Raw genomic sequence first — 115,343 nt, 5'->3', positions numbered from 1 at the left:
ACGCTGACGTTAAGTGCCGAGACCCTGCCGGACGTTCAGGCGGGCTCCGTGGTGCTGTATCGCAAGTTTGAAGTCGGGGAAGTGATCACCGTTCGCCCGCGTGCCGACGCCTTTGATATCGAACTGCACATCAAGCCGGAGTACCGCAAGCTGCTGACGCCGAACAGCGTCTTCTGGGCTGAAGGCGGCGCGAAAGTGCAGCTGAACGGTAACGGACTGACCGTACAGGCCTCTCCGCTGTCACGCGCGCTGCGCGGGGCGATTAGCTTCGATAACCTCAGCGGAGCGGGCGCGAACCTGCGTAAAGGCGATAAGCGAATTCTCTTCCCGTCCGAGACCGCCGCACGCGCCGTGGGCGGGCAGATTACCCTGCACGCGTTTGATGCCGGTAAGCTGGCGGAAGGCATGCCCATCCGCTACCTGGGCATTGATATCGGGCAGATCCAGAAGCTGACGCTGATCACCTCGCGCAACGAGGTGCAGGCTACCGCCGTGCTCTACCCGGAATATGTGCAGACCTTTGCGCGCGCGGGTTCGCGCTTCTCGGTGGTGACACCGCAGATCTCGGCCGCAGGCGTTGAGCATCTCGACACCATTTTGCAGCCGTACATCAACGTTGAGCCCGGCCAGGGCAATGCCCGCCGTGATTTCGAGCTGCAGGAAGCCACGATCACCGACTCGCGCTACCTTGGCGGCCTGAGCATCGTGGTGGAAGTGCCGGAAGCCGGCTCGCTGAGCATCGGCACGCCGGTCCTGTTCCGCGGCATTGAGGTCGGTACGGTCACGGGCCTGACGCTCGGGACGCTCTCCGACCGCGTGATGGTGGCGCTACGCATCAGCGAACGCTACCAGCACCTGGTGCGTAATAACTCGGTGTTCTGGCTGGCATCCGGCTACTCGCTGGACTTCGGCCTGACGGGAGGCGTGGTGAAAACCGGGACCTTCAACCAGTTCATTCGCGGTGGTATTGCGTTTGCCACACCGCCGGGGACGCCGCTGGCGCCGAAAGCGCAGCCGGGTAAACATTTCCTGCTGCTCGAAAGCGAACCGAAAGAGTGGCGCGAATGGGGAACCGCCCTGCCGCGTTAATCTGCAAGGCTCCGGTGTCAACGCACCGGAGCCTTTATGTTACACTGCGCACCTGAACTTTTCCCTGTGGTGTGCCCGTGGCTCAAAACTCCGTATTTCTTCCTGAACAATTCCTGGCGCAGATGCGCGAGGCGCTTCCTTCTCACCTGTCGTTAGACGATTTTATCGCCGCCTGCCAGCGTCCGTTACGCCGCAGTATTCGCGTCAACACGCTGAAAATCAGCGTCGAGGATTTTCTGGCGCTGGTCGCGCCCTACAGCTGGCAGCTTACGCCGGTACCGTGGTGCGCTGAGGGGTTCTGGATCGAGCGCGATGACGAAGACGCCGTGCCGCTGGGAAGCACCGCTGAACATCTGAGCGGCCTGTTCTATATCCAGGAAGCCAGCTCGATGCTGCCGGTGGCAGCCCTGTTCGCCGATGGCAATGCGCCCGAGCGCGTGATGGATGTGGCCGCGGCGCCCGGCTCAAAAACCACGCAGATTGCCGCCCGTATGGGTAACCGGGGCGCGATCCTCGCCAACGAGTTTTCCGCCAGCCGCGTGAAGGTATTGCATGCCAACATCAGCCGCTGCGGTATTCATAACGTTGCCCTGACGCACTTCGACGGCCGCGTGTTTGGCGCTGCCCTGCCGGAAGCCTTCGACGCCATTCTGCTGGACGCTCCCTGCTCCGGCGAAGGGGTGGTGCGTAAAGATCCCGATGCGTTAAAGAACTGGTCCGTGGAAAGCAACCTTGAGATCGCCGCCACGCAGCGGGAGTTGATCGAAAGCGCATTCCATGCCCTTCGCCCAGGCGGCACGCTGGTCTATTCAACGTGCACCTTAAACCGCGATGAAAACGAAGACGTCTGCCTGTGGCTGAAAGCGCAATACCCGGATGCGGTCGAATTCCTGCCGCTTAACGATCTGTTTGTCTCAGCACAGGAGGCGATTACGCCGGAGGGTTTCCTCCACGTATTCCCGCAGATTTACGACTGCGAAGGCTTCTTTGTGGCACGTCTGCGTAAAACGCAGGCGGTTGCTCCCCTGCCCGCACCCAAATTCAAGGTCGGCACCTTCCCGTTTGCCCCCCTCAAAGGGCGCGATGCAGCACAGCTTGTCGCCGCCGCCGAAAAGGTTGGCCTGGTCTGGGATGAGAGCCTGCACCTCTGGATCCGTGATAAAGAGGTATGGCTGTTCCCGGCTGAGATCGAACCGCTCATCGGAAAGGTCCGTTTTTCCCGAATCGGGATCCGCCTGACGGAAGTGCATAATAAAGGCTATCGCTGGCAGCATGAGGCCGTCATCGCCCTTGCCGGGCACGAGAATGCCTTTGCCCTGACGCATCAGGAAGCCGAAGAGTGGTACCGTGGTCGCGATGTCTATCCTGACAGCACGCCATCAGGCGATGAAGTGATCGTGACGTATCAGGGATACCCGCTCGGGCTGGCAAAAAAAGTCGGTTCACGACTGAAAAACAGCTATCCGCGCGAGCTGGTCCGGGATGGACGACTGTTTACCGGTAACGATCGCTCGGCCTGAAAAAAAGCGCATTTTTTTACTGGCGATTTTGCTCTCCTTGTCTACGATCAAAAATGGGTGGCCGTACTGGTCATACCAGATTTTGACAACCGACCCGGAGAGCACTATGACGAAAACCAGCGTGCGTATTGGCGCTTTTGAGATCGACGACGCAGAACTGCGCGGCGAAGCGCAAGGCGATCGAACGTTAAGTATTCCCTGCAAATCCGACCCGGATTTGTGCATGCAGCTCGATGCATGGGATGCAGACACCAGCGTCCCGGCAATACTTGATGGCGAACATTCTGTTCTTTACCGTGAGCATTACGATAGTAAAACCGATGCCTGGGTCATGCGTCTTGCCTGACCTAAAGAGAACCCGCCCGAAGGCGGGTTATTTATTACTGCAGCTGCGCCAGCGTAAAGTAACCGTCAAATACGGCGCCCGTATCAATGTAGTGGAGATTGTCAAAATCATACCTTCTGTCGACGGGCGTATGTCCGAACCAGAAATGATCCGCACCGCTGATGCCCTGCCCTTTACCCACCATAAACCCCGTCAACCGATCGCGATCCCATAAAACGCGCTGGGCGCTCACCGGTTTTTGCCAGCGGTATTCCGCTGCCGGATAATCCGCATGGGCAATCACGTTCAGACCGTTCGCACAGGTTACCTCGATGATATGCGGTAAATCGCGACAGGCTTCGAGCAACGACAGCGCAAGCTGTTGCTGGTCCCGTTCAAGTTGCCTGAACCATATTCCGCCATTCATTGTCCAGAGTGAAAAATCGTTATTATCCAGACTGTCGAGCGCCATTTGCTCATGGTTGCCCCGGACGGCACGAAACCATTTTTCATTGATAAGCTGTAATGATTTAACGCTGTCCGGACCGCGATCGATCATATCCCCAACGGAAATAAGCAAATCCTCATACGGATTAAAATGACGGCGTTTAAGCTCATCCATAAGCCGCTGATAACAGCCATGTATATCGCTGACCACCCAGACGTGACGCCACTTTCGACCATCTATTCGCTCATACATAGAACCTCCCACAAGAGAGTGTAGCTGCAGCTAGCATATGCGCAGGGAAGCTCCGCTGGAGCGCTTTTCATAAAGTTAAACAAACAGTAAACTAAGGATAAATAAATATTTCACCAGTATTAATACACTTTTGCATGCCCCTAAAATATGCATTGCATAAACTTTGAGGTCTTTCCGTGTCAAATAAGCGCCTGCAAGAAGATGCGCCACATTCGCATCGTACCCATATCATTTCCGAACTGGTGAAAGGTAAACTCGTTCCAGGTCCTATCTGGCAAAAACGCGAGTACCGTCTCAAATTTCTGTTACGTTCACTGCTGTTCTGGTCTTCCACGCATCGCATGCTCGATGCACTGGCTCGCCGCAACGATTTCGACCAGCTGCTGGCTTCGCAAATCACCCTGCCGAGCAAAACGCATCGCCAGTATCTCATGCGGGGGATGAATGCCAACGCACGGGCCAATGCCATCATCACCCATTATCAGTGGATTGACTCCCTGAGAGATGCCGGGCTAATCGCCGCCTTAACCGGGCCGCAAGAACAATCCATTGTTGAGTTTCATGCTAAAGATGGCGTGAGCTATAACGTTAATGCCATGAACGCCAGTAAAGCAGAGCGTGAGGGCGAGTGTACGCTGTGGCTGCGTGATAACGAAAATACCCTGCTTGCGAGCGTGACGTTTTGCGTTACGCGTGAAAACGGAGAATATGCGCTGGTGATTGGGGGTCTTCAGGGCCCGCGCCGCAGCGTATCCCGCGATGTGATCAAACAGGCGACCCGTGCCTGCCATGGTCTTTTCCCGAAACGCGTGTTGATGGAAGTGCTTTTCCAGCTTGCAACCCTCTCCGGCATGAAAGCCATTTACGCAGTCAGCGATGAAGGGCATATCTTCCGCGCGCTGCGCTATCGTCTGAGTAAAGGTCGTCATTTCCATGCCAGCTACGACGAGTTTTGGGCTTCTATTGACGGTCAAAAACGCTCGACCTTCAGTTGGCAGCTCCCGCTGCATATGGAGCGCAAATCCCTTGAAGAAATTGCCAGTAAAAAACGCGCTGAATACCGCCGTCGCTTTGAGCTGCTTGATGAAATCGAGGCGTCGGTTAGGTCGTACTTTTAGACCCCGCACGCGCTTTACTGAATTGCACACGAAAATTTAACAAAACAGGCAAAAAGGGCTGGACTACAGCATGCCGTAATGTGTTATGTTTTAACCAGACGTACAGAACGTGCGCTGCAGAACTGAGACAACGAAAGGATTAGTCTTTTACTTTCATGCAGATAAAAAGAGACCGAATACGATTCCTGTATTCGGTCCAGGGAAATGGCTCTTGGGAGAGAGCCGTGCGCTAAAAGTTGGCATTAATGCAGGCTAAGTCGCCTTGCCTTTTAAGAATAGATGACGACGCCAGGTTTTCCAGTCCACAGCTAAAGCGGTCGGAAAAAAAGCGCCAGAGCATCATAAAATGTGAAAAACCGCAGTGCTTTCGCAAGCATCTGCGGTTTTTTATTGGGAACCTGAACGTTAGCAGAGCTTGTCGGCGCGCTCGATAAACGGGGCCAGGCTCATTTTCTGTCCCGGATTCGCCGGGTCATCGATCTGAATGATGCTAATCGGCTGGCCGCTGTTCTTTCCGCTGGCCACCTGCTGCTCGGCGGTTTCATTTAACGGGTATTGCACCAGCGTGCTCGGGTTGATGGCATACAGCGCATGGCCCGGACGGCAGGTCAGCATCACCTCTTCACGGTTGAAGGCCCATTTGTCCTTACCCACTTCAAAACGGCTGACGGTGATAACCTGCGGTGCGGCAAACGCGCTCCCCGTGCAGGCCAGCAATATGAGAGAACGTACTGTCTTTTTCATATGATATTTAACCTTGTCAGAAGGGTTCCCAGGTGGCGAACAGACTGACCGTTGCCAGTACCAGCGCCCCCAGCACCACTTCTGCCTGTGTCATCCTGATAAAAATCTGTTGTGCTCGCCCGGTCTCCGGACGAAACCGTGGCACCAGAAAATACCGATTTGCCAGCGCAATTACCACCATCAACGCCACCAGCGCACATTTGAAAAACAAAAACTGCACGTAGTCAGCCTGCCAGGGAATATGGACGCCCAGTATCATGAGTGCATTGATCGCTCCGCTGAGCAGCACGCCCGCGACCGCATAATGGCCCACGCGCGAGAAGCGCATCATGGTATAGATGGCGGCATTCTGCCAGCGCCCGTTCGCCAGACGCATGCAGAACAGCAGGGGCAGTAATCCGCCAAGCCAGGTAGCAGCACAGATCAGGTGAAAAGCGTGATTAAGGCGCTGCAGCGCCCCCATCGGACCGTCGTTCATCGCCGCGTGCCCTACCCCCGCCAGCAGGATAAGCTGCCCCATGGCGAGCAGCAGCAGCCGCGAACCCTTCAGCGGCGCGAGCCATGCTGCAGCGACCGTCATCGCAGCGAGAATCATTTGCCAAAGCCAGACGCCGCCAAACTGTGTCCTCATTACGCCGGACCAGACCTGTGGGGCAAATACGTCGCCCCAACCGTTACCCATCTGCCCGCCCTGAAGCATAAACATCAGGAGTGCAGCCGCCAGGCTCACAAAAGCCGCCACTTTCTGCTGCAGCTGGAAACGTCGGGACATCAGCCGCTGGAGAGAGGAAGGCGCAAACCAGACGCTGTAAAGCGCGTTGCCAAAAATCAGCATCAGCGCCCCGAAATGGATAAAGCGCAACCCGATATAACACAGCGCCAGCATGCTATTTCACGCTAAAGTGATAGCTACCTTTGGTTTTATGACCGTCTACAGAGACGACATGCCAGTCTACCTGGTACGTCCCTGGCGTCAGCGTTTGGTCCAGCGGAACGGTGAGCTGCGCCTTGTTCTTTTCGTCGCGCGTGGCGGTTCCCGTTTTGATGACCTGCTTTTGCGCATCCGTCACCACCACACCGCTAAATTCCGGTTCGATGCCTTCTGAAAAATTCAGCGTCAGTGCCTGCGGAGCGCTCACCACGCTGTCCGCTGCCGGGATCGGCTGCTTAAGGTGCGCATGCGCCAGCACGGAGGGGGTCATCATTGTAGAGGCCAGAAAAACCAGTGCGCATACCGCGCGGGAAGCGGAGAAACACATAGCAATCATTCCTTTTTGTTATGTCTGTATGCTAAAGAATAACGCTGTATAATAAACGAGTCGAGGATCATCCTGCCTCCGCTTGTCATCGTCGTGCAATCGCGGTAACGTTGCCGCCGCATAAAAAGGAGAAGGTAATGAAGATCAATCTGGCCGCCCTTCCACAGGACGAGATGGATAAAGTGAATGTCGATCTCGCTGCCGCTGGCGTCGCGTTTAAAGAGCGTTACAACATGCCTGTCGTGGCTGAAGTCGTTGAACGGGAACAGCCCGCCCATCTGCGCGACTGGTTTCGCGAAAGACTCATCGCCCACCGTCTCGCCTCGGTCAACCTCTCCCGTTTACCGTACGAACCTAAAGTTAAATAAGCTTAACGAGCCGTTACACTTCCTTACGCTGAATCTGGCAGGATAAGAAAACCCTGATAAATTTAGGTGTATTCTTAAATCCCTGCGACTCAGTGTATAAGGAAGTCACGATGTCACATTGGAATATAGCGGCGGCCCAGTATAGCGGGCAGCATCAGAGTGTCGATGACCATATCACGCACCACCTGCGCTTCATCGCCGAAGCAGCACGGCAGGGGTGCGATCTGCTGGTGTTTCCTGAACTGTCATTAACAGGCTCGGGAACGACGACGTTACCTCTCCCACCCGGCGACGCCCAGCTTGAACCGCTGCTCGACGCGGCGCATCGTTACCGAATAACCGTAATTGCCGGGCTCCCCGTGGAGCGGGATGGTCAGCGCCAGAAAGGTCTCGCGCTCTTCACCCCCGCTCGTCAACGCATCCTTCGCTACCCGCAAGGTGGCGGAGCCAGCCTGGTGCCGGGAGAGAAACAGCTCAGCATTATTGATGCGCATGCCGATTCCCCCAATCTCGATCCCAGAGCGTCGCTGTTTACCAGCTGTCAGTCAGTGGAGGATAACCGCTGGCGGCAGTCCATCAGTACCCTGCAGCGCTTCGCGCATAAATATGCCATAGCGGTGTTGATGGCGAACGCCTGCGGCGGTAGCGCGCTGTGGGATGAAAAAGGCCAGCTGATCGTTCGCGCGGATAAGGGCGAGCTGCTGTTGACCGGCACGCTCGGCGGAGAGGGTTGGCAAGGCGATATCATTCCTTTAGGCTAGGCGTTTTAAGCTCAGGAGTGTTCAATGCTGCGCGTCATCGATACCGAAACTTGCGATCTTCAGGGCGGAATTGTGGAAGTGGCCTCTGTCGACGTGGTTGATGGTAAAATCGTCAACCCAATGAGCCATCTGGTGCGTCCTGACCGCCCCATCAGCCCTCAGGCGATGGCTATCCATCGCATTACCGAATCGATGGTGGCGGACAAGCCGTGGATCGAAGAGATCATTCCCCACTATTACGGTAGCCCCTGGTACGTCGCGCATAACGCCAGTTTTGACCGCCGGGTGCTCCCTGAAATGCCGGGGGAATGGATTTGTACCATGAAGCTGGCGCGTCGCCTCTGGCCGGGCATTAAATACAGCAACATGGCGCTGTACAAGTCCCGCAAGCTCAGCGTCCGCACGCCTGAGGGGCTTCATCATCACCGCGCCCTGTACGACTGCTATATCACCGCCGCGCTACTCATCGATATTATGAACACCTCGGGCTGGACGCCGGACGATATGGCAACGATTACCGGACGCCCCGCACTGCTGACCACGTTTACCTTTGGTAAATACCGGGGCAGAGCGGTGTCGGATATTGCGGATAAAGACCCGGGCTATTTGCGCTGGCTGTATAACAACCTTGACAAAATGAGCCCGGAACTGCGCCTGACGCTGAAGCACTATCTGGGCGAAGCTTAACGCTCTGCACGGCCTGGCAGCGTCTCCTGCGCCAGGCCAATCAGGAAGGCATACTCCAGCGCCACCCCTTCATACGATTTAAATCGTCCCGATTTCCCGCCGTGTCCGGAATCCATGTCGGTACACAGCAGCAGCAGGTTATCGTCGGTTTTCAGCTCCCGCAGTTTCGCCACCCATTTTGCCGGCTCCCAGTACTGCACCTGAGAGTCATGCAGACCGGTGGTGACCAGCATGTGGGGATAGGCTTTCGCCTCGACGTTATCGTAAGGGCTGTACGTTTTCATATAGCGGTAGTAAATCTCATCCTGCGGATTCCCCCACTCTTCAAACTCCCCGGTCGTCAGCGGAATGGATTCATCGAGCATGGTCGTCACCACATCGACAAACGGCACCTGCGCGACAATCCCCTTAAAGCGTTCGGGACGCTGGTTGATCACCGCCCCCATCAGCATGCCTCCCGCGCTGCCGCCCATGCCAAAGCAGAGTTTCGGATCGCCATAGCCCTGATCAATCAGCGCATCGCAGACGTCGAGGTAGTCATTGAAGGTGTTTTTCTTTTTCAGGAATTTCCCGTCCTCATACCAGTGCTGCCCCAGCTCACCGCCGCCGCGAATATGGGCGATGGCGAAAACAAAGCCGCGGTCGAGCAGGCTTAAACGGCTGCTGCTGAAATCAGCATCCATGCTGGAGCCGTAGGAGCCGTAGCCGTACACCAGGATCGGGTTTTTGCCTTTCTGGAAATGGGCTTTGTGATAGACGAGCGAGACGGGGACCTCGACGCCATCCCGGGCGGTGACCCACAGGTGCTCGCTGCGGTAGTTTTCGGACTCAAACCCTTTAACCTCGGTCTGCTTTATCACCTGACGCTGCCCGGTATCCATGTCCAGCTCAAACAGGGTGTCCGGTGTGGTCATGGATGAATAGCCGTAGCGCAGCCGCGATGATTCGGGTTCGGGATTGAACCCAATCCACGTCACATAGGCCGGGTCGTCGAACGCGATCCCCACCACTTCCCGCGTTTTACGGTTGATTTGCCGGATGCTGGTCAGCCCGCGCTGGCGCTCCTCCACCACCAGCCAGTCGGTGAACAGGGTAAACCCTTCCAGCATCACCTGATCCCGCGCGGGGATAAGCACCTCCCACTTGCGCTCATCGCGTACTTTGGTTTTATAGAGGCCAAAGTTTTTACCCTCGCGATTCGAGCGCAGATAAAAGCTGTGCTGGAAGTGATCCAGGCTGTATTCATGATCCTTTCGGCGCGGCAGGAAACAGAGCGGCTGGGCGTCGGGCAGTTCGGCATCCAGCAGCAGGACTTCCGACGTCGTGGCGCTGGCCAGGAAGATAATCACATAATGGCGCGAAGAGGTTTTATGCAGGCTGACATAGAACGTTTCGTCTTTCTCTTCATAGACCAGCTCGTCGTCTGCGGAGTCCGTTCCGATGGTATGCCGCCATACCTGATAGGGCAGCAGCGTAGAGGCGTGCTTTTTGACGTAGTACACCGTCTCGGAATCATTCGCCCAGACAAAATCCGGGGAGACGTTTTCCAGCATTTCCGGATACCAGTTGCCGGTGTCCAGATTGCGAAAACGCAGGCCGTACTGGCGACGGGAGAGATAATCCTCCGCCAGCGCCATCACCGCGTTATCCGGCGAAATGGACATGCCGCCCAGAGTATAAAACTCGCTGTGGGCCGCGCGCTGATTGGCATCCAGCAGAATATCCCACGCATCCCATTCGGCGCTCAGGACCGACTGACGCTGGTAGATGGGATACTCGTTGCCGGGCTCATAAATATGGCGATAGCGATAGCCATTTTTGGTCCAGGGCGCGGAGATATCGCGCTGAGGAATACGCTGCACCATTTCATTCAGCAGCTGGTCCTGAAGCGTCTGCTGGCTGGACATGACCTTGCGGCCATAGTCGTTTTCCTCGTGCAGGTAGTCGAGCACCTCTGGCCGGGAGCGCGAATCGTCCCGTAGCCAGTAATAGTTGTCTATACGCGTATCGCCATGCGTGGTGATCGCATAAGGTATACGTCGGGCTTTCGGTGGCATGTCATCATTCTTTTTCGTTTTACACCCTATAAGGTTGGCAAAACCCACGCATGATGCAAGCGAAACAGGGTCGCAACGGCGAGAACTATCCCTGTAACGCCTGTTTTTGTTCCCGAATATCCCGCTCAATGCCCTCACGCACGTCCTGCGGGATCTTCAGCGCGTCGCCAAGCGCATTCAGGTAGCTGCGCTCCATAAAGTGATCGATATCGATGGCGGCACAGCTGAGGAAATAGAGTTCAAGCGCCTCTTCCTCATTTTTCACGCTTTGCGCCAGACGCTGCGGATCCAGGGGCTGTTCGATGGCCTGCGCCACCAGCGCTCTGCCCTTCTCTTCGACGCCGGCTTCGCGCAGCTGCTGTTCGATCGCCAGCCGTTCCTTATCGTCGATATGTCCGTCACTTTTCGCGGCAAAAACCAGCGCAAGAATGAGCCTTTCGGTGCGCAGATCCAGCGGCGAGGTGTGCTCGCCGTAGTGCGGTTCATCGCTATGCGCGGTCCGGACCCTGTCCTTGTATTTATTCCACAGGACGGTGCCCGCAATGGCGCCCCCACCGGCGAGCAGCGCGCCTGTCCCGTACTTTGCCAGCAGCTTGCGCGAGGATTTATTCGCGACCAGCAGGCCTGCCAGCCCGCCGAGCGCCCCGGGCACCAGCAGTTTGCTGAGATCCCGCTCGCCGGAAGACGACGTTTTCTGCCCTAACAGTGATTGCAATTGATTTAGCCAGCCAGACATGATTTTCCTCACTTAACGGTGAACATGTTCCACAGCGTAAGCGAGCAGGCGTCAGGAAATGTCTGGGCGGGCTAAAGAAGCGCAAATTTCTTCTCCCCTCACCTGACCGTGCACAAGACAGACGCAAACGTTTTCGTTTATACTGCCCGCAACTTTTTCAGGGGGATTGTTATGATTCGTTTAGGAACCGCGCTGCGACCTGCGGCGACGCGAGTGATGCTGTTGGGATCGGGCGAGCTGGGAAAAGAGGTCGCCATTGAGTGCCAGCGTTTAGGCGTGGAAGTCATTGCCGTAGACCGCTACGCCGATGCACCCGCCATGCACGTCGCCCATCGTTCTTATGTGATTAACATGCTGGACGGCGATGCCCTTCGTGAGCTGATTTCACGCGAGAAGCCTGATTTCGTTGTACCGGAAATTGAAGCCATCGCCACCGATACGCTGATTGCGCTTGAGCAGGAAGGCCAGCGCGTGGTGCCCTGCGCGAAAGCCGCAAAGCTGACCATGAACCGCGAAGGCATTCGTCGTCTGGCGGCAGAAGAGCTCGGGTTGCCCACGTCGAGCTATCGTTTTGCTGGCGATAAGGCCGCATTCCTGCAGGCCGTAGAGGAGATTGGTTACCCGTGCATCGTTAAGCCGGTGATGAGCTCCTCCGGTAAAGGACAGAGCTTTATCCGCGGCAGCAGCACGGTGGACAAGGCGTGGGAGTACGCCCAGCAGGGTGGCCGCGCAGGCGCCGGTCGCGTGATCGTTGAAGGGGTGGTGAAGTTTGATTTCGAGATCACCCTGCTGACCGTCAGCGCCGTTGACGGCGTCCATTTCTGCGACCCGATTGGCCACCGCCAGGAAGATGGCGATTACCGCGAATCCTGGCAGCCGCAGCAGATGAGCGCCCTGGCGCTGGAGCGTGCGCAGGCGATCGCCCGTAAAACCGTCCTGGCGCTGGGCGGCTATGGCCTGTTTGGCGTGGAGCTGTTTGTGTGCGGCGATGAGGTGATCTTCAGCGAAGTCTCCCCTCGCCCGCATGACACCGGCATGGTCACGCTGATTTCGCAGGATCTCTCCGAGTTCGCCCTGCACGTGCGCGCCTTCCTCGGCCTGCCCGTCGGCGGTATCCGTCAGTACGGCCCGGCCGCCTCGGCGGTGATCCTGCCGCAGCTAACCAGCCAGAACGTTACGTTTGATAACGTCGACGCGGCGGTGGGTGCCGGGTTGCAGGTCCGTTTGTTCGGCAAGCCGGAGATCGACGGAACCCGTCGTCTTGGCGTGGCGTTAGCCACCGGAGATAACGTTGATGACGCCGTGGCGAGAGCGAAAGCGGCCGCAGCAAGCGTTAAGGTAACGGGATAAAAAAACGGGCCGAAAGGCCCGTTTTTCATGCGGCGAATGACTTACTGCTTCGCGCCTTCTACCGCTTCGCGAGCCAGTTTGGTGATGCGATCCCAGTCGCCCGCTTCCAGCGCATCCGCCGGAACCAGCCATGAGCCACCGATGCACAGCACGCTTTTCAGCGCCAGGTAGTCACGGTAGTTGGCAGGAGAGATACCGCCCGTCGGGCAGAAGCGTACCTGAGAGAATGGACCGGCAATGGCCTGCAGCGCTTTGGTGCCGCCGTTCGCTTCCGCCGGGAAGAATTTAAACTCTTTCAGACCGTAGTCCATGCCCAGCATCAGTTCAGAAACGGTGCTGATGCCCGGGATCAGCGGAATGGTACCTTCGGTGGCGGCTTTCAGCAGCGACTCGGTCAGGCCCGGGCTGATGGCAAACTGTGCGCCCGCTTCGGTCACTTCAGCCAGCTGTTTTGCGTTCGTTACGGTACCCGCACCGATAATGGCATCCGGCACTTCTTTGGCAATCGCGCGAATGGCATCCATCGCGCAGGCGGTACGCAGGGTCACTTCCAGAACGCGAACGCCGCCCGCAACCAGCGCTTTCGCCATCGGTACAGCGTGCTCCAGCTTGTTTACCACGATAACCGGCACGACAGGGCCAGTGGTCAGGATTGCTTCTGCACTTGTTTTCCAGTTTTTCATCAGAGTCTTCTCTCGCCAGATCGTTAAAATCAAGTCGTCTTAAAACGTAATACAGGTTGCGCCCTGCTCAGCACCGGAGAGGTTCTCACGCAGTGCGCCAAACATTTCGCGTCCTGTTCCCACGCGCGACGCGCTCAGGTCAGGAATATGGGGCTGACGTGCCGCCAGCTCGGCGTCATCCACCAGCAGGGTTAACTCGCCTGTCTGACCGTTAACGCGGATCATGTCACCGTCACGCACTTTCGCCAGCAGGCCGCCGTCGTACGCTTCCGGCGTCACGTGGATAGCTGATGGCACTTTACCTGAGGCGCCAGAGAGGCGTCCATCGGTCACCAGTGCAATTTTGAAACGGCGGTCCAATAATACACCAAGTGGTGGCATAAGTTTATGTAATTCTGGCATCCCGTTGGCTTTAGGCCCCTGATGACGCACCACTACCACGCAGTCTTTGTCGAGCAGACCGGCGTCAAAGGCAGGTAATACGTCGTGCTGGCTTTCAAATACCACCGCTGGCGCTTCGATAATCTGGTTCTCTTCCGGTACGGCAGAGGTCTTCATTACCGCGCGACCGAGGTTACCGCTCAGCACCTTTGTGCCACCGTGAGGAGAGAAAGGTTTGTCGATGGTGGCGATAACCTGCGCATCAAGAGATGCGGTCGCCCCTTCGCGCCAGTCCAGCTCGCCGTTGTTCAGCCATGGCTCCTGGGTGTAGCGCTGCAGGCCAAAGCCCGCTACGGTGTTAACATCTTCATGCAGCAGACCGCCCTTCAGCAGCTCGCGCATGAGCAGCGGTACGCCGCCTGCGGCCTGGAAGTGGTTGATGTCCGCCGGACCGTTCGGATACAGGCGCGCCATCAACGGCACCACGGAAGAGATCTCGGAGAAGTCATCCCAGTTAATCAGAATGCCCGCCGCACGCGCCATGGCCACCAGGTGCATGGTGTGGTTGGTCGAACCGCCGGTGGCCAGCAGCGCGACAATCCCGTTGACGATAACTTTTTCGTCGACCATTTTGCCCATCGGCATCCATTCGTTGCCGTTTCCGGTCAGACGCGTGACCTGACGGGCCGCAGCCTCGGTCAGCGCCTTGCGCAGCGGTGCATCCGGCTGGATAAAGGACGAGCCCGGAAGCTGCATCCCCATAAACTCCACCACCATCTGGTTCGTGTTCGCGGTACCGTAGAACGTACAGGTGCCCGGCGCGTGGTAGGATGCAGCTTCCGCTTCCAGCAGCGCCTGACGATCTGCTTTTCCTTCCGCGTACAGCTGGCGAATGCGCACTTTTTCTTTGTTCGGCAGGCCGCTTGCCATTGGGCCCGACGGCACGAAGATCGCAGGCAGATGACCAAACGACAGCGCGGCCATCACCAGGCCCGGAACAATCTTGTCGCATACGCCGAGATAGAGCGCGCCATCAAACATGTTGTGTGACAGGCCCACCGCCGCGGACATGGCAATGACTTCACGGCTCAGCAGGGAGAGCTCCATACCGTCCTGACCCTGCGTCACGCCGTCGCACATGGCGGGTACCCCACCCGCCACCTGGCCGACCGCATTCACGCTGTGCAGCGCTTTACGGATGATGTCCGGGTAAACCTCATAGGGCTGATGCGCGGAGAGCATATCGTTATAGGCGGTAATGATGGCGATATTGTTACGCAACATGCTTTTCAGCGACGCTTTATCGTCAGGCTGGCAGGCGGCGAAGCCGTGCGCCAGGTTACCGCAGGCCAGCTGGGAACGGTGAACGGTGTTGCTCTTCGCCTGTTCAATCCGGGCGAGGTAGGCCGAACGGGTCTCTTTCGAGCGCTCAATAATGCGCTGTGTTACGCGTAACAATGTCGGATTCATAAAAGCTCCTCTCATTTATCTGTCCGGGCTCGGGAGTTTACAAAGTCGCTGGCAGTTGTTAACAACGCTGAAACGCTTGCTGTCCGGAGCTCAGGGGCAAAATCACTTCCGGCAGTGTAATAAAAAAAGCTCCGCGGGTGAATCCACGCGGAGCTTAAAAGTTGAAAATTGTGCCACGAGCTGTGTTAGATCATGTTACCGGTAAAATAACACTTTCGGGCTAGCGGATTATCTTACTCAAACTCGTTCCAGGAGCGGCCATCACGGGTGATCATTGCCACCGACGCGACAGGTCCCCATGTGCCCGCCTGATACGGTTTTGGCGCATCCTGATCGGCAGCCCAGGCTTCGGTGATGGAGTCGACCCATTTCCACGCCTCTTCCACCTCATCGCGACGCACGAACAGCGCCTGGATACCGCGCATGGTTTCCAGCAGCAGACGTTCGTAAGCATCGGCCAGGTGCGTCTGGTTGAAGGTTTCGGAGTAGCTCAGATCGAGCTTGGTGGTCTGCAGGTTGTGTTTGTGATCCAGGCCCGGCACTTTGTTCAGGATCTGGATGTCCACGCCCTCGTCCGGCTGCAGACGAATGGTCAGTTTGTTCTGCGGCAGCTCCTGCCAGGACTCTTTGAACAGGTTCAGTTCCGGGTTCTTAAAGTAGACAACCACTTCGGAACATTTCGCAGGCAGACGCTTACCGGTGCGCAGGTAGAACGGAACCCCCGCCCAGCGCCAGTCGTCGATGTCCACGCGGATGGCCACGAACGTCTCGGTGTTGCTGGACTTGTTCGCGCCCTCTTCTTCCAGGTAGCCAGGCACTTTTTTACCTTGCGCAAACCCGGCGGTGTACTGGCCGCGAACGGTCTTCTCGCGCACGTTGGAGCGGTCGATGCGGCGCAGCGACTTCAGCACTTTCACTTTGGCGTCACGGATGCTGTCCGCCGTCAGATCAGACGGAGGAGACATGGCAATCATGCACAAAATCTGCAGCAGGTGGTTCTGGATCATGTCGCGCATCTGACCGGCCTGGTCAAAGTAACCCCAGCGACCTTCAATCCCCACCTCTTCCGCCACGGTGATTTCCACGTGGTCGATAGTGCGGTTGTCCCAGTTATTTACAAACAGGGAGTTAGCAAAACGCAGCGCCAGCAGGTTCAGCACCGTCTCTTTACCGAGATAATGGTCGATACGGTAGACCTGGCACTCTTCAAAGAACTCGCCTACCTGGTCGTTGATTTCACGCGAGGTTGCCAGGGACGTACCCAGCGGCTTCTCCATCACGACGCGCGCCGGTTTGGCGTTCAGTTTGGCTTCGCCCAGGCCCTTGCAGATGGCGCCGAAGGTGCTTGGCGGCATGGCGAAATAGTTAATGGTGACACGGTTTTTCTGATCCAGCATCGCGCCCAAGCGAGCGAACGCGCTGACGTCATTCACGTCAAGGTTGCAGAAATCGAGACGACCGCTCAGGGTATCCCACAAACTTTCATCAATTTTTTCCTTCATGAAAGTTTCGAGCGCCTCGCGGACGACTTTGGTATAAGCGTCCTTGTCCCAGTCGGCGCGCCCAACACCCAGGATACGGGTATCCGGATGAATTTGGCCCGCTTTCTCCAGTTGATACAGGGAAGGCAGCAATTTTCGGCGTGCAAGATCGCCTTTCGCGCCGAAAATGACCAGGTCACATGCCTGGGCTGTTTGCGTTACCGCCATGTCATTCTCCTCAGTTGGATCACCTGGTGCTTCTGCCAGGTATCGTTGTAATTTTATTACAATGCACTGTACTGCTTTTACGTCATTCCCGAAACCATTAGCGCTTATCGTCGCGTGCGATACCGCGATTTTTCACCCTTCGGATGATTTCGACGGCTTAATGACGCAACAACCGTCGTTTCTTTGCGCAACAGGGTCATAGCAAAACCCGACATCGATCAAGTAATGAAAAAAAACAACAACATTATCTCGTCGATTGTTACCCTTAATGGAAGCCACAGGGGTAATATCGGCTAAATCGAATCACGATTTCATCAATTAATGAAATCGTTTACACCCATGAGCGTCCTGTTAACATGAACATGCTGGAAAAAATCCAGTTTCAACTGGAACACCTTAGCAAATCCGAGCGAAAAGTGGCCGAGGTCATTCTCGCCACTCCCGCTCAGGCGATTCATTCAAGCATCGCCGCTCTGGCACAGGAAGCGGGTGTTAGCGAACCCACGGTCAATCGCTTCTGCCGCAGCATGGAAACGCGCGGCTTCCCTGATTTTAAACTGCATCTGGCACAAAGTCTGGCTAACGGCACCCCTTATGTTAATCGTAATGTGGATGAAGACGACAGCGTTGATGCCTATACCGCGAAAATTTTTGAGTCGGCCATGGCTTCGCTTGACCACGTCCGTCAGTCTCTGGACATGAGTTCCGTGAATCGCGCAGTGGATTTACTCACCCAGGCCAAGCGAATTGCCTTCTTTGGGCTCGGGTCGTCGGCGGCCGTCGCGCATGACGCCATGAACAAATTTTTCCGCTTTAACGTCCCGGTGATTTATTCCGATGACATTGTCCTGCAACGCATGAGCTGTATGAATTGCAGTGAAGATGACGTCGTGGTACTGATTTCGCATACTGGCCGCACTAAGAGTCAGGTAGAACTGGCGCAGCTGGCCCGTGAAAACGATGCCATGGTGATTGCGCTGACCACGGCGGGCACACCGCTGGCCCGTGAGGCGACGCTGGCGATCACTCTCGACGTGCCGGAAGACACCGACATTTATATGCCAATGGTCTCCCGACTGGCCCAGCTCACCGTGATTGACGTGCTGGCGACCGGTTTTACCTTACGCCGGGGGGCAAAATTCCGGGATAACTTGAAGCGGGTCAAGGAAGCGCTGAAGGAATCGCGTTTTGATAAAGAATTGCTTATAAAGAGCGATGTTCGATAGTTGATAACGAAGACGTCACGAATAATGACGAAGTAACGATTTACGGCATTCGGTCCCCTCTCCACTGCCTTGCAGCAGATGAAGGCCGATTCAATGTTCACGCAACACCAAAGTTGTTTCAGTCAACGGAGTATTACATGTCCAGAAGGCTTCGCAGAACCAAGATCGTAACCACCTTAGGCCCGGCCACCGATCGCGATAATAATCTCGAGAAAATTATCGCCGCTGGCGCCAACGTGGTGCGTATGAACTTCTCTCACGGTACGCCAGAAGACCATAAATTACGTGCCGATAAAGTGCGTGAAATCGCAGCTAAACTGGGCCGTCACGTTGCGATCCTCGGCGATTTGCAGGGTCCTAAAATCCGTGTTTCGACCTTTAAAGAGGGTAAAGTTTTCCTCAATATCGGCGACAAATTCCTGCTGGATGCCAACCTGGGCAAAGGCGAAGGCGATAAAGAGAAAGTCGGTATCGACTATAAAGGCCTCCCAGCTGACGTCGTACCTGGCGATATCCTGCTGCTTGACGACGGTCGCGTGCAGCTGAAAGTGCTGGAAGTTCAGGGCATGAAAGTGTTCACCGAAGTCACCGTCGGCGGCCCACTCTCCAACAATAAAGGCATCAACAAGCTGGGCGGCGGCCTCTCTGCGGAAGCGCTTACTGATAAAGATAAAGCGGATATTGTGACTGCTGCGCTGATCGGTGTTGACTACCTGGCTGTCTCCTTCCCGCGTTGCGGCGAAGATCTGAACTATGCGCGTCGTCTGGCGCGTGATGCAGGCTGCGATGCCAAAATCGTCGCCAAAGTTGAGCGTGCGGAAGCCGTTTGCGATCAGGATGCTATGGACGACGTGATCCTTGCCTCTGACGTGGTGATGGTTGCGCGTGGCGACCTGGGTGTGGAAATCGGCGACCCTGAGCTGGTGGGTATTCAGAAAGCCCTGATTCGTCGCGCACGTCAGCTGAACCGCGCGGTGATCACCGCCACTCAGATGATGGAATCGATGATCACCAACCCGATGCCAACCCGTGCAGAAGTGATGGACGTGGCCAACGCCGTGCTGGACGGTACCGATGCGGTAATGCTCTCTGCGGAAACCGCTGCGGGCCAGTATCCGGCAGAAACCGTGGCCGCCATGGCACGTGTTTGCCTGGGTGCTGAAAAGATCCCAAGCATCAACGTCTCTAAACACCGTCTGGACGTGCAGTTCGACAACGTTGAAGAAGCGATTGCGATGTCTGCAATGTATGCGGCAAACCATCTGAAGGGCGTTACCGCGATCATCACTATGACCGAATCTGGCCGCACCGCGCTAATGACCTCTCGTATCAGCTCGGGTCTGCCGATCTTCGCCATGTCCCGTCACGAACGTACGCTGAACCTGACGGCGCTGTACCGCGGCGTGACGCCGGTACACTTCGACAGCACCAATGACGGCGTGGCCGCGGCGCACGATGCCGTAAACCTGCTGCGCGACAAAGGCTATCTGGTCTCTGGTGATATCGTCATTGTGACCCAGGGCGATGTGATGAGCACCATCGGCTCAACCAACACCACGCGCGTTATGACCGTCGAGTAATAACGTCTCTGTTAAAAAGCCCTCTCCAGATGGAGAGGGCTTTTTTTATTTCGTTGGATAAAGCTCTTTGCGTTTATACGGCTCTTTTTCACCCGGCTTACGCGTTTTAAGCAGCTTCAGGATCCACGTGTATTGCTCGGCATGCGGCCCTACCAGGATCTCCACCTCTTCGTTCATCCGACGGGCAATGGTGTGGTCGTCAGCGGTCAGCAGATCGTCCATCGGCGGACGAACCTCAATGCTCAGGCGATGCGTTTTGCCGTCATAGACCGGGAATAGCGGAATCACGCGGGCACGACACACTTTCATCAGGCGGCCAATCGCAGGGAGCGTCGCTTTATAGGTCGCAAAGAAATCGACAAACTCGCTGTGCTCGGGACCGTGGTCCTGATCCGGCAGATAGTAGCCCCAGTACCCCTGGCGTACCGACTGAATGAACGGCTTAATGCCATCGTTGCGCGCATGCAGGCGTCCGCCAAAACGACGACGCACCGTATTCCAGACAAAATCGAAGATTTTATTGCCCTGGTTATGGAACATTGCCGCCATCTTCTGGCCCTGAGAGGCCATCAGCATCGCCGGAATATCAACGCCCCAGCCGTGTGGGACAAGGAAAATGACTTTCTCGTCATTGCGGCGCATCTCCTGAATGATATCCAGCCCTTTCCAGTCAACGCGATCGACAATTTTCTCCGGCCCTTTCAGCGCCAGCTCCGCCATCATCGCCATGGCCTGCGGTGCGGTGGTATACATCTCATCAATGATTGCCTCGCGCTCGGCGTCGCTCTTTTCAGGAAAACAGTAATAGAGATTGATCTGCGCGCGACGGCGGGCACTCTTGCCTAAGCGCCCGGCAAGACGGCCAATTTTACCCAGAACAGGATCGCGGACGGAAGCCGGCAGCAACGCTATCCCCGCAAAGGCGTAGACACCGAGCCAGGCGCCCCAGTTGCGCGGATGGCGGAAGGATTTTTCAAACTCAGGAATGTATTCAATATTGTTTTTTTGGGTTTCCATGCTGGATCCAGGGTCTGATGACGCAAAATTAATTCAGATAGTGTAGCGAGGCAGTCGTCCGCGCACAAAAGAAAAAGCCGGCGTCAGGGTGCGCCGGCTTTTTTAACAAAAACAGAGGGCTTAGTTCAAGCTCAGCTGCGGCAACACCTCTTTCACCTGCGCCAGGTAATCCGTACGATCTTTACCCGTCAGGCCTTCGGTGCGCGGCAGTTTCGCCGTCAGCGGGTTCACGGCTTGCTGGTTGATCCACACTTCGTAGTGCAGGTGCGGGCCGGTAGAGCGACCGGTATTACCGGAGATCGCAATGCGGTCACCACGCTTCACCTTCTGTCCTGGTTTAACCAGCAGCTTACGCAGGTGCATATAGCGGGTCGTATACGTGCGACCATGACGTACCGCAACATAATATCCGGCTGCGCCGCTACGTTTGGCCACCACCACTTCGCCATCCCCAACCGCGAGTACCGGTGTGCCCTGCGGCATAGCAAAGTCAACGCCACGGTGCGGTGCGACGCGTCCGGTGACCGGGTTCAGACGACGCGGGTTAAAGTTGGAGGAGACGCGGAACTGTTTCGCCGTCGGGAAGCGCAGGAAGCCCTTTGCAAGGCCCGTACCGGTGCGGTCGTAGAACTTGCCGTCTTCGGCACGGATCGCGTAGTAATCTTTGCCCTCGGAGCGCAGACGCACGCCCAGCAGCTGGCTTTGCTCGCGCTTGCCGTCCAGCATTTCGCGGGACATCAGGACGGAAAACTCATCGCCTTTTTTCAGCTTGCGGAAATCCATCTGCCACTGCATGGCTTTGATCACCGAACTGATTTCAGCGCTGGTCAACCCTGCGTCGCGCGCGCTGGAGACAAAGCTTGCGCCCACGGTGCCTTTGAGAACGCTGTTGACCCAGTCGCCCTTCTGCATTTCGCTGGTCATTTTGAAACCGGTTGCCGTGCGATCGTAGGTGCGGGTTTCACGGCGGGACATTTCCCAGGTCAGACGCTGGAGATCGCCATCGGCCGTTAACGTCCAGGAGAGCTGTTGCCCAATTTTCAGGTTGCGAAGATCTTTATCTGCCGCCGCCAGCTGGCTGATATTGCCCATGTCGATGCCGTACTGGTTCAGCACGCTGCTCAGCGTGTCCCCGGTAGAAACTACATATTCGTGGATACCCGCTTCGTTCTCGGTTTTATCGTCCAGTTCATCCTGTGGAATGGCTTCATCTTCCTGAGCCGACTGGTCGATAGGCTCACTGGCTTCAGGCAGCAAAGAGCGGATTTCGCTCTTTTCAAGCTCGATGGTTTTGATGATAGGGGCAGAACTCGGGTGGTAAACATAGGGCCGCCAGACGGCGACCGCTAAGGTGAGTACTGTAAGCGACCCCAGCATGACGCGGTGGGGTCGAGGCAGATTGTTAAATGCCAGGGCGACAGAGCGGGCTATCTGTTGCACGTATTCACTTCCTCGTTAATCTCCTTTCAGGCAGCTCGCATACTGGTTCGCCAGTTGGCTGAGGAACTGCGAATAGCTCGCTTTGCTCAACTGGATATTCGTTCCTAGCGGGTCAAGGGTCCCCATGCGCACGGATGTCCCCCTGGCCACGGCTTCTACGACCGCTGGCCTGAACTGTGGCTCAGCAAAAACGCATGTCGCTTTTTGCTCAACCAGCTGTGTTCTGATTTCATGTAAACGCTGCGCACCAGGTTGAATTTCAGGGTTGACGGTAAAGTGCCCCAGCGGGGTCAAACCGTAGTGTTTTTCGTAATAGCCGTAGGCGTCATGAAAAACGAAATACCCTTTTCCTTTCAACGGTGCGAGCTCATTACCTACCTGCTTATCGGTTGCGGCTAATTGTGCCTCAAAATCTTTCAGGTTGGCGTCTAGTTTGGCTCGACTTTGCGGCATAAGTTCCACTAATTTGTCATGGATTGCAACCGCTGAAAGCCGCGCTATCTCTGGGGATAACCAAAGATGCATGTTGTACTCGCCGTGATGGTGATCTCCATCACCTTTTTCACCGTCGGCAGCATGATGGTCATGTTCATCGCCGTCGTCATCCGTCCCTTTCATGAGTAACGGTTTCACGCCTGGGAGGGCGGCAATCGCGACCTGTTTTTCGCCCGCCACCTGTTTTGCTGACTTCTGCATAAACGCTTCCATTTCCGGACCAATCCAGACAACTAAGTCCGCGTTTTGTAAGCGTTTTACGTCTGAAGGGCGCAGGGAGTAGTCATGCTCGGATGCACCATCCGGGAGCAGAACCTGAGTTTCTGTTACCCCGTCAGCAATGGCTGACGCGATAAACCCGAGTGGTTTAAGCGAAGCGACAACCGCAGCGTTAACATCTTGTGCGGTTGTGCCCCAAAGGGCAGCGGATAATGCTGCGAAAAGAAGCGTATTTTTATGTAACATAATGCGACTAATCATCGTAGTGAATGCGTGGAATGTGATATTATAACATTCGTTGACTTCTTCAAGCTTAAAATGACATGACGACATTGGTTTCTCTTGAAAATATTTCGGTCTCATTTGGCCAGCGCCGCGTCCTTTCTGACGTGTCGCTCGATCTGAAGCCCGGCAAAATTCTGACGCTGCTCGGCCCCAATGGCGCAGGCAAATCCACCCTGGTTCGCGTGGTGCTGGGTCTGGTCGCACCCGATGAAGGCGTGATCAAGCGTGAGGAAAAATTGCGCATCGGCTATGTGCCGCAAAAACTGCACCTCGACGCCACGCTGCCGCTGACGGTGAGCCGTTTCCTGCGCCTGCGTCCCGGCACGCGTAAAGCCGATATTCTCCCGGCGCTGAAGCGCGTGCAGGCAGGCCATCTTGTCGATGCGCCGCTGCAAAAACTGTCCGGCGGTGAAACGCAGCGCGTATTACTTGCCCGTGCGTTGCTCAGCAGCCCGCAGCTGCTGGTGCTGGATGAGCCGACGCAGGGGGTCGACGTCAACGGCCAGGTCGCGCTATACGATCTTATTGACCAGCTGCGTCAGGAACTGAACTGCGCGGTACTGATGGTATCCCACGACCTGCATCTGGTGATGGCAAAAACTGATGAAGTGCTGTGTCTCAACCACCATATCTGCTGCTCCGGCACGCCAGAAGTGGTCTCCATGCACCCGGAATTTATCTCCATGTTCGGCCCTCGCGGCGCTGAACAGCTCGGCATCTATCGCCATCATCATAATCACCGCCATGATTTGCAGGGACGAATCGTTCTGCGTCGGGGAAATGGACACTCATGATTGAACTGTTACTGCCCGGCTGGCTGGCCGGGATTATGCTTGCCTGCGCCGCGGGTCCACTCGGCTCGTTTGTGGTGTGGCGCAGAATGTCTTACTTCGGCGATACCCTGGCGCACGCGTCCCTGCTGGGCGTGGCTTTTGGCCTGCTGCTGAACGTCAACCCGTTCTATGCGGTGATTGTGGTCACGCTGCTGCTGGCGGCCGGTCTGGTCTGGCTGGAAAAACGCCCTCACCTCGCCATCGATACCCTGCTTGGCATCATGGCGCACAGCGCCCTGTCGCTGGGTCTGGTGGTGGTCAGCCTGATGTCCAATATCCGCGTGGATCTGATGGCCTACCTCTTCGGTGACCTGCTGGCCGTCACGCCTGACGATCTCATCGCTATCGCCATTGGCGTTGTGGTGGTGCTCGGGATTCTGCTCTGGCAGTGGCGTAACCTGCTGGCGATGACCGTCAGCCCCGATCTGGCGTTCGTCGATGGCGTGAAGCTGCAGCGCGTTAAGCTGCTGCTGATGCTGGTAACGGCGTTAACCATTGGCGTGGCGATGAAGTTTGTCGGCGCGCTGATTATTACGTCGCTGCTGATCATCCCTGCGGCTACGGCGCGTCGTTTTGCCCGTACGCCGGAGCAGATGGCCGGTGTCGCCGTAATTATCGGGATGATTGCGGTAACGGGTGGGCTAACCTTCTCGGCGTTCTATGACACGCCTGCGGGGCCGTCCGTGGTGCTGAGTGTGGCGGTGCTGTTTATCTTCAGTATGATGAAGAAGGCCGCGCAGTAGCGGGTATGTCCCCGGTGGCGCTTCGCTTACCGGGGCTATAAATTATCGCTGCTTACGGCATTGCCGGTGGCGTAATGCCGAAATGATTCCAAGCCCGCACCGTGGCCATACGCCCACGCGGGGTGCGCTGCAGGAAGCCCTGCTGGATCAGATACGGTTCAAGCACGTCCTCAATGGTTTCACGCTCTTCCCCGATTGCTGCCGCCAGGTTATCCAGCCCGACCGGCCCCCCAAAGAACTTGTCCAGCACCGCCAGCAGCAGCTTGCGGTCCATGTAGTCAAAACCTTCGGCATCAACGTTCAGCATATCCAGCGCCTGCGCGGCGATCTCAGCGGAGATCGAACCGTTGTGCTTCACCTCAGCAAAGTCACGCACGCGGCGCAGCAGGCGGTTGGCAATACGCGGCGTACCGCGGGAACGCTTCGCCACTTCAAACGCCCCCTCTTCGCTCATCTCCAGCCCCATATAGCGGGCGCTGCGGCCAACGATGTGCTGGAGGTCGGCCACCTGGTAAAACTCCAGACGCTGCACGATACCGAAGCGGTCGCGCAGTGGAGAGGTCAACGACCCGGCTCGCGTTGTTGCGCCAATCAGGGTAAACGGCGGCAGATCGATTTTGATGGAGCGTGCCGCCGGACCTTCACCAATCATGATATCCAGCTGATAATCTTCCATCGCCGGATAGAGCACCTCTTCCACCACCGGTGACAGGCGGTGGATCTCATCGATAAACAGCACGTCATGCGGTTCGAGGTTGGTCAGCATGGCCGCCAAATCGCCCGCCTTCTCCAGCACCGGGCCTGAGGTGGTGCGCAGGTTAACGCCCATTTCATTAGCGACGATATTCGCCAGCGTGGTTTTGCCTAAACCCGGCGGGCCAAAAATCAGCAGGTGATCGAGCGCATCGCCGCGCAGCTTTGCCGCCTGGATAAAAATCTCCATCTGGGAACGAACCTGCGGCTGGCCAATGTACTCATCAAGCAGTTTTGGGCGAATCGCGCGATCCACCACATCCTCTGCCTGAACAGTGCCTGCCGAAACCAGGCGGTCTGCTTCAATCATCCTTTACCTCACAATGCAGCGCGCAGCGCTTCACGAATCAGGGTTTCACTGCTGGCGTCCGGTTTGGCAATTTTACTTACCATGCGGCTGGCCTCCTGAGGTTTATAGCCCAGTGCCACCAGCGCGGCAACCGCTTCCTGCTCCGCGTCATCATCCGCCGCAGGCGCACCTGGCGAGGTCAGTACCAGATCGGCCGCCGGCGTGAAGAGATCGCCATGCAGGCCTTTGAAGCGGTCTTTCATCTCGACAATCAGGCGCTCTGCCGTTTTCTTACCGATGCCAGGAAGCTTAATCAGCGCCGCAGGATCTTCACGCTCAACGGCATTCACAAACTGTGGCGCTGACATGCCGGATAAGATCGCCAGCGCCAGCTTCGGCCCGACGCCGTTGGTTTTAATCAGCTCGCGGAACAGGGTGCGTTCCTGTTTGTTGTTGAAGCCGTACAGCAGCTGAGCATCTTCACGCACCACAAACTGGGTAAAGACAATCGCCTCTTTGCCCGCGTCCGGCAGCTCGTAGAAGCAGGTCATCGGCATATGGACTTCATAGCCCACGCCACCCACTTCCAGCAGCACTAACGGGGGTTGTTTTTCAATGATGATGCCTCTGAGTCTGCCTATCACGTGACGCTCCTGCGTTCTGGAAGAAATTAACTGCCGACATAATAAAAAAAGGCTGGATAAACATCCAGCCTGATTTGTCATTATCGTAACCTGCCTCGCGCCAGATTGAGCCGCGACTCGCTCATTTGCATCGCGTTCTGGCTGACGTGACAGTGGGTAATCGCAATCGCCAGCGCATCGGCGGCGTCGGCCTGTGGGTTCGCAGGGAGCTTGAGCAGGGTCCGCACCATGTGCTGCACCTGACTTTTCTCCGCGCTACCGATGCCCACCACCGTTTGCTTAACCTGCCTTGCCGCGTATTCGAATACCGGCAAATCCTGGTTCACCGCAGCGACAATGGCCACCCCGCGCGCCTGACCGAGCTTTAGCGCCGAATCGGCGTTTTTCGCCATAAAGACCTGCTCGATGGCGAAATAGTCCGGCTGAAACTGGGTGATGATCTCCGACACGCCCGCATAGATGAGCTTCAGGCGCGACGGCAGATCGTCCACTTTGGTGCGAATACAGCCACTGCCCAGGTAGGTTAACTGGCGTCCCACCTGACGGATAACGCCATAACCGGTGACGCGTGAGCCTGGGTCAATCCCGAGAATAATCGACATCACGCGTCTCCTGTAACGGGTTTACACGCTGTCATCAGAGAGTCGCTGCAACCTCATCAGAGATTTCACCGTTGTGATACACTTCCTGCACGTCGTCGCAGTCTTCGAGCATGTCGATCAGACGCAGCAGTTTTGGTGCCGTTTCTGCATCCATGTCCGCTTTGGTGGACGGGATCATGGAGACTTCAGCGTTGTCCGCTTTCAGGCCCGCCGCTTCCAGCGCATCGCGCACGGCACCCATCTCTTCCCACGCGGTGTAAACGTCGATAGCGCCGTCGTCAAAGGTCACCACGTCTTCCGCACCGGCTTCCAGCGCCGCTTCCATGATCGCGTCTTCGTCGCCTTTCTCGAAGGAGATGACGCCTTTTTTGCTGAACAGGTAAGCAACAGAACCGTCAGTGCCCAGGTTGCCACCGGTTTTGGTGAACGCGTGGCGCACTTCCGCAACGGTACGGTTACGGTTGTCGGACAGGCACTCAACCATTACCGCCGTACCGCCAGGACCGTAACCTTCATAAATGATGGTTTCCATGTTCGCGTCTTCATCACCGCCCACGCCACGTGCGATAGCACGGTTCAGGGTGTCACGCGTCATGTTGTTAGACAGCGCTTTATCTACCGCCGCGCGCAGACGCGGGTTAGACGCCGGGTCGCCGCCGCCCAGACGCGCTGCAGTCACCAGCTCGCGAATGATTTTGGTAAAGATCTTACCGCGCTTGGCATCCTGTGCCGCTTTGCGGTGTTTGGTGTTGGCCCACTTACTATGACCTGCCATAAAAATATCCTCAAAGAGCGCGCCTTTTCAGGCAGCGTTAATTACAAATTCTTCAATCGCCTGCCGGTTGCTCCACGACTTGGTCAGTGCGGCGGCATCCGCCGCATTCACCCAGCGGTAGGTCAGGTGTTCCGTGAACACGATCTCCCGTTCATGGGGAAGCGCGAGACAGAACCACGATTCCGTATTGCGCTCGGTACCCGGCGCGTAGCGATGACGTAAATGGCTAAAAATTTCGAACTCCACCGTGCGCTGACAGTCCTTCAGGGTCAGTTGCTCGCGGGCAACGTCAATGGCGACCTCTTCCTTTACTTCACGCGCGGCGGCCTGCGGCGCGGTTTCCCCCTCTTCCAGACTGCCGGTAACCGACTGCCAGAATTCAGGGTCATCGCGCCGCTGCAACATCAGCACCCGCTTCGTGTCTTCTGCATAAATGACCACCAGGACCGAAACGGGGAGCTTATATGTCATATCAGTTTTTCTCTTCCTTCTTCACCACCTCAATGCCCAGCTCAGCCAGTGCGGCCGGGTTGGCAAAGCTTGGCGCTTCGGTCATCAGACACGCTGCAGCAGTGGTTTTCGGGAAAGCGATAACATCACGGATGTTATCGGTGCCGGTCAGCAGCATGGTCAGACGGTCAAGACCGAAGGCCAGACCCGCGTGCGGAGGCGTACCGTATTTCAACGCGTCCAGCAGGAAGCCGAATTTCTCGCGCTGCTCCTGCTCGTTGATGCCCAGGATGCCGAACACGGTCTGCTGCATTTCACCGCTGTGAATACGCACGGAACCACCGCCCACTTCGTAGCCGTTGATGACCATATCGTAGGCGTTGGCGACGGCCTCTTCCGGTGCCGCTTTCAGCTCGGCAGCCGTCATGTCTTTCGGCGAGGTGAACGGGTGGTGCATCGCGGTCAGGCCGCCTTCACCGTCGTCTTCAAACATTGGGAAGTCGATAACCCACAGCGGCGCCCATTTGCTCTCGTCGGTCAGATTCAGGTCTTTACCGAGCTTCAGACGCAGCGCGCCCATCGCATCCGCAACGACTTTCTTGTTATCTGCACCGAAGAAGATCATGTCGCCGTCCTGCGCGCCGGTGCGCTCCAGGATCGCTTCCACGATGTCCGCGTTCAGGAATTTCGCAACCGGGCTGGTGATACCTTCCAGACCTTTCGCACGCTCGGTCACTTTAATATAGGCCAGACCTTTCGCGCCGTAGATCTTGATGAAGTTGCCGTAGTCGTCGATCTGCTTACGGCTCAGAGCCGCTCCGCCCGGCACACGCAGCGCGGCCACGCGGCCTTTGGCGTCGTTAGCCGGACCCGCGAAGACCGCGAACTCCACGTTTTTAACCAGATCAGCTACGTCCACCAGCTCCATCGGGTTACGCAGGTCTGGTTTGTCAGAGCCATAGCGACGCTCGGCTTCCGCGAAGGTCATGATTGGGAAATCGCCCAGCTCAACGCCTTTCACGTCATTCCACAGGCTACGCACCAGGGCTTCCATCACTTCACGCACCTGCTCGGCGGTCATGAAGGAGGTTTCCACATCGATCTGGGTAAATTCAGGCTGGCGGTCAGCACGCAGGTCTTCGTCGCGGAAGCATTTCACGATCTGATAGTAGCGATCGAAGCCGGACATCATCAGCAGCTGTTTGAACAGCTGTGGAGACTGTGGCAGCGCGTAGAATTTGCCTTTATGGACGCGGGATGGCACCAGGTAATCGCGCGCGCCTTCCGGCGTGGCTTTGGTCAGCATCGGGGTTTCGATATCGAGGAAACCGTGGTCATCCATAAAGCGACGCACCAGGCTGGTGATTTTCGCACGGGTTTTCAGGCGCTGAGCCATCTCCGGACGACGCAGATCCAGATAGCGGTATTTCAGACGCGCTTCTTCAGTGTTGACGTGGTTGGAGTCCAGCGGCAGCGCTTCAGCACGGTTGATGATCGTCAGATCGGACGCCAGCACTTCAATGGCACCCGTCGCCATGTCGGCGTTAACGTTTTTCTCGTCACGCGCACGCACGGTGCCGGTGACCTGAATGCAGAACTCATTACGCAGCTCAGAGGCCAGCTTCAACGCATCTGCGCGATCCGGATCGAAGAACACCTGAACGATACCTTCGCGGTCGCGCATATCGATGAAGATAAGGCTACCAAGATCACGACGACGATTGACCCAACCACACAGGGTGACCTGCTGTCCGACGTGGGACTGACGCAGCTGCCCGCAATATTCTGTACGCATGAGATATCCCTTAATTAGCCGCAGGCTAAATGTCGCCTGGTATGCAGGCTACTATGTCGCAGCTTTCTGTATGTCACAACTGGATGAAAAAAGGCGGCTATTATACTGGAAATTCCGCCGGACGATAAGAGCGAACCACGGCCAGGCGGTCGTTTGCTGCACTCTTATTGCGCATTCTCACAAAAATTAACAAAATTATGCGACCAATAACAGGCCATCGCGTCGTATGGTGTGTGGAAGTGATTCATTTAACGGGAGTAACGATGTTAACCCTTGATGCCAGCAAAACCGCGCTTGTGGTGATTGATTTACAGGAAGGCATTTTGCCCTTCGCCGGTGGCCCGCATACCGCGGACGATGTGGTCAGCCGCGCCGCCCGTCTGGCGGAAAAATGCCGCACCAGCGGTGCCCCGGTTGTCATGGTGCGCGTCGGCTGGTCTTCGGATTACGCCGAAGCGTTAAAACAGCCCGTTGATGCGCAGACTCCCGCCCGCGCCCTGCCGGAAAACTGGTGGACGTACCCGGTCTCGCTCGGCAAACGCGACGGCGACATCGAAGTGACCAAACGTCAGTGGGGCGCCTTCTACGGAACCGATCTCGAACTGCAGCTCCGCCGTCGCGGCATTGACACGATCATCCTGTGCGGCATTTCCACCAACATCGGCGTGGAGTCGACTGCCCGCAACGCGTGGGAGCTGGGCTTTAATCTGGTGATTGCCGAAGATGCGTGTAGCGCGGCCTCGGCGGAACAGCACCAGGGCAGCATGACGCACATCTTCCCGCGCATCGGTCGCGTGCGCAGCACGGAAGAGATCCTTAGCGCGTTATGATGTATGTGGGCCTGCCCCAGTGGTCGCACCCGAAATGGGTGCGTCTGGGCATCACCAGCCTTGAGGAGTATGCCCGACACTTCAACTGCGTCGAGGGTAATACCACCCTGTATGCGCTCCCTAAAGCCGAGATTGTTGCGCGCTGGCGGGAGCAAACAACCGACGACTTTCGCTTCTGCTTCAAGTTTCCGGCTACGATTTCCCATCAGGCCGCGCTGCGAAACTGCGGTGAGTTGACCGACGAATTCTTTGGCCGGATGGCGCCTCTGGCAAACCGCATCGGCCAGTACTGGCTGCAGCTTCCGGCCACGTTTGCTCCGCGCGACCTGCCTGCGCTCTGGCAGTTCCTGGATGCCCTGCCCCGGGAATTTACCTACGGCGTGGAGGTTCGACACCAGGACTTCTTTGCGAAAGGGGAAGCGGAAAAAGCGCTCAACCGCGGCCTGCTTGAGCGTTCCGTTAACCGTGTGATCCTCGATAGCCGTCCGGTGCACAGCGCGATACCGCATAACGAGGCCATCGTTGAAGCTCAGCGTAAAAAACCGAAAGTGCCGGTCCACGCCATCGTGACCGCGAAGAACCCAATGGTCAGGTTTATCGGCAGCGATAACATGCTGCAAAACCAGGCGATGTTCGCCGTCTGGCTGGAAAAACTGGCCTCGTGGGAACACACCACCACGCCGTATCTCTTTTTGCACACGCCGGATATTGCCCAGGCCCCCGAACTGGTCGATGCTCTGTGGCAGGCCTTGCAGGCTGCGGTGCCGTCCGTGGGCAGCGCCCCTTCCATCCCACAACAATCTTCTCTTTTCTGATATCACCCCCTATCATAGGGAAGTGCCATCTGCCAAAAACAGGGAGTTTGTATGGTCAGCGCGCTGTACGCGGTGTTAGGTGCATTACTGCTGATTAAGTTTTCATTTGACGTTGTGCGCCTCAGAACGCTCTACCGCGTTTCTTACGGTGACGGCGGCTTTTCCGAGCTGCAAAGCGCTATCCGCATTCACGGCAATGCGGTCGAATACATCCCCGCGGCCCTCATCCTGCTGCTGTTTATGGAGATGAATGGCGCAGAAACCTGGATGGTGCACATCTGTGGCCTGCTGCTTATCGCTGGCCGCCTGATGCATTATTACGGCTTTCACCACCGCTTAATCCGCTGGCGTCGTTCCGGCATGAGTGCAACCTGGTGTTCGCTTTTGCTGATGGTGCTGGCTAACCTGTGGTATATGCCGTGGGAGTTGGTTTTCTCCCTCCATTAGCGCACAATACGCCACTTTATTTTTCCCGGATTTTTACGTTATGTCAGATCGCGACACGCTTTTTTCCGCGCCTATCGCCAGCCTGGGCGACTGGACCTTCGATGAACGGGTAGCCGAAGTCTTCCCGGATATGATCCAGCGCTCTGTTCCCGGTTATTCCAATATTATCTCTATGATCGGCATGCTGGCTGAGCGCTTCGTTCAACCCGGCACGCAGGTCTATGACCTGGGCTGCTCGCTCGGCGCGGCAACGCTGTCGGTACGTCGTAACGTTCATCACGAAGGCTGCCGAATCATTGCCGTGGATAACTCTCCGGCCATGGTGGAACGCTGCCGCCGCCATATTGACGCCTACAAGGCCCCTGTTCCGGTTGACGTGGTGGAAGGCGATATCCGTGAGATTGAGATCCAAAACGCCTCGATGGTGGTGCTGAATTTCACCCTGCAGTTCCTGGTGCCGGAAGACCGCCAGCTGCTGCTGGACAAAATCTATCAGGGGCTGAATCCTGGCGGCGCGCTGGTGCTCTCGGAGAAATTCAGCTTTGAAGATGCCGAGGTTGGCGAGCTGCTGTTCAATATGCACCACGATTTCAAACGGGCGAACGGCTACAGCGAGCTGGAGATCAGCCAGAAGCGCAGCATGCTCGAAAACGTGATGCTGACGGACTCCGTAGAAACCCACAAGACGCGCCTGCGTCAGGCCGGATTTGAGCATAGCGAACTGTGGTTCCAGTGCTTCAATTTTGGGTCTCTGGTGGCGCTGAAAGCGGGGAAACCCGCATGATCGCGTTCAGCAACTTCTATCAGCTGATTGCCAAAAATCACCTCTCCCACTGGCTGGAGACGCTGCCTGCGCAGATTGCCGCCTGGCAGCGGGATCAGCAGCACGGCCTGTTAAAGCAGTGGGCAAATGCGGTGGAGTTTCTGCCGGAACTGACCCCGCATCGTCTGGATCTCCTGCACAGCGTCACCGCAGAGAGTGAAGAACCGCTTCCGCCAGGGCAGATCAACCGTATCGAAACGCTGATGCGCAACCTGATGCCGTGGCGTAAAGGGCCGTTCTCGCTGTACGGCGTGAACATCAATACCGAATGGCGCTCAGACTGGAAATGGGATCGCGTTCTGCCGCACCTTTCCGACCTGACCGGGCGCACCATTCTGGACGTGGGCTGCGGTAGCGGCTATCACATGTGGCGCATGATTGGCGCGGGCGCGCATCTGGTGGTTGGTATCGACCCGATGCAGCTGTTCCTGTGTCAGTTTGAAGCGGTACGTAAGCTGCTGGGTAACGACCAGCGCGCGCACCTGCTGCCGCTGGGTATTGAGCAGCTGCCCGCACTGAAAGCCTTTGATACCGTGTTCTCCATGGGCGTGCTGTATCACCGCCGTTCCCCCCTGGAGCACCTTTGGCAACTGAAAGATCAGCTGGTCAGCGGCGGCGAGCTGGTGCTGGAAACGCTGGTGATCGAAGGCGATGAACATGCCGTTCTGGTACCGGGCGATCGCTACGCGCAGATGCGCAACGTTTACTTCATCCCTTCCGCGCTGGCGCTGAAGAACTGGCTGGAGAAATGCGGATTTGTGGATGTGCGGATTGCCGATGTCAGCGTGACCTCTATCGAAGAGCAGCGCCGGACCGAGTGGATGATCACCGAATCGCTGGAGCAGTTCCTCGACCCGGCCGACCACAGCAAAACCATCGAAGGCTATCCGGCCCCGATGCGAGCGGTGTTGATTGCGACGAAGCCGTAGCCTGTTAGCCGGGTGGCGGCTGCGCCTTACCCGGCCTACTCCCGATTTTCCAGGTCCGGTAAGCGAAGCGCTACCGGTCGCAGGAGAAAAAAAGGCCCCTGTGTAATTTGCAGGGGCCTGGTACAAGCAAGCATCATATTGGGCGACATGATGCGCGGTAAAAATCGGTACGTTGCTACACGTGATGGCGCTCAATCAGCGACTTCATTTCCGCAACCGACTCTCCCTCGACACCGTAGCGTGAATACTCATCCGCTTCAGCATCCGTCGACATTGACAATCCTGTATTGCGATAACGCATGGGTGACGGCATCCATTTGCCTGCCGAGCTGTGCAGCTCTTCTACCCCGGCGTTTAAAAACCGTTCCAGATTGCTGGCACGAACTCCCGCACCCGCCATTATTATTGGAACACCGGAATGTGCTTTTAGTTCCGTAATTAATTGCAGTCCTTTTTCAGCGGACGGCTGTTGACCCGATGTCAGAATGCGCGCCACGCCAAGTTCTCCAAGCGTTTCAAAGGCCTGAAGCGGATCTTTACACATATCAAATGCGCGATGAAAAGTGACGGCGAGCCCCTGCGCGGCGCTCATGACCTGACGCATGCGCGTGAGGTCGATATTGCCGTCTTCATCCAGCAGGCCGGTGACCAGCCCGGGGAACCCCAGGTCGTGCACGAGGGCGATATCATCAAGCATGGCACCGAACTCGCCCGCCGTGTAACAAAAATCACCGCCGCGTGGACGAATAATCGGGTGAACGGGAATCGTGACGGCCTGACGGGCAGCCTTCAGCACGCCGTAAGAAGGCGTCAGCCCGCCCTCTTTGGGTGCCGCACACAGTTCAATGCGGTCAGCCCCGTAATTTTGCGCGGTGACGGCACACTCCACGCTGTAACAGCAAATCTCCAGCAGCGCCATGTAATCCTCCTTAAATTCCACCAAACGCACCATCATGACATGCCGTCTGTTTTCAGTCCCGGCGGGAACTCACATCTCTTGCGCCTCACTGGCAACGATCTGCTCAATGGTCCAGGGATGAAACTTCACCGTGACCTGCCCGTCCGTGACGGCCAGCGTCGGGTTGGGTAACTGCTCGCGTTCGCCTTTGGGCGAACTGGTCTTCACAAAAATCCCCGGCTGGCTTAAGCCTTCGTCAGCTAACAGGGCCAGCGCGCGCGCGTTTAATGTCTCCGGCTCACCCGGCAGGACAATTTCAATGTGCTCCCACCCTTCGTGCGGATAGCGCTTCTCGCCCGGCCACGGCAGTTCAACCACGGTGAATTGCCAGTGGGCCACGCTCACCGGCTCACGCAGCCTGAACAGGCAGATGGGGCGACCGTTAATGATATTCTCGGACAGTAACTCGCCGCACTGTTCAAATCCGCGACGCCAGCGCTCTGCGGTGGCATTCTGATGGCAGCGCAAAGAGATGTGATCGGCCTCAAGCGGCGCGATATCCAGGCCGAGACGGGTGGCAAGTTCTGTGAACGCCTGGGTGAAGCGCGGTAAATCTGCGGAAATATCATGCAGTTCGTCGATGGATTGCCAGTTCGCCATAAGTCACTCTCTTTTCGTGTCGCAAAGCCGCTAATTTACTCTGTTGCTCTGTTTTGACCAACCGCAGAATCCGGCTTTTTACGACTGCATGTTTATGCACACCTTCTTAGCCTGGATTCTGAGCAATCTTCAGGCCCCGCGATGCTGACGGCAGAAGGCATTTGCAGTATACTCCCGCCCTAAATTCTCTAACTGGCGCGGGTGGTTGTGAGCCCGCATCAAAAAAGTAAGGTATCCAGGTGAATATTCAGGCTCTTCTCTCCGAAAAAGTCAGTCAGGCACTGATTGCCGCAGGCGCGCCTGCGGATTGCGAACCGCAGGTTCGTCAGTCAGCAAAAGTACAGTTTGGCGACTATCAGGCTAATGGCGTGATGGCAGTGGCTAAAAAACTGGGTATGCCGCCGCGACAGCTCGCTGAGCAGGTACTGACGCATCTGGATCTCGCCGGCATTGCCAGCAAAACCGAAATCGCCGGCCCGGGCTTTATCAACATCTTCCTTGAGCCTGCCTTCCTGGCAAGCCACGTTGACGCGGCGCTGAAATCCGATCGTCTGGGTGTTTCCCAACCGGAAGCGCAGACCGTCGTGATCGACTACTCTGCCCCGAACGTGGCGAAAGAGATGCACGTTGGCCACCTGCGCTCCACCATCATCGGTGATGCCGCGGTGCGTACGCTCGAGTTCCTCGGTCACAAGGTGATCCGCGCGAACCACGTGGGCGACTGGGGTACCCAGTTCGGGATGCTGATTGCTTACCTGGAAAAACAGCAGCAGGAAAATGCGGGCGAAATGGCGCTGGCGGACCTGGAAGGGTTTTATCGCGAAGCCAAAAAGCACTATGACGAAGATGAAGCCTTTGCCGAGCGCGCGCGCAGCTACGTGGTAAAACTGCAGGGCGGCGATCAATACTTCCTCGAGATGTGGCGCAAGCTGGTTGACATCACCATGTCGCAGAACCAGCTTACCTATAACCGTCTGAACGTCACCCTGACCCGTGACGACGTGATGGGTGAAAGCCTGTATAACCCAATGCTGCCCGGCATTGTGGCGGACCTGAAAGCGAAAAACCTGGCGGTTGAGAGCGAAGGCGCAACGGTGGTGTTCCTTGATGAGTACAAAAACAAGGAAGGCGAACCGATGGGCGTGATCATCCAGAAAAAAGATGGCGGCTACCTCTACACCACGACCGATATCGCCTGTGCGAAATACCGTTATGAAACGCTGCACGCCGACCGCGTGCTGTACTACATCGACTCCCGTCAGCACCAGCACCTGATGCAGGCGTGGACGATCGTGCGTAAAGCCGGTTACGTACCGGACAGCGTTCCGCTGGAACACCACATGTTCGGCATGATGCTGGGTAAAGACGGCAAGCCGTTCAAAACCCGCGCGGGCGGGACCGTGAAGCTCTCCGACCTGCTGGACGAAGCGCTGGAACGCGCCCGTCGTCTGGTGGCTGAGAAGAATCCGGACATGCCGGCCGACGAGCTGGAAAAACTGGCGAACGCCGTGGGTATCGGTGCGGTGAAATACGCGGATCTCTCCAAGAACCGTACCACCGACTACATCTTCGACTGGGATAACATGCTGGCGTTTGAAGGCAACACGGCGCCGTACATGCAGTACGCTTACACCCGCGTGCTGTCGGTCTTCCGCAAAGCCAATATCGACGAAAGCGTGCTGGCGAATGCCACCGTGACCATCACGGAAGATCGTGAAGCGCAGCTGGCGGCGCGTCTGCTGCAGTTCGAAGAGACGCTGACCGTGGTCGCGCGTGACGGCACGCCGCACGTAATGTGTGCTTACCTGTACGATCTGGCGGGTCTGTTCTCCGGCTTCTACGAGCACTGCCCTATTCTCTCTGCGGAGAATGAATCGGTCCGCAACAGCCGCCTGAAGCTGGCGCAGCTGACGGCGAAGACCCTGAAGCTGGGTCTGGATACTCTGGGTATCGAAACCGTAGAACGTATGTAATACCAAAAACCCGGCAATCGCCGGGTTTTGTTTTTTTACAGTCCTGACAATTCAACCGTCAGCGATAGTTCACGATGACAGAATTACTCTGCACCTTCAGCGCCGGGATTAAACGTCCCCCGCCCGGCACTTCCCAGATGAAACGCAAAGGTTCAATAGCCGGCACGCCGTTGAACGCCTGCGTTGTTCCATTTTCGCCGTCGATTTCGGTACAGCGCGTCTGAGAGCAGAGGCGCACCCGCAGGCCCGCTGGCGTTGGGCCAATCAGCCGGTAGTTCCAGACCACAAGACCCATCAGACCGGAAACCTCTTCAGCAGGCGCCAGCGGGTTAGATGACATGGCAACACCGCGGTTGCTGAGGGTCACCCCTATGCTGCTCGCCTGCCAGGTGCCTCCCCCGGCAGCCTGCGCCGCCAGCGGGAAGAACAGCAGCCAAAGCCATTTACGCATTATTTTCCTCCAATCGTCGCGGTCATGCGGATATGACGGTTATCCGACAGCTCGAGATTCGACAGCACGACCAGCTGGCTCAGGCTGCGGCGCAGGAAGCGGGACAGCAGCGGACGCAGCGCGTGGTTCACCAGCAGCACCGGCGGCGCGCCGAGCATCTCCTGACGCGCCAGCGCCTCCTGGGTTTGCGCCAGCAGGCGATCCGCCAGGCCCGGCTCCAGGCCGCCGCCGCCCTGCAGAGCCTGCAGCAGCAGACGCTCAAGCGGCGTATCGAGGCCAATAACCTGCACCTCTCCGGTTCCCGGGAACCACTGCTGGGTGATTGCGCGTCCCAGCGCCACGCGCACCACCGCCGTCAGCTCGTGCGGATCGCTCTGGATTGGCGCGTGCTCTGCCAGCGTTTCCAGAATGGTGCGCATATCGCGGATCGGCACCTTCTCGTCGAGCAGGTTTTGCAGCACCTTATGCAGCGTGGTTAAGGTCAGCACGCCCGGAACCAGATCTTCCGTCAGCTTCGGCATCTCCTGAGTGACGCGGTCCAGAAGCTGCTGCGCTTCCTGACGGCCAAACAGCTCCGCCGAGAATTGCCCAATCAGGTGGTTAAGGTGGGTTGCCACCACGGTACTGGCTTCAACAACCGTGTAACCCTGGATCTGCGCCTGCTCTTTCAGCGCGCTTTCAATCCAGATCGCGGCCAGACCAAAGGCCGGATCGATGGTTTGCTCGCCCGGCAGCGTGCCTGCGGCGGTGCCGGGGTTAATCGCCAGCCAGCGGCCCGGATAGGCATCACCGCTGCCAATTTCAACGCCTTTCATCAGGATGCGATAGCGCGCGGGCGGCAGGTCCATATTGTCGCGGATGTGAACCACCGGCGGCAGGAAGCCCATGTCCTGGGCGAATTTTTTACGGATACTGCGGATACGGCCGAGCAGCTCGCCGTCCTGCTGGAAATCGACCATCGGGATCAGGCGATACCCGACTTCCATTCCCAGAGAATCCTCCAGCTGAACGTCGTTCCAGGTCGCTTCGACGGCCTGATTATTCTCCGGCATTTTGACCGGAACAGGTTCCGCTGCCGGTTTGGTTTCACGGCCACGCATCCACCAGGCAAGGCCCAGCAGCGCCGCCGTAAACAGCAGGAAGACGAGGTTTGGCATACCCGGCACCAGGCCGAGCAACCCGAGCACCGCCGCGGCCAGCAGCATCACGCGCGGGTTACTGAACAGCTGTCCCACCATCTGCTCGCCAACGTCCTGATCGGTGCTCACGCGGGTCACGATGACACCCGCCGCAGTGGAGATCACCAGCGCCGGGATCTGCGCGACCAGACCGTCACCGATGGTCAGCAGCGTGTAGCTTTCCGCCGCGTGGCCCATGTCCATCCCGTGCTGCAATACGCCCACCAGCAGGCCGCCGACCACGTTAATCACCATGATCAGAATGCCCGCGATGGCGTCACCGCGCACAAACTTACTCGCACCGTCCATGGAGCCGTAGAAGTCCGCTTCCTGCGTCACTTCCGCACGGCGCTTTTTGGCTTCATCTTCGGCGATTAGCCCGGCGTTCAGGTCGGCGTCGATCGCCATCTGCTTGCCCGGCATCCCGTCCAGCACAAAGCGCGCGCCCACTTCCGCAATACGCCCTGCACCCTTGGTGATGACCATAAAGTTGATGATCACGAGGATGACGAACACCACGATACCGATAGCGAAATTACCGCCCACCAGGAAGTGGCCGAACGCTTCCACCACTTTACCTGCCGCTGCCGCCCCGGTGTGGCCTTCCATCAGGATGATACGCGTGGACGCCACGTTCAGCGCCAGTCGCAGCAGGGTGGTAAACAGCAGAATGGTCGGGAACGCGGCGAACTCCAGGGTACGCTGGGTGAACATCGCCACCAGCAGCACCATAATGGACAGCGCGATATTGAAAGTGAAAAGCAGGTCGAGGATGAACGCCGGGAGCGGCAGTACCATCATCGACAGAATTAGCAGGATCAGAATCGGCCCGGCCAGGATCTGCCATTGGGTCGATTTCAGGTTGCCGGGCAGACGCAACATTGCCACCAGATTAGCCATCAGTGTCCTTCTCGTTCATAAAATCCAGCGCGGCAGGCACCGGAAGGTTCTCAGGTTTCACAGGCCGTTGACCGCCGGCCAGACGCCAGCGCTTCAACTGCCATACCCAGGCCAGCACTTCCGCCACGGCGGCGTAGAGTTGTCCCGGGATCTGTTGTCCAATATCCGCATGGCGGTACAGGGCACGCGCCAGCGGAGGGGCTTCGAGGATCGGCACGCGGTGTTCGGTGCCAATTTCACGGATACGCAGCGCGATCAGCCCCGCCCCTTTCGCCACCACTTTCGGCGCGCTCATTTTGTTTTCGTCATAGCGCAGCGCAACGGAATAGTGTGTCGGGTTGGTAACGATGACGTCGGCCTTTGGCACATCGTCCATCATGCGGCGACGGGCGGCGGCACGCTGCATCTGGCGGATGCGCCCCTTCACGTGCGGGTCACCTTCCATCTGCTTATATTCGTCACGGATATCCTGACGCGACATCCGCAGCTTCTTGAAGTGGGTATAGAGCTGGAAGATCACGTCAAAACCCACCATCGGGATAATGCTGAGCACCACCAGCAGCGCGCAGAGCCCGACCAGATTCAGCGCGTTGCTCATCGCGGTGAGCGGCGACTCGCTGATAAGACGCATCATTTCCGGCCAGTGGTACCAGAGGTAAAACCCCGCGGAGCTGCCCATCAGCACCGATTTGAGAATGGCTTTGAGCAGCTCGGCCCCGGTCTGGGCAGAGAACATTTTCGCAATACCCGGCAGCGGGTTGAGTTTGGAAAATTTCGGCTGCAGCGATTTGGCGCTGAAGACCAGACCGCCGAGCATCACCGGCGAGACCAGCGCGACCAGCACAACCCCGGTAATGAGGGGCAGCAGCGCAACCATGGCCCCTTTAATCAGCTGAATAATCTGGCTGAGGATCAGATTCGGATCGTTGACCATACTGTGGTCAAAACGTAAGCCGGTTGAGAGCATGCCCGCCAGCTTGCGGGCGAGCGACTCCCCGCCCCACCAGATAATGCACACCCCTACGATAAGGATCAGCAGGGAGGTCAATTCTCGGGATCGGGGGATCTGCCCTTCCTCACGCGCCTTTTCTAGTCGGTGGGGTGTGGGGGCTTCCGTTTTGTCGTCGTTCTCTTCTGCCACTGTGCACGCTCAGCCCATTACGTCACGGGTATCATGCCAGCGCAGCGGAAATCCAATGGCGGGAAAAGCCCGTTTATTCGGGCTCTTTTCGGTGATTTTGTCGCAAACCGCCCCAGGCGGCGTTAACCCCCTGAAGCGGAATGGACCATCAGAAGCCGAGGCTGTCCAGCAGGTCGTCCACCTGATCCTGGCTTGCCACCACGCCCGCCTTGCTGGCGTCGAGCTGTGGACCATTGAGCAGGCTTTCGTTCTCGCGTTTTGGACGGGCTGCCGGTTCCGGGATGTTCTCCAGCAGCACCATCAGCAGCTGGCGCTCAATCTCCTGGATCACATCCATCATGCGCTTGATCACCTGACCGGTCAGGTCCTGGAAATCCTGCGCCATCATGATGTCCAGCAGTTGGGCATTGGTGAAGCTGGTGTGACCCGGCACATCCCCCAGGAACTGACGGGTGTCGGTCACCAGTTCGCGGGCATCCGCCAGCTCGATTGGGTTCTCAAACCACTCGTCCCAGCGTTTGGTCAGCGCTTTCGCACCCTTTTCCATCGCATCCTGGTGCGGTTGTGACGCTTCAACGCTGTTCAGCGCACGTTCCGCGGCCTGAGCGGTCATCTGCACGACGTAGTCCAGGCGATCGCGTGCATCAGGAATCGCTTCCGCCGCTTCGGCAATTGCCTGATCCAGACCCAGCTCACGCAGGCTGTCACGCAACATGCGCGTCAGGCTGCCGATGCGGACGATAATGTCGCTCGGCGAGTGTTCTTCAACGGGTTTCATAGCAGGTTGCATCATAACCAACACCTCACATGCCGAGTTTCTCGAAGATCTTACCGAGCTTCTCTTCCAGGGTCGCCGCCGTGAATGGCTTCACCACGTAGCCGCTTGCGCCCGCCTGTGCAGCGGCAATGATGTTCTCTTTTTTCGCTTCTGCCGTGACCATCAGAACCGGCATGGACGCCATTCCCGCATCAGCACGAATGGTTTTCAGCAGTTCCAGACCGTCCATGTTTGGCATGTTCCAGTCGGAGATTACAAAACCAAACCCGCCCGCCTGCAGTTTGTTCAGCGCATCCACGCCGTCTTCTGCTTCTTCAACGTTATTGAAGCCCAGCTCTTTCAGCAGGTTGCGCACAATGCGACGCATGGTGGAAAAGTCATCCACAACCAAAAACTTAAGCTCTTTATCCGCCATAAAATAATACTCCTGAGTCAAATACGTATTGCCTGTCCGGCACTGATTTTCGCCAGCATCTGCTGGCTTACCTGGCTAAGATCGACCACTTCGCTCACGCCACCCATATTGATGGCCTCGCGCGGCATGCCGAACACCACACAACTTGCTTCATTCTGCGCAATCGTCCAGGCGCCAGCCTGGTGCATTGCAAGCATTCCGGCGGCCCCGTCGTTGCCCATCCCCGTCAGGATCACCCCAACGGCGTTGCGCCCCGCATGTTTCGCCACCGAATGAAACAGCACATCCACCGACGGACGGTGCCGGTTGACCGGCGGTCCGTCATGAATTTTGATTTGATAGTTAGCGCCGCTGCGCGCCAGTTCCATATGCTTGTCGCCAGGGGCGATATAGGCATGTCCCGGCAGCACGCGCTCGCCGTCTTCCGCCTCTTTCACGCTGATCTGGCACAGCTTGTTCAGGCGTTCGGCGAACGAACGGGTAAAGCCTGGCGGCATATGCTGCGTGATCAGAATACCCGGACTTGAGAGCGGCAATGGCTGGAGTACATGACGAATTGCCTCTGTTCCTCCGGTTGACGCGCCAATGACCAGCAGTTTTTCCGAGCTGAGTAAGGGACCGGCCTTCAGGGTCGCAGGCGCGGCCATCGGCGTGTGGGCGGCAAGCTTCGCCCGCGACGCGGTGCGGATCTTCTCGGCGATCATCTCGCTGTACGCCAGCATCCCCTCGCGAATGCCGAGCTGCGGCTTGGTGACAAAATCCACCGCTCCCAACTCCAGCGCGCGCAGGGTGATTTCCGATCCTTTCCCGGTCAGGGAGGAAACCATCACCACCGGCATGGGCCGCAGCCGCATTAATTTTTCGAGGAAATCTATGCCATCCATGCGCGGCATCTCGACATCCAGCGTTAGCACGTCGGGGTTATATTTTTTAATTAAATCCCGCGCTACCAGCGGATCGGGGGCGGTTGCCACCATCTCCATGTCGCTGTGGCTATTGATAATTTCAGTCATGATCTGACGCATCAGCGCTGAATCATCGACGGACAATACCCTGATTTTACTCATGCTTTTTCCTTACTCAGCGCATATACCGTTTGCCCACGCAGGCTAAACTCACGCACGAGGTTGCTGAAGTTTTCCGAGTGCCCGGCAAACAGTAAACCGTCAGGCTTGAGCAACGGAACAAACCGACGCAAAATGTCCTGTTGCGTCGTTTTATCAAAATAGATCATGACGTTACGGCAAAAAATGGCGTCGAACGGCCCCGGCACGTTGTACTGCTTATCCAGCAGGTTAACGGGCGCGAATTCGACGCTGTTCGCCAGCTCCTGGCGTACGCGTACCAGGCCTTCATGCGGGCCCGTGCCGCGCATGAAATAACGCTGCAGCTGCTGCGGCGACAGCGTTTTCAATTCATCCTGGCGATAAACGCCGTTACGCGCCTTCTCCAGCACTTCGGTATCGATATCGCTGGCGTAGACCTTCCAGCGTCCCGGCGCCATCCCCAGCGTATCGGCAAGGGTGATCGCCAGCGAGTACGGCTCTTCACCCGTCGAGGCGGCCGCACTCCAGACGCGATACTCCCCGGTGCGCCGGCGCGCATGCTCGGCCAGGACCGGGAAGTGGTGGGCTTCACGGAAAAACGCCGTCAGGTTGGTGGTTAACGAGTTAATAAAAGCCTGCCACTCGGCGCTGTTCTGGTTCGCCTCGAGCATGCTCAGATAGCGACCAAAATCATCCAGCCCCAGCGTACGCAAGCGCCGCACCAGACGGTTGTAGACCATGTCCCGCTTATGATCCGCAAGCACGATCCCCGCACGCTGGTAGATTAACTGACATATCCGACGAAAATGCGCGTCGGACAGCGCGAGGCGCTGTGTCATCTGCAACAATAATGACGTTTGCCCAGGGGGCATTGGTGATGTCATAGCGCCTTCTTAATTACATTCAGGATACAACTGGCACGGCCTGCGACCGCCCGACTTCTGTTACTGCTTCAACGTGCTCTTTCACATTAAATACCGCGACCAGTCCGGTCAGACGATCCGCCTGGCTGGCCAGTTGATCGGTTGCCGCTGCCGCTTCCTCAACTAACGAGGCGTTCTGTTGCGTCACCTGATCCATCTGGGTGACCGCCTGAGCAACCTGCTCAATCCCGCGACGCTGTTCATCCGACGCCGAGGCAATCTCGCCCATGATGTCGTTCACCCGCGTCACCGAGGTGACGATTTCGTGCATGGTTTGTGCCGCCGTATCCACCAGGGCAGAGCCTTGCTGAACCCGTGACACCGATTCTTCAATCAGCACCTTAATTTCTTTCGCCGCGTTGGCGCTGCGGCTCGCCAGGTTACGCACCTCACCCGCCACCACCGCAAATCCGCGCCCCTGCTCCCCGGCACGCGCCGCTTCAACGGCAGCATTCAGCGCCAGAATGTTGGTCTGGAACGCGATACCGTCAATCACGCTGATGATGTCACCAATTTTCTGTGAACTGGTGGCGATCTCCTGCATGGTGCTGGCGACATGGGACGCCTGGTCGCCGCCCTTCTTCGCCGTCATCGCCGCCTGTTTTGACAGGTCAGATGCCTGACGCGCGTTATCGGCGTTCTGGCTAACCGTCGCGGTCAGCTGCTCCATGCTGGCTGCCGTCTGCGCCAGCGAGGCCGCCTGCTGCTCGGTGCGGGATGAGAGATCGTTGTTACCCGCCGCAATCTCTGAGATCCCGGTGTGCATGGCATAACTGCCCTGACGCACGTCGGATACCGTTTCCCGCAGCGATCCCTGCATCGCCTTCAGGCTGGCAAAAATTGCCGAAATTTCGTTCTTGCCGAACACCGCCACCGGACGCGCCAGGTCGCCTTTCGCAATGCTGTCGAAGTGGCTGCTGATAATCGCCAGCGGCTGCACAATCATTTTGCGTGACCAGAGCAGCGCGGCGCCGGTCAGCAAGCCCGCCAGAATCACCATCACGCCGAAGATGACGCCCGACATGTGATAGCTGGTGCGGCTTGCTTCACCGGCGCGCAGAACAGACTGATTGATATCCTGCTGCCATGCGTCAAAGCTGCCGTCAAACGCCGCCTGCGAGGCCTGAACCGGCGCGGTCATAAAGTCCGACAGCTGGTTGTTCTCAAGCCACGTCGCCTGATGGTCGAGATCGCTGTACCACTGTTCAAAATGGGTCTTCATGGCGGCCTTCAGCGCTTTCTCTTTCTCGCTGCCGGTGGCCTGTGCCGCAAAGGCCTTAAACTGTGCGTCAGCCTGTTTCAGGCTGTCGCGCGCGGTGGCCATCAGCGCCTTAATGTCATCCGGCGGATAACTTAGCGCGGTTAAGGTTCCCGCCTTGTTCAGCGCAGTGCTTGCCTGCAACAGCACGGCACGGGTTTGTGCCAGTGCGGAGCGCTGCTGATTACTCGCCTCAACGTCCTGCAAATTCTGATAGCCATCGCGAAACGCCCAAAAAGACAACCCGTTACTGCCAACCTGCAACACACCGCAAAGGATCAGAATCAAAAACAGTGTGGTCGAGATACGAATACGATTTAACATCCACGCTCCCATCAAGCGGCAAGCAGCCGCGGTTTAATTGTCAGTCAAAATGTTTCCCAGTTTTCATCTTGTCCGGTCGTCGCGGTACGCGTACGGTTGGCAGCCGGTTCAGCGGCTGGCGCGCGGTACGTCGCCTGCGGGGTGACCGTGTTTCCAGCGAGTGAAGCGAGACGAAACGCCGAGACGGCCATCTTCAGACGGCTCGCCTGGTCTTCCAGCGCAGCGGCCGCCGCAGCGGACTCCTGCACCAGGGCGGCGTTTTGCTGTGTCACGCGATCCATTTCCGATACCGCCAGGGCAACCTGGTCGATACCACGACTCTGCTCATCAGACGCAGAGGCGATTTCACCCATGATGTCCGTCACGCGGGTGACGGCATTCACGATGTCATTCATGGTCTCCCCGGCGCTTTCCACCAGCACGGAGCCGGTATCCACGCGGGAGACGGAATCTTCAATCAGCGATTTGATCTCTTTTGCCGCGTTGGCGCTGCGGCTGGCCAGGTTGCGCACTTCCCCGGCCACCACGGCAAACCCGCGTCCCTGTTCGCCCGCGCGCGCCGCTTCCACGGCGGCGTTCAGCGCCAGAATGTTGGTCTGGAAGGCAATGCCGTCGATAACGCTGATGATGTCGGCGATTTTCTTCGAGCTCTCGGCGATGTCGTGCATGGTTTTCACCACGCCATCCACCACGCGGCCGCCGCGCTGCGCCGTCTCGGAGGCGCTTTCCGCCAGCTGAGACGCCTGGCGGGCGTTATCGGCGTTCTGCTTCACGGTCGCGGTGAGCTGCTCCATGCTGGCCGCCGTCTCTTCCAGGGCGGACGCCTGCTGTTCAGTGCGCGAAGAGAGGTCGTTATTGCCCATCGCAATTTCGCTGGTGCCGGTATAGATGGCATCCGTGCCGCTACGCACGTTGGCGACGGTATCGATAAGCGAACGCTGCATATGGTCAACGCTGGTTGCCAGCTCGGTGATCTCATTGCGCCCGGACACGGTCAGCGTTTTGGTCAGGTCACCGCCGGCAATGTCACGAATGTGGGCGATGACGCGACCGAGAGGGTTCAGCAGGATATGGCGAATGCCGTACCAGACCGCGATCAGCACAATGACCAGCGCCAGCGCCAGCACCGCCATCTGCCATTTCGCAAAGCGGTAGTCATTCTGGCTTTCAGCAAACGCGGAGTGATACAGATCGCCACTGACCTTTGCATATTCCCCCAGCGCCGCGCCGAGGGCGTTTTGCATCCCCTGCGTCGGCTGCGCGAAATAGGCGTCCATGTTGCCGCTCTCCAGGAACTGAATCAGCTCTGCCAGACCGGCATGGTAGGCGTTGTATTTTTCGTCGATATTCTGGCTCACCCGCTCCATCGCAGGCTGCGGGGTGATTTTCTTAAAGGCCTCGTAATGCTTTGCGGCATCCGCAAGTGTCGCCCGGGCATTTTTCAGCAGATCGGTTTTCGCGCTGCTCTGCTGATTGTTGGGATCCATCATCATGCGCGCGGACGAGCGGCTCAGGTTGATACGCGTTTGCAGCATCAGATCCCACGTTGAGGTGAGTTCACTCTGCTGCAGGCGGAGATCGTTCGAGGCCGCAAAGCTGTCCTGGTTCTGTTTTAATGACGAGAAAAAAAGCCCGCCGGAGATAAGCTGAAGTAGTGCGAAAATGACCAGCACCATCATAAGCATTGTGACAACGCGGATACGGTTCAACATACAACACCTTCTCATAGATTTATTAACGGTGTTATCGGCACAGCCAACAGGAACTTTACATTTGAGAAAGGGAAAAGCGCGGGGTTAGAAAGCCACGTCGACAATCAGCGTATCGGTGTAGGTTCCGGCGGGTGGCGTGGCCTGATTAGTCAGCACTTTCGCGGTGTAGTTGTAGGTACGCAGTAACCCGTCGGCACTGACCTGCGACGACGTCGCGCTGGTCCAGCGTTCGCTGCCGCTGCCGCCCCAGCGGTTACCCGTGGCTTCTTTATAGATGTCATAACTGAGGTAGTTACTGCCGCTTACCATCCGGCGCACGTTATTCAGCGCGTTAGCACCGTTGTTAATGCCGATGGTATACGTACTGCCTTTGGTACAGGTGACGGCAATCGCCTGTGAGACGGTGGGGAAACTTTGTACCAGCGGCGCGCTGTTGAAGTTGACGTCCGGCGTGGTCATGGCGCTGCAGTCGTTGGTGACGGTCATATCCAACGTGATGCTGGTTCCTTTCGTTCCGGTTTGCAGTCCCGACAAACACGCGTTGAGCACGCCCACCGAGCAGACTCTATAGGTGATATCGAAGTTTAGCGTCACCTGATAAGGACCCGCGGTCACATTTTGCCCCGGTACCGTGCGGAAATAGAGAGGGATATTGTATTGTTTGCCGCCGATCAGATTTAACAAGGTACTGCTGTCCCAGGTATAGGTTTTACTGGTCTGCACTTCGCTGTTGTTAGCGCAGCCCGACTGCCCGCACAGGCGCGTCGGGATCACATCGGTGATGGCCGCGTTGTCGGTGCGCTTCATGGTCGCACGACCATTGGCCGAAACGGTAGCTGAGACAAAATTCAGCGTGATGGTGTCCCCGGTCAGCAAGTTCACCAGCGCATCACAGGCTACGACCAGTGTTCCGGTGGTTGCCACTTCGCCAGAACCACTCAGCGCGAATGAGGTTACACTCCCAAACGCGGCGTTAACCGTACTGACTCGACAGTCAGCCCAACTGCCGCTGGCCACCAGCAGCAGAAGCATAAACAGCAGGCGCGTCATGGCGCCTCCCGGCACACCAGCGGACCGTAGGTTTGCAGCTTGTGCTCCGGGTTGGCTCCCACGGTCAGGGTGACCTTGCAGCGTTTTCCGTCAGGCGCGATCACCTCCAGCGGATTCACATCGCTAAGGTTTTCCAGCCAGGCAATACCGTCATACCCCACCACCGCATTGCTGCGCGAGGCACGCCGGACCTGGCTTCCCACCGGCAGCGCCTGGCCGCGCGCATCGTGGAGGATGACGCTTGCCACCCTCTCCTGCTCCATCGGGAAATCGACCAGATAGCCGCTGTGACGCCGAATCGCAATTCGCCGCTCGGTCTCTTTCAGCCGGGTGTCCGCCGGCAGGTTCAGGGTATCAATGCGGTAGCTTGCCGGGTAATACGCCGACACCCCGCTGACCAGCAGGTAACCGTTGTTATTCGTTTTGCCAACGGGCTGGTTCTCATAGCTGACGGGCACGTCCGGATGGCCGTCGGTACTGATGACCACAAACGCATCGTTGATCTTATTCGCCGCGAACAGCTCGCCGTCCATCAGAACAATCGCGCCCATCGCCTCGCCCCACCAGGTCATTATGTCCCTTTCGCCGTAGCCGCCGCCCTGCAGCTCAATATTGTTATTACGCCAGCCCAGCGTGCCCTGCTGATAGTCACTAGATTTTGACTGGTTGGCCCAGGCCATGTTCCAGCTAAAGCCGCCGTCAGACGGCATGGAATGGTTGTAGTTAATGCGCTGGGTATTGCCCGCATCCGGGGTGTTTTCGACGGTGAACGCGGCGCTGTCGCGTGCCCCCAGCGGCACCTGTAGCGACAGCGCGACCGTCCAGTCTCCCCGCTGCTGGTCCCGGCTCCCGGCGAGGTAAATACTGCTCGCGCCCCACAAATTACGGCTCCATGAGAGATTAAGCAGCTCGGTTTTTTGACTGTCAAAACTCTCCACGCCAATCCAGGCTGCGCCGATGTTGCCGTACTGTCCCAGGTTGAAGGTCAGAGAATACTGGTCCGTATTGCGGCTGAAGCTGGCGATGGGTTTATCGTTCTCGTCATACACCGTAGGCTGGTCGTACAGGGCCAGATTGCCAAAGCCGCGGTCCCGACGCGTGTGCTGGGTGGCCACGCTGAACTCGCTGGTGCTGTACTGGTAACCCCAGTTGATTTGCCCGCCCGCCTCCCCGCGCATGCGGCTTTGCGAGTAAGAGGTATTCACCACGCCAAACTGGCCGAGTTTAATCACCGTCCCGGCCCCGCCCAGTGCCAGCGCCTGCGCCCCTTCGGCATGACCCTCCAGCGTCAGCCAGTCCGTCACCCCGTAGCGATACGAGCCGCTGCCTGCCGCCGGGCCGTAGTCAAAATTCTTGATACCGTAATTACGCCGCAGGCTGCCCAGCGTCACGGCGCCGTCGTTCAGCCCTTTTTTGAGCAGGTCGCTGGAGACGTAAAACGGCAGCGTGGTGCTGACCTGGCGCCCTAATGCATCCGTCGTGACCAGTACCGCATCCCCGGCGCCGTTGATATAGGGCAGATTGGTCAGGGTGAAGGGGCCCGGCTGAAGCTGGGTTGAGCCGGACCGATAGCCGTTGATAAAGAGATCCACCGAGGTGGGTACCGCCGCTTCCCCCGCGAATTCGGGCAGCGGCCACGTCACCAGGTCAGGGCGCAGGGAAAAATCTCGCCCGACGCTGATCCCCCCCATCCGCACGCTGGAGCTCCAGCTCAGGGCATCGCTGATCACGTCCCCGACGCTCCAGCTCATTGCGTCATCCTCGTGAGTGAACAGCAGGGTCGTGTCATAGCGGACATACCCTTCCTGCTGACCGTCGTTACCGGTGAAATTTTCCCGGGCATAGCCGGTGGAGGAAAACGAGCCGTTCTCATTGAAATAGCGGAATTCATGCCAGAGGGACGCCTGTCCGCCGATATGCTCCGTGTGGTTGGTGTAGAGATCGTAATTGAGCAGCGCGCCGCGCCCGAAGTGCGGTTTGGCCTGCGCCGTTTGCGCGCCGAACGGCGTCACGCGGGATGCAACCCAGTCCCGGGGAACGGTCAGCAGCAGACGTTGCCCGGCGCTGTCGTACTCCACCCGAAGCTGAGAAAGCGATGAGAGATTCACCTCTCCGGCAGGAACATGTTCCGGGGGCAGTCCCGCGCGCAGCAGGTCAGCGCTGGAGATAAAGAAAGCGCCTTTGCGCTGCGTCACGGGCACGACCAGACCGGTCTCGTAGTGGTTGAGCACGAGGGCAAGCTGGAAGACCGCTTCATCATGTATCGCCTGTGCCTGGGGCGGCGGCGGAAGGCTGTCATCGCCGGACTCAGCCCAGGTCGCGGAACTGACGCAAAGCAGTATCATCATCGCCGGCTTCAGTTGACGGGCGTCGACTGCCATTGTGCGTCCCTGGCATTAATCTGCGCGCTCATCCGCTCTGGCTGACGAACGCCTGCGGGTACCGGCCAGCTGCGGGTGCTGCCGGGAAGTACGTAACCCAGCAATCCCTCCGCGACCGTGCGTTTCTGCCCTCCCTGCTCCAGCGCCACCTGGCTCAGCCTGACATGGACATCCCCCCGATTCCGAACCTCCAGTACCGGCTGCCCATCCGCTCGCGTCACCCGCCAGCTCAGGTTCCGGGTCTCCACCAGCGCGTGATGCGCCCCCTCTTTTATTGTCGGGATCCCCTGGCCATACACAAACAGCGGAATGGAGTAACGCATCTGCAACTTGAGGCCGATGGCGGGTTCTGCTTTGGCATCAGTCTGAGGAATTTCATCCACAATAATGCGGTAGGCCTGTTCGACGCCTGCGGGAACGGGGGCCTGCTTAATAAGACGGATAAGCTGCTTGCTGCCTGTTCCAATCGTGACGATGGGCGGGCTGGCGACCACATCCTGCTGCGCGGCGTAGCGTTCGTGTCCGTCCTCCTGCTTCCAGCGCACAATACGCACCTGCATCGTGGTGGCGCTGTTTCCCTGGTTCTGGATCCACAGCTCCGTGGCGTTGGCGTCTGCCGCAAGCCACGGGTCGATCGGCCAGAGCAGAATGGTGGCTGCCGCCTGCGCCTGACCGGTTGCCACAGCCATTCCCAACGCGCCCGCCAGACAAACAGGTCTGAAAACTGGCTTCATCAACACTCTCCCTTTATTACCATGACAAGGACACGGTGAGCTGACCGGAATACGTTCCTGCCGGGCTAAATCCGGTCAGTAGCGCCACGCCAAAAAGCGGCAGCGCGATGTTATTGCTGTTGCTATAGGTCACCGGTATCGCCTGGTTGACGCCAATTTCGCTGTTCGCTGCCAGCGAGCTGCTGCTGTAAAGCCGGTATCCCACCACGTCGGCGCCGTTCGAGCGCTTCATGCGGCGAACGGTTGAATAATTCTGTCCGCCATTAATGCTCATGCTCAGCGCCACGCCCGGCGTGCAGGCGATAGACAACGCCCCGTTTGGCACAAAGCTGGTGCTTACCGGTGCGCTCTCGACGCCGTTATGGGTGCCAAAATCCAGCGTCCCGAGAACCCCTCCGCTGCCGGTGGCCACCGCGCATCCCGGAACAATCGTCGCGCTGACCTTAAAGGACTGCGACGTCACCGCCTCCGCCGCGGGCGCCATCAGCAATCCGACGATCAGCGCGAAAAAAGGCTGCACGTGTCCCTCTGCGCATATGCGCAGACCAGTAAGAGTTGCCTTCATGGCGGTGCAGGACTAATAGGTGACGCTGACGTTAATCGTGTCGGTGTAGGTGCCCGGGACGACCGTCACGCTGTTACCGCCGCCGGTAATACGCCCGTAGAGGGTGTAACTGTCCACCCCTCCGGCCGTAGAGGCGATCGGCAGCGCGGTGTTATTGGCAATCACGCTGTTAAACCCGCTGTCGCTGTACAGGCTGTATGCCACGCCCTGTGCCGCGTTGGCGGTGTTAACCAGATAGCGCGCAGGGGTTCCCGGGGTGCCGACAACGGTGCCGGGTGCGGTGGAGTTGGTGTTGCCGGTGATCGCCACCGTATAGCTGGCGGTCGTACATTGAATAGTGAAGGTGTTTCCGCCGCTGGCGCCGGTGAGCTGCGTGGTCAGAGTGGAAAACGTTGCGGGATGGGTGCCGAAATCCAGTGTCCCGAAGTTAATGCCGTTTTGCGTGGGCGATCCGTTTATCAGACAACCGTTCGTGAGCGTCAGCGTCGCGCCGATGGTGCCGCTACTGGTAACGGCCAGCGCCTGATGGGCCGTTGTCGCAGTCAGTAAGGTGCCTGCGCAGATCAAAAGGAGTTTTCTTTTCATTTACCACCCTCCAGAAGACGTCTCCGTTCCCTTGCCACGTTTTATTTTTGTCGTTCAAGATGTTAGCCCCGCTTAATGTTCCTCTGAGGGGGGTTATTGAGAATTTAGTTTACGGATATCGCTTCGACCACCTGCCCCTTAACGCATAAGCACTTTGTCTTATTGACTTCTTATTGCCTTAAATAACAGAGAGTTAAATTATTTTTTTCAGCATTTTCATGCTATCAGTAGAGAATATATCCATTAAAGTGTGATGCAGATCACAATATATCGTCAGGGCAATAACAACAAAATTAATAAAACTTAAAAAGGAGTTGTATCCCCCTACGCTTTGCGTCAATTTATGTGCCGAATAATTTCCCGCGTCGTAATAAAAAATTTATATGTATCGGTGCGGGCTACATCTGAAGCGCATAGAGGGTCTTTTTTCGTGGCAAGTGCAAACAAACTCACACTCTTCATCGTGATATTCATGCTGGCGGGTATTCTTTCAGGGGCAGCAATTCATGAATATGCATCTGCGGATGCCATCAAAGCCTGGTCGGATAATATTACCCTTCTGACCGATATTTTCCTGCGACTGATCAAAATGGTCATTGCACCGCTGGTCTTCAGTACGCTCACCGTCGGCATTATGAAGCTGGGCGAAACCTCCACCATTGGCCGCGTGGGCGGCAAAGCGATGGTGTGGTTTATCAGCTCATCCGTGCTCTCAATTCTGGTCGGCCTGTTTATCGTCACGCTGGAGCATCCGGGCAGCGGGCTGAACCTGACCGTCCCGACCGAAGCGGTGGATACCGGATTAGCCGTTGGGGGGATGACGCTGAAAGCGTTCCTGTCTCACACCATTCCGACCAGCATCGCGGGGGCGATGTCGAACAATGAGATCCTGCAGATTGTGGTGTTCTCAATGTTCTTTGGCATTGGCGGCGCGTCGCTGGGGCAGAAGTTCAACGCCCCGCTGGTGGCCGCGCTGGACGTGGTTTCTCATATTATGCTGAAGGTCACAGGCTACGTGATGTACGTTGCGCCGCTGGCCATTTTCGCGGCAATCTCCTCCGTCATCGCCACGCAGGGCCTGGGCATTCTGTTGAACTATGCCTCCTTTATTGGCGGCTACTATGTTGCCATTCTTCTCACCTGCATGGTGCTGCTGGCCGTGGGTTACATGGTGCTGAAAAAAGAGGTGTTCCGCCTGGTCAGCATGCTGAAAGATCCGGTTCTGGTGGCGTTTACCACCAGCAGTTCTGAAGCGGCCTACCCTAAAACGCTGGAGCAGCTGGAGCGTTTTGGCTGCTCGCGCAACATCGCCTCTTTCGTACTGCCGATTGGCTACTCCTTCAACCTGGTGGGGTCGATGGTGTACTGCTCTTTCGCCTCGATGTTTATTGCGCAGGCGTACAACATTCATCTGAGCTTCTCTGAGGTGACGGTGCTGATGCTGACCCTGATGCTGGCCTCAAAAGGGATTGCGGGCGTACCGCGCTCCTCGCTGGTGGTGCTGGCCGCGACGATCCCAAGCTTTAACATTCCGGTCGCCGGTATTCTGCTGCTGATGGGGATCGACCACTTCCTGGATATGGGCCGTTCCGCAATTAACGTTCTGGGTAATGGTATTGCGACCGCCATGCTGTCGCAGAATGAAGGTGCGCGGGACGCGGAAGCTGAAGCTGAAGCTGAACTGGTAAAGCAGGAAGCGTAATGGCATGAAAAAGCCGGGTGGCGGCTTCGCCTTACCCGGCCTACAAATGGCTCGAACGCGTAGGCCGGGTAAGCGTCAGCGCCACCCGGCTTTGTTTTAGGCTACGCGACTCGCCGCGATATCCTGCAGTGAAGACGGCCCCCGAGCATTAACGTATGGGTGGCCATGAAAGCTGAGCAGGTGGAGCAGGATGTAAAAAAGCCGGGTGGCGGCTTTACCTTACCCGGTCTACAAATGGCTCGAACGCGTAGGCCGGGTAAGGGTCAGCGCCACCCGGCTTTGTTTTAGGCTACGCGACTCGCCGCGATATCCTGCAGTGAAGACGGCCCCCGAGCATTAACGTATGGGTAGCCACGGAAGCTAAGCCGGTGGAGCAGGATGTAAAAAAGCCGGGTGGCGGCTTCGCCTTACCCGACCTACAAATGACTCGAACACGTAGGCCGGGTAAGCGTCAGCGCCACCCGGCTTTGTTTTAGGCTACGTGACTCGCCGCGATATCCTGCAGTGAAGACGGCCCCCGAGCATTAACGTATGGGTGGCCATGAAAGCTGAGCAGGTGGAGCAGGATGTAAAAAAGCCGGGTGGCGGCTTCGCCTTACCCGGCCTACAAATGGCTCGAACACGTAGGCCGGGTAAGCGTCAGCGCCACCCGGCTTTGTTTTAGGCTACGTGACTCGCGGCGATATCCAGCAGCGCCATCTCATCGCTGTTCAGCAGCTTCTCAATGTTCACCAGAATCAGCATACGCTCGCCGAGCGCGCCCAGACCGGTCAGGTATTCGGTCGACAGCGTGACCGCAAACTCTGGCGCAGGACGAATCTGATCAGAGGTCAGGGAAAGCACGTCAGACACGCCATCCACCACGATCCCCACCACGCGCTGCCCCAGATTCAGGACGATCACCACGGTGTTGTCGTTGTAGTCAACGTCGCCCTGGCTGAACTTCACGCGCAGATCCACGATGGGCACAATGACGCCACGCAGGTTGGTGACACCTTTAATAAACGCAGGCGTGTTAGCGATGCGGGTAACCTGGTCGTAACCACGGATTTCCTGCACTTTCAGGATATCGATGCCGTACTCTTCATCGCCTAAAGTGAATACCAGAAATTCCTGTCCTGATGGCTCGCCCGCCAGTTTCGTTACATTACTCATACCGGTCATGTTATTACCTTCTACTTAATCAGGCGGCTGTGTACGCCACACGTTGTTCACGATTTAATCCCTGAAGCGCCGACACGTCGACGATCAGCGCCACGCTACCATCACCCAGAATGGTGGCGGCAGAAATACCCGGCACTTTGCGGTAGTTGCTTTCGAGGTTCTTCACCACCACCTGGTGCTGACCGATCAGCTGATCGACCAGCAATGCGTAGCGGCGGCCCGCGCTTTGCAGGATCACCACGATACCCTGCGTAGCCTCTGTCTTCGCCCCGTCCACTTCGAACACTTTCCACAGTTCCACCAGCGGCAGGTACTCACCGCGAACCTCGAGCACGCGCTCCCCGCCCGCCAGCGGATGCAGATCTTCCTCACGCGGCTGGAGGGATTCCATCACGGCGTTCAGCGGGAGGATAAAGACTTCGTCCGCCACTTTGACGGACATGCCGTCGAGGATCGCCAGCGTCAGCGGCAGCAGGATGCGAATGGTCGTGCCGGAACCCTGTTTGGACTGGATCTCAACGTGGCCGCCCATCTCCTGGATGTTACGTTTTACCACGTCCATGCCCACGCCGCGCCCGGAGACGTCGGTCACCTGCTCTGCGGTAGAGAAGCCCGGTGCGAAGATCAGCATGCCCACTTCTTCGTCGGTCATGTTTTCATTGACCGCCATTCCCTGCGAAATCGCTTTTGCCAGGATGCGCTCGCGGTTCAGACCGGCGCCGTCATCGGTCACTTCAATGCAGATGTTTCCGCCCTGATGTTCCGCAGACAGGATCAGATTCCCGACCGGGGATTTCCCGGCGGCAATGCGGTTTTCCGGCAGTTCGATACCGTGGTCGAGGCTGTTACGCACCAGGTGCGTTAACGGGTCAATGATGCGCTCGATCAGGCTTTTATCCAGTTCGGTTGAGCTGCCCATCAGGGTCAGTTCAATCTGCTTGTTCAGCTTGCTGGCGAGATCGCGAACCAGACGCGGGAAGCGGCTGAAGACATATTCCATCGGCATCATACGGATGGACATGACCGATTCCTGCAGATCGCGGGCGTTACGCTGCAGCTGGCCCATGCTGGTAATCAAATCCCCGTGGGTGACCGGGTCGAGTTCGTTTGAACGTTGCGCCAGCATCGACTGGGTGATCACCAGTTCGCCCACCAGGTTAATCAGCTGATCAACCTTCTCAACGGCGACACGGATGCTGGTTGACTCGCTGGAGCGCGCGGCAGGTTTTTCACCACGGCCCGGTGCAGCAGCCTCTTTTGGCACCGCCTTCAGCGCCGGAGCCGCAGGCGCCACAGCCGGTGCGGCAGCCTGAGCGACAACAGCCGCCTCTTCCACAGCCGCAGGAACGTCAACCGCGACCGTTTCGGTTTCGAAGGCGATTTGATCGGCTTCAATCACAAAGCACAGCACCGCCACGATATCGTCCTGGCCAATACCGTCATCAAGCGTCGCGGCCAGGCTGTCTTTGCCTTTAACCACGTTGCTTAATTTCGCCAGGTTACCCAGCTCTTCTTCCAGCAGGTTAACTTCATTCTCTTTCAGGCGAGACAGCACCACGCGCAGTTTGCCCGCCGGTGCGTCGGCAGGGGCAGACGCCTGTGCGGCAACCGTATCCACAACGCTCAGTTTTGCGGCAGGAACCACGGCTGCGGCAACCTCACCTTTGGCTTCCAGCGCGAGCTGGCGCAGCGCATTGCAGATGTATTCAAAGCTGGCGGCATCAGGCTCTGCCGAACTTTTATAGGCGTCGAGCTGTTCCTGCATAATATCTTTGGTTTCCAAAAACAGGTTGATAATATCGGTATTGAGCTGCATCTCACCGCGTCGTGCTTCATCAAGCAGGTTTTCCATTAAATGGGTCGTTTCCTGCAGGATGGTAAATCCAAACGTTCCGGCTCCGCCTTTAATGGAATGCGCCGCACGGAAGATGGCATTGAGCTGCTCGGAATCCGGTGCTTCGGGCACCAAATCGAGCAAGTGTTGCTCCATATCGGCCAACAATTCGTCGGCTTCATCAAAGAATGTCTGGTAAAAATCGCTAATATCCATGCTCACGCTATCACCTCGGATTGGCTGGTGGCGATGTTGGAACGGCAGCCGAAGGAACGGCCCCAGGCTGTTTTAAATCGTCCAGTGACTCATTCTGACTTTCGGCGTTTTCATGCAGGATGGCCTGCTCCGCCTGCTGGTTCAGCACTAAAAGACTGATACGACGGTTGATGGCATCATCCGGCCCGCGGTCGGAAACGCGCATGTTTGCGGCCATGCCGACTACGCGCAGTACCTTGCCATCATCAAGCCCACCTGCCACCAGCTCGCGGCGCGAGGCGTTGGCACGGTCGGCAGAAAGTTCCCAGTTGCTGTATCCCTTCTCCCCACTGGCGTACGGGAAATCATCCGTGTGGCCTGACAGGCTGATTCGGTTAGGAATGCCGTTCAGCACCGGTGCAATGGCACGCAGAATATCGCGCATGTACGGTTCGACTTCCGCACTCCCGGTTTTAAACATCGGGCGGTTCTGGCTGTCGATAATCTGGATACGCAGCCCTTCCTGCACCAGGTCAATCTTCAGATGCGGTCGCAGCGCGCGCAGCTTCGGATCCGCTTCAATCAGCTGATCGAGATCGCCACGCAGTTTTTTCAGCCGCGCCTGTTCCATCTTTCGTTTCAGCTCGTCGATGTTCGGCTCTTTTTTCACCTCACCCTTCTGCTGGGTGTAATCATCGCCGCCGCCCGGGATCGGGCTTTCGCTGTTAGAGATACGCGGCCCGCCGGCCACCGCCGTTGCCAGCGGCGTGCGGAAATATTCGGCAATCTGGATCAGCTCTTTTGGGCTGGAGATGGAGATCAGCCACATCACCAGAAAGAACGCCATCATTGCGGTCATAAAATCGGCGTACGCGATTTTCCACGAGCCGTGGGCGCCATGCCCACCGCCCTTGTGCTTGCGTTTTTTTACGATGACGATCGGATGGGACTGGTTTTTCATGCGTCCTCAGTTGTCGTCTGTTGGTTTGGGTTTTTCACCGCACGCACGTGTTCTTCAAGCTCGATAAACGACGGACGCTCGCTGGAGTAAAGCGTTTTACGGCCAAACTCAACCGCGATCGGTGGCGCATAACCGTTGAGGTTAGAGAGCAGCGTGATCTTCACACACTGCATCATTTTGGTGGTTTCCGCGCTCTTCTGGCGCAGCACGCTGGCCAGCGGAGAGATAAAGCCGTACGCCAGCAAAATACCGAGGAAGGTGCCCACCATCGCATGGGCAATCAGCGCGCCGAGCTCGGCTGCCGGACGGTCCGCTGAGGCCAGGGCGTGCACCACCCCCATGACCGCAGCAACGATACCGAATGCCGGAAGCGAGTCGCCGACCAGCGCCAGGCTGTTAGCCGGCACTTCCGATTCGCTTTCATGGGTTTCAATCTCTTCATCCATCAGCGCTTCGATTTCGAAGGTATTCATGTTGCCGCTGATGATCAGTCGCAGATAGTCGACGATGAAATCCAGCATCATGGCATCAGCAAGAATGCGCGGATAGCTGGCAAAAATTTCGCTCTCTTTCGGGTTTTCAATATCCCGCTCAAGCGAGAACATGCCCTGCTGACGCGACTTCGCCATCAGGCGATAGAGCAGTGCCAGCAGATCCATATACATGCTTTTGGTGTATTTTGAGCGACGGAACAGCAATGGAATTGCTTTCAGCGTGCCCTTGATCGATTTACCGTTGTTGCCAACGATAAAAGCCCCTACCCCTGCGCCGCCGATGATAATAAGTTCAGCCGGTTGATAGAGTGCTCCAAGGTGCCCGCCGGTCATCATGTAACCGCCGAAAACTGTACCGAGAACTACCAGGTAACCTAATAAGATAAGCACGACATCATCCTTCCGCTAGTGACTATGGCAAGGACGTCCAGCTCGCAGCGTTGACCGTTCGCGGGGTAAAAAAAAGCAGCGGTAATCGCTTACCGCTGCTGGAATCTTTCCCACACGTTCGGGTTAAACAGCTTGTTCGATCTGTTCATCCAGCAGTTGTGGAATAATATCGGCAGCATCCCGGGAAAGTTTACGTCTTTTTACTGCACGGGAAGGAGGCTGACATAAACTACAGGCGAAGCTGCCTGCAGGTTGGTGAGCATGGGTAATAAAATTGCCGTTGCAGCAGTTGCAGCGCGACAGCTCAAGCATTCCGCTCTCAACAAAACGCACCAGCGTCCATGCGCGGGTCAGCGCCAGCAGAGGACCTTCTTCCTGCTGTGGGCATTGTTCAAGGTAAAGTTTGTAGGCTTTGATCACGGCGTCAACGCCGCTACACAAACCGGTTTTGAGAAGATACTGCCAGGCATTACAGAACATGGAAGCGTGAATATTCTGCTCCCACGTCATAAACCAGTCGGTAGAAAACGGCAGCATGCCTTTCGGCGGGGGACTACCACGTAACTCTTTGTACAGTTTGATGAGACGACCACGGCTCAACTGCGTCTCGCTTTCCAGCATTTGTAAACGAGCACCCAGTGTAATCAGCTCCATGGCCAACTGTATGTCACGCGCTTCCTGAACAATGCTTTTCTCGCTCATTGCTAGGCCCTTTTCTTACGGGCTACGTCATCAGGCTGGCTGATTTCGTTAAGCAAGCGAGTAGAGAGAAGAATACCGGTATGGATCTGTTGAAGATCGTCTAAACGGGACTCCTTCGTCAGACGCGTTATAGTCTGAGAGTCATCAAAACGGAACTGGCAAACCAGTTGATTCGTTTCAGCCAGTTTAACCATCTGCGGGAGGGTTAAACCACCCAGCATGGTTGCCATCTCTTCGTTAATACCCAGACGAAACATCGCGGACGCCTTGTCCTGACTAATCAAACGCTGCGCGAGCAGTAAATACGACAAATTGATGTCATAGATATGTTTTAGCAACTCGGATGTATGCATTGTTCCCATCCCGAATAACCAACTATTATTTTTATGCGGAAAGACCGCACCCCGTGATGTCGCCGGGAAATCACCCGGTATAAAAAAGAAAAGGCTAAATGCATAGTTGAATTTAGGTTTGTATTCATCGAAACGCGTAAGAGAGGAAACGCGAATGCGTCTCTTACATGTTTTATCATTTCTTACAAATAACTAAGATTTTTCCTAATTCGACGCAAACTCTACTCGTCAGTTTTGACACATACAATCTAGCCATCCTCAAATTTAAAAAAAATGTGATCTACGTCACACAATTTAAGTGAATATGACCCATAAATCCATCAGTATGACTTGTAATTTGTTCAATTATTAACCAATCGACACTGTTTTGTATTCTTAATTGACGAATACTCATGCAGAAGGGGGATCAGAACTGGCATGCAACGTGCTTTTCCTCGGGTGGGCGTCGCGCGGAAACATTTACATCATTCACCCCTCCGGGAAACATTTTTCTTACTGTGAAAAAACATAGAGTTATGCAGGCAGCCCAAAAAAGATGTTTCAGAGCGTGATCATTCGAAATGATTTTGTAACGCATCAAAACGATTCAACAGTCAAGGCATAAAATTGTGTGATTTACGTTAAGTTGTTAATTTTTTTCATTTAGGCGCATTTTTCAGTTATTCTTCTTATAAGAATAATTAATGAATAATTATGATAAGCTTCACACTAATGTCGTAATCAGCCCTTGCAGAACCCGGAAAATCGCGGTAAAGGTGATCAAACGCTGTCAGTCAGACACCCAAGGAGTGCGCCATGAGTTACTCCCATCTACTTGTTTCTGTTGCCGTTTCCCCAGAAAGCCATCAACTCGTCGCCCGGGCAGTTTCCATTGCCAGACCTCACAATGCCCGCATCAGCCTCATCACGCTTGCGGCCGAACCCGAGATGTATAATCAGCTGGCTGCCCCCATGCTGGAGGATATTCGTGAGGTACTTCAGGAGGAAACGCAGCAATTTCTGCGCGAGCTGGTCGAAAAGGCACACTATCCTGTCTATGAAACTGTAATTGCGACAGGAGAACTTAATGCCCATATTCTCGACATGTGTCGTAAACAGAATATTGATTTAGTGATATGCGGGAATCATAACCACAGCTTTTTATCGCGCGCGGCCTGCGCGGCGAAATCCATTGTCGCATCAAGTCAGGTTGACGTGTTATTAGTGCCGCTTGGGGGGCGTTAACCCCCCAGGGAAATATCAGGCAAGTTTAGGGAAAGTTGCGATCTTTTTTTGTAAATCGCCTTCATGGCTTTGTGGGGCGATATCGCGGAGATCCTGAATAAAACGCGCCTGCCAGTGGTTAATATCGTTCATCCGGATCGTCTCCATCATTTCAGCATGGCGGGAAATACGTTCCGTGAGCGGCATGGTCAGCGCGCGGTTCAGGGCATTCGCCACGTCATCGCGATCGTAAGGGTTAACGATAAGCGCCGACGTGAGCTCATTCGCGGCCCCGGCAAACTGGGAAAGCACCAGAACACCCGGATCGGCGGGATCCTGCGCTGCCACGTATTCTTTCGCGACCAGGTTCATCCCGTCGCGCAGCGGCGTCACCAGGCCAACGTCCGCATAGCGGAAGACCTTCATCAGGATCTTGCGGTCGAAGTGCTGATTCAGATAAAACAGCGGCGTCCAGCCCAGCTGCCCGTAACGGCCATTAATGCGCCCGGCTTCTGTCTCCAGCTGATGGCGAATATCCTGATAGGCCTGAACCTCACCGCGCGACGTCGGCGCTATCTGGGTATAGCGAATTTTACCGTGGTGCTCCGGATATTTATCCAGCAGCGTTTCATACGCCAGGAAGCGTTCCGGCAGCCCTTTAGAATAATCAAGACGCTCGACCGAGAAGATATTTTTCACGTGCTTGAGTTCATTCTTAAGCTGCGCCAGCTTCGGCGGCAGCGGGCCGGAGGCCTGCTCCGCGATTTCGTCAGGTTCAATCCCTATTGGATACACTTCGGTGTGGAACGTTTTTCCCCACGCCGTATGGGTTTTCCCGCCTTTGGTCACCAGACGCGCTTTCCCTGACACGGAGTCAAGGAATGCCAGTCGGTCATTTTCCGTCTGGAAGCCCAGCAAATCGTAGTCACACAGCGCCTCCAGCAGCTCTTCATGCGGCGGCAGCGCGGTAAAAATTTCCGGCGTCGGGAACGGGATGTGCAGGAAGAAGCCAATCCGGTTATTCACTCCCCTCTTTCGCAACTCTCTGGCGAACGGCAGCAGGTGATAATCGTGGATCCATAAAATATCGTCTTCTTCTATTAAAGGCAGCAGTTTATCCGCCAGCAGCGCATTCACGCGCGCGTAGCCTTCGAAGGATTCACGCTGGAATTTGACCAGGTCAAGGCGATAGTGAAACGCCGGCCACAGGACGGCATTCGAGAACTGCGAGTAATACTCGTCGTAGTCTTTCTCTTTCAGTGCAAACGACGCCCACGTGATATTCCCGCGCGTCACTTTTGTGAGCGGTTTCTCTTCTTCACTGATTTCTCCGCTCCAGCCAAACCACAGCCCGCCAGCGGCTTTCAAGGCACCTAACACCCCTACCGCCAGGCCACCCGCACTGGCTTTTTTATCATCAGGCGGTGCGATTCGGTTAGAGACGACGACTAAGCGACCCATAATGGTTTCCCCCTTTGTTTTGCGCTATTTGTTGTTGTTGCTGGTTAGCGATATCAGATACCCACTGCCAGACGCTGGCGACATCCGCCAGCCGCCATTCGGCGACAGTGTCACCAGGCCCTACCTTAACGGCGATCCCTCCGGCCTGATTAACCACACGGAACCCGGCCTCGTCGGTCAGGTCATCCCCAAAGAAAACAGGCGTCCGGCCCTTAAATGGCGCCTCCGCCATAAATGCGGTGATGGCTGCGCCTTTATTAATCCCCTTCGGCTTTAACTCCACCACGCATTTGCCCGGCTGCAGCGCCAGCTGTGGATGCGCATCCGCAACCGTCTGAGCAAGCGCGAGCACGGCATCTCCGTGCTGCGGTGCCTGGCGATAATGCAGGGCAAAGGCCATGCCTTTGGCTTCCAGTTCGGTGCCAGGCAGGTCGGCCAGCGCAGCAGAGAGCCGCTTCTGGAGCGTTTGCGTAAGTGCGTCGGGGAGTGAAACGATATGCGTTTGATCATGGATGTCGCGGCGCTCCGCTCCGTGTACACCGGCCAGCGGAAAGTGGTATGGACTGGCGAGCAGATCCAGCTCGGCCATTGAGCGCCCTGATATCAATGCCAGTGCTCCCTCATTCATGAGCGAGAGCTGATGCAAATCCTGTAACACCGCCTCCGGAATAGACACCTGATCGGGGTGCGGTTTTATCCCGGCGAGCGTGCCGTCGAGATCAAAAAAGAAAGCATAATGTCCGGGCAGTACAGGCGGTGCGGTTAACAAGTCAGCCACCCTTTTCCTCCTTACGGTTGACGAGAGGTAAACGCCTTTACCTCTTTCATAGCCATGTAAGTATAGACAGTGTGACGTCGCTCGCCATTTGACAACCGCCCCGCCAGTTTTACTGGCGGGGCGGTGAAGGGGTCAACTATGGTTATAAGTTGAGCAATAAAAGAGGTGCCAAACGGTTACACGGTACGCTTCGCTTTTTGCTTGTAACGGTCGAAAATCACCGCTGCCAGCAGGATCAGACCACGCACCACGTACTGCGAGAACGGCGAAATATTCAGCAGGTTCATGGCGTTCTCTACCGTGCCCAAAATCAGGATACCGGCCACCACATATGAGATTTTTCCGATGCCGCCCTTGAGGGAAACGCCCCCTAACACGCAGGCCGAAATAACGATCAGCTCATAACCGATAGAGGTCATTGGCTGGCCGCTGGTCATACGCGACGCCAGAATAATCCCCGCCGCGGCAGAAACGAGCCCCGAGAGCACAAAGATAATAATCTTGGTGCGCACCACCGGCACCCCGGCCAGACGGGCGGCCTCTTCGTTACCGCCAATCGCCAGCGTATTACGGCCAAAGGTGGTCCGGTTAAGCAGGAAGCCGAACAGGATCAGGCAGGCCACGGTCAGCCAGATAGGCGCAGGCAGACCCAGCCAGTTGGCGTAACCCAGCGTAAAGAAACGCTCGTCTTCAATCCCCACCGCTTTACCGTCGGAGATGATATAGGCCAGCCCGCGGACAATTTGCATTGTCGCAAGCGTCGTGATCAGGGCGTTAATCTTCAGGCGCGCGATAACAAAACCGTTCACCAGGCCGCTGATGACGCCGAGTAACAGACCGGCAAAAACGCCAATCCACAGGCTCTCCGTCATGTTGATCACCACGGCCGTCGTAACGCCTGCACAGGCAATCACCGACGCCACCGACAGGTCAAAATCGCCGGAGGCCAGACAGAACAGCATCCCGCAGGCCACCATCCCGGACATGGAGATGGCGAGACCCAGCCCCTTCATATTAATGAAGGTGGCAAAGTTGGGGACAAAGATCGCGCAGGCGACGAACAGTGCGGCAAACACCACCAGCATGCCGTACTGATCCCAGATACGCCCAACGCTCAACGCCGACTTCGACTTCGGCACTCCGGATGTAGTAACAGAGGACATCATTAACTCCTTACTCAGGCGACGGCCTGGCTAACTTTAGGCATGGCGAGGTTCAACGCCTGTTGTTCATTCGCCTGTTCATGAAGTAATTCGCCGGCAATTTCGCCTTCACGCATCACCACAATGCGGTCGGCCACGCCCAGCACCTCCGGCAGATCGCTGGAGGCGAAAAGCACCGCCACGCCGCGTTTTGCCAGCTCATAGATCACGTTATAAATCTCGTGTTTTGCCCCCACGTCGATACCGCGCGTCGGCTCATCCAGCAAGATGACCTTCATATCCTCCGACAGCCAGCGGCCCAGAATGGCCTTCTGCTGGTTTCCGCCTGACAGATTCATGATCAGCTGTTCCGGACCCGGCGTTTTGATATTCAGTGAACGAATATGGTGGTCGGCATTACTCGACTCCCAGCTATCGTTTATCAGGCAACCTGCGCGAATAAACTTACGGCGGGCGGAAATATTGATGTTGTCGCGTACCGAGTGCACCGGAATAATGCCCTCTGCTTTCCGGTCTTCCGGACAGAGCATCATTCCCGCCCCGATCGCGTGGGCCGGTTTCTGAATGTCTACCCGCTCGCCGTCAATGGAGACCTGCCCATCGGTAATACGGGTACCGCCGAACAGCCCTTTCATCAATTCGCTACGCCCCGCGCCTACCAGACCAAACAGGCCGACGATTTCACCGCTGCGTACGGATAACGAAATCGGCGTTCTGACGCCCGGCGCTTTTACGCTATCGAGGCGCAGACGCTCAGGGCCGTACTGGCGAGGCTGCCAGTGATAGATATCACCCAGATCGCGTCCGACCATCGCCTGAACAAGCTGGTCATGGTTCACCTGCGCCATGTCGGTAAAGGTGCGCACATAGCGTCCATCTTTAAACACGGTGATGGCATCGCTGAGAGCAAATATCTCTTCCATGCGGTGCGAAACGTACAAAATCGTCCGGCCTTCCTGACGCAATTCGCGGATCACGCGGAACAGATTTTCGATTTCACGCTTAGAGAGCGAACTGGTGGGTTCATCGAAGGCAATTATTCTGGCGTTACGCGCCAGCGCCTTGGCAATTTCAACCATCTGCCACTGGCCGATGGAGAGATATTTCAGCGGCGTCTGGGGATCGACGTCCAGCCCCAGGTGTTTTAGCTGCAGCCCCGCTTCATAATTAAGTAGCGAACGATTCACCACGCCGCCTTTGTGCGGGAGCTGTCCTAAATAGATGTTTTCCGCCACGGTCATCTCAGGGATGAGGTGCAGCTCCTGATAGATAATGGCTACCCCGGCATTGAGCGCCGCCGTGGTATCGGCAAAAGCGACCTCTTCGCCGCGGATCGCCAGCGTGCCGGTCGTGGGCGAGTAGTTGCCGCTGAGGATTTTCAATAGCGTGGATTTTCCCGCACCGTTTTCCCCCATCAGGGCATGAACCTGGCCGGCATAGCAGTCGAAGCTGATATCGGTCAGCGCGTTAACACCGGGGAAGGTTTTCCCGATGCCGCGAAAAGAGAGATACGGATCAGACTGTCGCATAACGTCTCCGTGATTCCTGTAGTGTGTACGTCAGGCCCCTCACGCAGGATGAGGGGCACAATCACCGCGTATTACTTCCCGCCCAGTCCTTTTTTCGCCAGCTCCTCTTTGAAGTTGTCGCGGGTGATGAGCACCACGTCGGTCACTTCGGTAAATTTCGGCGGTTCAGCTCCTTTGGTGACCCAGTTGTAGAGCATCTCGCTGGATTTATAGCCGTGAACGTCCGGGCTTGGCAGCAGTGAGCCGTAGAAGCCGGTGGCCTGCGCTTTGGACAGCTCGCTGACGGCGTCAACGCCGTTGATGCCAATCCCGATCACGTCAGGTGCCTTGAAGCCCTGACCTTCCGTCGCGCGCACGCCGCCCAGCACGGTGTTGTCGTTCATGAAGACCACCAGCCAGTGTTTGACCTCCGGATGCTGAACCAGCATGGAGTTGGCGGCGTCGAAAGCGCCCGGGATATCGTTAGATTTGGTGGGGACTTTGTAGATTTGTTTTTCCGGGAAGCCGGCCGCCTTCAGCGCGTCCATTGACCCGGTTGTACGACGACGCGCCGTGTCCAGCTCATCCGCTGTAATAGCCATCACTGCGGTCTCTTTGACGTCCCAGCCGCGTTTTTGCATCTCTTTATAGAGTTCCTGGCCCTGACGTTCGCCGATTTTTGTCGCGGCCATCATGACCAGCGGGACGCTGTCCATCGGCTTGCCTTTGGCGTTCACGAACTGATCGTCAACGGCAATGACCTTCATGTCGTAACCGCGGGCTTTTGCCGCGATGGCCGAGCCCAGCTTTGGATCCGGCGTACAGATAACGAAGCCTTTCGCACCGCTGGCCGCCAGGCTGTCGATGGCGTTCAGGGTTTTCTCACCGTCAGGCACGGCGATTTTAATCACTTCAAAACCTAAATCTTTCCCGGCCTTATCGGCGAATTTCCACTCCGTCTGGAACCAGGGCTCTTCGGGCTGTTTTACCAAAAAACCGAGTTTTAAATTCTCAGCAATAGCGGATTGTGACATAACGGCAGCCAGACCGATGGCCGCCAGCGCTTTAGTAAATTTGTGCATGGTAAACTCCAGCTTTAGCTTTCTTTTCTGTAGGGAATATGTGCGTGCTTCTTATTTAATCGGACTTAAAACAAGGCATTAGCGCTTACCTCGTTATAAGCGTTATTGCTGGTGATAGTTTTAGCGGGAAATTAATCATCCATAAGAGAGCCCCATCACACCGCAGAATTACAGTAATTGCGTACATAAATTCAGCGAAAAATGACATAAAAAAGGCAGTATTTGTCAGACAAATGAAATGAGGGTAAGCAGGATTATCCATAAGATTAGCTAAGATATCCCTGATGCCCCGGATCGGGCACGAGAACGCCGGACGTCAGAAAAGTGCAGTATGTTTTTCATCAAAAATGCCACACGCGCTGAAAATTATTTACTCCACAGAATTTGATTTAGCGCAATTTTATTAATGCACCTGATATACGGAATAATTAATCCGTGATTCATTTTTTTACGGAGCATTATTCCGGTTTAATATTCCCGAAAGAGTAACAGCATATCTCTTCGATAAAAAATGTTGATTATCAGAGGATTATCTAAATACCTATCTATGGCGAGCTAATTGTATTTCTGTACTATATTAAAGTTTGTAATGTATGGTAAACACAGCCAATTTAAGAGTTTTCTTAGACCAAAGACAAGGGTATGCTTATTTATATCGAACACAGGAAGTGAATTTCGGTCGACTTCGTTTACTGCAGAAAGCGTATTTCTGCTCTTTTTCTTCGTACTTGCCTGGTGCTCAGGTTAAGCAACGGACATCACGTCCCACCGTCAATAAGGATATGAGTATGGCTACCCAAACGATGATGCAAAAACTTAACGCGCAGATGAACCTTGAGTTCTACGCCTCCAACCTGCACCTTCACTTAAGTGCCTGGTGCGCTGAGAATAGCCTCACGGGCTCTGCCACCTTCTTTCGCTCTCAGGCACAAAGTAACGTCACCCATATGATGCGCGTTTTTAACTTCCTGAAAGCTGCCGGGGCAAACCCTGTTGTTAAAGCCCTTGACGGGATAAACGAGAGCTACTCTTGTCTGGAAGAACTGTTTCAGAAAACGCTTGAAGAGTATGAGCAACGCTGCAGCACCCTCAACAAACTGGCCGATGAAGCCAAAGCGCAGCAGGACATTACGACGCTCAGATTCTTACGCGATATGGATAAAGAGCAGCAGCAGGATGGCCTGCTGCTGAAGACGCTGGCGGATGAGCTGCATAACGCGCAGCAGGCAGGTTTATGTCCTGAGCAAACCGACCGTCACCTGCTCGACATTGTGGCGGTGCAGCACCACTGAGTTTCTGGCCTGCTTCCGTCCCGGGGAGCAGGTCCCCTTCCCCTCTCCAACCTTCTGCTTTTGCTGAAATTTAACAAATCAGATCTGGCTCTCAATGATTAACCACACAACGTGTGATGATTTATTTAATTACATAATCATTGACGAGGGAGCATCATGATCACCATTGAGTTTGTTGTCATTCTCCTCTGCCTGCTGACGGGTACGCGTTTCGGCGGTATGGGGCTTGGGTTAATCAGCGGTATTGGTCTTTTTATTTTATGTTTCGTCTTTGGTCTGCAGCCGGGTAAACCCCCGGTTGACGTCATGCTGACCATCCTCGCGGTGATTGGCTGTGCCGCTACCCTGCAAACGGCGGGCGGTCTCAACGTGATGATGCAGTTTGCGGAACGCCTGCTGCGCAAACACCCGCAGCACATCACCCTGCTCGCCCCGTTTACCACCTGGATGCTGACCTTTCTGTGCGGCACCGGCCATGTGGTCTACACCATGTTCCCGATTATTGCGGATATCGCCCTGAAAAAAGGGATCCGTCCGGAGCGCCCTATGGCCGTGGCGTCGGTCGCGTCGCAGATGGCGATCACGGCCTCCCCCGTTTCCGTTGCCGTCGTGTCGCTGGTGTCCATCCTGGCGGCCCAGCATGGGATCGGCCACGCGTGGGGAATTCTGGAAATTCTCGCCGTGTCGGTTCCCGCTTCACTTTTCGGCGTGGCTATTGCTGCACTGTGGAGTTTACGCCGCGGGAAAGATTTGGCGGACGACATGGAGTTTCAGGAAAAGCTAAAAGATCCTAAGCAGCGCGAGTTTATCTATGGCGGAACAGAGACGTTAATGAATCAGCGTTTCCCAAAACAGGCCTACTGGTCCACGTGGATTTTCTTTGCCGGCATTGCCGTGGTCGTTCTGCTGGGGGCCTTCCCTGAGCTGCGCCCCGCCTTTGAACTGAAAGGCAAAATGACGGCGCTGTCGATGAACCTTGTCATCCAGATGATGATGCTAATTGCGGGTGCCGTGATGCTGATGGCCTGTAAGGTCAATGCCTCCGCGATTTCCAACGGCGCGGTGTTCAAGGCCGGTATGGTTGCGATCTTGTCGGTATTCGGCGTGGCGTGGATGAGCGATACCTTTTTCCAGGCGCATCTCGACGAGTTAAAGCTGGCCCTGGAAGGCGTGGTGAAAAGCCACCCGTGGACATATGCGATTGTGCTGTTTCTGGTGTCAAAACTGGTGAACAGCCAGGCGGCGGCGCTGACGGCGGTGGCGCCGATGGGGTTGATGTTGGGCATCGACCCGAAAATGCTGATCGCCTTTTTCCCGGCGTCCTACGGCTATTTTGTCCTGCCGACCTATCCCAGCGATTTGGCCTGCATCGGCTTTGACCGGTCAGGCACGACCCGCATCGGTAAATTTATCATCAACCACAGCTTTATTTTGCCAGGGCTGATTGGGGTAAGCTGCGCGTGTGCCGCGAGCTACCTGCTGGTCCAGACGTTCTTCTGATAACATCAAAGGGCGACGCATGCCGTCGCCCATTTCCCTGCGTCAGTGGGACTCACCCTGCGGCGTGAATCGCAGCTCGATCAGCGCGATGGCTTTCTGGATCGCACGAAGCGTTACCGGGTCAGCGGCAGCAGGATGGCTGGCAAAATCGATGTTTTTCAGCTGGGTAGACATCTTCTCGCGCACTTCAACCGGCGCAATCACGTCCAGAACATCCAGGATTTGCTTGATAACCAGCTGGCAGGCGACAACGTCAGAGACCAGTTCCTGATCGGCGCTCAGGTTTTGTGACATGGGTTTTCTCCTTATTTAAAGGCCGCCATAGTATCAAAACACGCCCCCTGACATCTTCCCTTCAACGTCTGCAGGTATAAAAAAACCTGCCGAAGCAGGTTTTTTTTATCAGAACATGGCGCCCGGCGGCACGTCTTTGAACGTGCGGCAGTAATTGGCCCACATACTTTTCAGGATTTTGCGCAGTTTCACAGTGATGCTCCATCAACGTGTTATACAACTTTATCGTCAATGCGCTTATAATATGACCACCATCACAAAAATCAATGTTTTTGTGATAGAAATCACAATTTAATCAGAGTGGGGTCTGATCGCGTTCACCATCGACCCGTTGCGAAGAGTGAGGGCAGATTGTCCGGCTATTCCAGCCATTGCGGCGGGCATCTGCGGGTACGATAACGTATTTCCATCCACTCAGAGCGAACCATGAAAAGAGTCATTGTAGCCGGCACACTCCTCCTGCTCGCGGGGTGCAGCATTAACCGCCAGGCTGAAGTCAGCAGCCTCGATGCGCCGAACGGCATCGTCCGCCTTAACTACGGTCAGGCAGCGCTGCAAAATGCGTATTCCGATGAGTATGTGAATAACGGTACGGCGGCAAAAGCGTGTCAGAGCATGGGGTACGCCACGGCCTCAGCCTATGGTCAGCCCATTAAAACCTGCACCCTCATTAGCGGCTCGTTGTGTCTGAACGAGAGCGTGACTATCCAGTATAAATGTATGGGTTATGCCGTGAACCCTAAGTCAAACAATCCGTGGTATTAATCCAGACTGCCAGCGCAGGCTGGCAGTTTATTTCATCACGAACAAAAACAATTCTCATTAATAAATGATAAAATCGCCAATGCGTTTTATTCCCATTCGTATTTTAAATAAATAAAATAAATATTTTACGTTTTGCAAATAATTAAATAACAAATTATAGTGTCGCTCATTGTGAACCAGAAATAATAACCCGGAGCGCCACCATGCTGAAAACTGAAATGATCGACAAGCTCAACGCACAAATGAATCTTGAGCTGTATTCATCCCTTCTCTACCAGCAGATGAGCGCCTGGTGCAGCTATCACAGCTTCGAAGGCGCTGCCGCGTTTCTGCGTCGTCACGCGCAGGAAGAGATGACCCACATGCAGCGTCTGTTTGATTATCTGACGGATACCGGCAGCCTGCCGCGCATTGAAACCGTGGCATCCCCATTTGCTGAATATAATTCTCTCGATGAACTGTTCCGCGCCACCTACGAGCACGAGCAGCTGATCACCCAGAAAATTAACGAACTGGTTCATGCCGCGATGACCAGCCAGGATTATCCAACCTTCAATTTCCTGCAGTGGTATGTCGCCGAACAGCATGAAGAAGAGAAGCTGTTTAAATCCGTGCTGGATAAATTATCTCTGGTGGGGAAATCAGGCGAAGCTCTTTACTTTATTGATAAAGAACTTTCCACGCTGGATACGCAGAATTAATTTCAGCGCGGTGCGGGTTCCCTGCACCGCGTTAATTTACATACACCCAGCGCAGCTGGTACAGCGCCAGTCGTGAGGATTCACGGCCTGGTAAAAATAGCGGTAGCTGGCCGTCTCCAGCGGAATACCCCTCTCGTAGAACATATCCGTCAACCAGTCGACATTCGCTATGATCCACTCATCTTCCTGTAAGCCTTGTGCAAAGGTCTCATCCTCAGGATCAATAACCGAATAGATTCCCCAGGTGCCCATATCTTTTTCGCGACGGGACTCCGGGAGTATCAGGAGCTGGTTCTGCCAGTGGATTATCCAGTGGCCATGGCACAACAGGTTGCCTCCACGGCTCCATGCCGCGGTAAAAGGATTCTCCTCCGCCATAAAACCCTCACTTTATTTGATAATTTATATTTATTGTTTACGTTACGCCGAAATGTTGCTCAGCAACATTGCCCTCATGTAGTAGGCGGAAGCCTATAAAGGGTCAGAGGAACAATAATGTGTAAAGCATTCATTACACTGCTTGTAACGGTGATTTGACGAGTTACGGCTTTTCCCTTACTCTGCGCCGCAGATTTTGTCGCGGTTAAGAAGCGTTGTAGAGGAAAGCGTGAAAAACAGAACTCTGGGAAGTATTTTTATCGTCGCCGGAACGACGATTGGCGCAGGAATGCTGGCAATGCCTCTGGCAGCCGCGGGCGTGGGATTTGGCATGACCCTGCTGCTGCTGGGGACGCTCTGGGCGCTGATGTGCTACACCGCCCTGCTGTTGCTTGAGGTTTACCAGCATGTGCCCGCCGATACCGGTCTGGGTTCCCTCGCGGCGCGCTACCTGGGACGCTACGGCCAGTGGATAACCGGCTTCAGCATGATGTTCCTGATGTACGCCCTGACCGCCGCCTACATCAGCGGGGCCGGGGAGCTGATCGCCTCAAGCGTTAACGACTGGTTTGGCTCTGACATTACCCCGGCGACGGGCGCCATCTTCTTTGCGCTCATCGGCGGCGGCGTGGTCTGTGTGGGAACATCGCTGGTGGATCTGTTTAACCGTTTCCTGTTCAGCGCCAAAATTCTGTTCCTGATTGTCATGCTGGTCCTGCTGGCACCGCATGTTCATCAGGTCAATCTGCTGACGCTGCCGCTGGAAAAAGGGCTGGCGCTCTCCGCGATCCCGGTCATTTTCACCTCGTTTGGCTTCCACGGCAGCGTGCCGAGCATCGTCAGCTATATGAACGGCGATATCCGAAAACTGCGCCGCGTCTTTGTTATCGGCAGCGCGATCCCGCTGATTGCCTATATTTTCTGGCAGCTGGTGACGCTGGGCAGCATTGACTCTTCAACCTTTATTGGGCTGATGGCGCAACACGCAGGCCTGAACGGTTTTCTGCTGGCGCTGCGCGAGGTCGTCACCTCCCCACACGTGGAGCTGGCGGTACACCTCTTTGCCGACCTGGCGCTGGCTACCTCGTTTCTGGGCGTGGCGCTTGGCCTGTTTGACTATCTGGCCGACCTGTTCCAGCGCCGCAATACCGCCGCAGGACGATTACAGACCGGGGCCATCACCTTCCTGCCGCCGCTGGCCTTTGCGCTGTTTTATCCACGCGGGTTTGTGATGGCGCTGGGGTATGCGGGGGTGGCGCTCTCGGTCCTTGCCCTGCTCCTCCCTTCCCTGCTGGCGTGGAAGAGCCGTCAGCAGCATCCTCAGCAAGGGTATCGCGTGGCGGGCGGAAAACCGCTGCTGTGCATTGTGTTTGGCTGTGGGGTAGTGATTATTCTGGTGCAAGTGTTGATTGCAGCCGGGATGCTGCCGGAAGTGGGTTAATAAAAAAAGGGGCTGTCATCAGCCCCTTTTTTATCAGTGCAAACAGCAGCTCTTGAACTTCTTCCCGCTGCCGCAAGGACACGGATCGTTACGCCCAACCTTCGTGCCGTTCACCATCGGCTTCTTCACCTCCGGCTGCTGCGGATTGTTCACCCAGTAGTTATACAAGCGCAGCGCCGCAGGCTGAATACGTTCAATGCTGGCGGTATATTCTTCTTCGGTCAATTCATCCAGCTGGTCGCCGATCTCTTCGCTACCGTGCAGCGCAATCACATCCAGATCGGCCTTCAGCTCGTCCGGCAAGGCTGACCAGTCCGTCAGCGCCACGCCGCGCATATAGCCGTAGCACCACTCTTCCACCACGGTATAGCTCTCACCGTCAATGTCGTTATAGCCAAACATCGGTTCAAACTGGTCCGGATATTCGCTCAGGCGCTCGGCAATATCGTTCATATGCTTAAAGCAAAGATCGATAAAACGGTTCATCTCGCGATCGTTTTTCCAGCGCGGAATGTATTTCTCGCCACCCCACACCGCCACCAGCCAGGTATCTGGCTCAACGACAACAGGACCGGAAAGCACTGCGGTAAACATGCCGTCCAGTTCAGACACGTCAAGCACGGACGCATCGTCATGACCGTAAGACATTAACGTCTCTTCAAGCCACGCCATTTCGCTTTCATTTAATGGGCCTTCAGTCATCGCTGACACTCCTGATAAAAAGGAAACGATCCTAACACATATCTCACGCCTCTCCGGGCTGAAGTTTAGGTCTTTATTGCTGCAAAAACGTGCAAATCGTGACCTTTGCACAACTTATGGGCTTTATTGTTAACGATATGTGATCTCCGCTGTAATTTCTTCTCCTCCCGCAAGGCGGCATAACGCGGCGCTCTATACTCAAACATGTCACAGGCCCCTCAATGGGTTAACCATTCTGGCAACGTTTTTGCTTAATGTTCTTCGCGCGACGCTGCGCAGGGAAACCTCGCCGTATATGCAGGATGCCGTCTGTATCTTGTTCGTTTAGTGCATTTTGTTCTTGCTCGTGTTTCGGATTGGCTGCGCCGTCGGGCGTTCGGGTTTACGCCGTGGTGCAAAAACCTCTTTGCTAAGGAACATAATAATGTCGCTGAAATTTATCAGAACTCCGCTTTCTCTCGTGTTGGCCGGTTGCCTGGTGACGGCGTTTTCCGCCAGGGCAGATATCGTGATTGGCGTGGCCGGGCCGTTCACGGGTCCTAATGCCACCTATGGCGATCAGTACTGGCACGGCGCAACGCAGGCCGCTGAAGACATTAACGCCGCCGGCGGCATTAACGGCGAAAAGATCAAACTGGTTCAGGGGGATGACGCCTGCGAGCCTAAGCAGGCGGTGGCGGTGGCCAACCGCTTAGTCGACCAGGATAAAGTCAACGCCGTGGTCGGTCATTTCTGCTCCTCTTCCACCATGCCCGCCTCCGAGGTTTACAGCGATGCGGGGATCATCGCTATTACCCCCGGTTCAACCAACCCGCTGATTACCGAACGCGGCATGAGCGACATGTTCCGCATGTGCGGCCGCGATGACCAGCAGGGCCAGGTGGCCAGCGACTTCATCATCGACAAGCTGAAAGCCAAACGGGTGGTGATTATTCACGATAAAGACACCTATGGTCAGGGCCTGGCTGACGCCACCAAAGCGGCGCTGGCGAAACGCGGGGTTCAGGATGTGATGTACGAGGGGTTATCCCGCGGTGAAAAAGACTTTAACGCGCTGGTCACTAAGATCGGCGCGCAAAAACCGGACGTCGTGTTCTTCGGTGGCTGTCATCCGGAAGCCGGCCCGCTGGTTCGCCAGATGCGTGAGCAGGGCGTGCAGGCGAAATTCTTCTCCGGGGACTGTATCGTCAACGAAGAGATGGTGACCGCGGCGGGCGGCCCGCAATATACCAATGGCATTTACATGACCTTCGGTAAAGATCCGCGCCTGATCCCGGACGGCAAAGCGGTAATCGAGAAATTCCGCGCCGGTAAATTCGAGCCGGAAGGTTACACCCTCTACTCCTACGCCTCGGTACAGGCGATTGCCGCGGCCTTCAAGGCCACTGGCGGCAAGGACTCTGCCAAAGCCAGCGAGTGGCTGAAGGCCAATTCCGTCGACACGGTGATGGGCAAAAAAGCCTGGGACAGCAAAGGCGATCTGAAAGTCTCTGACTACGTGGTTTACCAGTGGGACGACAAAGGAAAATATAAGGAAGTGGAGTAACGGGACGGAGTCACGCTCAACGTCGATGGGCTCGCCCGTCGGCGCGTAATAAACATCAGGCTGCGCGGCTCGCGCAGCCTATAAAACGAGCGCGCTAAAATGAGTACATTCTTCCTGCAACAGTTAATCAATGGCTTAACGCTGGGTTCCGTCTACGGCCTGATCGCCATCGGCTACACCATGGTGTACGGCATTATCGGCATGATTAATTTCGCCCACGGCGAAGTGTATATGATTTCCGCCTATCTCTGCGCCATTGGCCTGGCGCTGCTCTCATTCTTCGGCCTGCAGTCCTTCCCGCTGCTGATCCTCGGCACGCTGGTGTTCACCATTGTGGTCACCGGGGTGTACGGCTGGACCATCGAGCGTATCGCCTATAAGCCGCTGCGCAACTCCACGCGCCTGGCACCGCTGATCTCCGCCATCGGGATATCGCTTATCCTGCAAAACTACGCGCAGCTGAGCCAGGGCCCGCGCCAGCAAGGGGTACCAACCATGCTGGACGGCGTGATTCGCCTGCATCTGGGCGAAGGGTTCGTGCAGATAACCTACACCAAAGTGTTTATTCTGGTGGCCTCGTTTGCCGGCATGCTGGTGCTCACCTGGATAATCAACCGTACCCGGCTGGGGCGGATGTGCCGTGCGGTGCAGCAGGATCGCAAAATGGCCTCCATTCTGGGGATTAACACCGACCGGATTATTTCGCTGGTCTTCGTCATCGGCGCGGCGATGGCGGGCCTGGCGGGGGTGCTGATCACCATGAATTACGGCACCTTTGATTTCTACGTCGGGTTCGTGATCGGCATTAAAGCCTTCACGGCGGCGGTACTGGGCGGCATCGGTTCCCTCCCCGGCGCCATGCTCGGTGGCCTTATCCTGGGCGTGGCGGAAGCGCAGTTCTCGGGCATGGTGAACTCGGACTATAAAGATGTCTTCTCGTTTGGCCTGCTGGTGATGATCCTGATTTTCCGCCCTCAGGGGCTGCTCGGGCGCCCGATTGTGGCCAAAGTGTGAGGGAGACAATGATGACGTCACACGGTTTTTCACTTAAACGCTGCATTCTGGACGCAATTTTTTCCGGGCTGATTGCGCTGATTATCTTCGGCCCCATTGCAGGTGTGGTGCTGGACGGATATAGCTTTACCTTCGCCGGGCAGCGCCTGGCCTGGATGGTGGGCATTGTCATGGCGGGGCGTTTTCTGCTGAGCGCTTTTTTAGGTACCGCTGCAGGTGCTCGTTTCCAGGCGCGCTTCGAGGCCGACAGCGCGGGCGTATATGTCCGCCCCCCGGAATATAAAAGCCGCATGCGCTGGATTATTCCTCTGGTGATTACCCTTGCGATTTGCTTTCCGTTTGTCGCCACCAAGTATGTTCTGACCGTCGCCATCCTCGGGCTGATCTACGTGCTTCTCGGTCTGGGGCTGAACATCGTCGTGGGCCTGGCCGGCCTGCTGGATCTGGGATATGTCGCGTTCTACGCGATTGGGGCGTACGGCCTGGCGCTGGGATACCAGTATCTCGGCCTGGGCTTCTGGAGCATGCTGCCGCTGGCGGCAATCATGGCCGCCGCCGCAGGCGCCCTGCTCGGCTTCCCGGTACTGCGCATGCACGGTGACTATCTGGCCATCGTCACCCTCGGCTTCGGGGAGATTATTCGCCTGATACTGAACAACTGGCTGACCTTCACCGGCGGCCCCAACGGCGTGTCGGCCCCTCCCCCCACCTTTTTCGGTCTGGAATTTGGGCGACGCGCGAAAGAAGGCGGCGTGCCCTTCCACGAATTTTTCCACCTGACCTACAACCCGAACATGAAGTTTATCTTTATCTACGCGGTGCTGTTTCTGGTGGTGATGCTGGTGCTTTACATCAAGCACCGCCTGACGCGCATGCCGATTGGTCGGGCGTGGGAAGCCCTGCGCGAAGACGAAATTGCCTGCCGCTCAATGGGGTTGAATCATGTTCTGGTTAAGCTTTCCGCCTTTACGCTGGGCGCGTCCACCGCAGGCATTGCCGGGGTGTTCTTCGCCACCTATCAGGGGTTCGTGAATCCAACCTCCTTTACCTTCTTTGAATCGGCGCTGATCCTCGCCATTGTGGTGCTGGGCGGGATGGGCTCGACGCTGGGCGTAGTGCTGGCCGCCTTTGTGCTCACGGTAACGCCGGAGCTGCTGCGCAGTTTTGCCGAGTACCGCGTCCTGCTGTTTGGCATGCTGATGGTGGTGATGATGATCTGGCGTCCACGCGGTTTGATCCGCATTAACCGCAGCGGGTTTGCCGTGCGTAAGGGCGTCGCACCATGAACGAAACGATATTACGCGTTGAGCATCTGATGATGCATTTTGGCGGGATTAAGGCGCTAAACGACGTCAACCTGGACGTGCAGCGCGGCTCCATTACCGCCCTGATTGGCCCCAACGGGGCGGGAAAAACAACCGTGTTTAACTGCCTGACGGGCTTCTACAGAGCCTCCGGCGGCAACATTTTGTTTAATACCCGCCATAAAACGACCAATGTTATTCAGGTCCTCGGGCAAAAATTCCAGCCCGGCGACTGGATTAACCCCGCGCAGTTCGGGCAGCGTCTTTTCTACAAAATGTTCGGCGGAACCCACCTGGTCAACCGTGCCGGGCTGGCGCGCACGTTTCAAAATATCCGCCTTTTTCGCGAGATGTCGGTCGTGGAAAACCTGCTGGTCGCGCAGCATATGCGCGTTAACCGTAATCTGCTCGCCGGGATCTTAAATACGACGGCATACCGGCGGGCGGAAAGCGACGCCCTGGACAGAGCCTTCTACTGGCTGGAAGTGGTGGATCTGGTGGAGTGCGCCAATCGCCTGGCGGGAGAGATGTCATACGGCCAGCAGCGGCGACTGGAAATCGCGCGGGCAATGTGTACCGGGCCGGAAATGATCTGTCTGGATGAACCCGCCGCCGGGCTTAACCCGGTTGAAACGCACAAGCTGAGCGGCATTATTCGCTTTCTGCGGGATCATCACGACATCACGGTATTGCTGATTGAGCATGATATGGGGATGGTGATGGACATTTCGGACGACATTATCGTGCTCGACCACGGCAATGTTATTGCCAGGGGGAAACCCGAGCAGATCCAGCATGATGAAAAGGTCATTGCCGCCTACCTGGGCACGGATGAAAGCGAGGTCTCCCTATGAGCGAACCGCTGCTGGCTTTTCGCGAGGTGGATGTGTTTTACGGCGTCATTCAGGCGCTGAAGCAGGTCTCTCTTGAGGTGAATAAGGGGGAAACCGTGGCGCTGATTGGCGCAAACGGCGCGGGTAAATCGACATTGCTGATGTCCATCTTCGGCCAGCCCCGTATACGCAGCGGGCAGATCCTGTTCTGTGGTGAAGACATCAGCCATCAATCCACCCACTACGTTGCGTCCGGCGGCATTGCGCAGGCACCGGAAGGCAGACGTATCTTCCCGGATATGACCGTTGAAGAGAACCTGCTGATGGGGACCATTCCCATCGGCAATCAGTTTGCGGCTGAAGATATGCAAACCATGTTCGACCTTTTCCCTCGCCTTAAAGAGCGACGTAAACAGCGCGCGATGACCATGTCCGGTGGAGAACAGCAGATGCTGGCGATCGCCCGGGCGCTGATGAGCCGTCCGAAGCTGCTGCTGCTGGATGAGCCCAGCCTGGGCTTAGCCCCGATTGTGGTGAAGCAGATCTTCCAGACGCTGCGCGAGCTGGCCCGAAGCGGCATGACCATTTTTCTGGTGGAGCAGAATGCGCACCATGCGTTGAAGCTCTCTGACCGTGGGTATGTGATGGTGAACGGACAGATCCGGCTGAGCGGCAGCGGTGAGGAATTGATGGGGAATCAGGAAGTGAGAAAGGCGTATTTGGGCGGGGTGTGATGTGACACCTGCCGAATGGGCTTATGCCGTGATGGACCATTTCGGGACATACGGGATAGAAGAACTGGAGGATACGTTAGTCGATATCGCCTCTTTGTTTGGATTGCTTCCGGCAATTCTTACAGGTTTGTTAGTAAGAAAAGCAGTAAAAAGAATGTGATTTATGAGCCTTCAGGCTTAGCCTCGAAGGCTTTTTTGACCCGGAAACGCAAAACCCCTAATCGTTGGATACCCAACTTTCGGGGTTCACTTCATTTCTGTGGTTTCACGATAGCGTCGTTAAATAAAACTGTCGTCGTCATTGCTGTAGTCGTCATCTACATTGTCGTTCTGCCAGGCGTCGTTAGTATTGCCGAACGGATCGTTCTGGTTGAGGAAACGGGTGTCAGAGACGTTATTAACATCGCCGTATTGATTACCGACAAACGGTTCACCACCGACCGGCATTGTCGGCTCTTCGATGATGTTCACGATCTCTTCCGGTCGCGACTGATGGAACATGCTGGTAAGCATCTCAGCAAGCGCGATGCCACCGGCCACGCCAGCGGCTGTCTGGAGCGCGCCAGCCATAAAACCGCCGCCGCGAGTAGCTGGCGCTGGCGCCCGAGAGTAATCCTGGGCCGGTGGCTGTTGCGGCTGGGCATTCCAGCTGTTGTCAGGCTGCGGGTTACTTTTCCCGCCACCAAACAGGCCGCCGAGGAAACTGCCGCCCGTCGAGGGTTTGCTTTTTTGCGCGGCTAATTCGCTTTCAAGCTCCTGAACCCGGGCCTGCAGACGTTTCAGCGCCGCTTCCTGAATCAAAATCGACTGCGCCATATAGTAGGGGGCCGCAGGCTGCTGTCTGACAAATTCAGCGATCTGACGCTCCGCATCTGCATCCCGTTGGCTGTTTTGTTGTCCGGCCTGTTTAAGACGCTCGAAAAGTCCGTTGATAAGCTGCTGTTCTTCATATTGCATGACAATAACCTTCCGCTCTCCAGGGTGGATACCAACCAGTTTATCAGCGGCGGCAACCTGTGTCTGGCGAGTGAAATGTTTGTTTAAGATTGGTTGCAGGTTAGCTGACAATCGCCCTGCTTTCCGGGCTTGATATTAGAGAGTTAGGCTTAACGTTCTGGTATGGCAGCAAATATCCGGGCACAGCACAATCGTGATGACGATGAGATACGCTCACTTCGCGCTAAACTGGAGGCACAAAAAAACCACCTTTCGGTGGTTTCACGACACTGCTTATTGCTTTGATTATTCTTTGTTTCCCATGGTAGCCGGAGTGGGACTTGAACCCACACAGCGCGAACGCCGAGGGATTTTAAATTCTATTTATAATCAATGAGTTATATAGCGATGCATTGCGAAACTTTGCTGCAATTGTTTATTTATTTTTTGTAATTGGCAGTAAATAGATAGACTTGGATAACGTTGAGCACAGAAAAAGCACAGGAGAACAGTTTCCTGCCTGAGAATCTTTTAAAGAATGATGATGTGAAGCGCCATGGGGCTACCAGCGTTGCAAGGTGATGTGTAATCTAAGTCTTCCACTAAGAAAAAGTTCGGTTTATTCAACAAAGCCCCGCTGCGAGCAATCCATAACACATACGCGGGGCTTCGATCATGAACTCAGTGGACAATTTAACTACTCATATGATCTTCCATTTTTCCATGTGCGGAGAAATAGATTTTACTGCGCACATACTCCCAGCATTCAGGCTTCTTCGCCCACTCCGATATCATCCTTCCATTCGCGGATTCAATCAGAAGACTATTCACCCGATGTGCTAAGCTGACAAGCCGGTTGCCCATCGTTTCCTCAATGCCCTGTTGATTCCAAATCTCTCTCAGGTCCGTTTCGTTACCATAAAGATATGAATAGGCGGCAACAGTATAGGCGGCGATATTCGCCTTAAATGCGGGGAAAAGTGAATTAATCAACTTATAGGCTTTCTTATAAATAATGGCCTGAGCGATATAATTTTTAAAAGTTTCAATATTCAGTTCATCCCCATAACGCTCAGTATCCTTGTCAATCATCGTCATTAATGCGGCAAAGTTTTTCTGTCCGCCGAGGCTGACTAAATCCGGACGCTGGAGCCAGGCACAGTGATATTTTGCGAAATCCGTTTTCGTTATCCGACGAGATGGAGGAATGGCGTCTTTTAACCGTTTAATTCCCGCTGGTGTTTTACCTTCTCGTTCCAGCATAACCTTATAACTGCCGTTTGCTCGCTCGTAAAACCAACGACTGTATCCGTCCGGGCAATACACCGTGTTTGCCATTTTTTCCAGCTGTACATGTACCGGTCGATTGGCTGACAGATCGGAAATATTGACTTTATTCTGGCTATTCGAGAAGCGCGAAATATCCGCAATTAACATCTCTTCTTGTGCATTATTCGTCTGTTTCAGCACAATGACTTTTGCGGGTACACGCACGTTACGCAGATTGGTTGCCGGAAATTTCTTTTTGGTGAAAAACATGGAAGCCGTCGTCTGCCCACCGTTGACGATCTGCATCCCCTGCATCCACGCAATACCAGGGCCACCTCCCGGTGCTTCACCAAGCCTGACCTGATCGGCAACAATCACAATGCCGTTGTTATAAGCCATAAAACGCTCAGGCTGCTCACGTAAAGTGTCACGAATCCCTTTGTTGACTTTCCCCGTCTGGCTCAGAAATGAGCGAACGTTCGCTTCCAGAATCCGGTTGCCATATTTTTCATAGATAAATCGCAGCGTCTCGCCCGGAACCACCGTCAGCGCATAATCATATTCACCCATTTCATCCGGGATCCAGACACAGGGAAGTGCGCCCCCCGCCACCTCATCAAAATTAATCTGCAGTTCGTCGCGTGGCTTACCTTCCTGCCAGTGGTTAAACAGGCGGACAATGTCCATAACCTCTAATTTAATGGTTTTACCGGCAACGTCACGGGACTGATACCAGCGGGTTTTCACCTGACCATCGGTCAGAACATAAATTCTGATTTGCTCCAGTTCCGTATAGGACTGTTCGATGGTCGTCACCAGTTGCCAGGCATCATTGGACTGATCGAGCGTGGATGATAATTTACCGTCAACGCACTTCTGCAAAAATTGAATGCAGTGACCGGCAATCGCTTTTGTCTCTGCATCCGGGACGTGGCAAAGCTCGTCGCTACCGTGATAAATGCTGACAAAAAGGTCAAGTTGATCACCATCTTCTGAGAAGGCATAACCGCTGAGACGCACATTGTGTCCACTGACTTTCGCCATAAAGTGACACGTCTCGGCATCATCGAATGTCATACCGATATCGGCCATATGACGCATAACAATATCGGTAAAAATCAGCTCCGGAAAAGGCGACTCAACCCCTGGCTGAGCCATTTGGTCCTGATATTCCTTGCGAATCTCATTCTGGGTTTGACGTAAAAAATCAATAAGTTCCATGCGGTAATCCTGCAAAGTGTGACAAGCACTGGTTAAAATCTTGGGCCTGAGGAATAAGTGTCTGGAGTTCGAGTTGATAGCACGCACTCACCACCGGCAACGGGACATTTGCATGCGTCAAAGAGGGGAAATCCGCTTCAATGGGGAGTGCGAACGCCTCTGTCAGCAAGAAATGACGTGTATAGAATTCAGCATGTTCAGTGAAATATCCGACGTGACAAAGCGATCCCTCAAAAAGACAAGCCGCCGTAGCGTTCCCCTCAAGCCGTTGACGAAGACGGCTAATGATGTCATTCAGGGTTGCACCGGTGGGATGCTCGCTGAAGCGCAAACCACACAATACAAGCGATCCTGCCCGCAGCCAGTCTAGTTGTTCAAGAGAGTGGATAGTTACGCAAAAGCCCTGCGCTGCAGTGGTGCTTTTTATCTCAATGGCGCGTTCATCAAGTGCAAAATCCTGTAGCCCATGCTGCGGTCCTATCCATGCTTCGACTGCCGTTGACGAAGCAAGACCGCTCTCGATCAACCGCTCCAGACACGTCAATTCCCCGATTAACCCAACTTCTTCTTCTTGACTAAGTGGACGGGTATCGCGCTCCATAAACGCCTGCCATAAACGAATCCGACGAAGCAGAGTTTCAAACAGGCGCGGTCTCGAAACGTTCAGGAGCGAATGGAGAATATCCAGAATCATCGTCGTAAAGACATCCACATTCCCTGTTTGCTGGCGACGGAGCATCAAACCGTTCTGCCACCCCTCCTCTGTTCCGGCCATCTCAACGCGGAATCCTTTACAAGATGGCAGCGCCGCCGACCCAGGCGAAAGAGGATGAGGAAACACGGCAATCAGCATTTCTTCATTATCAGGCTGACGACGCCCGGCATGAAAGCTACAGCCCTGGTGCGTAAAAAGCCGAATCCCACGCCAGCCCTGAGCGCCAGGCAGTTCGTCTATCTGAGATCGATCTAAGGCTTTCCAGGCCGCCAGCAGATCGTCTTTACTCAGCCGCACCATACTCTTGCTCCCATAGTACGTTGTTCACTTTGTACTCCACCGTTACTCCACTGCGGCTTCCTGGAAAACTGATGCCAAAAGCCACCACAGGTAAGGCATCGTCATGATATTCCGCTGCCGACAATGCCTGCTGCGGGTCCAGTAAGTAAATGAGCAATAAACCTTTTTGACGCTGTGCTGGAATGTCGTTAATGCCAAATCCTTTAATCCGACGCAGTACCACGCCACCTGGAACGACGGGCTCCTCTCGCCCTTCATTGCGTCCGGGATCGGCATGAAAAATACGCTGCGTTTCTTCCAGCGCAGCAAGCCAAGTTGATTCATCACAGTCAATCCCTTCATCGCGTGGGGAAAGTAAACGGCCAATGGAATAACGGTCAGTGATCCCTTCAGACGCTTTACGCATCATAAGCGGTACGGAAAAGCCGCAAACATCGTGATGACGATCGATGCCACCTCCTATCACCGCCACCGTCCATTGGGTGAGTTCATCAACACGATTCATCCGCATAACAAAATCCGCCAGTAGTTTGCTGTTAGCTTTTCTGGCCTGAGCATGGGTCTCATATTCCGTTAAGAAATCGATGATCGGCTCAGGGGAGATATTTTGCCAAATGACCCCATTCCATTTTTCAATCTTATCTCCGCGTCGTCTCTCAGGTATCGGCGCGCCAGCACCGACGCGCCCGGTCAGACGCTGGAAAGCCACGTAGTTACGCTTGTGATACTCCTGTTCTTTAAACAACGAAATCGTTTCGACCACCGTGCCGCTGAAAGAGAGCCATAGTGAACGCGCGCTACGCATTTTTAAGGGCGAGGTCACCATTAACACAGGGTGTGATTTCACTTTTAGCCCGAAATCGCGTGGGGTGCCGCCGCTGGCGACCATATTGTCAAACTCTTCCCGCAGCTCTTCTGACGCATCCGCAATGTGCTCAAACCATTCAATCAGCTCATCGGTGGTATAAAGCCGGCATACATCCAGATATCCCTGGCGATAACCAAACCAACGCCCCATCTGCATTAACGTGTCATACATGCGGGAGGCGCGTAAAAAATAACTAGTGCATAATCCCTCAAGCGTTAGCCCTCGAGCCAGTTTGTCTCCGCCAATCGCAATGACTTTTAAGCCTGTCGCACTGTCCGAATAATCAAGCGCATCCTTCGCCGTTCCGTTTATCATTCGTACCGACACGTTTTCTATCACGGTGTACAGCTTGTCGACGATCTCCTGCCATTCGAAGGCGTCGTCCGGAACCTGCTGCGGCATAACGTCGCGGATCGCCTGATTCGTCGGCAAAAAATCGGCCTGCCAGAGTGACTCAAGCTGATATAAAAAAGGTTCGTGTCCAATCCTTCGCGTCAGTCGCTGCCTCGCGTCCTGAATGTAGGCATCAATATTTTCATAAACAACCGATTGCACCTTATTGAAGCGAGTCACATGGACCAGCATCGAACTGTGTTTTTCTCCCTGACCACGTAATTCTCTGACACAGCATGCTAATAAAAAACTGTCGATGGCGTGTTTTAACGAGTCCGGGAAATGAGTTAGCGTATCCAGTGTGGGATAGTGCGAACTCTTATGAGAAACCGGCATCCACCCCCTTTTTCCGTCATCGCTACAGTGATCACTCACTCGCCTAATCAAAGGCAACTCTCCGGTCCGGCCTTCCGCGGTGGCCCGCCCAAATACCCTTGCAGGGCCGATGTAGTTAGAGGGTGCGCCGAGATTAATGATAAAGGCGGAAGGGAACAAATCCGGACCTTCGTCACGTGTTTCATTGCTCTCGTGAATAAAAATATTGGCAAAGGGCGTAGCGGTATATCCGACATACGCCTTACGGCTAAACTGCATCAACAGCTTACGAATCAGACTATTTATTGCCGTTGGCTGATGTTCAGCATCCGGTTTTCCATCGTCATCGTAGACAATTTCCCCCGTATCAACTGAGGCGTTATCCGCTTCATCATCAATCATCAGCAGCGGTAATTCCGAAACAAAACGCTTTCCGGTGATTGGGTCAACGCTGGTGGCAACATGGTTCTCAATCCAAGTATGCAGGCGCTTCAAAATAGACTTATTTTTCTTTACTACGAACAGCCAGGGCCGTTGCTCGGGGCTGATCCCCAGATTCTTAGCCACTCCGGCGCTGAAGTCGCCCTTTTCAGATCGGTTAGTGACGTAATTGGGACGAATGACAGGATCGCTATCAATATCGCCCACCCCAATAATGGTCACTTTTTCTCTGAGTGGGCTCGTCTCGTAACCAAGAAATCCTTCATCAAGACGCATTTGGGTCTGAGAGCGGAGGTTGTTATGCAAACCAGCGAGCACAATGATTATCTTATATCCCGCATCCGCGGCTTTACAGATTAGACCGGTATAGTGGCTGGTCTTCCCCGACTGAACATGGCCGACCACCAGCCCACGTCGGTCCCAACGCCCTTCCCGCCCCGGTTGCTCAAGTAATCCCAGAACACGATCCGTTGAACGGTCAAGGGTATCCAGGACTCCCCAAGGCATCGTTTTGCCAAGCCACTGGCGATATCGATGCCAGTAGCGCCACTCGCGTTTCGCATCAGCGGTCAGCCAGGGTTGATGCCCTTCGTCATTACTCAGAGAAGAATCTTCTCCCATCCAGATGCTGTAACGGCGGATCAACTCTTCGACCAGGATCTCCCGACTATCAAGGCGGCTCCACTCAGGTTTCATCTGACAAACCATATCAATATGTTGGCGCAAAATACCGGGCGTGATCGTGCTTTTATCCTGACTTTGCAGGAACGTTTGCACAATCTGCAATACACTCAGTTGCGTGTCATCCAAGGGATTAAGACTCATAGCGATTTCTCATGTTGATCGTCGGGGAGTTGTGCAATTAATTCGGGATAATTATCGAAGGGTTCCATATTTTGCAGGTGCTGTTTCGCCAGCGCCGGTGACATCGCCTGCTGTCCAACCATAGTCTGGTACATGACCTGCAATACGGACAACACCTCTGCGGGCGGTGCAGTTTCAAAACCTGTCCGCGGCGTCTCTTTTGTCTCAGCCGTATCAAGCCAGATTTGCTGAACTGGAACGGTTTCCTCAATCAGTCTTAGCATGGCCTGAATTTGTGGAGATAACTCACCGGCCTGCGAAAGGACATTGCTGATAACAGGATGTTGTAACGAAATCTGATAACGAACACCGGATGGCGTCTTCTGCGCTTGCCAGAGCTGAACAAGTTCCTCGCCGGGCTTGCGCTTATTCATTTTCCCGCGTTTTGCAAATGTCCGTACCGCACGGTCACGCGTTGATTGCGCCAGTTGGGTTAACCAAGGCCGCAGCGATACCGGTGGGCGGGCCATCGACTTACGAATATCAATCTTCCAGTCTATGTCGGCATCATTAGGGATATCCAGACGGATTCGCGCAAGGCGGTGGGTTTCATCTTTCGTCCAGGCCCGGGGACTTCCGAGTCCAAGCCAGTTGCCCGCCACCAGCAATCGCTCATTCCGGTATACATAAAATCCTTGCTGGGCCGTCCAGCCTGCCGGTCCTTGAGCCTGTTGATACTCCTGCGTCGTCAGGTGATCCTGATGCGGCAGAACATGACACTCCACCTTCACGGCAGGAGCGCCTGGCGCCATTGCCGAAGGCGAATGCCAGGGCTTGGAAGGATGCCCGCTGAGAAAGGGATCCCAGGCTTTAATTTTGCGACCATTGAGGGTTAGAGTGAGTCGGGGAGCGTTCCCCTCAAGGAATCGGTGAAATACCATCGCCAGATGTTGTTCAACGCCATCCATTAGATTGAGGAAATCTTTCTCACCGTAGCCGGGGGTGACAATTCGGTCTAAAACGTCCCACAGCACCACCGTACCGTGGGAGTCAGGTTCCGCATTTGCTAACGCCTCCTGACTTCCTGGGTCAGCGCCTTCAAGCAAATACCAACCGTCGTCCGTACTGGCGGCGAGAATGTCCAGATCCCACCGCAGGATGGTCGTTATCCCCTCTTTTTTGGAGGCGACCGTCAGACGGCGACATTGCGAAAAGGAGGCGGTTTTGAGTCCCAGACCGAAGCGGCCCAGATCGTGTCCTGAACGCTTTGTCAGCGGGTTTTTGACCCCCAGCCGCATCGCAACATCCAGTTCAGCGGCCGACATGCCGCAACCATTATCCCGAACCACGATATAGCTATCCGACTCACGCCAGTGAAAGGTCAGATCGACCTTACGGGCACCGGCACTAATGCTGTTGTCGATGATGTCTGCCAGTGCGGTGGCGGTGTTGTAACCGAGCCCTCGCAGCGCTTCGATCATAATGGCTGCATTCGGTGGCGCATGGCGCATGGCCGTCATTCTTCTTCTTCCTGCATCTCGCTCAACGCGGTTTCCCACTGTTCGACGAAGCCGCCTAATTTCGACGCCCGGCTGTGATAGCGGAGCTTACGGAGCGCTTTGGCTTCTATCTGACGTATCCTTTCTCGCGTGACATCAAACTGTTTACCCACCTCTTCCAGCGTGAAATCTTGCGTCATACCGATGCCAAAACGCATTTTTATGATCTGTGTTTCGCGTGGCAACAGCGTATTCAGAACAGATGAAATATGTTCTCTTATCTCCAGAGACTGAACGGGAGCACTGGTGAAATCCCATCTGGTCAGCAGCGCGTCTCCCGACAATGCTGCTTCGCGGTCCTGAGCGTCGTCATGAAAATCACCAATCAGCACCGTCTGTTCTTCATATTTAGCCATCTGAAGAAGTTGACGCTCTGGCAGGTCGGTCATTTCCTGCAACCGTCTGAGGGTTGGCGTTATCCCCTGGAGATGCAGCAACTGATCCCTACTGCTCCGCCAGCGCCTGAATTGCTCATAGAAGTGAACGGGTAAACGAATGAGCCGAGCCTGATCGGCAATCGCACGGGTAATCTTCTGGCGAATCCACCAAGAGGCATAGGTGGAGAATTTGAATCCACGCCTATAGTCGAATTTTTCAACGGCCTTGATCAAGCCCAGATTACCTTCCTGTATCAGGTCCTCGATATCTAATCCTCGCCCGCAGTGTTTTTTCGCAATCGCGACCACAAGACGTAAATTGGCGTGGATTAACCCCTCCCATGCGTCTCTGTAACTACTGACATACAGACTGACTTTGTGGCATTCATCAGGGATGAGCGTTTGGGCGCGCTCGACTATCTGCTGCAGGTCACGGTACTCCGGGCGAGGGATGTGAGTCTCCTGGTATTCTTCAGCTTTCCCACTTCTCAGCAGAATGAGCAGATCGTTAAAGGTGATGGCGTCATCGTCATCGGCTGCGGAAGAGATATCCTCATCCGCTTCTTCCGCGTCGTCTTCCTCTTCAGTAACCTCAGGCGATGTCGAGGGAAGGCAATTCGGATGCAGCAACTGTAGATATTCTGCTTCAGGTAATCTCACCAGGATCGTCATCAAGTTGATAAGCGCCGTATCCATGCGCTGCCCGAGTCGCTCTTCCTTTGTTTTATCGACGACATCCCATTGGCGAATGTCCAAAAGATAGCGTTCAAATATGCCGGACTGCCGCAATGCACCGAAAGCGTCAAACCATGGCTCGAGATCATCACTCGCCGCTAATTCCCAACAGGCATCACTTTCCGGGAAAGCATCATCGCTATCCACAATCAAAGGTAAGTCCTTGATCAATGCCTCTACGCTGACCTGGAATTCAGGCCACGGCATGCCGAAATCATCTTCCCCGGCAGACCTGATGTCACGAACAGAGACACGACCGGCATCCAGTGCGCTAGTGAGCAACGTTGAGAAATGGGGATAATTTTGCGGAGAGAGAGAAACTGGCGTCGGCGGGTCTGGAAGCGAGAGTTCGATATCGATCCACTCAGCCGCGTTATCTATAGGGCGATAGTGGGATAACAATCGCTGAGCCTCAGCGGAAGCGTGTCGTAATGTCAGATTATCATCGGCGGGTTCCGATTCGATTTCAGCATCCCACTGCATAAAATCCATTGCGTCTTCGGTTTCGGGTAGTTCTGTTTCAACATCGGCTTCAATTACAACCTCAATGTTTGCCTCATCATCTAACCCCACTGCTAGTTGCTGCCCGGCAGACGGAGGAGATTTCCGATAACGAGCTAACAGATCACGCAGCGTTTGCTCCTGCGCGAGGTCACTGGCGCGAAACCCGAGGTTGTTTTGATGCTCAACATCGACACCCGCGCACAACAACATTTCGCAAATAGCGAAATGCCCATTCTGGGCCGCAATCATCAATGGGCTATTTCCCAGAGAATCTCGTGAATCTTTCGGCAATCCCCTGCTGAGATGAAACTCCACCACGGAGGCGACTCCGCTTTTTAGCGCACGAATAAGTAGAGGGGGGATGCGATAAAACTCAGAAACAGAGCGATGCATGCTGACAGCCTTTCCTTGTAAACCACACCCGCGGAAATGCAATCTATCTTATATGGAGAAAATCGAATTTGGTACTGTATATATAAGCAACATATCATTTTTGGTGATCTTCATCGCCAATTGGGCTTTGATGAAAAAATCGAGCTTTGGCTGAGCTGAAGGAACTGTTAAAGCATTTGCTGACAACACATGCAGTCATGTAGTAAACCAGAGGTTCAGAACCACCAATTGTCACACCGACAAAAAGCCCTGCTCAACCTTGGCTCAATGGCTTTCTGGCTGGATGACGAGGCCATTATGTCTCATAGGAATGAAGTGGTTTAGTGAATTTGGCCACCTGAGCAGAAGTGCTTTACTCACCTCAGAACAACACAGGTAAGTCTCCCTCTCAAGGAGGCCTACCTGTGCTTTGCTATATCTATATGACTGCAAAGTTACGAGTTTGACTGGAAATCTTCGATTATCTTCTGATTGTAATCATCCAGATACTTTTGCAGTTCATCCCTGTCGATCAGACGTACCAAGGCTGACTCAGCTAACTCTTTAGCAGAGCGTGTGAAGTAGGAATTAGTCACAACCATCGCCTCATCACAACCATAGAACGTTTTTGCAGAGATCACCTGCTGCACCGCCGAGTTACCTACAGAACCAGAATAATTTTTCGCCTGAATAACCATACCCTTACCAAATCGAGTGACGAAAAGATCTGCACCCTGATCTTGCGTTCTCTTAGTTTCTTTGACGTCATAACCCATAGTCTGGAATATTTCCACAAGGAAATCTTCGAACTGGAAACCGTCCATTGCATCAACTAAATACATGGTGACGAATTTATTAGGGTTAAAATGCTCAAGGCGTATAGCTAATCTATCAACCAGAATATCAAAATAAATACGTTCGCACACAGCTAAGTATTTTTTTACTTCATCAAATAAAACCAAAGGGACACCAGGCGTGGCCTCCGCTTTTTCATTGAATTCTACTGATGAGAACTCTATCTTATTGCGCCATATATAGAATAAAAATAATGAAAGATCTGCCCGAAAAGTGGTACCCGCTTCCTCAATCCATGACCTCAAGGATTCAGTAACTGTAGATTTAACATGCCGTTTAACTTCCTTAGCGAAACCATAATATAGAGCGTTAAATGACGTGGTAAGGAGTAGTTTATCTAATAGCTCAGGTAATTCCTCAAGCTCATTGAACCCTTTTCTGACCAACACCTCACGGAAAAGTTGTAATTCGGAGTATGTACCATTATCTGTTGAGAAATCTGCTTCCGATTTATTATTATGTGAGAATCTGGAAGTGTAAATGAAGTTAGTAAAATATGGATCCTTTAAACTGGAGTATTTTTCGAGAACATTTTCAAGCAATTGATTAAGCTGAGTTTGTTCTTTTTTCTTCCCAAACAGATCTTTCAGTACACCCTTTGAACGATACTGAAACTCCGGATAAAACGATGGATTCAATGGCGTCATACGTTGTATATCTACTGCTTGTGCGGTCGATGATGCTGAACCCCATGCAGTTGTTTTAACAGGTGAAACTCCGCTACACCAGGGACAATTAACCTCAAAAGTCGTTCTACTGCACGTATTACACTGATAAATCATTTGAATATTCTCCTTTTATTTCAATATCTTTTCATTCGATACTTTAATTCCCAGCCTAATAATCCCCAAGTTAAAGCAGAGCGTTTTCACTCAGTGATGTTACTTATGTTCTTATTTTTGAGTCAATCCACTTAGTCATATCCTTAAGAAGTACCAGTGCATCTTTTTTGCTTCTCGTATTCCCCCAAAAGCTCAGCTCAAGTACTTGTCCCTTCCCTGTAATTAATACCTCGTAGTCTTCAGGGCTGGCAGTTGGAATAAAATTACCAGTACTTAAAGCAACTCGTATTTCTTCTTTTAGTGCATTAACTTCAGAGTAATCATCTGAATGTATCCAACCATTTACGTAGAATTCTGCTTCACCTCTTCCATCTTCATTAGGGCGGTAAACTAGTGTAACTCCTGTTTTACCTTGCCCCCAGCATCCTGGCATAAGATGAATTGCTTTATAGTAACCCTTCCAGTTATTAATTCCTGTTGCTATATGAATATCAGGCAGTACTTCTGAGACAACCGATTTCGCTTCCTCCGTGATTGCATTTTGGTACATTTCCAGCAATTTAACCGACTTTATCAAAGCCGAGAAATTTTCAGTAACAAACTCAACATTTTTATCAGATACATTATCCATACCAGCCTCACTCAATTTTTTAAGATGACTTAAAAACTCCTGATAAAAAACTGTCCACTTGCTGAAATCTTGATTCATCATCTCTAACCCCAGACGTCGGATGGCGCTTTCCAGCAGCAATGAATAATTGATCAGTCGCCAACCGTCTACGCCTTTAGCGCAGTTACCATCAGGCTTTAATATACAACGAAAAAGATTTTGATTGTTGCCGCCGTAGCTATCAATGAGACTTACATAGCTGGGAAAAGGATTATATGTATCAGCCAAAACTTTATGCTCAATACCTATGATGAATTCATCATGTCTGATAAGAATATCAAGATATTTCCCATCCTCTGTTCTGGCCTCTCTCATTAATTCCAGAGAGGTGAAATCAATTTCATCAACATCGAGGGAATCATCCAGGCAACATAACAATGCTTTTAGCAACCATGGCGGCACCATTTTCTGGGCTCCCATAAACAAAGCCATCAAATCCGTTGTTGGGTTTTCGAGATATCCGGAACCTCCCAATTCAAAAAAATTGAATTCAACATCATCCTCAACCGAGATGCCTTTGAGTTGTTCAATAAATTCGATAGCCAACGCTTCAGAATGCAATATAACCTCCCTTTAACAATCATGTTTACTATGCCATTTGTTTGATATTTTAGTTATTGAAAACTGTCAACATTAATCAATATCTATGCAGAAAACTCAAACATTATTCATTAATCCTCTTGCGGACAATATTTATCTCTATCGCCATTTTAATTTCATGTTTCTGGGATTGTATAATCCTGATATCTTTTTCCATACTTTCAATTAAAACATTAAGTGTTTTTCTTTTTTCAGGGTCATTTTCATATTTTAACTTTACCTCCGACTCAATCATTTTCATTCTTATTGCATGAATTTGTTCGTTAAGAGGTTTTGTTTTTTCATTTATGATTCTGTTTTTCTCATTGAACCAGTGCATGCCTTCATTAAAACGTTCCAGCCCGGCATTTGTATCATTTAGCACCCTGGCTACGACATTTGATACTTCTCCTGATTTACTCTTTCTTTTACCGAGAAGTTTCATTAATAATCCAGAAACAACAATCACCGGAATAGCCACATAAGTTAAACAGACACCAACATAGCTGACAGTTAGTAATGTCAGGACATAAAGAATCAGAGTGGTATAAAAAATATACTTTGATACTGAATACATAACTTCCCCGATTAGTTTCTAAATTAGAATAAGCCCCAAAATCACATATCAGCCAACAACATCCCAGCCATCCCGTCCAGCCGTTTCTTAACCTTTTCCCAGCCCGGCATAACCTGCCCCATCAGACGGTAAAACTCCTCGCTGTGGTTGTGCTCAGCAACATGGCATAACTCATGTAGCAAGACATAGTCGATACATTCTGAGGATGCCTTAACCAGCCATGGATTCAGGGTCAGACAGCCTTTTGCTGAACAGTTACCCCATTGCGTTTGCATCGCCCGCAAACGTATCGGGGGACGCTCACTAACCCAAAGGGTCTGCGGTATCAATAAATCTAGTCTGCGTTGGAAGACATCTCTGGCGCGTTCCCGATACCATTCGGCCAGCAACGCTTTAACTTTTTCTGCCGATTTGTGCCTGACCGACACTTCCAGTCGCCCACGCAACATTTTCACTCGTTGCGGCACCGTAGCGTCTTCTGTCACTTTCAACTGATATTGCCTGCCAAGATAGTAATGGCTTTCTCCGCTGACATACTGACGCGGAACAATGTGCGTCTGTTGCTCCCTGAAATCACGCAGTTGCTGGTATATCCAGCGACTTCTTTTTTTCAGCGCAGACAACACCTCGTGCTCCGGTGTTTCTGGCGGTACAGAGGCCACAACCCGGCAGTCCGGATGCACCTTGATGAGCACCCTGCCCTTAACGACCTGACGCGGAACACACTGTATGGCAATGGCTTCATCACCATAGACAATGCGTATAGCTTTCATTGCTGGCGACTCTTTTTCACTCATGATTTCATCAAACCAACGCGCAGTATCTGGATGATAGTTTCCACAATACGGTTTACCTGGTTCATTCCGGCCCCTATTTCCCGGCAGGCCGTAAACAGCAGCGGTAAGAGATTTGTCTTGACTGCTTTCTCGATATCCTGAGGGTTCAGGGAGTTTTCTGCCACTGCTTTGACGATAATGCAGTCCACTTCAAAAGCCAGCTTCGTCCACTTCTCCTGCACCTGAATGTCGTTAATCGCAAAAACCTCCGGTAGCTCTTTTTTAAATACACCGTAATACGCCTGAGCATGCTTGTTTACCGCCAGTGCATCCGGGATATCGCCGAGCTTACGGGCTTCAACTTTTTCTTCAAACTCACGGAATAGGAGGTATTGTTTCAGTGGATGGTCGAACAGTTTTTCAGCCTCTTCGATTGCCATGCGCAGGAGTTTGGAAAAGGCCTCCTGAGCATACGGGTCGTCACGCAGCTCCTGCTCAATCATCTTTGTCACACGGGTTTTGATGATGTCGGTTTCATTGCGGGTTTTATTGTTGTCCCACTCTTCGGGCTTTTCACTCTTGCCCATTTTACCGACTTCATACACGCCATCCGGTTCACGAACCTCAACGCCGGTGACATGCTTATCCAGCAGTTTTTTCACCTGCTCAGCGTAGTCGTCATAATTGACCTGCTCGCCGCTGACCTGCATTGCCCACTGTCGCAGGCTGGACATCTGTTTTACGGTTTCTTTATAGAGATTTCGGTCTTGTTCCGTAAAGCTCTTATCGGTGAAGAAGGTAGCGGACTGCAGTGCCACTTTCAGGCATCCGGCAAAGGCCGTTAACACCTCGAAGAAATCATCACGGGTTTTCTGATGGATATCGACCATCTCTCCGTCACGTTCTTCCATTTTAGGCACCAGTACCGCACGTAACTGCTCAGTATCATTTTTGTTTTTGACACCAGCAAATATGGCCCACAGCTGGTTATACAGATGCGGCAGGCGCTTGTATTCAGAGCTCATGGCGCTGTACAGCCCGTCAATATCTTTGATGTCGTATCCTCCCTGGGTTCGGGAGGCGAGATCCTGATATTTACCGATAGTGGTGTCCAGCTCAGCCAGAATGCCGCGATAATCAATCAGCAGGCCAAACTTTTTCAGTGGATGCAGTCGGTTCACCCGGGCAATCGCCTGGATTAGGTTGTGGGACTTAAGCGGTTTGTCGATATACAGCACGGTATTCTTCGGTTCATCAAACCCGGTGAGCAGTTTATCAACTACGATCAGCAATTTGAGCTTATCATCGGTATCGAAACGGCTAATGATATTGCGGGTATACACAGACTCATCCTGGGTGCCGACGTTATCCTTCCACCATTTCGTCACTTCCGGTAGTTTGCTTTCATCTACCTCGGTGTTCCCTTCCCTGGTATCCGGCGGGCTGATCACCACTGCTGATTCAAACAACCCGGCTTCATCAAGATACTTTTTATACTTAATGGCGGAGATTTTGCTGTCGCAGGCAAGTTGCCCTTTCAGCCCGTCATTAATGTATTTCGAAAAGTGAGTGGCGATATCCAGCGCGATCAGTCGGATGCGGTCATCTGCACTGTAAACCTCACCTTTACGGGCGTATTTACGCTTAAGGTCGTCTTTTTGCGCTTCACTTAACCCATCGGTAATACGGTCAAACCACGCATCTATTGCCCGGTCGTTTACCTCAAGATCAGGAATACGTTCCTCATAAAGCAGAGGCGTCACGGCCTGATCTTCTACCGCCCGCTGCATGGTATAAGCATGGACAATCGGCCCGAATTTATTGGTGGTCTTATCTTCTTTTAGTAATGGCGTTCCAGTAAATGCCACAAAGGCGGCGTTCGGCAGTGCCAGTTTCATTCGCACATGGTTCTCCCCCCCCTGGCTACGGTGTCCTTCATCAATCAGAACGATGATGTCGGGGCTGGTGTTGACGCATTCAGGCAATTTTGTCGCTGAGTTAAATTTCTGGATAAGGGTAAAGATTATACGTTCTTTACCAGAGCCAATTTGCAGTGCAAGCTTCTGACCTGAGGTCGCCATCGCTTTGGCCTTATCATCCTTCCCGGCCAGTTCTCCACCAGAAGCGAAAGTACCGCTGAGCTGCCCTTCAAGATCGACACGGTCCGTCACCACCACAATGCGACACTGCTTCAGGCTGTCATGAAGGATCAGCGCCTTGCTGAGGAAAACCATGGTGTACGATTTACCTGACCCCGTGGTATGCCAGATCACCCCACCTTCCCTGCCCCCATCCGGTCTGCGAATACTGATGCGTTCCAGCAGTCTTTTAATCCCGAACACCTGCTGATAGCGGGCGACAATCTTGCCGGTCTTTTTATCAAACAGGGTGAAGAAGCGGGTCATCTCCAGCAGACGTTCCGGCGAAAGCAGGCTGATAAGCAGCTTATCCTGTCCACTGACAGCCAGTTCACCAGCGGCTACTAACTGTTGGTACCAGTCGAGATCGGCTGAAGGACGATGATCAAACAACGCATGAATTTGTTCAGTCGATAACTTATGGTTGCGCAGCGCATACATCTGCGCGTCAGTAATATCTTCTTCGCGCCATGCCGCCCAGAATTTCATTGGTGTATGACAGGTACCGTAGCGCCCGTCATGCCCGTTAATCGACAGTAATATCTGGCTGTAGGCAAACAGCTGCGGGATTTCATCATTGAGCTGATTTCGGATACTCTGGGATATCCCCTCGTCAATGGTTGGCCCTTTCTTGCCGTGACCAGCCGGGCTTTTCGCTTCAATAACAGCCAGCGGAATACCATTAACAAAACAGACAATATCCGGTCTGCGGGTTTCAACACCGCCTGACCGCAATACCGTAAATTCTTCAGTAAAGTGGAACTGGTTATTTTCCGGATGTTCCCAGTCAATCAGCGCAATGGTGGGGTTGACCTTCTTACCATCGACAAACTCGGTCACGGCGATCCCGTAGAGCAGATGGTTATACATCCGCTCATTGGCTTTCAGCAGCCCTTCGTTCAACGCCGGAGAACAAACCTGCGATATCAGGTTATCCAGTGCCTTTTCCGATAACTGGCAAGTTTTACCGCTCGCCATAAAGGAACGCTTCGACAACGCCTCACGCAGAACCGGACGCAGCACCACCTCATCCTGTTTATAACCACGATAACCCATGATCTGTTTCGGGGATAAAAACGTCCAGCCAAGGCTGGTTAGTAATGTCAGCGCAGGAATTTTGGCGCTGTATTCTTCCTGGAACTTTGGCGTGTACGTCTGGTTCATGAGCTTTCCTTGTTCTTCGCGTTAAGCACTCACGGCTTCTTCAGCTTCTACTTTGACACGACGTTTCCCGGTCAGTAATTGCTGCATCAGGGCTTTTTTCTCGTCTTTCAGGCAGGCGATTTTTTTCTCCAAGGTGGAGATTTCGGCGTCGGCAGCGGACAGGACAGCGGCGATTTTTTGTTGTTCAGCTAATGAGGGTATACTAAATCCCATCGTTTTAAATTCTGTTTTGCTGATTTTCGGTAGGCCTGTACCACTTTTTATTTTATCTATTTCTTTTTGACCAACATCGCTATCTAGTAAATAGTAAATGAACTTAGAATCATTTTGATGATTCACTCTCAACACTACTAAATTTGGCGCAACAGTAGCTGGCTTACTCAATTTTGGCATATAGTAAACCCTACCTAAATCACCGATATTTACAAAAAGAATATCACCTTCATAAAGATTGGATTTTTTAAGAAACTCATAACTTTTTTTGTCAACCCACTTCAAATTATCATTCTTAAATCTCGCAGATAAATCAGTTTGTCTCACATAGTGAGCAAAATCTTCATCATCTGATACTGAAACATTTTCTCTTAACGAGGCAAAGCTACCACTGGCGACATAATCAGTAATAATGCTAAATACTGAGGCTATTGATAGATATGACCAATTCGCATGGAATCTTTCGCCATTCTCACTAAATAGTCTTTTCTTCCCTGTTAGCAATTGTTGCATCAGGGATTTTTTCTGCTGCTGGCTGTTGGCGAGAAGCTTTTCCGTCACCGCAATTGCCTTATCCCAAGTTGACAGAATTTGGGCGATTTTTTTCTGTTCAGGAAGAGGGGGAAGAACTACAGGTAAAGCTAACAGCTTCTCTCTCGTAAGATGAGCAATACTTGTTCGAGTTGTGTAATCATCCAGTAACTTTGTTCCAGCAATACTCTCAATATAGGCTTGAAAAAAATAAGGACTAACTTTTCCTTTGCTACGAAGTCGATGTAACGCTTTTTGATAATAAATATGTTCTTCTTGGCCCTGCCAAATTGCGCAACGCCCGACCTCACCACCTTCACACATAACGATATCATCAACTCTTAACGAAAATTTATTAATTTCTCTTTCATTAAAAAACATCGTATTTAGGTTTGATAGTTCAAAGCTTCCCCATTTGACATTGGAGTTGCCCAAATATTTAAACTGAGGTCCTTTTGCCTTTGCCTCTTTATTAAGCATTTTCCCAAGCTGGACCTCAAATAAGTCACTTACATGTACGATTGACCACCCCTTAGGCACCATAACCCAACTCCTTCAGATACCCCGCCATCTCCGTTTCCAGTTTCGCCAGTTCCGCCTTCAATTCCTCGCGTTCAACGCGAACAGCCAATAAATCAATCTCATCCTCTTCCTCGAAAGTATCAACATAGCGTGGAATATTGAGGTTATAGTCGTTGTCCTGAATCTCTTTCAGGCTGGCAAGGTAGGCATATTTCTCGACGTTATCGCCTTCTTGATAGGTTTTAACGATCTTCTGGATATTTTCTACGCTGAGTTGGTTCTGATTTTTACCCGCCTTAAATTCGCGGCTGGCGTCAATAAACAGCACCTTGTCATCCACTTTCTGCTTCTTGAAAATCAGAATCGCAGCGGGAATACCCGTACCGTAGAACAGTTTTTCAGGCAGGCCAATCACAGCATCCAGCAGATTTTCATCAATCAGTTTCTGGCGAATTTTACCTTCGCTGGAGCCACGGAACAGCACACCGTGTGGTACGACTACGCCCATACGACCTGTCCCCGGTTTCAGGGTTTCTATCATATGCGAGATAAAGGCGTAATCGCCTTTAGTCTTCGGCGGCACACCGCGACGGAAACGACCAAACTTATCGTTCTCGGCCTCGTCATGTCCCCACTTATCCAGGCTGAACGGCGGGTTAGCGGTCACTATATCAAACAGCATCAGGTCGCCATTTTTATCGAGCAGCTTCGGGTTACGAATGGTATCGCCCCATTCGATTTTATGGTTGTCTTCCCCGTGCAGGAACATATTCATTTTCGCCAGCGACCACGTAGAACCGATCGCTTCCTGACCAAACAACGCATAATTACGGCTGTCATGCCCGGAGACAATTTTACGCCCACACTTCATTAACAACGAACCAGAACCACAGGCAGGGTCACAGATGGTGTCACCCGGTTGCGGATCAAGCAGTTCAGCAATCAGGTCCGAGACCTCCGGAGGGGTATAGAACTCACCGGCCTTCTGTCCACCACTGGCAGCAAAGTTTTTGATCAGATATTCATAGGCATTACCGATAACGTCCAGCGTACCTACACGGCTTGGCTTCAGGTTAAGATCTTCACCGGCATAGTCTTCCAGCAGCTGGCGCAGGATGGTGTTCTTCTGTTTTTCTTCACCCAAGCGGTCAGTGTTAAACGAAATATCCTGGAACACGCTTTTCCCGGCATCTTTCAGTTTGGTGCCGTTGGCTTCTTCAATAGCGTGTAGTGCCTGATCAATACGCTCACCGTTACCCGGCTCATGACGGCGTTCATACAGCGCATAAAAGCTGGCGCTTTTCGGTAACACAAAACGCTCGTTTGCCATCATGGCTTCAATCAGCTCCGGCGCATCGCCATAATGTTCTTTATATTCGTCATAGTGATCCTGCCAGACATCAGAAATGTACTTGAGGAACAGCATGGTAAGGATAAAGTCTTTATAGGTATCAGCACTGATGGTGCCACGGAACGTATCACACGCGGCCCACAGGGCTTTATTGATCGTATCCTGACTGATTTTGTCGTTCATGAATCATCCTGGTATGAGAATGCCAGCCCGAAATGCCGGGAAATATAGAAGGAAATAGGGTTTTGATAATACCTGAAAACACGCAATCGGACACGTTAAGTCACTATGTTTTGACCCAAAACGCGCACGTAAAATGAGTTAATTAAATCGAGGTCATCCGGGGAATATGTGCAGTTAATACGTGAATTGCAGATACAAAAAAACCACCTTTCGGTGGTTTCACGACACTGCTTATTGCTTTGATTATTCTTTGTTTCCCATGGTAGCCGGAGTGGGACTTGAACCCACACAGCGCGAACGCCGAGGGATTTTAAATCCCTTGTGTCTACCGATTCCACCATCCGGCCAGGAAAGAAAGTGGAGGCGCGTTCCGGAGTCGAACCGGACTAGACGGATTTGCAATCCGCTACATAACCGCTTTGCTAACGCGCCGTAAAACTTTTCAAACTGACACCCGCTGTTGCGCATGTCTTTAATCTGGAGCGGGAAACGAGACTCGAACTCGCGACCCCGACCTTGGCAAGGTCGTGCTCTACCAACTGAGCTATTCCCGCATGTCATCAAGTAAATGTCTAACCACTTGATTTAATTATCGTCCGGCTTGCTGTGCCGCCGTTCGATGCGTTGCATTCTACTGATATGACGTTATGAGTCAACGTTATTTTTTGCATCCCCGGATCGTTTGCTGAAAATTACGGCGAAACGATCACTGATCAAGCAAATCTCCGCGCGCAGCGTTCAAATATTGCAGCATTGACCACAGCGTCAGCACTGCCGCCACCCACAGGAGGCCAATCCCCGCCCACTCAACCCAGGCGTTCGGACGCCACAGCATCCAGACCAGCGCCGCCATCTGCGCCGTCGTTTTCACTTTCCCAATCCAGGAGACCGCCACGCTGCTGCGTTTTCCCAGCTCCGCCATCCACTCGCGCAGCGCGGAGATGATAATCTCACGGCCAATCATGGTTGCCGCAGGCAGCGTTACCCACCAGGTATGATAGTGCTCAGCCACCAGCACCATCGCAATCGCGACCATCACTTTATCCGCCACCGGATCGAGGAAGGCACCGAAACGGGTGCTTTGATTCCAGCGGCGCGCCAGATAGCCATCAAACCAGTCTGTTACCGCTGCAATAAGGAAGATCAATGCGCAGGCAAAGGGTGCCCAGACAACTGGCAGGTAAAACGCCAGCACAAAGAACGGGATGAGTACGACACGAAAAAGAGTGAGCAACGTAGGGATGTTATATTGCATAGTGACGGTAACTATTTGTTGTCAGTAAAATTTAGCTCTATGTTGCTACAGAGCCCTCAATGTTTCAACGAGTAGTAGATCTTTTCTGCCAGCCCTTGCGAAATACCCGGCACTTTTGCAATTTCCTCCATGCTGGCGTTGAGTAATCCTTGCAATCCGCCCATATACTTCAGCAGCATCTGGCGACGTTTTGGCCCCACGCCTTCGATCGTCTCGAGTGAGCTGGTGTTTTTCACCTTCGCCCGTTTTTTGCGGTGACCGCTGATAGCGTGATCGTGCGATTCATCGCGAATATGCTGGATGACGTGCAGCGCCGGAGAGTCCGGCGGCAGGCTGAAGCCCTCACCTTCCGGCTCGAAGAACAGTGTCTCCAGACCGGCCTTACGATCGGCCCCTTTTGCGACGCCCAGCAGCAGCGGATGGTTTTTATCCCAGCTGACATCAAGCGATTCAAATACCGCTTTCGCCTGGCCGAGCTGCCCTTTCCCACCGTCAATCAGGATCACATCCGGGATCTTGCTCTCTTCTATGGCTTTACCATAGCGACGACGCAGCACCTGATTCATCGCCGCATAGTCATCGCCCGGGGTGATGCCGGTGATGTTATAGCGGCGATACTCGGCGCGCAGCGGACCGTTAGCATCAAACACCACGCAGGACGCGACCGTCTGTTCACCCATCGTATGGCTGATGTCGAAACACTCCATCCGTTTCACTTCCGGCAGCTTCAGCAGCGCCGCCAGGGCCGTTAAACGCTGGTGCACCGTCGACTGCTGCGACAGCTTCGTGCTCAGCGCCGTTGCCGCGTTGGTCCGCGCCAGCTTCAGATAGCGCGCGCGATCGCCGCGCGGTTTGGTTTGTACATTGACCCGGCGCCCCGCCAGTTCAGAGAGCGAATCGGCCAGCAGGGTTTTATCGTCAAGATTAAAATCGAGCAGGATTTCAGAAGGCAGCGTGCGCATCTGGCTGCCCTGCAGATAGAACTGGCCGACAAAGGTTTCCACCACTTCACCCAGTTCGGTACCGCCAGGCACTTTCGGGAAATAGCTGCGGCTGCCGAGCACTTTGCCCTGGCGAATAAACAGCACGTGCACGCAGGCCATTCCGGCGTCAAAGGCCACGCCGATGACGTCGAGATCGTCACCGGTATTTGAGACAAACTGTTTCTCAGTCACTCTGCGCACCGCCTGGATTTGATCGCGGATACGCGCGGCCTCTTCGAACTCGAGTGCGGCGCTGGCTTTTTCCATCCGCGCGATCAGCTGCGTTAACACCTGATCGTCCTTGCCGGCTAAGAACAGGCGCACATACTCCACCTGCTGGGCATACTCGTCTTCACTGACCAGCCCTGCCACGCACGGCCCCAGGCAGCGTCCAATCTGGTACTGCAGGCACGGGCGCGAACGGTTACGGTAAACGCTGTTTTCACACTGGCGGATCGGGAAGATTTTTTGCAGCAGCGCCAGCGTTTCTCGCACGGCATAGCCGTTGGGGAACGGCCCGAAATATTCACCCTTCGCATGTTTTGCACCACGGTGCATGGCGAGGCGCGGATGGGTGTCGCCGCTCAGAAAGATGAACGGATAGGATTTATCATCACGCAACAGGACGTTATAGCGCGGCTGGTAGAGCTTAATATAGTTGTGCTCAAGCAGCAGCGCTTCTGTCTCCGTGTGCGTGACGGTAACATCAATATTCTGGATGAGTGAGACCAGCGCTTCGGTCTTACGGGAGGCCAGGTTACTGCGAAAATAGCTGGAAAGGCGTTTTTTAAGATCTTTTGCCTTCCCCACATAGATAACCGTACCGCCAGCGTCATACATGCGATAGACGCCAGGCTGGCTGGTTACGGTTTTCAGAAATGCTTTTGAATCGAACACATCACTCACTGACTTAACAACGTCTCCGCATTACACAAACCATGTCGGATGGCCAGATGCGTCAGTTCGACGTCACCATGAATGTTCAGTTTACTGAACATCCGATAACGATAGCTGTTTACCGTTTTCGGGCTGAGATTCAGCTGTTCCGAGATCTCATTCACCTTCTGACCTTTGGTGATCATCAGCATAATCTGCAATTCACGCTCGGACAAACTGGCAAAGGGTGATTCGGTTTTCTCGGGCTCGATCTGACTCAGCGCCATCTGCTGAGCGATGTCGGACGCAATATAACGCTGTCCGGCATACACAGAACGGATAGCATTGACAACCTCCTGCGGTGCAGCACCTTTACTCAGGTAACCCGCCGCGCCCGCCTGCATCACTTTCGCGGGCAGTGGATTTTCGGTATGCACCGTCAGCATGATGACTTTAGTGTCTACAAAGGTACGCGCGATTTTGCGTGTTGCTTCAAGACCACCGATACCGGGCATGTTCATATCCATCAGCACCACATCAGCGGAGTGGGTACGGCACCATTTTACCGCATCTTCGCCACAGCATGCCTCACCGGCAACTTTAATACCTTTAATATCTTCAAGAATGCGTCGTATCCCTGCGCGCACCAGTTCGTGGTCATCAACAAGAAGGACGTTGATCAAAGGAAATGTCTCCAGAATAGGGATAACGCTACTGTGTGATAATTTGGTTTATATTAACGGTTTTCCTGACAAGATTAAAACGTTAAAAAACCGGCTATTCGATTTTGCTCTCGTTTTTGGAAATTAGGCTGTACAGGCGGTGGAAAGAGAGCCCGTGCATTCAGGGCTCTTGCAGCTTTTTTTAACCATCTGTATTCAAAAAGTTACAAAAAACGGGCTGGCTTAACCTGCGCAAAAACAGGGTTCAACTTTTTGTAACAATAATTAACGGCAAGCGAACCCGAAGTAAACAATTAATAATCATTAAGCGGGTTGAGTTTACCGGTACGATCTGTTTACGCAATTAAACATCAGCGTAAAAGTACGAAAAACAACCGCTGCATTTTTTGCTTCAGCTTGTGGTATACTCCGCCGCCTTGACTTTCGTCGTCGCGCTTTAGCGCCGTTTAATAATGAGGAAAATAAATGAGCACACCTGAATTTGCCACTGCGGAGAATAACCAGGAACTGGCACAGGAAGTAAACTGCCTGAAAGCGCTGCTAACGCTGATGCTGCAGGCGATGGGCCAGGCTGATGCCGGTCGTGTGATCATTAAAATGGAAAAACAAATCGCGGAGATGGAAGACCAGGCTGAATCAGCGGTATTTGCTAACACCGTTAAGCAAATCAAGCAAGCGTACCGCCAGTAACAAAAAAACGGCTGGATGCAGTGCATTCAGCCGTTCGCTCGTCTGTCACGCAGAACGTTTTACTGCGTCAAATCAGTCCCGTTGCCGCCGCATAGCACGCGATCTGCGTCTTGTTGGGCGCGTTGAATTTCTTCTGCATATTCTTCTGATGGAAGTTAACGGTATTCTCTGAGATCGAGAGAATGATCGCTATTTCCGCTGACGTCTTCCCTTCCGCAGTCCATTTCAGAATTTCACGCTCGCGCTTGCTGAATTTCATTTCCGGCGGCATGACCATCTCATCGTCAAAACGCATCAGCGAGGTTAAGGCCATTTGCACCAGCATTTGCAACCGCAGCTCTATTTCTTCATGGGCTAATGGCCCTTCCTGTACACGCGTACGAGACACGGACAGGAAACCAAGCGCATGATTTGGCAGCATCAGGCACTGCGTTATTCCCGAGCGTAAACCGTGATCCTGGGCGCTGTGCCATAATTCCTGCGCCTCGGCGAATAATGCATCTGTCCAGGGGAGATGGCCCTGAATGAAATTCTCCGGTTTTAAAACCGGATCAATCGCGAAATAGTTCGCGGATTGATATTGCGCCATCCACAACTTTGGGTAAGTGGTTTGCAGGGAGATCTTAGGGCGGGTAAATGGCACGGGATGGCGCACGCAGAGCGCGTAATAATCGAATTCCAGCGCCTGAGTTTGTCGCTCCAGCTCCTGATATACCTCGGCGGCACAGGTCAATTCCTGAAACCGGAGGGAGCAATCCCGTCGCCAGGTGAAAAAGTCTAAATCCTTCATACTTACTAAATGAAGCCTCTGAACAGATAATCATTATTATGGTGAATATAAACTAACACATAAAACTTTTTTCTAGCCACAAAATATCGGCAATAGCACAATTAACTTTACTATCGATAAGGTTTATCCGATCTGGATGGAATAAAAAAACAGAAGCCCTCGCGCAGAGGGAGAATAATTTGCTCCAGAATCAATTTCTGGAGCAAATGCGTGCAAAAATGCTACTGCATAAGGAATTTTTCAAGGAATTGACGGGTTCGCGGCTGTTGAGGGTTAGCGAACAGGCTTTTCGCTGGCCCCTGCTCCACGATCCGTCCCTGATCCATAAAGATGGCTCTGTCAGCGACATCGCGCGCAAAGCTCATTTCATGGGTCACGATCACCATCGTACGTTTCTCCTGTGCCAGCTGGCGAATGGTGTTCAGCACCTCGCCCACCAGTTCCGGATCGAGCGCAGAGGTCGGTTCATCAAACAGGATCACGTCCGGGCGCATCGCCAGCGCGCGCGCAATCGCCACGCGCTGCTGCTGCCCGCCCGACAGGCGACGCGGATAGCTGGTCTCTTTCCCCGCCAGCCCGACTTTGGCGAGCAGTTCGCGAGCACGCGCCGTCGCTTCTTCTTTTGGCTCACCTTTAACGATCACCGGCCCTTCGATGATGTTCTCCAGCACAGTACGATGCGGGAAAAGGTTAAAGTTCTGGAAAACAAAGCCGACATGCTGGCGCAGGCGGCGAATCAACCCTTTTTGTTGGCTGATGGATTTCCCGGTATCAATCGTTATATCCCCGACGCGGATGGTACCGCCTTCCGGCTGTTCAAGCAGGTTAATGCTGCGCAGCAGCGTCGTCTTTCCCGAACCGCTCGGTCCAATAATCGTCACCACTTCGCCCTGCTCGACTTCCAGATCGATCCCGTGGAGCACCGTTTGACCGTGGAATTTTTTCACCAGGTTTTTTACGTTAATTGCACTCATTTTGGATCACGCTCCTGGCGGTTAAGCTGGTTTTCGAAATAGTTTTGCAGAGCAGAGAGCACCGTCGCCATCACCCAGTAAATTAGCGAGGCGGCCAGATACATGGTAAAGACCTCAAGCGTACGGGAGGTGATGAGCTGTGCCTGACGGAAAAGCTCCGGAACCTGAATCGTTGCCGCCAGGGAGGTATCTTTCACCAGGCTGATAAAGCTGTTGCTGAGCGGCGGAAGCGCCACGCGTGCCGCCTGCGGCAGGATGGCCCGGCGCAGCGTCTGCCAGGGCGTCATCCCGATACTGGCCGCCGCTTCCCACTGCCCTTTGTCAATGGAGGAGATGGCCGCACGCAGGGTTTCGGAGGTGTACGCCGCGGTATTGAGCGACAGGCCAATCATCGCCGCCGGAATCGGATCCAGCTCGATTCCGAACTGCGGTAAGCCGTAGTAGATCATAAAGAGCTGGGCGATAAGCGGCGTACCGCGAAACACGGAGATATAAAAGCGCGCCAGCCAGCGCACCGGCAGGACAGGCGACAAGCGCATTAAGGCCAGTATAAATCCCAGTACCAGCCCAAAGAACATCCCGCCGATACTGAGCTGCAACGTAAATACCGCACCTTTCAGCAGATACGGCAGAGAATCAATAACCAGTTGAATACTTTCTTGCATTATTATTTTTCGACCTGATTTTTAGACATGAGGATGGTAGGCAAACAGCGCAGGCGCTCCGCCGGTATGGACAAACAAAATCGGCCCTTCATCCTTAAAGCGTTTTTGCGCAATGCCGTCGATCAGTCCCGCCATCGCTTTGCCGGTATAGACCGGATCGAGCAGTATGCCCTCGAGGCGCGCCAGCAGTTCCACCGCTTCCATTCCCTCTTCGTTCGGCGTGCCGTAACCCGGCGCAAAATAGTCATCCCAGAGCAGAATATCGGCCTTTGCCTTCAGTTCCAGCTGCTCTGCAACCGCCTGCTGTAGCGTAACCACTTTCGGCTTCTGATCCGCCACGCTGCGGGACACCGTCACGCCAATCAGTTCGACCTCCGGAAGCAGTTGCTCCAGCCCCACCGCCAGCCCGGCATGGGTGCCCGCACTGCCGGACGCGACCACGACGGAGGAGAGACTCACCGCCCCCTCGCACTGCTGCGCGATTTCCAGCGCGCTTTCCACGTACCCCAGCGCGCCCAGCGCATTCGAACCGCCGACGGGAATAACGTAGGGGCGAAAACCCTGCGCTTCCAGACGCGTCGCCAGCTCATCGAGCTGGGCGGTCGGGTCGGTCAGCGCGTCAACCATCTCAACCTGCACGTTAAACAGGTCTAACAGCAGGCGGTTACCGTTGGTGAGATAGTTTTCAGCCCGCGTGCCAATCGGGTTTTCCAGCAACGCCACGCAGTGGAGCCCAAGCTTCGCCGCCACGGCCGCCGTCTGGCGAACGTGGTTGGACTGGATGGCCCCGGCAGTGATGAGCGTATCCGCACCTTCGCGCAGGGCGTCCGCCGCCAGAAACTCCAGCTTGCGCAGCTTGTTGCCCCCCATCGCCATGGGCGTCACGTCATCACGCTTAATAAAAATATCGCGCCCTAAATAATCAGAAAATCGCGGGAGATACTCCAGCGGCGTCGGCGCGCCGATGAACTCCAGGCGGGGAAAGCGCGTTAAATTCTGTAGTGACATGGATGCTCCGGTAACTCAGACAAAATGTGATATTTTTCATTATGCACGCAGACGCGTAAGAAATAAAAAAGGCGCTTTTAAAAGCGCCTTTTTTTACGTCAGAAACTTATTTCGTGACGTCTGCCCCGAACCACTTCTCGGAAAGCGCCTTCAGGCTACCGTCTTTTTGCATGTCAGCAATCGCGGAATCAATCGCTTTCACCAGGTCTTCGTTACCTTTACGAACGGCCACGCCGGATTCCTGACGAGAGAACGCATCACCCGCTACCGCCAGGGTGTTGTTGGTTTTCTTCACCAGATCCAGTGCTGCCAGGCGATCAACCAGAATGGCGTCGGTGCGGCCCACGCGCAGATCCTGGTATTTCGTCGGGTCATCATCATAGGTGCGGATATCCACGCCCTGAACGTTCTGGCGCAGCCACTCTTCGTAGTTGGTTCCCAGACCGACACCGACTTTCTTCCCTTTCAGGTCCGCAGCCGTTTTGATGGTGCCTTCGTTGCCTTTCTTCACCAGCGCCTGAATACCGGACACGGTATACGGGGTGGAGAAGTCATACTTTTTCTTACGCTCGTCAGAGATGGTGACCTGGTTGATGACCACGTCAATGCGTTTCGAATCCAGCGACGCCAGCATACCGTCCCATTTGGTCGGTTTCAGGGACGCTTTCACGCCGAGGTGTTTTGCCAGCTCTTCAGCAAACTCCACTTCAAAACCGGTCAGCTTGCCGTCATCGCCCTGGAAGCTGAACGGAGGATAGGTTCCTTCCAGCCCGACCAGCAGCGTACCGCGCTCTTTTACTTTATTCAGCAGGTTTTCTGCGGCGAACGTTTTCACGCTCATGCCCGCAACCAGCGCAACGGCCATAACACCCATCAGCGCCTGACGACCCAGAAGTGCAAATTTCATAAATACCCCGATATAGTGGAATTTTTACGTAGTGTAGAGAAATCGCCTGCAACGTCAAAGGCGACTGCGCTACATCTTATTCTTTTTTAATATATATCAGAAGTTGTTCCGGCGTGGGCTTTCTGCTTTATGGCACCCGGCATTTGTACCTTATATTGTGCGTACTTGCGCAGCGCAATCCGGTAGTTGTTGGTGCTGGTCGCAGGCAGCCACGGCTCCAGGTTCTCGTCGAGATAACCGGTTTTGAGCAGATCGCGGGAAATGTTGTTCACGGTCAGATGTTGCCCGAGGCGGCGCAGGCGAACCACGTATTCGCGAACGGTGCCGTGGCTCATCTCCGTTTGTTCAAACAGGAACTGCTTGAAGCCGATAATGTCGAAGAAGTCGCTTTGCTCTTTGCAGTGGAGATCGCCACAGAAACGGCAAAGCGCCACCCACTCTTTTTGCTCTTCGAGCCATGCTGCTTCGTCCATCAACGTGTCGAGGCGAGAAATCGCGATCTTATTGACGATTTCGCCGCGGCGAACCAGCGTGATACGATCGAGTAACTTGTTACAGTGGGCGCAATGCGTCTGGCTGTGTTTAAAGTCTTTAAGGTAGCGGCTTAAAGGCCGTCTTTTAGATTGCTGCACCGTCATGATAACTCCTGGTTGTCAATACGTTGTGCGGCATTTTTAAGGTGAATCAATCACCTATAACTTACCCAGCTTGGTTCGTAAGCGTTTAATGGCCTGGCTGTGCAGCTGGCTCACCCGCGACTCTCCCACCTCCAGAACAGCGCCAATCTCTTTGAGGTTAAGCTCTTCCTGGTAATAAAGGGTCAATACCAGCTGTTCGCGTTCAGGCAGAGCTTCAATAGCTTCCATGACGCGCTGGCGTAAATTCCCTTCCATTAAATGGTGTAACGGGTTTTCTTGCTGGTGCTCATCCGTCACCAGCTCGATGCTATCGCCATGCTCTTCTCGCCACTCGTCATAAGAGAAGAGTTGGCTATTATTGGTATCGAGCAACATCTGACGATACTCTTCAACAGCAATGCCAAGACGATCCGCCACTTCAGTTTCCGTTGCGTTGCGTCCCAGTTCCTGTTCCAGCTGCCCCATCGCATGCGCCACTTCGCGTGCGTTGCGGCGAACACTGCGCGGTACCCAGTCACGGCTGCGCAGCTCGTCCAGCATCGCACCACGAATACGCTGAACTGCGTAAGTCGTAAATGCCGTTCCTTGCAGAGCGTCGTATCGGTCAACTGCATTCAATAACCCGATACCGCCCGCCTGTAGCAGATCGTCGAGTTCCACGCTCGCCGGCAAGCGCACCTGGAGGCGCAATGCTTCGTGACGCACCAGCGGGACATAACGCTGCCACAGCGAGTGTTTATCCATTACACCTTCAGCGGTATAGAGTGAATTCACGATAAACAGCCCTGCGTTAGTTGAGTTATCGGCATGATTATCCGATTCTGGAGGGGTTTTAATCGGGAGAATAGTGGGTGAAATGGGGGGTTATTTGGAGACTAAAAAATTTCAAGCACTGTTGAAGCGCTACCACCATGTACGAATCGTATGAATAAAAGGAAATAAACCTCGTTTTTCGATGCATAACTTTGCTCAAGCAAGCGCAACAATAGACTTCATTTGCCTTAGGTGACGAGCATGAAAGCAGAATACACATCTTTAACTAAACTTTATGAATATATTGCAAATTCTAATGCCAGAGTAATTTCGTTCGATTGCTTCGATACTCTTTTCTGGCGAAAAATGGCTTCACCTATAGATGTTTTTACCGTCATTGACCCCTCAATAGATATTGTCAGTCGGGTACAAGCTGAGCAACGTGCGCGCGCTAAAAAAATGATTAATTGTGGTCACTCGGAGGTAAATTTAGCTGAAATATACAAGCAATTGTTACCATTGGCTAACCCAACCCTTATTGATGAATATATTCAAAAGGAGATTGCCGCAGAAATAAAATATGGCTTCCTACATGAGCCAACCATAAATCTGTTGAAGCTTGCGAAAGAAAAAAAATATAAAACCATCATCGTCAGTGACATTTATTTTAATAAAACACAGCTAAGGCATATTATAACATCGTTGTCACCTCAAGTTTCATATTTGATTGATGATATTTATTGTTCAAGCGAACACGGAGTCGGAAAGACGACAGGACTGTGGGATAAGGTTTTAAACCAAGAAAAAGTACCTGCTGCGCAGTTAATTCACATCGGTGATAATAAAGCAGCTGATTTTATTTCACCAAATAAATTGGGCATTGACGCCATTCATTTTCGTCATACCCACGATGAAATAAATAAAATTTTTAGACAACGAGAGAGCGTAGCGACTCTCATCTTCCCTAAATTACGCAAAGAAGCGCCTATCCCTAACTTGTGGCATAGTTGGTTTTCCGAAAATGTCGATGATGAGACATCGGCACAAAAATTAATTGGCTGGGGCATTCTCGGTCCAACGTTGCGTTGTTTTGCAAATAAAATCTTTGAAGATTATAAAAAGAAAAATAATACAAAAATTGCTTTTTTAATGCGTGATGGTTTTATGCCACGCTTAGCTTTTAATATCTTACACCCGGAAATAGAAACGCATGATGTTTATATTTCTCGCTTATGCTCTATTCGCGCAAGTTTCATATCAAAAGAAAGTATTAGTGATCATATCATTACTCTTTTTAATAGTATGGATGATGATATTGCGGATCAATATGTTAACGACGAGACACTGAAATTAGTATCCAAACACTTTGGAATTAATCAAAAAGACATGATTTCTCTTAAAAAAAAGCTTAGCCAAGGAAACTATAAAATCAACGAGCTAATAAAAATCATCCTCAGTAAAAATTACACTCAACATATTATTAATAATTCCATGCAATATCGCAAAAAGCTAATTAAACATATTATAAACAGCACAGGCATTAAGGCTGGCGATCATTTATTATTAGTTGATTTAGGGTACGAGGGCACAACACAGAATTTGTTGCAAACCATTTTACAAGAAGAGTTATCTATTACTATTTCTGGTTGTTACATGATTGTTTCATATACCCCGGAATGGAAAAGTAACCGAACGGGGATAGTGACCCCTGAGACTTTTGACTACCGTACAATCAAAGCCTTGACAAACCATATTGCAATTTATGAATCCCTTTGCTCATCTCATCGGAATTCAACTGTAGATTATACTGACGAAGGTATTCCTGTAGGCGAAGCACCAAGTATCAGTGAGAAGCATCTATCTTTAATAAGAGAAATACAGAACGAAGCATTATATTTTATCGGTTCACCCACAACCAATTTGGCTTACGAAGCAGAGTATGAAATTACTTCCTCAATTATTGACTTATTCCGTTTTATTTATTTCCCAACAGAAAGTGAAATACGCTGTTTCAGTAATATGAAATTCGATATCAATCTTGGTTCTGATCAGATTTCAACACTGTACAACCTAAGCAAACATAATTACCAGATGAAAAAATTTGGACCTTCTTTACTAACTGATAGTAATGCCAATATAAACATTACTAATACACCGACAGAATTACGTTATAGTGGCATAGAACAATCTATTGCACTCCTAAGCAGTTATCGTTATGGGCTTACTTGGTCCTTAACCGATGCGTCCTACCGCAAGAAATTGGTTGATATTCTCTATATTAACAACACTACTGTTGTTACAAAAAAATTAACCGCTATGTATACTCATGAAGGATGCTACTCTCTCTATATTCCTATAGTTACGGCAGAAATAGTAATGAAACTGAATGATAAGTGTAATGGTATAGAACTGATATCTGTATCCAGAATAAAAACAAACCTCGTATACAAAGCATACAATGACTCTCAAATGCAAGAGTTACATATAAATAATGATTGGTTTATTGATGGCGCAGATGTTGCAAAAGGTATCATCACAGGTCTTAGCCCTGCCTCGATTTTATACTTCAGACCTCGCAATTCTCGCAATGATGATGTTATTCATATTGTATATCGTCCCATTGGCGATAGTTGTGACGCGGAGATTAATAATGGATGATTTTTTCTCCAATGGGCTTGTGTTAGCATTTAATAATGTACCTGTTGAAGTAGATGATAGTGTTTTTTTATTCTGGGAAGCTCTATCTCTTGAGCTTCAAAAAAAACACATGCATTTAATTGTTGCCACCACTACAGAATTACCTAATATGTCTTTTTTTACAATACCCATACACTATCACATTGCGGATTTGCATTACCAAAATACCAATAATATTGATGTACGAACTTCTAATTTTATTGCTACGGAGGATATTCTTAGCTCATTATCTACGCAATATCAATGTAGTCTATCTGTTTCACATGAAATTGCTAATTGTGGCATAGCATTTTATAGTGAGCTGATAACCGCTATTAATCCAGCAACTATAATTGGTTGGCAAAGTAATGATATAACGAATTGGATTGTACGAAATATTGCATTGCAGAGAGGCATCCCTTTTTGGTCAATGGAGCGTGGATTCCTAAAAAATACACTGATGATGGATATTGGGGATAATTATCTTCAATCAGAATTATTAACAAGTTTGATGATAGAGAATTTATATGATAAATACGTGCCTGACCCTGAATTGTGGGAGAAACTAAAATCCATAATACTTAACAAGTATAATCTTATCGGAAAGTACCATTCAACTGCTTTTAAAGAAACTGATCAATTCAAAGCAGAGTATGGCATTCCTGAAAAAAGCGCTATTATCGCGATATTCAATCATGGACCGCTTGGACTTGCTGTTAAGCATAATAATAGCCGATACCGCACCATCAATAAACTGAAAACTGATGAAGTCAACGAAAAGATAAAAGCAATAATGAAAGAGTGCATCAAAAGAAAAATTTATATCATTTATCAAGAGCACCCGTTATCATTATATGACAATACAGGGATTGAAATACCTAA

106 protein-coding genes, 3 tRNA genes and 2 pseudogenes (1 of these 111 running past the window's edge) are annotated in these 115,343 nt (G+C 53.9%); 36 read left to right on the top strand and 75 right to left on the bottom strand.

Going from position 1 to position 115,343, the window contains the following annotated elements; translation table 11 throughout:
- The 3 genes from ACVCAM_RS09375 to ACVCAM_RS09365 form a co-directional block, all read left to right on the top strand.
- Nucleotides 1-1,089, top strand: the 3' portion of a protein-coding gene (locus ACVCAM_RS09375) for a PqiB family protein (RefSeq protein WP_407223468.1). 1,545 nt of this gene lie to the left of the window's left edge; 1,089 of the gene's 2,634 nt are visible here — the last part of the coding sequence; its start codon lies off the left edge, out of view; the stop codon is at nt 1,087-1,089.
- A 77-nt stretch (nt 1,090-1,166) separates the two neighbouring features.
- Nucleotides 1,167-2,609, top strand: a complete 1,443-nt coding sequence (rsmF, locus tag ACVCAM_RS09370; protein ID WP_032637786.1) for a 16S rRNA (cytosine(1407)-C(5))-methyltransferase RsmF — start codon at nt 1,167-1,169, stop codon at nt 2,607-2,609.
- A gap of 106 nt (nt 2,610-2,715) precedes the next feature.
- A complete protein-coding gene (locus tag ACVCAM_RS09365) occupies nt 2,716-2,955 on the top strand; it encodes a YebV family protein (RefSeq protein WP_008500472.1) in 240 nt (79 codons plus the stop codon).
- 34 nt (nt 2,956-2,989) lie between these two features.
- Here ACVCAM_RS09365 and pphA read toward each other — a convergent pair whose 3' ends face one another.
- Nucleotides 2,990-3,634, bottom strand: coding sequence for a protein-serine/threonine phosphatase (gene pphA, locus ACVCAM_RS09360; protein ID WP_407223469.1), 645 nt, complete (start codon nt 3,632-3,634; stop codon nt 2,990-2,992).
- 176 nt (nt 3,635-3,810) lie between these two features.
- Here pphA and ACVCAM_RS09355 point away from each other — a divergent pair, with 176 nt between their 5' ends.
- Nucleotides 3,811-4,752 (top strand): VirK/YbjX family protein, encoded by a 942-nt coding sequence (locus ACVCAM_RS09355; protein ID WP_025910080.1) that lies wholly within the window; start codon nt 3,811-3,813, stop codon nt 4,750-4,752.
- 405 nt (nt 4,753-5,157) lie between these two features.
- Here the strand turns inward: ACVCAM_RS09355 and ACVCAM_RS09350 are convergent, their stop codons facing one another.
- The 3 genes from ACVCAM_RS09350 to yobA are packed head-to-tail and all read right to left on the bottom strand — an operon-like array spanning nt 5,158 to nt 6,755.
- Complete coding sequence (locus tag ACVCAM_RS09350) at nt 5,158-5,496, bottom strand: YebY family protein (RefSeq protein ID WP_407223470.1); 339 nt, start codon at nt 5,494-5,496, stop codon at nt 5,158-5,160.
- Between the two features lie 16 nt (nt 5,497-5,512).
- Entirely contained in the window at nt 5,513-6,382 is an 870-nt protein-coding gene (gene copD / locus ACVCAM_RS09345) for a copper homeostasis membrane protein CopD (protein WP_407223471.1), read from the bottom strand.
- A gap of 1 nt (nt 6,383) precedes the next feature.
- The gene (gene yobA, locus ACVCAM_RS09340) at nt 6,384-6,755 is read right to left on the bottom strand and encodes a CopC domain-containing protein YobA (RefSeq protein ID WP_025910073.1); all 372 of its coding nucleotides are present in this window, start codon (nt 6,753-6,755) and stop codon (nt 6,384-6,386) included.
- 137 nt (nt 6,756-6,892) lie between these two features.
- Here yobA and ACVCAM_RS09335 point away from each other — a divergent pair, with 137 nt between their 5' ends.
- The 3 genes from ACVCAM_RS09335 (at nt 6,893) to exoX (ending at nt 8,571) form a co-directional block, all read left to right on the top strand.
- On the top strand, nt 6,893-7,123 hold the full coding sequence (locus ACVCAM_RS09335; RefSeq protein WP_008500465.1) for a DNA polymerase III subunit theta: 231 nt from the start codon (nt 6,893-6,895) through the stop codon (nt 7,121-7,123).
- A gap of 110 nt (nt 7,124-7,233) precedes the next feature.
- Nucleotides 7,234-7,884, top strand: coding sequence for a carbon-nitrogen hydrolase family protein (locus tag ACVCAM_RS09330; RefSeq protein ID WP_008500464.1), 651 nt, complete (start codon nt 7,234-7,236; stop codon nt 7,882-7,884).
- A gap of 24 nt (nt 7,885-7,908) precedes the next feature.
- A complete protein-coding gene (gene exoX / locus ACVCAM_RS09325) occupies nt 7,909-8,571 on the top strand; it encodes an exodeoxyribonuclease X (RefSeq protein WP_008500463.1) in 663 nt (220 codons plus the stop codon).
- Here exoX and ptrB read toward each other — a convergent pair.
- Nucleotides 8,568-10,628, bottom strand: a complete 2,061-nt coding sequence (gene ptrB / locus ACVCAM_RS09320) for an oligopeptidase B (RefSeq protein WP_023293953.1) — start codon at nt 10,626-10,628, stop codon at nt 8,568-8,570. The two genes, exoX and ptrB, sit on opposite strands and share 4 nt — an antisense overlap.
- An 85-nt stretch (nt 10,629-10,713) precedes the next feature.
- Entirely contained in the window at nt 10,714-11,364 is a 651-nt protein-coding gene (locus ACVCAM_RS09315) for a tellurite resistance TerB family protein (RefSeq protein WP_021240435.1), read from the bottom strand.
- A 171-nt stretch (nt 11,365-11,535) separates the two neighbouring features.
- Here ACVCAM_RS09315 and purT point away from each other — a divergent pair, with 171 nt between their 5' ends.
- Nucleotides 11,536-12,714, top strand: coding sequence for a formate-dependent phosphoribosylglycinamide formyltransferase (gene purT, locus ACVCAM_RS09310; protein ID WP_025910065.1), 1,179 nt, complete (start codon nt 11,536-11,538; stop codon nt 12,712-12,714).
- A gap of 41 nt (nt 12,715-12,755) precedes the next feature.
- Here the strand turns inward: purT and kdgA are convergent, their stop codons facing one another.
- From kdgA to zwf, 3 genes are all read right to left on the bottom strand, one after another.
- Nucleotides 12,756-13,397, bottom strand: coding sequence for a bifunctional 4-hydroxy-2-oxoglutarate aldolase/2-dehydro-3-deoxy-phosphogluconate aldolase (kdgA, locus tag ACVCAM_RS09305; RefSeq protein ID WP_008500459.1), 642 nt, complete (start codon nt 13,395-13,397; stop codon nt 12,756-12,758).
- A 39-nt stretch (nt 13,398-13,436) separates the two neighbouring features.
- Nucleotides 13,437-15,248, bottom strand: a complete 1,812-nt coding sequence (gene edd / locus ACVCAM_RS09300) for a phosphogluconate dehydratase (RefSeq protein ID WP_023325516.1) — start codon at nt 15,246-15,248, stop codon at nt 13,437-13,439.
- Nucleotides 15,249-15,481: 233 nt separating this feature from the next.
- Nucleotides 15,482-16,957, bottom strand: a complete 1,476-nt coding sequence (gene zwf, locus ACVCAM_RS09295; RefSeq protein WP_008500457.1) for a glucose-6-phosphate dehydrogenase — start codon at nt 16,955-16,957, stop codon at nt 15,482-15,484.
- Nucleotides 16,958-17,313: 356 nt separating this feature from the next.
- Here zwf and ACVCAM_RS09290 point away from each other — a divergent pair, with 356 nt between their 5' ends.
- Together ACVCAM_RS09290 and pyk are read left to right on the top strand one after the other, a co-directional pair.
- Nucleotides 17,314-18,183 carry a MurR/RpiR family transcriptional regulator gene (locus ACVCAM_RS09290; RefSeq protein ID WP_407223473.1) on the top strand — a complete coding sequence of 290 codons (870 nt, stop codon included), beginning with the start codon at nt 17,314-17,316 and terminating at the stop codon, nt 18,181-18,183.
- A gap of 137 nt (nt 18,184-18,320) precedes the next feature.
- On the top strand, nt 18,321-19,763 hold the full coding sequence (gene pyk, locus ACVCAM_RS09285; RefSeq protein WP_008500455.1) for a pyruvate kinase: 1,443 nt from the start codon (nt 18,321-18,323) through the stop codon (nt 19,761-19,763).
- Nucleotides 19,764-19,808: 45 nt separating this feature from the next.
- Here the strand turns inward: pyk and lpxM are convergent, their stop codons facing one another.
- From lpxM to znuA, 3 genes are all read right to left on the bottom strand, one after another.
- Nucleotides 19,809-20,780, bottom strand: coding sequence for a lauroyl-Kdo(2)-lipid IV(A) myristoyltransferase (lpxM, locus tag ACVCAM_RS09280; RefSeq protein ID WP_025910055.1), 972 nt, complete (start codon nt 20,778-20,780; stop codon nt 19,809-19,811).
- Nucleotides 20,781-20,900: 120 nt separating this feature from the next.
- Nucleotides 20,901-22,220, bottom strand: coding sequence for a murein DD-endopeptidase MepM (mepM, locus tag ACVCAM_RS09275; RefSeq protein WP_407223476.1), 1,320 nt, complete (start codon nt 22,218-22,220; stop codon nt 20,901-20,903).
- A 15-nt stretch (nt 22,221-22,235) separates the two neighbouring features.
- The gene (gene znuA / locus ACVCAM_RS09270) at nt 22,236-23,180 is read right to left on the bottom strand and encodes a zinc ABC transporter substrate-binding protein ZnuA (RefSeq protein ID WP_025910050.1); all 945 of its coding nucleotides are present in this window, start codon (nt 23,178-23,180) and stop codon (nt 22,236-22,238) included.
- Nucleotides 23,181-23,257: 77 nt separating this feature from the next.
- Here znuA and znuC point away from each other — a divergent pair, with 77 nt between their 5' ends.
- Together znuC and znuB are read left to right on the top strand one after the other, a co-directional pair.
- Nucleotides 23,258-24,013: a zinc ABC transporter ATP-binding protein ZnuC gene (znuC, locus tag ACVCAM_RS09265; protein WP_008500451.1), complete on the top strand. Its 756-nt coding sequence runs from the start codon at nt 23,258-23,260 to the stop codon at nt 24,011-24,013.
- Nucleotides 24,010-24,795: a zinc ABC transporter permease subunit ZnuB gene (znuB, locus tag ACVCAM_RS09260; protein WP_407223478.1), complete on the top strand. Its 786-nt coding sequence runs from the start codon at nt 24,010-24,012 to the stop codon at nt 24,793-24,795. The genes znuC and znuB overlap by 4 nt, the downstream gene beginning before the upstream one ends.
- Nucleotides 24,796-24,847: 52 nt before the next feature.
- On the opposite strand, the gene ruvB is transcribed toward znuB, so the two are convergent.
- From ruvB to aspS, 6 genes are all read right to left on the bottom strand, one after another.
- Nucleotides 24,848-25,858, bottom strand: a complete 1,011-nt coding sequence (gene ruvB, locus ACVCAM_RS09255) for a Holliday junction branch migration DNA helicase RuvB (protein ID WP_008500449.1) — start codon at nt 25,856-25,858, stop codon at nt 24,848-24,850.
- Nucleotides 25,859-25,866: 8 nt separating this feature from the next.
- On the bottom strand, nt 25,867-26,481 hold the full coding sequence (ruvA, locus tag ACVCAM_RS09250; protein ID WP_008500448.1) for a Holliday junction branch migration protein RuvA: 615 nt from the start codon (nt 26,479-26,481) through the stop codon (nt 25,867-25,869).
- An 80-nt stretch (nt 26,482-26,561) separates the two neighbouring features.
- Nucleotides 26,562-27,083, bottom strand: coding sequence for a crossover junction endodeoxyribonuclease RuvC (gene ruvC, locus ACVCAM_RS09245; RefSeq protein ID WP_003859749.1), 522 nt, complete (start codon nt 27,081-27,083; stop codon nt 26,562-26,564).
- Nucleotides 27,084-27,117: 34 nt separating this feature from the next.
- Entirely contained in the window at nt 27,118-27,858 is a 741-nt protein-coding gene (locus ACVCAM_RS09240) for a YebC/PmpR family DNA-binding transcriptional regulator (RefSeq protein ID WP_008500447.1), read from the bottom strand.
- 27 nt (nt 27,859-27,885) lie between these two features.
- Nucleotides 27,886-28,329, bottom strand: a complete 444-nt coding sequence (nudB, locus tag ACVCAM_RS09235) for a dihydroneopterin triphosphate diphosphatase (protein WP_008500446.1) — start codon at nt 28,327-28,329, stop codon at nt 27,886-27,888.
- A gap of 1 nt (nt 28,330) precedes the next feature.
- Entirely contained in the window at nt 28,331-30,103 is a 1,773-nt protein-coding gene (gene aspS, locus ACVCAM_RS09230; protein WP_008500445.1) for an aspartate--tRNA ligase, read from the bottom strand.
- A gap of 263 nt (nt 30,104-30,366) precedes the next feature.
- On the opposite strand from aspS, the gene ACVCAM_RS09225 reads away from it, so the two are divergent.
- Genes ACVCAM_RS09225 through cmoB form a run of 5 tightly spaced genes read left to right on the top strand, consistent with a single transcriptional unit; the run spans nt 30,367 to nt 33,947 of the window.
- A complete protein-coding gene (locus ACVCAM_RS09225) occupies nt 30,367-30,933 on the top strand; it encodes a hydrolase (protein ID WP_407223479.1) in 567 nt (188 codons plus the stop codon).
- The gene (locus ACVCAM_RS09220) at nt 30,930-31,748 is read left to right on the top strand and encodes a DUF72 domain-containing protein (protein ID WP_008500443.1); all 819 of its coding nucleotides are present in this window, start codon (nt 30,930-30,932) and stop codon (nt 31,746-31,748) included. Before ACVCAM_RS09225 ends, ACVCAM_RS09220 begins: the two co-directional genes overlap by 4 nt.
- A gap of 51 nt (nt 31,749-31,799) precedes the next feature.
- Nucleotides 31,800-32,195 (top strand): MAPEG family protein, encoded by a 396-nt coding sequence (locus ACVCAM_RS09215; protein ID WP_021240443.1) that lies wholly within the window; start codon nt 31,800-31,802, stop codon nt 32,193-32,195.
- A gap of 40 nt (nt 32,196-32,235) precedes the next feature.
- The gene (gene cmoA, locus ACVCAM_RS09210) at nt 32,236-32,979 is read left to right on the top strand and encodes a carboxy-S-adenosyl-L-methionine synthase CmoA (protein ID WP_008500441.1); all 744 of its coding nucleotides are present in this window, start codon (nt 32,236-32,238) and stop codon (nt 32,977-32,979) included.
- Nucleotides 32,976-33,947, top strand: coding sequence for a tRNA 5-methoxyuridine(34)/uridine 5-oxyacetic acid(34) synthase CmoB (gene cmoB, locus ACVCAM_RS09205; protein WP_021240445.1), 972 nt, complete (start codon nt 32,976-32,978; stop codon nt 33,945-33,947). Before cmoA ends, cmoB begins: the two co-directional genes overlap by 4 nt.
- A gap of 175 nt (nt 33,948-34,122) precedes the next feature.
- On the opposite strand, the gene cutC is transcribed toward cmoB, so the two are convergent.
- Together cutC and ACVCAM_RS09195 are read right to left on the bottom strand one after the other, a co-directional pair.
- Nucleotides 34,123-34,866 (bottom strand): copper homeostasis protein CutC, encoded by a 744-nt coding sequence (gene cutC, locus ACVCAM_RS09200; protein ID WP_262817853.1) that lies wholly within the window; start codon nt 34,864-34,866, stop codon nt 34,123-34,125.
- A gap of 69 nt (nt 34,867-34,935) precedes the next feature.
- A complete protein-coding gene (locus ACVCAM_RS09195; RefSeq protein ID WP_407223480.1) occupies nt 34,936-35,505 on the bottom strand; it encodes a VOC family protein in 570 nt (189 codons plus the stop codon).
- Between the two features lie 239 nt (nt 35,506-35,744).
- Here ACVCAM_RS09195 and argS point away from each other — a divergent pair, with 239 nt between their 5' ends.
- On the top strand, nt 35,745-37,478 hold the full coding sequence (gene argS / locus ACVCAM_RS09190; RefSeq protein WP_008500436.1) for an arginine--tRNA ligase: 1,734 nt from the start codon (nt 35,745-35,747) through the stop codon (nt 37,476-37,478).
- A 58-nt stretch (nt 37,479-37,536) separates the two neighbouring features.
- Here argS and flhE read toward each other — a convergent pair whose 3' ends face one another.
- From flhE to ACVCAM_RS09120, 14 genes are all read right to left on the bottom strand, one after another.
- Nucleotides 37,537-37,929, bottom strand: coding sequence for a flagellar protein FlhE (gene flhE / locus ACVCAM_RS09185; RefSeq protein WP_008500435.1), 393 nt, complete (start codon nt 37,927-37,929; stop codon nt 37,537-37,539).
- On the bottom strand, nt 37,929-40,007 hold the full coding sequence (flhA, locus tag ACVCAM_RS09180; protein ID WP_008500434.1) for a flagellar biosynthesis protein FlhA: 2,079 nt from the start codon (nt 40,005-40,007) through the stop codon (nt 37,929-37,931). The genes flhE and flhA overlap by 1 nt, the downstream gene beginning before the upstream one ends.
- Nucleotides 40,000-41,148 carry a flagellar biosynthesis protein FlhB gene (gene flhB / locus ACVCAM_RS09175; protein WP_021240449.1) on the bottom strand — a complete coding sequence of 383 codons (1,149 nt, stop codon included), beginning with the start codon at nt 41,146-41,148 and terminating at the stop codon, nt 40,000-40,002. Before flhB ends, flhA begins: the two co-directional genes overlap by 8 nt.
- Nucleotides 41,149-41,296: 148 nt before the next feature.
- The gene (cheZ, locus tag ACVCAM_RS09170) at nt 41,297-41,941 is read right to left on the bottom strand and encodes a protein phosphatase CheZ (protein WP_008500432.1); all 645 of its coding nucleotides are present in this window, start codon (nt 41,939-41,941) and stop codon (nt 41,297-41,299) included.
- A 10-nt stretch (nt 41,942-41,951) separates the two neighbouring features.
- Nucleotides 41,952-42,341, bottom strand: a complete 390-nt coding sequence (gene cheY / locus ACVCAM_RS09165) for a chemotaxis response regulator CheY (protein WP_008500431.1) — start codon at nt 42,339-42,341, stop codon at nt 41,952-41,954.
- A 17-nt stretch (nt 42,342-42,358) separates the two neighbouring features.
- Complete coding sequence (locus ACVCAM_RS09160) at nt 42,359-43,408, bottom strand: protein-glutamate methylesterase/protein-glutamine glutaminase (protein ID WP_008500430.1); 1,050 nt, start codon at nt 43,406-43,408, stop codon at nt 42,359-42,361.
- On the bottom strand, nt 43,405-44,271 hold the full coding sequence (gene cheR / locus ACVCAM_RS09155; RefSeq protein WP_320752174.1) for a protein-glutamate O-methyltransferase CheR: 867 nt from the start codon (nt 44,269-44,271) through the stop codon (nt 43,405-43,407). Before cheR ends, ACVCAM_RS09160 begins: the two co-directional genes overlap by 4 nt.
- A 19-nt stretch (nt 44,272-44,290) precedes the next feature.
- Complete coding sequence (tap, locus tag ACVCAM_RS09150) at nt 44,291-45,892, bottom strand: methyl-accepting chemotaxis protein IV (RefSeq protein WP_023344434.1); 1,602 nt, start codon at nt 45,890-45,892, stop codon at nt 44,291-44,293.
- A gap of 44 nt (nt 45,893-45,936) precedes the next feature.
- Nucleotides 45,937-47,604, bottom strand: coding sequence for a methyl-accepting chemotaxis protein II (tar, locus tag ACVCAM_RS09145; RefSeq protein ID WP_407223483.1), 1,668 nt, complete (start codon nt 47,602-47,604; stop codon nt 45,937-45,939).
- Nucleotides 47,605-47,688: 84 nt separating this feature from the next.
- On the bottom strand, nt 47,689-48,654 hold the full coding sequence (locus ACVCAM_RS09140) for a Csu type fimbrial protein (protein WP_023293967.1): 966 nt from the start codon (nt 48,652-48,654) through the stop codon (nt 47,689-47,691).
- The gene (locus ACVCAM_RS09135; RefSeq protein WP_407223484.1) at nt 48,651-51,035 is read right to left on the bottom strand and encodes a fimbria/pilus outer membrane usher protein; all 2,385 of its coding nucleotides are present in this window, start codon (nt 51,033-51,035) and stop codon (nt 48,651-48,653) included. The genes ACVCAM_RS09140 and ACVCAM_RS09135 overlap by 4 nt, the downstream gene beginning before the upstream one ends.
- Complete coding sequence (locus tag ACVCAM_RS09130; protein WP_288450624.1) at nt 51,011-51,769, bottom strand: fimbrial biogenesis chaperone; 759 nt, start codon at nt 51,767-51,769, stop codon at nt 51,011-51,013. Before ACVCAM_RS09130 ends, ACVCAM_RS09135 begins: the two co-directional genes overlap by 25 nt.
- Nucleotides 51,770-51,785: 16 nt before the next feature.
- Nucleotides 51,786-52,334, bottom strand: coding sequence for a Csu type fimbrial protein (locus ACVCAM_RS09125; RefSeq protein ID WP_407223486.1), 549 nt, complete (start codon nt 52,332-52,334; stop codon nt 51,786-51,788).
- Between the two features lie 12 nt (nt 52,335-52,346).
- Nucleotides 52,347-52,919, bottom strand: coding sequence for a Csu type fimbrial protein (locus ACVCAM_RS09120; protein ID WP_032675048.1), 573 nt, complete (start codon nt 52,917-52,919; stop codon nt 52,347-52,349).
- Nucleotides 52,920-53,349: 430 nt separating this feature from the next.
- On the opposite strand from ACVCAM_RS09120, the gene ACVCAM_RS09115 reads away from it, so the two are divergent.
- A complete protein-coding gene (locus tag ACVCAM_RS09115; protein WP_095428325.1) occupies nt 53,350-54,621 on the top strand; it encodes a dicarboxylate/amino acid:cation symporter in 1,272 nt (423 codons plus the stop codon).
- A gap of 660 nt (nt 54,622-55,281) precedes the next feature.
- On the opposite strand, the gene cheW is transcribed toward ACVCAM_RS09115, so the two are convergent.
- The 6 genes from cheW to flhD form a co-directional block, all read right to left on the bottom strand.
- The gene (gene cheW, locus ACVCAM_RS09110; RefSeq protein WP_008500420.1) at nt 55,282-55,785 is read right to left on the bottom strand and encodes a chemotaxis protein CheW; all 504 of its coding nucleotides are present in this window, start codon (nt 55,783-55,785) and stop codon (nt 55,282-55,284) included.
- Between the two features lie 19 nt (nt 55,786-55,804).
- Complete coding sequence (gene cheA, locus ACVCAM_RS09105; RefSeq protein ID WP_023293970.1) at nt 55,805-57,841, bottom strand: chemotaxis protein CheA; 2,037 nt, start codon at nt 57,839-57,841, stop codon at nt 55,805-55,807.
- 4 nt (nt 57,842-57,845) lie between these two features.
- Nucleotides 57,846-58,775 carry a flagellar motor protein MotB gene (gene motB, locus ACVCAM_RS09100; protein ID WP_447093577.1) on the bottom strand — a complete coding sequence of 310 codons (930 nt, stop codon included), beginning with the start codon at nt 58,773-58,775 and terminating at the stop codon, nt 57,846-57,848.
- A complete protein-coding gene (gene motA / locus ACVCAM_RS09095; protein ID WP_008500417.1) occupies nt 58,772-59,659 on the bottom strand; it encodes a flagellar motor stator protein MotA in 888 nt (295 codons plus the stop codon). The genes motB and motA overlap by 4 nt, the downstream gene beginning before the upstream one ends.
- Before the next feature lie 123 nt (nt 59,660-59,782).
- On the bottom strand, nt 59,783-60,361 hold the full coding sequence (gene flhC / locus ACVCAM_RS09090; RefSeq protein ID WP_008500416.1) for a flagellar transcriptional regulator FlhC: 579 nt from the start codon (nt 60,359-60,361) through the stop codon (nt 59,783-59,785).
- A 2-nt stretch (nt 60,362-60,363) separates the two neighbouring features.
- Nucleotides 60,364-60,714, bottom strand: a complete 351-nt coding sequence (flhD, locus tag ACVCAM_RS09085; protein WP_407223487.1) for a flagellar transcriptional regulator FlhD — start codon at nt 60,712-60,714, stop codon at nt 60,364-60,366.
- A 795-nt stretch (nt 60,715-61,509) separates the two neighbouring features.
- Between flhD and uspC the strand changes: the two genes are divergently transcribed.
- Entirely contained in the window at nt 61,510-61,938 is a 429-nt protein-coding gene (uspC, locus tag ACVCAM_RS09080; protein WP_008500414.1) for a universal stress protein UspC, read from the top strand.
- 15 nt (nt 61,939-61,953) lie between these two features.
- Here uspC and otsA read toward each other — a convergent pair whose 3' ends face one another.
- From otsA to araF, 5 genes are all read right to left on the bottom strand, one after another.
- Nucleotides 61,954-63,378, bottom strand: a complete 1,425-nt coding sequence (otsA, locus tag ACVCAM_RS09075; RefSeq protein ID WP_025912277.1) for an alpha,alpha-trehalose-phosphate synthase — start codon at nt 63,376-63,378, stop codon at nt 61,954-61,956.
- Complete coding sequence (gene otsB, locus ACVCAM_RS09070; protein ID WP_025912276.1) at nt 63,353-64,156, bottom strand: trehalose-phosphatase; 804 nt, start codon at nt 64,154-64,156, stop codon at nt 63,353-63,355. Before otsB ends, otsA begins: the two co-directional genes overlap by 26 nt.
- A 176-nt stretch (nt 64,157-64,332) precedes the next feature.
- Entirely contained in the window at nt 64,333-65,322 is a 990-nt protein-coding gene (gene araH, locus ACVCAM_RS09065; protein ID WP_171843394.1) for an L-arabinose ABC transporter permease AraH, read from the bottom strand.
- An 11-nt stretch (nt 65,323-65,333) separates the two neighbouring features.
- Nucleotides 65,334-66,848 carry an L-arabinose ABC transporter ATP-binding protein AraG gene (gene araG, locus ACVCAM_RS09060; RefSeq protein ID WP_025912275.1) on the bottom strand — a complete coding sequence of 505 codons (1,515 nt, stop codon included), beginning with the start codon at nt 66,846-66,848 and terminating at the stop codon, nt 65,334-65,336.
- A 71-nt stretch (nt 66,849-66,919) separates the two neighbouring features.
- Nucleotides 66,920-67,909, bottom strand: a complete 990-nt coding sequence (gene araF / locus ACVCAM_RS09055; RefSeq protein WP_447093576.1) for an arabinose ABC transporter substrate-binding protein AraF — start codon at nt 67,907-67,909, stop codon at nt 66,920-66,922.
- A 788-nt stretch (nt 67,910-68,697) separates the two neighbouring features.
- Here araF and ACVCAM_RS09050 point away from each other — a divergent pair.
- Together ACVCAM_RS09050 and ACVCAM_RS09045 are read left to right on the top strand one after the other, a co-directional pair.
- Nucleotides 68,698-69,201 (top strand): non-heme ferritin-like protein, encoded by a 504-nt coding sequence (locus ACVCAM_RS09050; protein ID WP_008500408.1) that lies wholly within the window; start codon nt 68,698-68,700, stop codon nt 69,199-69,201.
- Between the two features lie 156 nt (nt 69,202-69,357).
- A complete protein-coding gene (locus tag ACVCAM_RS09045; RefSeq protein ID WP_248247924.1) occupies nt 69,358-70,701 on the top strand; it encodes an anaerobic C4-dicarboxylate transporter in 1,344 nt (447 codons plus the stop codon).
- A gap of 42 nt (nt 70,702-70,743) precedes the next feature.
- Here ACVCAM_RS09045 and ACVCAM_RS09040 read toward each other — a convergent pair whose 3' ends face one another.
- Together ACVCAM_RS09040 and azuC are read right to left on the bottom strand one after the other, a co-directional pair.
- Entirely contained in the window at nt 70,744-70,995 is a 252-nt protein-coding gene (locus ACVCAM_RS09040) for a DUF2766 family protein (RefSeq protein WP_008500405.1), read from the bottom strand.
- Between the two features lie 108 nt (nt 70,996-71,103).
- Entirely contained in the window at nt 71,104-71,187 is an 84-nt protein-coding gene (gene azuC, locus ACVCAM_RS09035; protein ID WP_014884364.1) for a stress response protein AzuC, read from the bottom strand.
- 234 nt (nt 71,188-71,421) lie between these two features.
- Between azuC and yecR the strand changes: the two genes are divergently transcribed.
- Both yecR and ftnA read left to right on the top strand, forming a co-directional pair.
- Nucleotides 71,422-71,760 (top strand): YecR family lipoprotein, encoded by a 339-nt coding sequence (yecR, locus tag ACVCAM_RS09030; protein ID WP_021240460.1) that lies wholly within the window; start codon nt 71,422-71,424, stop codon nt 71,758-71,760.
- 203 nt (nt 71,761-71,963) lie between these two features.
- Entirely contained in the window at nt 71,964-72,461 is a 498-nt protein-coding gene (gene ftnA / locus ACVCAM_RS09025; protein WP_407223488.1) for a non-heme ferritin, read from the top strand.
- Nucleotides 72,462-72,497: 36 nt separating this feature from the next.
- Here ftnA and ACVCAM_RS09020 read toward each other — a convergent pair whose 3' ends face one another.
- Nucleotides 72,498-72,839: a hypothetical protein gene (locus ACVCAM_RS09020; protein WP_039024171.1), complete on the bottom strand. Its 342-nt coding sequence runs from the start codon at nt 72,837-72,839 to the stop codon at nt 72,498-72,500.
- Between the two features lie 229 nt (nt 72,840-73,068).
- Between ACVCAM_RS09020 and tyrP the strand changes: the two genes are divergently transcribed.
- The gene (tyrP, locus tag ACVCAM_RS09015) at nt 73,069-74,280 is read left to right on the top strand and encodes a tyrosine transporter TyrP (protein ID WP_025912273.1); all 1,212 of its coding nucleotides are present in this window, start codon (nt 73,069-73,071) and stop codon (nt 74,278-74,280) included.
- A gap of 33 nt (nt 74,281-74,313) precedes the next feature.
- Here tyrP and ACVCAM_RS09010 read toward each other — a convergent pair whose 3' ends face one another.
- A complete protein-coding gene (locus ACVCAM_RS09010) occupies nt 74,314-74,982 on the bottom strand; it encodes a YecA/YgfB family protein (protein WP_023293977.1) in 669 nt (222 codons plus the stop codon).
- Between the two features lie 424 nt (nt 74,983-75,406).
- Between ACVCAM_RS09010 and ACVCAM_RS09005 the strand changes: the two genes are divergently transcribed.
- The 6 genes from ACVCAM_RS09005 to ACVCAM_RS08980 all read left to right on the top strand — a co-directional run bounded on the left by ACVCAM_RS09005 (nt 75,407) and on the right by ACVCAM_RS08980 (nt 80,573).
- Complete coding sequence (locus tag ACVCAM_RS09005) at nt 75,407-76,528, top strand: branched-chain amino acid ABC transporter substrate-binding protein (protein WP_008500398.1); 1,122 nt, start codon at nt 75,407-75,409, stop codon at nt 76,526-76,528.
- Nucleotides 76,529-76,627: 99 nt separating this feature from the next.
- Nucleotides 76,628-77,542, top strand: coding sequence for an ABC transporter permease subunit (locus tag ACVCAM_RS09000; RefSeq protein ID WP_008500397.1), 915 nt, complete (start codon nt 76,628-76,630; stop codon nt 77,540-77,542).
- A gap of 11 nt (nt 77,543-77,553) precedes the next feature.
- Nucleotides 77,554-78,828 carry a high-affinity branched-chain amino acid ABC transporter permease LivM gene (livM, locus tag ACVCAM_RS08995; RefSeq protein ID WP_025912272.1) on the top strand — a complete coding sequence of 425 codons (1,275 nt, stop codon included), beginning with the start codon at nt 77,554-77,556 and terminating at the stop codon, nt 78,826-78,828.
- The gene (locus tag ACVCAM_RS08990; protein ID WP_407223489.1) at nt 78,825-79,700 is read left to right on the top strand and encodes an ATP-binding cassette domain-containing protein; all 876 of its coding nucleotides are present in this window, start codon (nt 78,825-78,827) and stop codon (nt 79,698-79,700) included. Before livM ends, ACVCAM_RS08990 begins: the two co-directional genes overlap by 4 nt.
- Nucleotides 79,697-80,413, top strand: a complete 717-nt coding sequence (locus ACVCAM_RS08985) for an ABC transporter ATP-binding protein (protein WP_025912270.1) — start codon at nt 79,697-79,699, stop codon at nt 80,411-80,413. The genes ACVCAM_RS08990 and ACVCAM_RS08985 overlap by 4 nt, the downstream gene beginning before the upstream one ends.
- Before the next feature lies 1 nt (nt 80,414).
- Complete coding sequence (locus ACVCAM_RS08980) at nt 80,415-80,573, top strand: hypothetical protein (RefSeq protein ID WP_021240466.1); 159 nt, start codon at nt 80,415-80,417, stop codon at nt 80,571-80,573.
- Between the two features lie 119 nt (nt 80,574-80,692).
- Here ACVCAM_RS08980 and ACVCAM_RS08975 read toward each other — a convergent pair whose 3' ends face one another.
- Nucleotides 80,693-81,370 (bottom strand): DUF2076 domain-containing protein, encoded by a 678-nt coding sequence (locus ACVCAM_RS08975; protein WP_407223490.1) that lies wholly within the window; start codon nt 81,368-81,370, stop codon nt 80,693-80,695.
- Between the two features lie 151 nt (nt 81,371-81,521).
- Here ACVCAM_RS08975 and ACVCAM_RS08970 point away from each other — a divergent pair.
- Nucleotides 81,522-81,746, top strand: a pseudogene (locus ACVCAM_RS08970) (hypothetical protein); the annotation flags it as partial.
- 296 nt (nt 81,747-82,042) lie between these two features.
- Here the strand turns inward: ACVCAM_RS08970 and mzaE are convergent.
- The 18 genes from mzaE to uvrY form a co-directional block, all read right to left on the bottom strand.
- On the bottom strand, nt 82,043-83,839 hold the full coding sequence (gene mzaE, locus ACVCAM_RS08965; RefSeq protein WP_407223491.1) for an MZA anti-phage system associated AIPR family protein MzaE: 1,797 nt from the start codon (nt 83,837-83,839) through the stop codon (nt 82,043-82,045).
- Nucleotides 83,826-84,854 (bottom strand): MZA anti-phage system associated PD-(D/E)XK motif protein MzaD, encoded by a 1,029-nt coding sequence (gene mzaD, locus ACVCAM_RS08960; RefSeq protein ID WP_447093575.1) that lies wholly within the window; start codon nt 84,852-84,854, stop codon nt 83,826-83,828. Before mzaD ends, mzaE begins: the two co-directional genes overlap by 14 nt.
- Nucleotides 84,838-87,696: an MZA anti-phage system associated Z1 domain-containing protein MzaC gene (gene mzaC, locus ACVCAM_RS08955; protein WP_025912266.1), complete on the bottom strand. Its 2,859-nt coding sequence runs from the start codon at nt 87,694-87,696 to the stop codon at nt 84,838-84,840. The genes mzaD and mzaC overlap by 17 nt, the downstream gene beginning before the upstream one ends.
- Nucleotides 87,693-89,195: an MZA anti-phage system associated ATPase MzaB gene (gene mzaB, locus ACVCAM_RS08950; protein ID WP_032667403.1), complete on the bottom strand. Its 1,503-nt coding sequence runs from the start codon at nt 89,193-89,195 to the stop codon at nt 87,693-87,695. The genes mzaC and mzaB overlap by 4 nt, the downstream gene beginning before the upstream one ends.
- A complete protein-coding gene (locus ACVCAM_RS08945; protein ID WP_407223492.1) occupies nt 89,192-91,243 on the bottom strand; it encodes a sigma-70 family RNA polymerase sigma factor in 2,052 nt (683 codons plus the stop codon). Before ACVCAM_RS08945 ends, mzaB begins: the two co-directional genes overlap by 4 nt.
- A 434-nt stretch (nt 91,244-91,677) precedes the next feature.
- A complete protein-coding gene (locus ACVCAM_RS08940; RefSeq protein WP_407223493.1) occupies nt 91,678-92,859 on the bottom strand; it encodes a restriction endonuclease in 1,182 nt (393 codons plus the stop codon).
- Nucleotides 92,860-92,962: 103 nt separating this feature from the next.
- Nucleotides 92,963-94,090, bottom strand: coding sequence for a PD-(D/E)XK nuclease family protein (locus tag ACVCAM_RS08935; RefSeq protein WP_025912263.1), 1,128 nt, complete (start codon nt 94,088-94,090; stop codon nt 92,963-92,965).
- Between the two features lie 103 nt (nt 94,091-94,193).
- Complete coding sequence (locus ACVCAM_RS08930) at nt 94,194-94,685, bottom strand: hypothetical protein (RefSeq protein WP_155267964.1); 492 nt, start codon at nt 94,683-94,685, stop codon at nt 94,194-94,196.
- A 41-nt stretch (nt 94,686-94,726) separates the two neighbouring features.
- Nucleotides 94,727-95,482: a M48 family metallopeptidase gene (locus ACVCAM_RS08925; RefSeq protein ID WP_025912261.1), complete on the bottom strand. Its 756-nt coding sequence runs from the start codon at nt 95,480-95,482 to the stop codon at nt 94,727-94,729.
- Nucleotides 95,479-98,763 (bottom strand): type I restriction endonuclease subunit R, encoded by a 3,285-nt coding sequence (locus tag ACVCAM_RS08920; RefSeq protein ID WP_047747332.1) that lies wholly within the window; start codon nt 98,761-98,763, stop codon nt 95,479-95,481. Before ACVCAM_RS08920 ends, ACVCAM_RS08925 begins: the two co-directional genes overlap by 4 nt.
- Nucleotides 98,764-98,784: 21 nt before the next feature.
- Nucleotides 98,785-100,050, bottom strand: coding sequence for a restriction endonuclease subunit S (locus tag ACVCAM_RS08915; protein ID WP_025912259.1), 1,266 nt, complete (start codon nt 100,048-100,050; stop codon nt 98,785-98,787).
- Entirely contained in the window at nt 100,040-101,563 is a 1,524-nt protein-coding gene (locus ACVCAM_RS08910; RefSeq protein ID WP_407223494.1) for a type I restriction-modification system subunit M, read from the bottom strand. The genes ACVCAM_RS08915 and ACVCAM_RS08910 overlap by 11 nt, the downstream gene beginning before the upstream one ends.
- Nucleotides 101,564-101,823: 260 nt before the next feature.
- A tRNA-Leu gene (locus ACVCAM_RS08905) sits at nt 101,824-101,910 on the bottom strand.
- Nucleotides 101,911-101,921: 11 nt separating this feature from the next.
- Nucleotides 101,922-101,995: transfer RNA gene (locus ACVCAM_RS08900), tRNA-Cys, on the bottom strand.
- 46 nt (nt 101,996-102,041) lie between these two features.
- Nucleotides 102,042-102,117, bottom strand: a tRNA-Gly gene (locus ACVCAM_RS08895).
- A 152-nt stretch (nt 102,118-102,269) separates the two neighbouring features.
- Nucleotides 102,270-102,818: a CDP-diacylglycerol--glycerol-3-phosphate 3-phosphatidyltransferase gene (gene pgsA / locus ACVCAM_RS08890; RefSeq protein WP_008500348.1), complete on the bottom strand. Its 549-nt coding sequence runs from the start codon at nt 102,816-102,818 to the stop codon at nt 102,270-102,272.
- 56 nt (nt 102,819-102,874) lie between these two features.
- Nucleotides 102,875-104,707, bottom strand: coding sequence for an excinuclease ABC subunit UvrC (uvrC, locus tag ACVCAM_RS08885; RefSeq protein WP_039024164.1), 1,833 nt, complete (start codon nt 104,705-104,707; stop codon nt 102,875-102,877).
- Nucleotides 104,704-105,360, bottom strand: coding sequence for a UvrY/SirA/GacA family response regulator transcription factor (gene uvrY / locus ACVCAM_RS08880; protein WP_023293888.1), 657 nt, complete (start codon nt 105,358-105,360; stop codon nt 104,704-104,706). Before uvrY ends, uvrC begins: the two co-directional genes overlap by 4 nt.
- Before the next feature lie 371 nt (nt 105,361-105,731).
- Here uvrY and ACVCAM_RS08875 point away from each other — a divergent pair.
- Nucleotides 105,732-105,800: pseudogene (locus tag ACVCAM_RS08875) on the top strand (hypothetical protein); the annotation flags it as partial.
- Nucleotides 105,801-105,825: 25 nt separating this feature from the next.
- Nucleotides 105,826-106,050, top strand: coding sequence for a DUF2594 family protein (locus tag ACVCAM_RS08870; RefSeq protein WP_008500345.1), 225 nt, complete (start codon nt 105,826-105,828; stop codon nt 106,048-106,050).
- A gap of 67 nt (nt 106,051-106,117) precedes the next feature.
- Here ACVCAM_RS08870 and sdiA read toward each other — a convergent pair whose 3' ends face one another.
- The 7 genes from sdiA to ACVCAM_RS08835 form a co-directional block, all read right to left on the bottom strand.
- A complete protein-coding gene (gene sdiA, locus ACVCAM_RS08865; protein WP_008500344.1) occupies nt 106,118-106,840 on the bottom strand; it encodes a transcriptional regulator SdiA in 723 nt (240 codons plus the stop codon).
- Between the two features lie 221 nt (nt 106,841-107,061).
- Complete coding sequence (tcyN, locus tag ACVCAM_RS08860; protein ID WP_447093574.1) at nt 107,062-107,814, bottom strand: L-cystine ABC transporter ATP-binding protein TcyN; 753 nt, start codon at nt 107,812-107,814, stop codon at nt 107,062-107,064.
- The gene (gene tcyL, locus ACVCAM_RS08855) at nt 107,811-108,479 is read right to left on the bottom strand and encodes a cystine ABC transporter permease (RefSeq protein ID WP_008500342.1); all 669 of its coding nucleotides are present in this window, start codon (nt 108,477-108,479) and stop codon (nt 107,811-107,813) included. The genes tcyN and tcyL overlap by 4 nt, the downstream gene beginning before the upstream one ends.
- 21 nt (nt 108,480-108,500) lie before the next feature.
- A complete protein-coding gene (gene dcyD / locus ACVCAM_RS08850; RefSeq protein WP_407223496.1) occupies nt 108,501-109,487 on the bottom strand; it encodes a D-cysteine desulfhydrase in 987 nt (328 codons plus the stop codon).
- 106 nt (nt 109,488-109,593) lie between these two features.
- Nucleotides 109,594-110,394 carry a cystine ABC transporter substrate-binding protein gene (gene tcyJ / locus ACVCAM_RS08845; protein ID WP_021240470.1) on the bottom strand — a complete coding sequence of 267 codons (801 nt, stop codon included), beginning with the start codon at nt 110,392-110,394 and terminating at the stop codon, nt 109,594-109,596.
- Nucleotides 110,395-110,480: 86 nt separating this feature from the next.
- Nucleotides 110,481-111,032 (bottom strand): flagella biosynthesis regulatory protein FliZ, encoded by a 552-nt coding sequence (gene fliZ, locus ACVCAM_RS08840; protein WP_008500339.1) that lies wholly within the window; start codon nt 111,030-111,032, stop codon nt 110,481-110,483.
- A 54-nt stretch (nt 111,033-111,086) separates the two neighbouring features.
- Nucleotides 111,087-111,806, bottom strand: a complete 720-nt coding sequence (locus ACVCAM_RS08835) for an RNA polymerase sigma factor FliA (protein ID WP_008500338.1) — start codon at nt 111,804-111,806, stop codon at nt 111,087-111,089.
- Between the two features lie 240 nt (nt 111,807-112,046).
- Here ACVCAM_RS08835 and ACVCAM_RS08830 point away from each other — a divergent pair, with 240 nt between their 5' ends.
- Nucleotides 112,047-114,443, top strand: a complete 2,397-nt coding sequence (locus ACVCAM_RS08830) for a hypothetical protein (RefSeq protein ID WP_155267963.1) — start codon at nt 112,047-112,049, stop codon at nt 114,441-114,443.
- On the top strand, nt 114,436-115,343 hold a 908-nt coding region (locus tag ACVCAM_RS08825; RefSeq protein ID WP_447093573.1), incomplete at its 3' end, for a hypothetical protein. The genes ACVCAM_RS08830 and ACVCAM_RS08825, both read left to right, overlap by 8 nt.

The sequence above is a fragment of the Enterobacter sp. CFEC122 genome, assembly GCF_052983755.1.
This window is presented reverse-complemented; position numbering and strand designations above follow the sequence as displayed.

Bases quoted from the DNA above. Each gene is read 5' to 3' on its own strand.
- ACVCAM_RS09365 (WP_008500472.1), top strand. From the start codon at position 2,716: ATGACGAAAACCAGCGTGCGTATTGGCGCTTTTGAGATCGACGACGCA.
- pphA (WP_407223469.1), bottom strand. From the start codon at position 3,634: ATGTATGAGCGAATAGATGGTCGAAAGTGGCGTCACGTCTGGGTGGTC.
- ACVCAM_RS09350 (WP_407223470.1), bottom strand. From the start codon at position 5,496: ATGAAAAAGACAGTACGTTCTCTCATATTGCTGGCCTGCACGGGGAGC.
- copD (WP_407223471.1), bottom strand. From the start codon at position 6,382: ATGCTGGCGCTGTGTTATATCGGGTTGCGCTTTATCCATTTCGGGGCG.
- yobA (WP_025910073.1), bottom strand. From the start codon at position 6,755: ATGTGTTTCTCCGCTTCCCGCGCGGTATGCGCACTGGTTTTTCTGGCC.
- ACVCAM_RS09335 (WP_008500465.1), top strand. From the start codon at position 6,893: ATGAAGATCAATCTGGCCGCCCTTCCACAGGACGAGATGGATAAAGTG.
- ACVCAM_RS09330 (WP_008500464.1), top strand. From the start codon at position 7,234: ATGTCACATTGGAATATAGCGGCGGCCCAGTATAGCGGGCAGCATCAG.
- exoX (WP_008500463.1), top strand. From the start codon at position 7,909: ATGCTGCGCGTCATCGATACCGAAACTTGCGATCTTCAGGGCGGAATT.
- ptrB (WP_023293953.1), bottom strand. From the start codon at position 10,628: ATGCCACCGAAAGCCCGACGTATACCTTATGCGATCACCACGCATGGC.
- ACVCAM_RS09315 (WP_021240435.1), bottom strand. From the start codon at position 11,364: ATGTCTGGCTGGCTAAATCAATTGCAATCACTGTTAGGGCAGAAAACG.
- purT (WP_025910065.1), top strand. From the start codon at position 11,536: ATGATTCGTTTAGGAACCGCGCTGCGACCTGCGGCGACGCGAGTGATG.
- kdgA (WP_008500459.1), bottom strand. From the start codon at position 13,397: ATGAAAAACTGGAAAACAAGTGCAGAAGCAATCCTGACCACTGGCCCT.
- edd (WP_023325516.1), bottom strand. From the start codon at position 15,248: ATGAATCCGACATTGTTACGCGTAACACAGCGCATTATTGAGCGCTCG.
- zwf (WP_008500457.1), bottom strand. From the start codon at position 16,957: ATGGCGGTAACGCAAACAGCCCAGGCATGTGACCTGGTCATTTTCGGC.
- ACVCAM_RS09290 (WP_407223473.1), top strand. From the start codon at position 17,314: ATGAACATGCTGGAAAAAATCCAGTTTCAACTGGAACACCTTAGCAAA.
- pyk (WP_008500455.1), top strand. From the start codon at position 18,321: ATGTCCAGAAGGCTTCGCAGAACCAAGATCGTAACCACCTTAGGCCCG.
- lpxM (WP_025910055.1), bottom strand. From the start codon at position 20,780: ATGGAAACCCAAAAAAACAATATTGAATACATTCCTGAGTTTGAAAAA.
- znuA (WP_025910050.1), bottom strand. From the start codon at position 23,180: ATGTTACATAAAAATACGCTTCTTTTCGCAGCATTATCCGCTGCCCTT.
- znuC (WP_008500451.1), top strand. From the start codon at position 23,258: ATGACGACATTGGTTTCTCTTGAAAATATTTCGGTCTCATTTGGCCAG.
- znuB (WP_407223478.1), top strand. From the start codon at position 24,010: ATGATTGAACTGTTACTGCCCGGCTGGCTGGCCGGGATTATGCTTGCC.
- ruvB (WP_008500449.1), bottom strand. From the start codon at position 25,858: ATGATTGAAGCAGACCGCCTGGTTTCGGCAGGCACTGTTCAGGCAGAG.
- ruvC (WP_003859749.1), bottom strand. From the start codon at position 27,083: ATGTCGATTATTCTCGGGATTGACCCAGGCTCACGCGTCACCGGTTAT.
- ACVCAM_RS09240 (WP_008500447.1), bottom strand. From the start codon at position 27,858: ATGGCAGGTCATAGTAAGTGGGCCAACACCAAACACCGCAAAGCGGCA.
- nudB (WP_008500446.1), bottom strand. From the start codon at position 28,329: ATGACATATAAGCTCCCCGTTTCGGTCCTGGTGGTCATTTATGCAGAA.
- aspS (WP_008500445.1), bottom strand. From the start codon at position 30,103: ATGCGTACAGAATATTGCGGGCAGCTGCGTCAGTCCCACGTCGGACAG.
- ACVCAM_RS09225 (WP_407223479.1), top strand. From the start codon at position 30,367: ATGTTAACCCTTGATGCCAGCAAAACCGCGCTTGTGGTGATTGATTTA.
- ACVCAM_RS09220 (WP_008500443.1), top strand. From the start codon at position 30,930: ATGATGTATGTGGGCCTGCCCCAGTGGTCGCACCCGAAATGGGTGCGT.
- ACVCAM_RS09215 (WP_021240443.1), top strand. From the start codon at position 31,800: ATGGTCAGCGCGCTGTACGCGGTGTTAGGTGCATTACTGCTGATTAAG.
- cmoA (WP_008500441.1), top strand. From the start codon at position 32,236: ATGTCAGATCGCGACACGCTTTTTTCCGCGCCTATCGCCAGCCTGGGC.
- cmoB (WP_021240445.1), top strand. From the start codon at position 32,976: ATGATCGCGTTCAGCAACTTCTATCAGCTGATTGCCAAAAATCACCTC.
- cutC (WP_262817853.1), bottom strand. From the start codon at position 34,866: ATGGCGCTGCTGGAGATTTGCTGTTACAGCGTGGAGTGTGCCGTCACC.
- ACVCAM_RS09195 (WP_407223480.1), bottom strand. From the start codon at position 35,505: ATGGCGAACTGGCAATCCATCGACGAACTGCATGATATTTCCGCAGAT.
- flhE (WP_008500435.1), bottom strand. From the start codon at position 37,929: ATGCGTAAATGGCTTTGGCTGCTGTTCTTCCCGCTGGCGGCGCAGGCT.
- flhA (WP_008500434.1), bottom strand. From the start codon at position 40,007: ATGGCTAATCTGGTGGCAATGTTGCGTCTGCCCGGCAACCTGAAATCG.
- cheZ (WP_008500432.1), bottom strand. From the start codon at position 41,941: ATGATGCAACCTGCTATGAAACCCGTTGAAGAACACTCGCCGAGCGAC.
- cheY (WP_008500431.1), bottom strand. From the start codon at position 42,341: ATGGCGGATAAAGAGCTTAAGTTTTTGGTTGTGGATGACTTTTCCACC.
- ACVCAM_RS09160 (WP_008500430.1), bottom strand. From the start codon at position 43,408: ATGAGTAAAATCAGGGTATTGTCCGTCGATGATTCAGCGCTGATGCGT.
- cheR (WP_320752174.1), bottom strand. From the start codon at position 44,271: ATGACATCACCAATGCCCCCTGGGCAAACGTCATTATTGTTGCAGATG.
- tap (WP_023344434.1), bottom strand. From the start codon at position 45,892: ATGTTAAATCGTATTCGTATCTCGACCACACTGTTTTTGATTCTGATC.
- tar (WP_407223483.1), bottom strand. From the start codon at position 47,604: ATGTTGAACCGTATCCGCGTTGTCACAATGCTTATGATGGTGCTGGTC.
- ACVCAM_RS09140 (WP_023293967.1), bottom strand. From the start codon at position 48,654: ATGACGCGCCTGCTGTTTATGCTTCTGCTGCTGGTGGCCAGCGGCAGT.
- ACVCAM_RS09135 (WP_407223484.1), bottom strand. From the start codon at position 51,035: ATGGCAGTCGACGCCCGTCAACTGAAGCCGGCGATGATGATACTGCTT.
- ACVCAM_RS09130 (WP_288450624.1), bottom strand. From the start codon at position 51,769: ATGAAGCCAGTTTTCAGACCTGTTTGTCTGGCGGGCGCGTTGGGAATG.
- ACVCAM_RS09125 (WP_407223486.1), bottom strand. From the start codon at position 52,334: ATGAAGGCAACTCTTACTGGTCTGCGCATATGCGCAGAGGGACACGTG.
- ACVCAM_RS09120 (WP_032675048.1), bottom strand. From the start codon at position 52,919: ATGAAAAGAAAACTCCTTTTGATCTGCGCAGGCACCTTACTGACTGCG.
- cheW (WP_008500420.1), bottom strand. From the start codon at position 55,785: ATGACCGGTATGAGTAATGTAACGAAACTGGCGGGCGAGCCATCAGGA.
- motB (WP_447093577.1), bottom strand. From the start codon at position 58,775: ATGAAAAACCAGTCCCATCCGATCGTCATCGTAAAAAAACGCAAGCAC.
- flhC (WP_008500416.1), bottom strand. From the start codon at position 60,361: ATGAGCGAGAAAAGCATTGTTCAGGAAGCGCGTGACATACAGTTGGCC.
- flhD (WP_407223487.1), bottom strand. From the start codon at position 60,714: ATGCATACATCCGAGTTGCTAAAACATATCTATGACATCAATTTGTCG.
- uspC (WP_008500414.1), top strand. From the start codon at position 61,510: ATGAGTTACTCCCATCTACTTGTTTCTGTTGCCGTTTCCCCAGAAAGC.
- otsA (WP_025912277.1), bottom strand. From the start codon at position 63,378: ATGGGTCGCTTAGTCGTCGTCTCTAACCGAATCGCACCGCCTGATGAT.
- araH (WP_171843394.1), bottom strand. From the start codon at position 65,322: ATGATGTCCTCTGTTACTACATCCGGAGTGCCGAAGTCGAAGTCGGCG.
- araG (WP_025912275.1), bottom strand. From the start codon at position 66,848: ATGCGACAGTCTGATCCGTATCTCTCTTTTCGCGGCATCGGGAAAACC.
- araF (WP_447093576.1), bottom strand. From the start codon at position 67,909: ATGCACAAATTTACTAAAGCGCTGGCGGCCATCGGTCTGGCTGCCGTT.
- ACVCAM_RS09050 (WP_008500408.1), top strand. From the start codon at position 68,698: ATGGCTACCCAAACGATGATGCAAAAACTTAACGCGCAGATGAACCTT.
- ACVCAM_RS09045 (WP_248247924.1), top strand. From the start codon at position 69,358: ATGATCACCATTGAGTTTGTTGTCATTCTCCTCTGCCTGCTGACGGGT.
- ACVCAM_RS09040 (WP_008500405.1), bottom strand. From the start codon at position 70,995: ATGTCACAAAACCTGAGCGCCGATCAGGAACTGGTCTCTGACGTTGTC.
- yecR (WP_021240460.1), top strand. From the start codon at position 71,422: ATGAAAAGAGTCATTGTAGCCGGCACACTCCTCCTGCTCGCGGGGTGC.
- ftnA (WP_407223488.1), top strand. From the start codon at position 71,964: ATGCTGAAAACTGAAATGATCGACAAGCTCAACGCACAAATGAATCTT.
- ACVCAM_RS09020 (WP_039024171.1), bottom strand. From the start codon at position 72,839: ATGGCGGAGGAGAATCCTTTTACCGCGGCATGGAGCCGTGGAGGCAAC.
- ACVCAM_RS09010 (WP_023293977.1), bottom strand. From the start codon at position 74,982: ATGACTGAAGGCCCATTAAATGAAAGCGAAATGGCGTGGCTTGAAGAG.
- ACVCAM_RS09005 (WP_008500398.1), top strand. From the start codon at position 75,407: ATGTCGCTGAAATTTATCAGAACTCCGCTTTCTCTCGTGTTGGCCGGT.
- ACVCAM_RS09000 (WP_008500397.1), top strand. From the start codon at position 76,628: ATGAGTACATTCTTCCTGCAACAGTTAATCAATGGCTTAACGCTGGGT.
- livM (WP_025912272.1), top strand. From the start codon at position 77,554: ATGACGTCACACGGTTTTTCACTTAAACGCTGCATTCTGGACGCAATT.
- ACVCAM_RS08990 (WP_407223489.1), top strand. From the start codon at position 78,825: ATGAACGAAACGATATTACGCGTTGAGCATCTGATGATGCATTTTGGC.
- ACVCAM_RS08985 (WP_025912270.1), top strand. From the start codon at position 79,697: ATGAGCGAACCGCTGCTGGCTTTTCGCGAGGTGGATGTGTTTTACGGC.
- ACVCAM_RS08975 (WP_407223490.1), bottom strand. From the start codon at position 81,370: ATGCAATATGAAGAACAGCAGCTTATCAACGGACTTTTCGAGCGTCTT.
- mzaE (WP_407223491.1), bottom strand. From the start codon at position 83,839: ATGGAACTTATTGATTTTTTACGTCAAACCCAGAATGAGATTCGCAAG.
- mzaD (WP_447093575.1), bottom strand. From the start codon at position 84,854: ATGGTGCGGCTGAGTAAAGACGATCTGCTGGCGGCCTGGAAAGCCTTA.
- mzaC (WP_025912266.1), bottom strand. From the start codon at position 87,696: ATGAGTCTTAATCCCTTGGATGACACGCAACTGAGTGTATTGCAGATT.
- mzaB (WP_032667403.1), bottom strand. From the start codon at position 89,195: ATGACGGCCATGCGCCATGCGCCACCGAATGCAGCCATTATGATCGAA.
- ACVCAM_RS08945 (WP_407223492.1), bottom strand. From the start codon at position 91,243: ATGCATCGCTCTGTTTCTGAGTTTTATCGCATCCCCCCTCTACTTATT.
- ACVCAM_RS08940 (WP_407223493.1), bottom strand. From the start codon at position 92,859: ATGATTTATCAGTGTAATACGTGCAGTAGAACGACTTTTGAGGTTAAT.
- ACVCAM_RS08930 (WP_155267964.1), bottom strand. From the start codon at position 94,685: ATGTATTCAGTATCAAAGTATATTTTTTATACCACTCTGATTCTTTAT.
- ACVCAM_RS08925 (WP_025912261.1), bottom strand. From the start codon at position 95,482: ATGAGTGAAAAAGAGTCGCCAGCAATGAAAGCTATACGCATTGTCTAT.
- ACVCAM_RS08920 (WP_047747332.1), bottom strand. From the start codon at position 98,763: ATGAACCAGACGTACACGCCAAAGTTCCAGGAAGAATACAGCGCCAAA.
- ACVCAM_RS08915 (WP_025912259.1), bottom strand. From the start codon at position 100,050: ATGGTGCCTAAGGGGTGGTCAATCGTACATGTAAGTGACTTATTTGAG.
- ACVCAM_RS08910 (WP_407223494.1), bottom strand. From the start codon at position 101,563: ATGAACGACAAAATCAGTCAGGATACGATCAATAAAGCCCTGTGGGCC.
- pgsA (WP_008500348.1), bottom strand. From the start codon at position 102,818: ATGCAATATAACATCCCTACGTTGCTCACTCTTTTTCGTGTCGTACTC.
- ACVCAM_RS08870 (WP_008500345.1), top strand. From the start codon at position 105,826: ATGAGCACACCTGAATTTGCCACTGCGGAGAATAACCAGGAACTGGCA.
- sdiA (WP_008500344.1), bottom strand. From the start codon at position 106,840: ATGAAGGATTTAGACTTTTTCACCTGGCGACGGGATTGCTCCCTCCGG.
- tcyN (WP_447093574.1), bottom strand. From the start codon at position 107,814: ATGAGTGCAATTAACGTAAAAAACCTGGTGAAAAAATTCCACGGTCAA.
- tcyL (WP_008500342.1), bottom strand. From the start codon at position 108,479: ATGCAAGAAAGTATTCAACTGGTTATTGATTCTCTGCCGTATCTGCTG.
- dcyD (WP_407223496.1), bottom strand. From the start codon at position 109,487: ATGTCACTACAGAATTTAACGCGCTTTCCCCGCCTGGAGTTCATCGGC.
- tcyJ (WP_021240470.1), bottom strand. From the start codon at position 110,394: ATGAAATTTGCACTTCTGGGTCGTCAGGCGCTGATGGGTGTTATGGCC.
- fliZ (WP_008500339.1), bottom strand. From the start codon at position 111,032: ATGACGGTGCAGCAATCTAAAAGACGGCCTTTAAGCCGCTACCTTAAA.
- ACVCAM_RS08830 (WP_155267963.1), top strand. From the start codon at position 112,047: ATGAAAGCAGAATACACATCTTTAACTAAACTTTATGAATATATTGCA.